We start from the raw sequence: 113,692 nt of genomic DNA, 5'->3' as shown, positions 1-113,692 counted from the left end.
CGGGGTCTGCTGGTCGGCGTTGTCGCACGGGCCGGTCGTCGACACACCGGGCGGCGGTGCGACGGTCGCGCCGGTGAGGCAGACCGTGTCGAGCGGCATGAAGCCGGAGTCGGTGACCGTGGCGCCGGTGAAGGTTTCATTGAGCAGCAGCGAGGCGGGCGCCTTGCGCTGCGCGACCTTGTAGACCTGGGTCTCCTTGCGCAGGCGGTTGGCGACCTCCTGCTGGTACCGGTTCAGCTTGACCGGCTCGGCCGTGACGGTGGCACGGCCGACCTGCGAACGGACACCGGCGGGGTTCTTCTCCACCGGGTCCGCGGAGGCGACGGAGGTACCGGTCGTCCCCGCTATGAAGAACGCCAAAGTGGCGGTGGATAGAGGTCGAACAATCGACCTTGATGCGAAGATCACCCATTCACGCTAGGTTGACGAACTCGCGCTATTACGGAGCGCAACCATCCGTGTTCGGTCAACGATCACCAATCGGCTGATGTGCCGGTAATCGAACGGCCGACCCCTGTGTCGCGTATCTCCGGTCGTGAGGGCTTGGGTCTTGCCTCTTTGATCGTTTCTGGGAGCATTGCGGTCGTGGACATCGGCGGGCCCGGGTTACGCGTCGCACGCGCGGCGCTGTTCGCCGTCGTCTGCGTGCTGGCCTCGCTCGCCATGCACATCCTCGCCGGGGGCTCCCCCGTCCACCTGCCGCTGATCGGCGCCGCCACCTTCGCGACCGGCTGCGTCGCGTTCGCGCTGGCCCGCCACCGGCTGTCCGGCCCGGTCATGCTCGCGTTCTGTTTCCTGTTCCAGTACGGCATGCACCACCTCTTCGCCCTGGGAGCCGTGACACCTCCGGCCGACCACCACACGGGCGGAGCGGCGGCCACGCTCGGCATGGCCGTCGCGCACGGCGTCATCGCGGTGCTCTGCGCCGTCTGGCTGTCGCGGGGCGAGAGCGCCCTGGCGGAGCTGCTGCACCTGCTGGTGGCGCGGCTGTTCGTGCTGCTGCGGCCCCGGATCCCGGCCGTCGGGGTCGTGGTGTTCCGCGGCGAGGCGGCGGCCGTACCCGACGAGAGGTTCCTGACCTCCGTACTCCGGCGGAGAGGTCCACCGGTTCAGCCCGCCCGCTGAACCCGTCGACCTCTCATTCCGGAGAAAAAACATGACCACGATCGACGTGCGTCCAACGACGCCCGAAGCCGACCCCAAAGCGTCAACACATAACTACCGCCTGCTGTGGCGCTGGCACTTCTACGCCGGGGTGTTCGTCGCCCCCATCCTGTTCGTCATGGCCGTGACCGGCTCGATCTACCTGTTCAAGCAGCCCTTCGACGCCGCGATGCAGCGGGACGTGCGCGAGGTCGCCGCCGTCGCGAACCCCGTGCCGCTCGCCGAGCAGGTCGCGGCGGCCCAGGCCGTGAAACCGGGCGTCGACATCCGGGCGGTGATCCCGCCCTCGGGCCCCGACCGCTCCACCCGCATCATCTTCCAGGGCGCCGACCCGGGTCCGTTCGCCGACGGCATCTCCGTGTACGTCAACCCGGCCGACGCGAAGGTGCTCGGGACGGTCGACGACGCGGCGACGTTCATGACGATGATCCGCAAGATCCACGGCGAGCTGATGGCCGGGGTCGTCGGCGACCGGATCGTGGAGACGGCCGCCTGCTGGTCGCTGATCCTGATCGCGACCGGCACCTACATGTGGTGGACGACCAGGAAGCGCGCCGCCCCGAAGAAGAAGACCCGCGGCTCGCTGCGCCGCCTGCACATGTGGACCGGCGTCGGCGCCGGCGTGGCGATCGTGTTCCTGGTGCTGTCGGGGCTGCCCTGGTCGGGTGTGTGGGGCGACTACGCGAACAAGGCCCAGGCCTACTTCGACTCCGGCTACCCGGAGGTGACCTCGACGTCCACGCTCAGCGGCGACCTGTCGCACCACCCCGACGTGAAGGTGCCGTGGGCTGCGGAGAACCTGCCCGTACCGGAGTCTGAGCCGCACCACGGCGGTGGCGGCGGCGTGCTCCAGCCGGGCGCGATCGCCCTGGAGGCGGCGCTGACGGCGGCCCGCCCGGCGATCCGCGACTGCCCGCCGGGGCAGTGTGACCTGAAGATGCTGCTGCCCGCCGAGCCGACCGGCGTCTACACCGTCGTCACCGACCACTACCGCGACCCGTCGGCCGGGCAGACCCTGCACATCGACCAGTACAGCGGGAAGATCCTGACCGACTACGGCTGGCAGGAGTACGGCGTGATGGCCAAGGCAGTCGAGCTGGGCATCGCGATCCACGAGGGCCGCCGCTACGGCATCGTGAACCTGCTGGTCATGCTCGGGGCGTGCCTGGCGCTGATCACGCTGATCGTGACCGGCGTCTGGATGTGGTGGAAGCGCCGCCCGAAGGGCAAGATCGCCGCCCCGCGCCGCCCGGCGAACGGGCGCACCACCTGGGGCGTGGTGGCCCTGCTCGCCGCGCTGGGGCTGCTGTTCCCGCTGGCCGGGCTGACGATGGTGGCGATGCTGGTGATCGACCGCCTGGTGGTCCGGTTCGGTCGCTGACCTGTCAGGCCGCCGGGGTCAGCTCGGCCTCGGCGGCCTTCGTCTTGCGGTGCTCGCCGACCGAGTAGACGATCGAGCCGATCCAGACGGCCGCGAGGATGACGTACACCACCGTCTGGGTCGCGCTGGAGGCGGCGATCCAGTCGCTGCGCAGGAGAGTGCGCACGTTGGTGATGATGATCAGGCCGCCGACGGCGGAGCCGAGGATGCGCGGCGCGACGTAGCGCACGATGAAGGCGGCGATCGGCGCGGCGATGACGCCGCCGAGCAGCAGCACGCCGACCCAGGCCCACTCGATGTTCTCCGAGCCGATGCCGAACAGGAAGCCGAGCGAGGCGGCGATGGCGACGAGGAACTCGCTGGCGTCGATGGAGCCGATGACCTTGCGCGGCTCCATCCGGCCGCTGGCCAGGATCGCCGGGGTGCCGACCGGCCCCCAGCCGCCGCCACCGGTCGCGTCGACGAACCCGGCCACCAGGCCGAGCGGCGCGAGGAAGCGCTTGCGCATCGGCTTGCCGAGCTGGCCCTTGGGCAGGCCGAAGGCGGTGAACCTGATCAGGATGTAGATGCCGAGCGCGAGCAGGATCAGCGACATGACCGGCGCGGCGGCCTCGGTCGAGAGGTTCGACAGGAACGTCGCGCCCGCGAAGGCGCCGACGGCGCCCGGGATGCCGATCTTCGCGACGACCTTCCAGTCGATGTTGTTGAACCGCCAGTGCGCGATGCCCGAGGCGAGGGTGGTGCCGATCTCGGCCAGGTGCACGGTGGCCGACGCGGCGGCGGCGTTGGTGCCGATGGCCAGCAACAGCGTCGTCGACGTGACGCCGTAAGCCATCCCGAGGCTGCCGTCGACAAGTTGGGCCAGGAACCCCACGAACCCAAGCAAGATCAGTGATCGCACGGCATCCCCTTGTCTTCCTACTGTGCCCCTAGGTTAAATGATGACCTTTCTGCGACGAAACAGTAGTTTTGAGCTGTACGTGGAGGACCAGCGATCGGTAAGGATCTCTCCAGGCTCCACGTGAGCGGCTCCCCGGATGTCTAACGTCCGCGACGTGAACGCATTGACGAACGGAGACCTCGCGCTCGGCGCGGCGGTCGGAGTCGGCGGGCTCGGCCTGAGCATGGTCGGCCTGTGGGTGAACCGGCGCACGCTCGAAGAGCCGGTGCCGCCCCCGGTGTCGTGGCGGGTCGCCCGCGTGCGCGGCGCGCAGTCGCTGTGCTGGCTTACCAACACGGGCACCGACCGCGCCCTGTCGGTGACGGCCGACTGGCGCAAGGCCGGGCCGGGCCTCGGCGACCTGCCCTCGGAGGTCGCCATCGGGCCGGGCTCGAGCTGGCAGTTCCTGCTGCGCCCGGCGGCCCGCCACCCCTCGGTCATCTGGCTGACCTGGGAGGGGCAGCGGGAACCCGTGGCCGTCCCGATGCCTTGACCTGAGGTTGACGGCACGCTCGCTAGTTTCGGAGTTATGACCGTTAAGACGCCTTTTGGGGCAGATTCCACGGCGAGCGAGGTCATCGACGGCATCGACCTCGGCGGCAAGCGCGCCATCGTCACCGGCGCCAACTCGGGCATCGGGCTGGAGACCGCGCGGGTCCTGGCCGACGCGGGCGCCGAGGTCATGCTCGCGGTCCGCGACGTCGACGCCGGCATCCGCGCCGCCGACGAGATCGGCGGCAAGGTCGCCATCGCCCACCTGGACCTGTCCGACCAGACCTCGGTCCGCGACTTCGTCGCCGGATGGGCCGGTGGCCTGGACATCCTCGTCGACAACGCGGGCATCGCGGCGACCCCGCTGACCCGCACGCCGCAGGGCTGGGAGTTGCAGTTCGCGACCAACCACCTGGGCCACTTCACGCTGACCACCGGCCTGCACGAGGCGCTGGCCATGCGGCCGGGCGCGCGCGTGGTGGTGCTGAGCTCGGCCGCGCACCTGCGCTCGCCGGTCGTGTTCGACGACATCAACTTCCTGCACCGCGAGTACGAGCCGATGCTGGCCTACGCCCAGTCGAAGACGGCCAACGCCCTGTTCGCGGTCGGCGCGGCCGGACGCTGGGCGGGCGACGGCATCATGGTGAACGCGGTGATGCCCGGGGTGATCTCCACCAACATCCAGCGCAACTTCACCGAGGAGAGCTTCCAGGAGCTCAAGACCGGCACCGGCCGTCCCGAGGGCAAGACGGTCCAGCAGGGCGCCGCGACCAGCGTCCTGGCGGCGACCTCACCGCTCCTCGACGGGGTCAGCGGCCGCTACTTCGAGGACTGCAACGAGGCCGAACCCTACTCCGGCACCGGCCCGAGGCGCGGCTACGCCGAATACGCCGTCGACCCGGAACTGGCGATGAGGCTCTGGTACGTCTCCCAGGACATGCTCGGAGCCTGAGAGGTGAAGCACCGAGACCACCGTCGTGGTCCGCCTCTCAGCTCAGAGGAGATGATCAGCTGAGCCGGTCACCGCGCCGACGCGGAGGAAGTCGAGTTTCTCCGCCGACGGCGACCCGGCCGGCGCCGTGTAGGCGACGATCCTCAGGTCGGCTCCGGGAACGGTGAGCACGTCGCAGTCGAGGGTGACGTCGCCCACCAGCGGATGGCTGATCGTCTTGCGATCGCCCAGGTGAAGGCCCACCGCGCCCTGGGCCCAGAGCTCGGCGAAGCGCGGACTCCGCGCCCGGCATTCGCCGATGAGCTCCCGCAGGCCGGGGTCGTCGGGATAGGCGACCTCCGCGGTACGCAGATCCGCGACCAGCGCCTCCTCCAGCATGCCGTCGCCACTCTCGGGACGGACCGGCGAGTGCTCCGGGGTCCGCGGCGGCAGGAAGGTGTCCCGCACCAGATTCCGCCGATGCCTGGGGATCTGGGCAGGGTCGCCCAGCAGCGCCGACCACAGCGGCGTCCACGTCAGCAGGCTCCAATCGGCGCCGAAGACCGCCAACGGCTGATCTCCGAGCCGGGCCAGCAGGCGCTGGACCCCCGGCGGGATGTGCGAGGAGACGCGCCCGGAGGAGGGCGGCGGCAGCCGCGCCAGCCGATAGAGGTGATCGCGTTCGGCCGCCGCCAGTTGCAGGGTCCGGGCCAGCGCCGCCACGACCTGCTCGGACGGCCTGGTCGCCCGCCCCTGTTCCAGCCGCACCAGGTAGTCGACGGAGAGCCCGGCCAGCCCGGCGAGTTCCTCCCGGCGCAGCCCGGCGGCCCGGCGCGCACCGCCCCGGGGCAGCCCGACGTCGGCCGGGTCGAGCCGGTCGCGCCAGCGCCTCAGAGCCAGGCCGAGCAGGTTGGATTCGTCGCTCATGGATCCCAGTCTCACCCTGCCGGAGCCGATCAGGGTGGGTACTGCGAGTCCTACCGTCGCGGGAGGCACTGGCTGATGCCACGGCGCCGACCCAGGCTGGAGGCAAGATCCTCCACCAGAAGGCGGTCACCGCGATGTCTCTCCTCGACGGCAAGTCCACCCTGATCATCGGCGCGAGCCAGGGCATCGGCGCCGCCGCCGCCCGCCACTTCGCCGCCGAGGGCGCCAGGCTCGTCATCGGCGCCCGCAACGTCGAGGCGATCGAGGCCCTACGCGACGAGTTGCGCGGCCAGGGCCACGAGATCGACGCCATCCGCGTGGACGTCACCGAACGCCCCACCGTCGACGCCGCCGTGCAGCGGGCGCGCGACCTCTACGGCCGCCTCGACGCCGCGTTCAACAACGCCGGCGCCAACGCCCTGAGCCCGTTCCACGAGTACGACGAGAAGACCTACGACCACCTGCTCGACGTCAACCTGAAGGGCGTCTTCCTCGCGATGCAGTCGGAGATCAGAGCGATGCTGGCCGACGGCGGCGGCGCGATCGTCAACACCAGCAGCGTCGGCGGCCTGGTCGGCAACTACGGCCTGGCCCCCTACATCGCCGCCAAGCACGGCGTGATCGGCCTGACCAAGGCCGCCGCCTTCGAGTACGGGCAGCAGAACATCCGCGTGAACGTCATCGCCCCGGGCGCGACGGCCACCGAGATGTTCCTGGGCGGGATGGCGCACGCGCCCGCCGAACTCGCCGCGAAGTTCAACGCCTTCAGCCCGATGAACCGCATCGGCCGGCCGCTGGAGATCGCCACCGCCGCCGCCTGGCTGCTGTCCGATCAGGCCACTTATGTCACCGGCGCCACCCTGCCCGTCGACGGCGGCGCCGTGGGGGCCTGATTCCTGCGTGCAAATGGGGTAAGACGGACCTATGGGGATCATCTCGCGCGCCTTCCACGGCCGCCCGAGGGAGCCGGACGCCAAGCTCCCACCAGGTCAGTATCTGGTCCACGACTTCCCGGTCCTGTCGGCCGGGCCCACCCCGCGGGTCCCGCTCGACCGCTGGGAGTTCTCCATCGACACGGCCGAGGGCCCCGTCCACCGCTGGTCGTGGGAGGAGTTCCTGGCGCTGCCGCAGGAGACCCCCACCGTCGACCTGCACTGCGTGACCAAGTGGTCGAAGTTCGGCACCGGGTGGAAGGGCGTCAGCCTCGACGTCCTGATGGAGGACGTCGAGTCGGCCGCCGAATACGCCCTGGCCTACAGCTACGGCGGCTACACGACGAACCTGCCGCTGGAGGACCTCCTCGACGGCAAGGCCTGGGTCGTGCACGAGTTCGACGGCGAGGAGCTCGAACCTCCGCACGGCGGCCCGGCCCGGCTCCTGGTGCCGCACCTCTACCTGTGGAAGTCGGCCAAGTGGATCAAGGGGATCCGCCTCCTCAACGAGGACTGGCCGGGCTTCTGGGAGACGGCCGGCTACCACAACTACGGCGACCCGTGGCGCGAGCAGCGCTACGACGGTGATTAAGCGGCTGGCCTGGCGGGTGGCCACCCTGGAGTCCGCCCGCCAGGAGACCCCGACCGCCAAGACGCTGGTCCTGGACGTGCCCGGCTGGCCCGGCCACCTACCCGGCCAGCACGTCGACGTGCGGCTGACCGCCCCCGACGGCTACAGCACCCAGCGCAGTTACTCGATCGCCAACGCGTCCGCAGGCGACCGCCTGGAACTGACGGTTCAGACGGTGGACGACGGCGAGGTGTCGCCGTACCTGACCGACGTGCTCGAACCAGGCGACCAGATCGAGCTGCGCGGCCCGGTCGGCGGCTGGTTCGTCTGGCGTCCGCACTCCTCGCCGCCGGTGCTGCTGATCGGGGGCGGGTCGGGCATCGTCCCGCTGATGGCGATGGTCCGGTCGCGGGGGAAGGCCGACACCCCGTTCCGGCTGCTCTACTCGCTGCGGGACCCCGGCCAGCTCTTCTACGCCGACGAGCTGGAGAAGGTGAAGGCGGGGGTGGAGGTGGCCTACCTCTACACCAGGATCGCCCCGCCCGACGCGGGCCGCGCGGCAGGGCGTCTGCAGACAGCCGACCTGATCGCCTACGGCTGGCCCCCGGAGACCGGCCCCGACGTCTTCGTCTGCGGCCCGACGGGGTTCGTCGAGAGCGCCGCCGACCTGCTGACCGCTCTGGGCCACGACCCGGCCAAGATCAGAACCGAACGTTTCGGACCCACCGGAGGCTGACCATGGACTACCAGGACGGCAACGCCCTCGCGGGCCCGCTGAGCGAGATCTTCAGCCTCGACGTCACCGTGGCGCAGGGCAAGTGCGCGGCATGTGGCCTGCGCGGACCGCTGGCGCAACTGCACGTCTACGGGCCCGACCCAGGTCTGGTCGCCCGCTGCCCCTCGTGCGAGGAGGTCGTGCTGACCCTCGTGCGGGGGCCCAACGACGCCTGGCTCGACCTGCGCGGCTCGGTCTCCCTCAGGATTCCGATCGCTGAGTAGGCCCCTGCTCACGCGCCGGACCGAAAACCGGCAGATATTGGGGTCATGCTCATCATTCGCGCACAGCGCGTCTTCGACGGCAGGGAACTGACCGGCAAGCGGGCCGTCGTCGTCTCCGGTGGGAAGATCGTCGAGCTGCTCGACGACGCCCCGGAGAGCGGCGACGTCCGCGACCTCGGCGACGTCACTCTCCTGCCGGGTCTCATCGACACCCACGTCCACCTGGCCTTCGACGCCTCCCCCGACCCGATCGCCGGTCTCGACCGGCCCGGCCTGTACGACCGGATGCGCGCCCACGCCCGCACCCATCTGGCCGCCGGGGTCACCACGGTCCGGGACCTGGGCGACCGCGACTACCTGGCCTTACGGCTCGCGAACGCGATGACCGACGGGCCGGAGATCCTCAGCGCCGGAGCCCCGATCACCTCGGTCGGGGGACACTGCTGGTTCCTCGGCGGCGAGGCCGAGGGGGTCGAGGGAGTGCGCAAGGCCGTACGCGAACGGGCCGACAAGGGCGCGCACGCGATCAAGATGATGATCACCGGCGGTGAGATGACGCCCGGGTCCCCCTCCCATCTGAACCAGTTCACGCGGGAGGAGATCGACGCCGCGGCCGACGAGGCCCACCGCCACGGGTTACCGATCGCGGGGCACGCCCACGGCGGGCCGGGCATCGCGGCGGCGGTCGCGGCCGGGTTCGACTCGGTCGAGCACGTCACCTTCCTGACCGAGGACAGCGTCGAGCCCGACCCCGCGATCATGGCCGCCATGGCCGCGAACGGCGTCGCCGCCTCGCTGACCGTCGGCGTCCTGCCGGGCTTCACGCCCCCGCCGAGGATCGCCGCGCTGCTGCCCATACTGGGCGAGAGCCTGCGGATGCTGTACGGATCGGGCGTCACCATCGTCGGCGGCAGCGACTCGGGCATCGGCCCGACCAAGCCCCACGGCATCCTCACCCACGGCGGCGACATGCTGACCATGGCCGGGATGACGCCGGTCGAGATCCTGCGCGCGTTCACCTCCGACGCGGCCCGGGTCTGCCGGGTCGAGACCCGCAAGGGCCGGATCGCGCCGGGCTTCGACGCCGACCTCCTCGCGGTGCGCGGCGACCCCACCAGCGATCACACCGCGCTCCGGAACACGGCCGCCGTGTTTCGGAACGGCGCTTCACTCTGAGTGTCTGCCGATGTCCTGATGTGATCACGCCCTAGCATGCGGAACCGGACTGCTTGTCTTTCCCGGGGGGGAATTCCGATGACGCATGCGCTCGCGCACCAATATGTCTTCGACAACGATGGAGATCACTCCGCCGACCAGCACCGATGCCTGGCCGACCTGCTCGACCCGCTGACCTTCGCCCGCCTGGCCCAGACCGGCGTCGGCGACGGCTGGAACTGCCTGGAGATCGGGGCCGGCGGCGGCAGCGTCGCGCGGTGGCTGGCCGACCGGGTCGCGCCGCGCGGCCACGTCTTCGCCACCGACATCAAGCCGGGGCTCATCCCGGCGCACGACCGGCTGACCGTCACCAGGCACGACATCGTGCACGACCCGCTGCCCGAGGCGGCCTTCGACCTCATCCACGCCCGGCTGGTGCTCAGCCACCTGACCGAGCGCAAGGCGGTCCTCCAGAGGCTGCGCACCGCGCTGAAGCCGGGCGGCTGGCTGCAGATCGACGAGATCGACGTCACCCACTGGCCGGCCCTGATGGCGCCCGACCACTCGTCCCGCGAGCTCTACGAGACGTTCCTGCTCGCGATGGCCTCGGTGCTGGTCGGCGTGGGCAGCGATCCGACGTGGGGGCGCTCGGCCGCGCAGGAGATCGCCGAGGCCGGCTTCACCCAGATCGACCCGTGGTGCCACGTCGAGGTGTGGGGGCCGAAGTCGGCCGGGCTGGAGCTGCTCACCAGCAACAGCTTCCACCTGGAAGACCACTTCCTGGCCACCGGGCTCACCAGACACCAGCTCGACGAGGTGCGGGCCGTCATGGCCGACCCGGAGTTCCGCGCGGTGTCCTTCACCGTCCATTCGGTGCTCGCGCGCCGGCCAGAGGAGACCTGATGGAACTGGTGCGGACGGTACCCATTCAGGATCCCGGTCCGCTGATCGACGCCGTGCCGTTCGCCGACAGCCTGCTCTGGCTGCACGGCGACGAGGGCATGGCCGGATGGGGCATCGCGGCCCGGTTCGAGGTGAGCGGCCCCGGCCGGTTCGAGCACGCCCGGCGCTGGTTCCGGCGCTGGCTGGCGCAGCGCAACGTCGACGACCGGGTGGGCCTGCCAGGTTCCGGACCGGTCGCGTTCGGCAGCTTCACCTTCGACCACGGGCCCGGACGTTCGGTGTTCGTGATCCCGCAGGTGCTCATCGCCCGGCGCGGCGGCACCTCGTGGATGACGACCGTGGGCGACCCCTGCCATCCCGATGGAACGGTCCCGGACCCGCTGCCGAACGTGCGGTGGCTGACCGAGCCCGACGCGCAGGAGCGCTGGCACAAGCAGGTGTCCAGGGCGGTCGACGACATCAGGGCCGGGCGGCTGCACAAGGTCGTGCTGGCCCGCGACGTGCGGGGGCTGCTCGGCGGTCCGTTCGACCCCCGCACGGCGGTCTCCCGGCTCAACGACAGGTTCCCCGGCTGCTGGACGTTCGCCGTCGACGGCCTCGTGGGGGCCTCACCCGAGCTGCTGACCGGGCGGTTCGGGCGGATGGTGAAATCGCTCGTGCTGGCCGGCACCGACTGGCCCGGCGGCGCGATCGGCCTGGGCACCGAGAAGACGGCGGTCGAACACGAACTCGCCGCCGACTCCGCCGAGGACGTGCTGCGGGCGCACTGTTCGGAGCTCAACGTCCACGAACCACACGAACTGGAACTGGCCAACGTCACCCATCTGGCGACCCGGATCAGCGGCACGCTCAGCCACAACGTCGACGCGCTCACGCTGGCCTCGCGGCTGCACCCGACCGCCGCCGTCTGCGGCACCCCGTTCCGGGAGTCTCTGCAGCTGCTGCGCGAGCTGGAGAACCTCGACCGGGGGCGCTACGCCGGCCCGGTCGGCTGGCAGGACGCCCGCGGCGACGGCGAGTGGTGCATCGCGCTGCGGTGCGCCGAGGTGAAGGGACCCGACCTCCGGCTGTTCGCCGGATGCGGCATCGTGGGCGACTCGAATCCGACGTCCGAGTGGCACGAAACGGAGGCGAAGCTCGGCGCCATCCGGGATCTGTTCGCCGAACCCTCTTGCGTAAAGTGAGACAGCATGGTTTCTGAACTGTTCGACGAGAAGGCGTGGCGCCCCGTCGAGGGCTTCGACTTCGCCGACATCACCTACCACCGGGCGGTTGATCAGGGCACGGTTCGGATCGCATTCAACCGTCCCGAGGTGCGCAACGCCTTCCGCCCGCAGACGGTCGACGAGCTCTACCGGGCCTTCGACCACGCGCGCCAGCAGGTCGACGTCGGCTGCGTGCTGCTGACCGGCAACGGCCCTTCTCCCCGTGACGGGGGCTGGGCCTTCTGCTCCGGCGGCGACCAGCGCATCAGGGGCAAGGACGGCTACCAGTACGCCGACGGCCTCCCCTCGACCGGCCGCCTCCACATCCTGGAGGTGCAGCGCCAGATCCGCTTCATGGGGAAGATCGTGATCTGTGTGGTGCCCGGCTGGGCGGCCGGCGGCGGCCACAGCCTCCACGTGGTGGCCGACCTGACCATCGCCAGCCGTGAACACGCCAAGTTCAAGCAGACCGACGCCGACGTCGCCAGCTTCGACGGCGGCTTCGGCAGCGCCTACCTGGCCCGCCAGGTGGGCCAGAAGTTCGCCCGCGAGATCTTCTTCCTGGGCGACACCTACAGCGCCGACGACGCCCACCGCATGGGCATGGTCAACGCGGTCGTGCCCCACGAGGAGCTCGAGGTCGTCGCGCTGGAGTGGGCCCGCAAGATCAACGGCAAGAGCCCGACCGCGCAGCGGATGCTCAAGTACTCGTTCAACCTCATCGACGACGGCCTGGTGGGCCAGCAGGTGTTCGCGGGGGAGGCGACGCGGCTGGCGTACATGACCGATGAGGCGGCCGAGGGCCGAGACTCGTTCCTGGAGAAACGCTCACCCGATTGGAGCCCGTTCCCATGGCACTTCTGAGCGGGAACGGCTCCACGGCGCTGGCCGGTGTGGTCGTCGACGAACTGGCCCGCTGCGGGCTGGCCGAGGTCGTCGTCTCCCCCGGCTCGCGGTCGACGGCCCTCGCGCTGGCCTTCCACAACAGCGAACACGTGCGGCTGCACGTGCGGGTCGACGAGCGTTCGGCCGCGTTCCTGGCACTGGGGCTGGCCCGGCGGTCGGGCCGCCCGGTCGCTCTCGTGTGTACGTCGGGCACCGCCGCCGCCAACTATCTGCCCGCCGTGGTCGAGGCCGCCGAGTCGGGCGTCCCGTTGCTGCTGCTGACGGCCGACCGGCCGCCGGAGCTGCGGGCGACCGGCGCCAACCAGACGATCGACCAGATCAAGCTCTACGGCGGCCACGTGCGCTGGTTCTGTGAGATGGGCGCGGCCGAACCCGGCCAGATGCCCTACTGGCGCACGACCATCGACCGGGCCTGGTCGGCGATGCTGCACCCCGACAGGGGTCCGGTGCACCTCAACCTGGCCTTCCGCGACCCGCTGATCCCGTCGGGCGACGCCGACAAACTGCTGGAGGGCCGCGCCGACCGGCAACCGTGGACGTCGATCACGCCGCCCGCCTTCAAAAGCGAGCCGGTCGAGCTCCCGGCAGAGGAGCGCGGTGTCATCGTGCTCGGCGACGGAGCGGAAGACGACGACTGGGAGGGCCTGGCCGAGGCCACCGGCTGGCCGATCCTGGCCGAGCCGACGAGCGGCCACCGGCACGGCCCGGCGGCGATCTCGACCTACCGCAGCCTGCTCGGCGACCCGGCGTTCGCCCGGGTGTTCCGGCCCGGCCTGGTCGTCACGTCGGGCCGGGTGGGCCTGTCCCGCGCGGCGCTGGCCTACATCCGGTCGGCCGAACGCCACGTCGTGGTGGCCAGGTCACCCCGCCACCCCGACCCGACCCGCACCGCGACGGCCGTCGTCCCGTCGGTACGCCCGGCTTTCCCGAGCGGGCCGACCGACTGGACGGCCACCTGGCACGAGGCGGAGAAACGCGCCCGCGACGCCATCGACCTGATGCTCGACGCGACCCCGGTGAGCGAGCCCCGGCTGGCCCGCGACCTGGTGGCGGCGCTGCCGCACAACGCGTTGCTGTTCGCCGGGTCGAGCATGCCGATCCGCGACCTCGACCTGGCCATGCGGCCGCGCGACGGGGTGCGGATCGTGGCCAACCGGGGCGCCTCCGGCATCGACGGCCTGGTGTCGTCGGCGATCGGCGCCGCCCTGGCCCACGACGGCCCCTCGTATGCGCTCATCGGCGACCTGTCGCTGATCCACGACCAGAACGGCCTGGTCATGGGCCCGATGGAGCCGAGGCCCGACCTGACGATCCTGGTCGTCAACAACGACGGCGGCGGCATCTTCTCGACCCTGGAACCGGCCGGGCGCCCCGAGTTCGAGCGCCTCTTCGGCACTCCCCACGGCGTCAGCGCCCGCGACGTCGCCGCGATGGCGCAGGTGCCCTACGCGCGCGTCAACGCCGTGAACGAGCTACAGCCCAGCACCGGGCTGTGGGTGGTCGAGGTGGTCACCGAACGCGACGAGCAGGCCGCCGTGCGGCGAAGGATCCAGGAGGCGGTGTCTCAGACCCTGGCCACCGGGCGGCTGCTGTGATCGGTGAGCGCGAAGGGCAGGCCGCACCTGTCTGATGGAAGGATCCAGGAGGCGGTGTCTCAGACCTTGGCCACGGGCCGTTTGCTGTAGGCGTGCTGCATGAGGGCGATCAGCACCTCCTTGCCGGAGGCGCGGCGGCGCGCGTCGCACAGCAGGACCGGGATGTCCGGCGGCAGGCTGAGCGCCAGCTTCACCTCGGCCAGGTCATACGTCGGGGCGCCCTCGAAGCAGTTCACCGCGACCACGAACGGGGTGCCGCGCCGCTCGAAGTAGTCGACCGACGGGAAGCAGTCGGACAGCCGCCGGGTGTCGGCCAGCACGACCGCGCCCAGGGCGCCCCTGGCCAGTTCGTCCCAGACGAACCAGAACCGCTCCTGGCCGGGGGTGCCGAACAGGTAGAGCACGTAGTCGTCGCCGACGCTGATCCGGCCGAAGTCCATCGCGACCGTGGTGGTGGTCTTCTTCTCGACGCCGGACAGGTCGTCGACGCCGACGCTGCGGTCGGTCAGCACCTCTTCGGTGCGCAGCGGCCGGATCTCCGAGACCGCGCCGACCATCGTCGTCTTGCCCACCCCGAAGCCGCCCGCGATGAGCAGCTTCACCGGTGTGGGCATCCGAACCTTCTCAGAGGGCACGGAGGCCATCGAGCACCGCCCTATACATTCGCTCGTCGAGTACGTCCACCTCGGGTTGGGGGTCCTGGACCGCCACGAAGCCCGCGTCGAGCAGGTCGCCGAGCAGCACCCGGACCGTGCCGGCCGGCAGGTCGAGCGCGGCGGCGACCTCGGCCACCGACAGCGGGCGGTGGCACATCTTCACGATCGCCAGGTGCTCGGGGTCGAGCCCGACCTCCAGCCCGGTCGGCTGCCTGATGGCGACCGCCAGGGAGATCAGGTCGAGGTTCGCGCGGGCCTCGGTGCGTCCGCGCGAGATGACGTAGGGACGGACGACCTGCTCGTCGAACAACTGCTCGTCGGGGTTCACGGGTCGCTCCTGACCGAGGAAGCCGCCACGGTGCGTGCGGGAGAGGTCAGGTACTGCCCGACGCGGACCACGAGCATCGCCATCTCATAGGCCACCAGGCCCACGTCGGCGTCCTCCTCGCAGAGCACGGCGAGGCAGGCGCCCTTGCCGGCGACGGTCACCAGGAGATACGCCGACCGCATCTCGATGATGGTCTGCCGGACGGCGCCACCTTCGAACCGTTCGCTCACGCCGCGCGCCAGCGACTGCACCCCCGCGGCGACCGCGGACAGGTGCTCGGCACTGGCTATCTCCAGGTCCCGTGAGTTCGCCAGCAGCAGGCCGTCGGAGGAGAGCACGATGCCGTGCCGGACCTCCCGGACGTTGCTGACCAGGTCGTCGAGGAGCCAGGCGAGGTCGGCCGCGGTCACCGATCGTCCCCTTCGTTCTGTTGGAGTTTGCGGGCCGCATCGGACCGTCCACGCCGGGTGCCCGACTGGAACGAGCCCATGATGCGCATGATTTCCTCGGGCGAACGATCGTCGTCGTCCTCCTCCGGTTCGGCGAGGTCGTCGGCCGCGTCGCGGAGCGACGGGGCGATGCTCGCCTGGGGGACGCGGAAGGGCAGACCTGAGGGGGTGAACTCGGTCACGGTGGCCTCCGGGACGCGCGGAGCGACAGGGGTGTCCTGCACGGGCTCTGGGCGGCGCGGCATGAGCTGCGCCACCGGCGCGGCGAGCATGGTGACCGGGGCGAGCCTCTCGAGAGGCTCGACCTCGGGCGACCGCTCAGCCGGGGGGATGTCGGCGGGCCGGTCGTCGACGACCAGATCGCGCGGCAGCAGTACGACGGCGGTCGTGCCGCCATAGGGGGAGCTCTTCAGGTGGACCTTGATGCCGTGGCGTTCGGCCAGGCGGCTGACCACGTAGAGGCCGAGCCTGGCGGTGCTCGACAGGTTGAACTCCGGCGGGTTGAGGATGCGGGCGTTGGCCTCGTCGAGGTCTTCCTGGGACATGCCCAGACCCCGGTCTTCGATCTCGATGGCGTAGCCGCTGGCGACCGGCTGGCCGCCGACCTGCACAACCGTGTACGGCGGCGAGAACGACACGGCGTTCTCGATCACCTCGGCGAGCAGGTGGATGACGTCGCCGACGGCGCGTCCGGTCAGGTCGACCGGGCCCATCGGCACGATCGACACGCGTGTGTAGTCTTCGACCTCGGCGAGCGCGCCGCGCACCACGTCGACCATCGGGACCGACCTGCGCCAGGCGCGGGCCGGGGTGGCGCCGGAGAGCACGATGAGGTTCTCGGCGTTGCGGCGCATGCGGGTGGCGAGGTGGTCGACCCGGAACAGGTCCTTGAGCTCCTCGGCGTCGGTCTCGCGGCGTTCCATGACGTCGAGCAGGGTGAGCTGGCGGTGCACCAGCGACTGGGTGCGCCGGGCCAGGCTGAGCAGGATGTCGCGGATCGACTGCCGGAGCTCGGCCTCCTCGACGGCGGTCCGGATCGCGGTCTCCTGGACGGCGTTGAACGCCTGGCCCACCTGGCCGATGACGTCGCCGCCGAACTCCAGGGGCGGCGCCTCCTTGGCGACGTCGACCTTCTCGCCGTGGGCGAGCCGCTCGACCACGCCGGGCAGCCGTTCGTTGGCCAGTTCGAGCGCGGCCTCGCGGAGCTTCTCGAGCTGCGCGACCAGCCGCCGGGCCGTGGTGATCGACAGGATGATCGACGCGATGACCGCGATCAGGCCGAGACCGCCTGCCAGCGCCAGCCGGATGATGACCCCGATCGCGACCGGCGTGGCCCGCTCGACCACCCGGTCGCCGCCGGCGAGGACCTCGTCCATCATCTGGCCGAGCGCGACGGAGGTGGTCTGCCGCCACTGGTCGGCCGAGACGGGCGGAACCTCCAGGGTCCGGCCGCGTTCCATCACCACGTTCTCGGTCTGGCGGAGCCGGGAGAACGCGTCACCGCCGAGCAGCTTCTCGAAGGCGGGCCGGTCGGCGGGCCGCAATTCGGCCACCTGCTCAGCGGTGTGAAAACGCTGGGCACCGACGATCTGAACGAATTTAGCGTGTTCCCCGGCGGTGAATCGGCCGGCCGCAATTGCACCCGCGAGCAGCATGTCTTCCTGCGAAAGGACTTCGCGTGCGCGCTGAAGACTGATCAGGGTGCGGGCGTCCTTGGCGATTTGGTCGTCGTCGAGGGTCGCGACCGAGAAATAGGTGCGGAAGATGGCGTCGAGCACCTTGGTGTAGGCGGCGGCCGCCTCATCGCGGCCGATCTTGCCCTGGTCGACCGACTTGCGCACATCGGGCAGCCCGGCCAGCAGGCCGAACAGCTCGTCGAGGCGCTTGGCCGAGTCGGGGCTCATGGCGAACGCGACGTCATCGCCCCTGGCCAGGCTCTCGAAGTGGGCCCTGGTCTGGTCGGTCGTGCCCCGTAACCCGGCCAGGCCGGCCGACGGCCGGCGACCGGCCAGCTGCACCACCGAGGCGCGCCGTTCGTCCTGGAGAGCCAGCACGAGTGGGTCGCTGGGCGCCGCGACACCTTGGTCGAAGGTGTTCACGAACAGGAGGTTGACGCCTTCCCGGAGGGTGACCCAGGCCGCGAACCCCCAAAGGGCCGCGAGAGACAGTAGCAGTGCCACCACCTTGGTCCGCACTCGGGAATTGCGGAAGCGCATATCAACCACCTTGGGACGTTTCCCGGCGATTACTTACTGTTCACCGCTTAGCGGGGATTTCCGGGGCGCAAGCCGCACGCGCCCCGGGGAACCTTAGCAATGCCGGGAAACACACTCAACTCACACGTCTCTTTTATGTACTCATATCTGAAGGTAGGTCGCGACATTCTGTCGCGTAAGATGACGCGCCGCGATCATGGCCGCTCGGACGATGGAAACGGGCAGGTACAGATCCTTGTCATGCCACAGCGGCGGCCATTTGGAGATGTCATCGTCTTCTGTCAGAAAGGCGTGCCCACGTGCCACCGCCTTGCGATGTCGCTTCCCGTCGGCCAGCAGCAGCGTCTGCAGCGCGTAGGCGGTCTCCTCCGGCGTGCCGGCCCACCTGCCCCAAGATCCATCTTCTCGCTGGTTGACGAGAGTCCAGCTCAACGCCCGGTCAACCTGGCGTCGCGCGGCTGGCCCGCCGTACTCGTGCAGGGCGAGGGCGGCGCAGGCGGTGGCGTAGAACGGGCTGGCGTGCCAGCGGTCGGTCCAGGAGCCGTCGGGGAGCTGCTGCCCGGTGAGCCAGGTGGCGACTTTGTCCATCCGCGATCGGTAGTGGACGGCACCGGGAACGAGGGTCAGGTAGCGGCCCAGGGCGTCCAGGACGTGGGCGTTCGTGCTGATGGAGGCGCCTTCTTCGCCCTGCCAGGTGCAGAAGTGGGTGTCCAGCTCGTAGGCCAGCAGGCACTCGGGGTCGTACGGAATCCCGAGCAGCCCCAGGGCGTAGAGGGCGACCGAAGTGGTGTCGCAGTCGGGCGGCAGACCGGGCCCGGCCGGGGTGCCGGCGGGGCCGATGGCGGCCACCAGGTCGGCCAGCATCTCAGCCGGTGGTTCGACCGGCACACCCGCCCTGACCAGCGTGCTGAGCACCCAGCCACGCTCGAAGACGGTGATCGGCAGGCCCACCGGCATGGGTCCGCCGAAGCGCCGGGCCACCGCCTCCAGGTGCAGGCGGGCCGGGTTGCCGGGTTCCAGGAGCCCCCGGTCTCCCAGGTAGGCCGCCGTCGCCGCGGGAGAGGCGCCGACCGTACCAATAGAAGTAAGTACTGTTTGCGCAAAAGTCGCGGAATCCCCAGCTATTTCCAAGGCATGGAGCAATTTCTCTGGAACTTGCCCACCGGATTTCAACCTGCCCCGAATTCGACCGAGCGGGGCCGCGCTCATGCCGGGCGGGAGGGGCAGGCCCGCGCCGCCGAGACGTTCGTTGATCAGGCCGATCAGGTGCGGCACGATCAGCTCGATCGCCGGCATGTCGGGCAGCGGCCGCCACGGCTCGTGGACCAGCCGCCGCGCCAGCGCGGCCGTGCCGAGGTGTGCGGCGGCCTTCGGATCACCACGGCGTGGGGCCGGATCCCCCCGGTCGACGGCGGACAGCAGCGCCTCGGTCGCGGACAGGGTCGGCACCAGGTCATAGCCGTCGGGCGGGCCCCAGACGCCGTCGGGGCGCTGCTCGGCGCACAGATATTCAATACGCTCGATGTGGCCGCCCAGCCAGGGGGCCAGGGTGACCATACGGCCGGTCTCGTAGACCGACGGCGACACGTCTCCCCACGGCCTTGCCATCAGATCGTCGAGCAGCTCGTCGGCGCTCACCGGCTGCCCCAGTAGTCGGCGACCCCGTAGAAGCCGGAGCTGTAGCCGATCTGGCGGGCCAGATAGTCGCGCTGAGGGCCGTTCAGCTTCTTGGCGTTGCCGACCAGGACCTCGATGTGGGCGCGGACCTCGTCCGGGGTCGGGCCGAGCATCAGGGCGTTGAGGTCGCCCCAGCTCACGTCCCGGTGGTGGGTGGCCAGGTCGTTCAGTAAGCGCAGTACCTTCTGCACCTCGTCACTGGCCGGGAGGAGGTCGGGCACGCCGGTGACGCCGTTCCTGATCCAGTGGGCGACGTTGACGAACGTCGATCCGAAGTTGGCGGCGTTGTCGAGGTAGGCGTCGAACGTCGGCAGTTCGTCGCCGGTCTTCCAGACGAACTCCAGGCGCATGGCGTGCAGCATCCTGGTCAGCTCGTTCTCGAAGAGGCCGCTGGTGTCGGCGACCTCGTCGCGGATCTCGCAGAGGAAGGCGGTCAGCGGGCTCATGGCGGTGCCGTCGAGGCATTCGTCCACGATCGCGTCGATCTCGGAGAGCTTCTCGGCCCGGTGGTCGATCAGCCAGTCGACCGCGAAGATCCACAGCGACAGGCGGTTGGCCACCCGCAGTCCGGCCACGGTCGCGTCGGGCGAGCCGAACGCGTTGGCCAGCGAGACGGCGCTGAACAGGGTCGCGTCGAACGGATTGGCCGGGAAGAGCGTGGGGTGGGCGGCGGCGCACGCGGTCAGGTCGCGCGCCGAACCCGCCGCCAGCCCGCTCACCCGGCCGGCGGAGTAGGCGTCGATCACTTATTCACCGGGCGCAGGATCATCTCGATCTTCTTGCGGCTGCGCAGCGTGCCGGCCGGCTGCACCGGGAACGGCCCCTCGGTGATCAGCTCCGGCCGGAACCGCTTGAGCAGCCCGGCGATCAGCAGCGGTGCCTCGATGTAGAACAGGTGCTGCCCGAGGCACTGGTGCGGCCCCGCCCCGAACGGCAGGTAGGAGTAGCGGTTGCGCCGGTTCTCCTTGTCGGGGTCGAAGCGCGAGGGGTCGAAGGTGAGCGGGTCGGGCCAGAACTCGTCCAGGCGATGGGTGACGTACGGGCTGATGAGCACCTGCGACCCTGCCCTGATGGTGACCCCGCCGATCTCGTGGGTCTTGACGACCATGCGCGGCATGGCCCAGCCCGACGGGTAGAGGCGCAGCATCTCGCGCAGCACCATGTTCAGGTAGCGCAGCTTCGGCAGCGTCTCGCCGTCCACCGGGCCGTCGCCGGTGACCTCGTCGATCTCGGCGTAGAGCTTCGCGGCGACCTCGGGGTGGCTGTGCAGGATCGGCCACAGCCAGGTCAGCGCGACCGCGGTGGTCTCGGCGGCGGCGCCGTAGATGCTGGCCAGGTCGTCACGCAGCTTGACGTCGGTGAGCTCGCGACCCTCGTCGTCGCGAGCGCGGACCAGCGCCGAGATGATGTCGGGCCCGTCGCTCTTCTCCCTGCGGGCCTGCCTGATCAGCGGGTAGATCACGTCGTCGATGACCTGCCGGGCGCCCATGAACGCGCGGTCGCCGGGCAGCGGCACCCGGTCGGGCACGAACGGCAGCGCGATCCGGAAGCCGAAGGAGGTGTTCGCGACGGTGTACGCGGGCCCGAGGACCTCCGCCTCCCGGGGGGAGATCCGGTCGCCGAAGAGCACCGAGATGACCGCGCGGGTGACGATGCGGTTCATCTGGTCCATCGCGTCGATCGGCACGTCCGGCGTGAGCTCGTCGAGGCCCTCGTCGATCGTGGCGGCCATGTCGGCGGTCAGCGATGTGACGTAGCGGGAGGTGAAGAGCGGCTGGAGGACCTTGCGGCTGGCGGCCCAGCCGGGTCCCTCCCCGATCACGCTGTCGCCGAGCAGGCGCTCGATGGGCTTCCAGAACATGCCCTTGCGCAGATAGCTCGTCCAGTCGCCGCGCAGTGCGTGCTGGAGGTGGTCGGGGTGGCTCAGCAGGTACGGACGGAACGGCCCGACGTCCAGCCGGACGATCTCCCCTCCGGCCTCCCTGGCGACATCGGCCAGGCCCTCCAGCGGGGCGCGGACGACCATGGGCAGCAACCGGTGCAGTGGCAGATTGCGCTGGGGCCGGGCGGATCTCGCGGGCGTGTCGACGGACATTTCTGGTGGCTCCCCACACTGATGGATTTGCGCAGCACAATGGCGCTCACGGCGGATGAGCGCTTGTGAACTGTCCACGAGAGTCGTGCGTACGTGACCAGGAACGATGACCGAATTTGACGGTCCGTAGAGTGTCGATTACCTCCCGTTTCTCACTTCACTGGGCTTATGTCGCACCTGTGATGATTTGCAGCAACATCGGCATCACCGGCGCAGTATCACATGATCAAATGACGATGATCAATATTGCAGCGGAGTGACACTTTTGTAGATGCCTGACCGAAATACCGCGATCGGTCCTAATTGATGGGTTTTGGACCGAAATATGCCGATCTGACCTGCGCAAACACCCCTAGTCGAGAGGCCAGTGAGGCTGGTTGGATCACGGAGTGCCCCGTCACATCCCCCGCCGCATCACCGTGAACCCGACCGCCCTCCGCGCCGCCGGCGCCGGGTCCGCCCTGCTCGCGGGGCTGCTCTGGGTCTTCAATCTGGTCGACTTCACGGGCCTGCTGGCGCCGGACCTCCCCGAAAGCGCCTTGACCGTGGCGGCCTTCTTCGGCGGTTCCTACCTGTTGCGGCGGGGCTTCCTCGCGACGTGGGGCGTGCTCGCGCTGGCCGCGATGACCGGGCGCTTCCTTGGGACCGTTCCGCTGGGCGAGGGCCCCCTCACCACCGCATGGGCGACCGGGTTCACCGGCATCTACCTGGGCGTTCTCTGCTGGCCCGCCGCGATCCCCGGTTGGATCGTGACACGCGGGGCGCGGCGGGCGTGGGGGCGGCCGGTGCCGGAGTTCACGCTGATGGCGGCGTTCGCGGCCATCGGCGGGCTGCTCGCGCTCGGGCACGAGTGGTGGACGCACTCCCCCGTCGGCTACGCGTTCGGGGGCGGCTGGTGGTTCTTCGCGCCGACGCCCGACGCCGGGGTGGTCGGCGGGCTGATGGGGCTGGCGGTCTTCCTCGCCGTCGTCCACCTGGCGTCGGCCCGGCTGGTGCGGGAACCCGGGCGGTTCGTCGGGTGCTGGCTCGCGTGCGTCTGCGGCGGCCTCTTCCTGGGCATCGCCCAGAGCCTCACGGCCCTCTTCGCGTACGGCCCCGCCGACGCCGTCACCACCGACCTGTGGCCGGTCTACTCCCTGGTCATCAGGCTGGCCGTGGGCGCCTCCTACGGCGCGGTGATCGGCCTGTTCGCCGCCACGGCCACGATCCTGCTGCCCAGCGGGAAGAGGCGAGACGCGAACGGCCGGAGGCCGGCCGTGGCTCGCGCCGCGAGTCTGCTTCGAAGGAGCACGGCGCCGACCCTGGCGCCGACCCTGGCGCTGGCCCTGGCGCTGGCCCTGGCGCTGGGCCTGTCGCCCGAGGCCGCCGCCCTGTCCGGCCCGGTGATCACCGACGCCGGGGGCCGCCAGGTGCTCTTACGCGGAGTTGGAGTGAACCAGCTCGTCGACTACTGGAGCGGTGACGCCACCAAGGAGACGGTGCGCCCCCTGACAGACGACGACTTCCGCCAGATGGCCGCGATGGGCTTCTCGGTGGTCCGCCTGGCCGTCTCGTGGTCGCTGCTCGAACCCACGCCGGGGGCGCTGGACACCGGCTACGTCGCCCGCATCCGCGCGGCCGTCGACCAGGCTGAAGACAACGACATGGTCACCGTCATCGACCTGCACCAAGACGCCTGGGGACGGGGCGTCGTCGCCCCGATGGGCTCCACCTGCCCGGCCGGCAGCACCCCGCTGACCGGCGGGAACGGCGCCCCCGGCTGGGCCACCCCGTTCGACGGCAGCAGCCGCTGCGCGTTCCTGGCGAAGGAACTGGCCCCGGTGGTCACCCGGGCCTTCACCGACTTCTACGCCGACCGCGACGGCATACAGTCGCGGCTGGTGGCGACGTGGGGACGGCTGGCCCGCGAGTTCGCCACCTCGACCGCCGTCGCCGGGTTCGACCTGCTGAACAGCCCCGGCCTCGGCGAGACCCCGCCGCTGACCTCCTCGGCCGCCCTCGGCCGCTTCTACGCCCGCGCCGTCGCCGCCATCAGGGCCGCCGAACGCGCGGCGGACGGCCACCCGCACCTGATCTTCTTCGAGCCGGGCCCGCTGTGGTCGCCCTGGCCCGGCTTCGCCGCCGATCCCCGCCTGGTGCTGGCCGTCAAGCCCGACGACCTGCCGATCGACCCCGAACGGGCGGTCGGGCTGGCGGCGCGGATGGCCGGACGCTACGGCACCCCGTTGTGGACCAACGCGTGGGGCGGGGGGCGGCTGAAGGCGTACGCGAGAGCGGAGGACAGCGCCATCATCGGCGGCGCCTTCTGGGTGTGGAAGCAGTCCTGCGGCGATCCACAGCTCTTCGGGACCGATCCGGCGACCGCCGGCAACCTGATGGCCGTCGACTGCGTGACCGGCGCGGAGATCGCGCCGTCACCCTCCGTGCTCAACGTGGTGAGCAGGGCCTACCCGAGGACAGTGCCGGGCCGTCTCACCTCGGTGTCGTCGGATCCGGAGCGTCGCCATCTGCGGCTGACCGGAACCGGGGGAACCGGACGGTGCGATCTCGACGTGTGGGCGCCGGGCGCGACCCGCCCGGCGGTGACGGCGTCAGGGATGTCCAGCGTGGCGTTCCGCGAGGTGCCCGGCGGCTGGCGGATCTCCGGCTGCCCGGCGGGCGACTTCGCGCTGGAACTGCGGTAGACGCCGTTCCGGCGCGGTCAGACGGGGCTTTCCGGCTGCGCGTCTCAGGCGGTCGCGGTGACCAGCCAGGCGAGGCCCAGCAGGATGACGACCGGGATCAGCCAGACGACGACCTCGATCGCGAACTCCTTGTACATGAGCCTTCCTTTCCTTGAGGTCCGCAGTTTTCGTTCCGCAGCATATTGGGTGACCCGAAATCCGCCGAAGCTGGCGTTCCATGTCACGGTGGCAGAGCTCTCCGTGACTGTAAAGCCGGGCAGAATCGGGCGCATGCGCTACATCATCATCGGGGCCGGCGGCATCGGGGGCACCATCGGCGCCCGCCTCTTCCAGTCCGGCCACGACGTCATATTGACTGCCCGAGGGTCTCATCTGACCGCGCTCCGCTCAACCGGACTACGTTTCATCACGCCGAACGGGTCTGGAACACTTCCGATCACGGCCGTTGGCGACCCCTCCGACCTGGAGTTGCGCGAGGGCGACGTGCTGATCGTCGCCACCAAGACCCAGGACACCGCATCCGCCCTCCAGACGTGGGCACCCCACGCCGACGGCCTGCCGGTGGTGTGCGCGCAGAACGCCGTCGAGAACGAACGCATCGCCCTGCGGCTGTTCTCCGATGTCTACGGAATGCTGGTCTGGATGCCCGCCCTGCATCTGGAGCCCGGCACCATCGTCGCCTACGGCGCCCCCAAGTCCGGCATGCTCCCGCTCGGGCGTTATCCACAGGGTGTGGACAAACTGGCCGAGACGATCGCCGCCGACCTCGACCGCAGCGGCTTCGCCTCGTGGGCCGACCCCGCGATCATGCGCTGGAAGTACGGCAAGCTCCTCGGCAACCTCGGCAACGCCGTCGAGGCCCTGGCCGGACCCGACCCGGCCGGGCAGGACCTGGCCCGGCGCGCCCGCGACGAGGGCGTCGCCGTGCTGGCCGCCGCCGGCATCGACGTGACCACTCCCCATGAGGAGCGGGAGCGGCGCGGAGACTTGGTCGAGCACGGCGAGATCGAAGGCGTGCCCCGGCCGGGCGGCTCGTCGTGGCAGAGCCTGGCGAAGGGCAGCGGCACGATCGAGGCCGACTACCTCAACGGCGAGGTCGTCCTGCTCGGCCGTCTCCACGGGGTCGCGACGCCGGTGAACGCGATGTTGCAGCGGGAGGCGAACCAGGCGGCGCGGGAGCGGCGGGCGCCCGGCTCGGTCGGCGTCGCCGCACTTACTGAACTGGTTCAGTCGTGAAACGTACATAGGTCGCCGCAGGTCAGAGCATCGTCCGGAATGAGTTTCTAGGAGTCCAGGAGAACCGGTTCTTACGATCCGGCCGTGAAGACGTCGAAGATGACCGCCTTCGTGGCGGCTCTGGTGCTGCTCGCCGCGTTCTTCGTGACGCGGCCCGCCGAGGCGGCCACAGTGCGGATCATGGCACTGGGCGACTCGATCACCGGTTCCCCCGGCTGCTGGCGCGCCCTGTTGTGGCAGCGCCTGCAGCAAACCGGTTACACGTCCGTCGACATGGTCGGCACCCTCCCGCCGCAGGGCTGCGGCTTCAGCTACGACGGCGAGAACGAGGGCCACGGCGGCCTCCTCGTGACCAACGTCGCCTCCCAGAACCAGCTCGTCGGCTGGCTCAACTCGACCAGCCCCGACATCGTGATGATGCACTTCGGCACCAACGACGTCTGGAGCAACCGCTCGACCCAGCAGATCCTGGACGCCTACTCGACCCTGGTCACCCAGATGCGGGCCAAGAACCCCGCCATGAAGATCCTGGTCGCCAAGATCATCCCGATGAACCCGTCGAGCTGCGGCGAGTGCGCCGGACGGACGGTCGCCCTCAACAACGCGATCCCCGCGTGGGCCTCCGCCCGCACGACGGCCCAGTCCCCGATCACGGTCGTCGACCAGTGGACGGGCTTCAGCACCGCGAGCGACACCTCCGACGGCGTCCACCCGAACGCGACGGGCGACCAGAAGATCTCCAACGCCTGGTACCCGGCCCTCACCGCCGCCATCAACGGCACCACCCCCTCCCCGACCCCCACGCCGACGCCCTCCCCCACCCCGTCCCGTTCGCCGAGCCCGACGCCTACCCCGACCCCGACACCAACACCGACTCCGACGCCCCAGCCCGGTGGATGCACGGCGACCTACACGCCCGGCACCCAGTGGGGCGGCGGCTTCCAGGCCGAGGTCACCGTCAGGGCCGGGAACACGGCGATCAGCGCGTGGACGGTCCGCTGGACCTTCGCGAACGGCCAGCAGATCAGCCAGCTCTGGAACGGCTCCCACACCCAGTCGGGCGGCCAGGTGACCGTCCGCAACGCGGGCTACAACGGCAGCCTCGGCGCCAACGCCGCCACCACATTCGGCTTCCTGGCCTCCTGGAACGCCACCAACACCGCTCCCGTCCCCACCTGCACCGTCGGGTGACCCTTGACGGAGGCCGCGACCCTCACGGGAACCCGGCCTCCGGCTGACCCGACCTTCCCGGGGAACCCGCCGATCACGGACCCCACCGTCGCGGCGCCGCCTGACAACGGCCCGCGAACCCTGGAGCCGTGGCCATCCCAGGCCACGGCTCCAGGGCTTTCACCCAGTCACTCCTCGATCGGCGCGCCCGTTCGGATGTGCGTCGCGAAGAACCCCAGAACTGTGTCAGCGAGGTCGGCGGGCTTCTTCTCCGGGGCGAAGTGGTCGAGTGCCGGAAAGGTCGCCGTCTCGGCGCGGGGGATCGTCTCGGCCAGCCGGCCGAGGGCGGCGAACCGGCCCCTGCCGCGCATGATCAGGGTGGGCGCGTCGATGTCGCGGTAGTCGGCCAGGTGGCGGTCCAGACGCGCCACCTCGGCGTGTTCGCCGATCGTCTGGGGCATGAGGGCGAGCTTCCACCTCATCTCGGCGCGCGGGATCGCGAACCGCAGGACGAGCTTCAGGTACCACCGGGGGACCCGTCCCGTCCGCTCGGGGTTGATCCCGCGGATGAAGGTGAGGAACGCCGCCAGGTCCGCCCCCTCGGCGACCTCGCGGCGGGCGCGCTCGATCCAGTCGGAGGGGATCGAGCCGTCGACCGACACCCCGGGCTCGTAGACGGCCACCGCGTCATAGGCCGGGTTGCCGCACGCGGCCCGCAGGGCCACCAGCCCGCCGAAGCTGTGCCCGAAGATCAGCCGTGCCCCGGTCTTCGCGCGGACCGCCTCGACGTCCTCGCACTCCCGCGCGATGCCGTAGTGGTGGCCCTGCGGCCCGCTGCCACCCCGGCCGCGGCGCTGCACGATGTGCACGGTGTGCCGGCCCGCCAGGAGCCCGGCGAACGCGGCGAAGTCGCCCGCCACGGCGAGCGCGCCGGGGACGACGATGACGTGGGGCCCGTGCCCCACGGTGAGGTATTCGATCGGCGTGCCATCAGCCGAGATCACTGGGTCAGTCATGCTTACAACGTACGCAGAACCGTCTTTCCAAAGCATCGAAGGTAGTACAGTGCGGCCAGCGCACTAGTGCACCTGGAGACCGATGACCGACCGGCCGCTCTACCTCCGCATCGCCGACGACATCGCCGACGACATCCGGAGCGGTCGCCTGGCGGCAGGCGGGGTGGCCCCGTCGACCAGGCAGATCGTCCGCGACCGGGGGGTCGCGATGGCCACCGCCACCAAGGTCATCGGCGCCCTGCGCGCGCGGGGCCTGGTCGAGACGGTCCCCGGCAGCGGCACCGTGGTGCGGCGGCAGGACCCGCGCGCCGCACCGCCCCGCGACCGCGCGCGCCGCCCAGGGCTGGCGCAGCGCGAGATCGTCGAGGCCGCGATCGAGATCGCCGACGCCGAAGGGCTGCCCCTGGTCACGATGCGGCGGGTCGCCGTGGCGCTGGGGGTGTCCACGATGGCCCTCTACCGGCACGTCCCGAACCGGGGCGACCTGACGCTGCGGATGGCCGACCACGTCTTCGCGGGCACCCGCCTGCCCGAGATCCCGCAGGGAGAGTGGCGACGCCGTCTGGAGGCGGCCGCCCGTCTCTTCTGGACGACCTTCTCCCGCCACCCCTGGGCCGCCGAGATCTTCTCGCTGAGCCGCCCGCAGCTCATGCCCAACGTGCTGCCGCTCGCCGAATGGTCTCTCGGCACGCTGCACGCGATGGGCTTCGCCGCCCACGACATGCTGTGCACGCACATCAACCTGTTCGGCCACGTCCGCGGCATGGCCCTGGTCCGGCTGGCGGAGGCCAGGGCCGAGGAGGACACCGGGATGTCGGCCGACGACTGGATGCGCGTGCGGGGCGGTGACCTGCGCCGCTGGGCGACGTCCGCCGACCATCCGGGCCTCGGCCACGTCGTCAGGGAACAGTTCGACTTCGACCTCGACACCGTCTTCGAATACGGCCTCCAGCGCCTCCTCGACGGCATCGCCGCCCACCACCGCGCACTGGGCGCAGAAACGCCCCCTCAGTGACGCCTTTCCTGAGTGAGGAGCAGCACGCCCATCACGATCGTCCAGATGGGGAGGGGATAGCCCGCCAGGCGTTCCATCGTGCCGAGGCCCAGGCCGAGGAAGGTGTTGGTGAGGTAGAGAAGGGTCGAGACGGTCCCCACCGCGCCGATGACCAGGGAGAAGACCGCTCGGGCCCGCTGGCGCGGCACCCGTCGCGTCGCCAGGCCGGTCATGATCATTCCGGCGTTGCCGCCGACGATCACAGCGAGGCTGCCGAGACTGTGGACCAGCAGGCTCTCGTTCTCCGGCGCCAGCCCGGTGAGGATCCAGCCCAACCCCGCGATCCCCAGCAGGACGCGCGCCGCGCGTCCACCCGGCCACCGGGTCAGGAACAACCCGAGCAGGAGCAGCACCCCGCACGCGACGAATGACGCGTTCATGAGGTCGTGCCGCGGCGAGCAGACGAAGACCGGCTGCCCGTCGGTGTAGTAGGTGAAGGGCCCGCACACGGTGTTGCCGAGGTCGCTGACGAACTGCAGGGAGGGGTGGTACGGCGCCGCGGACGCGACCTGCGCCACGACCTGCGCGACGAAGAACTGCAGCGTCAGGATCCAGGCGGTCGCGCCGATGACCGTCCGTGTGTCCCATGTTTGTGGCACGGCTGTTGGTGGCATGGCGAAGCGCCCCCTTGAGGGGTGTGGGGTGAGAAGGGACTAGAGGCCGCGTTCCAGCAGGTCGAACGCCTCGTCGATGAGCGCGTCGACGGATCTGGCGCCATCGGTCGCCCAGGAGGCGCGCACCGCCCACTGGATCGTCGAGATCGTCATCGTGACCAGCACGCTGGGATAGACGTCGCGCATCGCGTCGGCGCCCATCCGCTCTCCGACGGCCAGCGACAGGGTCATGAAGATCCGCTCCTCATCTCCCGGCCGCGCGCGGGACAGCAGCTCGGGATGCCGCCGCCACAGCTCGATCTCCTCCCGCGCGGGAACGTAGGACTCGGCGATCTCTTTCGCCAGGGCCCGCATGGAGCGGACCGCCGGCTCATCACGGGGACGCGCCGCGAGCAGCGCGCCGAGCTCCTCCGCCGTCCACGACGGCTCCATGACGAGCGCGTCCTCTTTGGCGGAGAAGTAGTTGAAGAACGTGCGCGGCGAGATGTCGGCCGCCTCGCTGATCGCCTCGACGGTCAGCGCGTCGAGCCCCCTGTCGAGGGCCAGCCGCACCGCGGCGAGCTTGATGGCCTGCCGCCTGGCCGCCTTCTGACGCTTCCGACGATCCTCAGCCGACATCACACATTGCACATTACGCACATTTTGCAGTCCATGCAATCGATGCGCGACATGCAACCCACTAAGGCTGGAAGCGGTAGCCCATGCCCGGTTCGGTCACCAGGTGGACCGGGTGGGCCGGGTCGCTCTCCAGTTTCCGGCGGAGCTGGGCGAAGTACTGCCGCAGGTAGTGGGTCTCCTTGAGATAGGCGGGGCCCCACACCTCGGTCAGCAGCTGGCGCTGGCTGATGAGCTTGCCGGGGTTGCGGACCAGGATCTCCAGGAGGTGCCATTCGGTGGGCGTCAGCCGTACACCACCGGAGATGGTCTTGTCGGACAGGTCGATCACGTGGTCGCCGATCTTCACCGCCGCCGGGTCGGCGCCCGTCGTGGCGGTGCGGCGGGTCACCGCGCGGATGCGGGCCAGCAGTTCGTCGATGCCGAAGGGCTTGGTGATGTAGTCGTCGGCGCCGGCGTCGAGGGCGCCGACCTTGTCGGTGCTGCCCGCCCGGCCCGACAGCACGATGATCGGCACCTTGGTCCACCCGCGCAGCCCGTGGATGACCTCCACGCCGTCGAGATCGGGCAGGCCGAGGTCGAGGACGACCAGGTCAGGGTGCCAGTCGGCGGCCAGCCGCAGCGCCGCGGCGCCGTCGGCGGCCACGGCGACGTCGTATTCGCGGGCCGCCAGGTTGATCCGCAGCGCGCGCAACAGCTGAGGCTCGTCGTCGACGACGAGGATCCGCGTCATGAATGCGAGGCTACGCCGCTCTTGGGCAGTGATATCCCGCTAGGGTGCTGATCGCGTATCTGAGGAGGATTTCATGAGCGAATATGCTCCCACCTTCGCCCTCGTCGACGCCGACGGGGACGGCCTCATCTCGTCCGAAGAGCTGACCCGGCTGGCCGACCTGCTCGGGCAGCCCCTCGGTGAGGCGGGCGCCGCCGCGGTGATCGCCAAGGTCGACGGCGACGGCGACGGCCTCATCAACCTGTCGGAGTTCGGCGCCTGGCTGGAGTCGTCCCGCTAGGCGATCAGTGAACGCGGCCGGGGCGCCCGCGCCCCGGCTCATTCACGCTTTTCTTCCGTTACGGCTCCGCCCACCACGGCCCCGACCGCCGTCCCCGGTCCTCGCCGCATCCGGCGCCGACCACCCGCTCCCGGTCGCGCGACGCCACGAGCGAACCTATTCGCCTTCGACGACCTTCCCCGTGAGGGGATCGATCATGATCGCTGACTCCGGGTCGACCGCGCAGCCGCCACCGGTGCACTCCTGGTCTTCTTCGACATAACCCTCGGGGAACGGCGACGTCTCGTCGCCCATCTCGCCCGCGTCACCGATGGGGCAGCCGCCTTCGCAGACCAGATCGACCGCCGGGGCCTCGACGGGGGTGGCGCCTTCCAGGCCCGGAGTCGTGTCGGACACGCCGGAGATGCCGGGCACGCCGGTCGCCACGGGAGCCGCCGAGGCCGTCAGGACCGCCGCCGCGAGCAGGGCCATCACGATCTTGCCGAAGGCCGACGCCTTTCCGGAGAGCGCACCCTTTTCGACCGCGATCTCCTCCGCCGCCCCGAATTCACCCATGCCGGGCAGTAGATCACGTCTCGCCGCTGGTTCGCAGGCCGCGCACGCTATCCCTCTGGTGGAGGCCGAACCGGGGGTCGATGGCCGCCTCGCCGGTCAACACCGAGGTCAGGTAGGTCGCCAGGGCCGGGGCGTGCTTCGCGCCGTGGCCGCTGTCGCCGCCCAGCACCCAGACGCCGTCCTCGATCTCGGTGATGACCCATTCGCCGTCGGGGGTGAGGGCGTACTGACAGACCTGGGTGAGGCCCAGCGGGACCCCGGCCAGCGAGGGGAAGCGGCGGGCCAGGTAGTCGCGGGCGCGCTGTTCGCTGGCAGGCAGGATGTCGCCGCGCGCGGAGTCGGGGTCGAACCCGGGCTCGCCCTCGACGTCACTGGTGATCTTCATGCCGTGGCCGCCGACGTCGCCGTGGCCGTAGGCGGAGGCGCTGTAGTCGCAGAACGCGGGGACACCGGTCCAGCCGGCGGCGAAATGGGTGGTGTCCTGGCGGGTCACCGTGATCGGCAGGCCGGGGAACAGCTCCGGCAGCCAGGCGCCGCAGGCCCAGACGACCTGGTCGGCGGTCATCGCCTCGCCGTCGATCACCACCTGACGCCCGGCGGGCCCGGCCGCGCCCCTGATCAGGGTCACCCCGGCGTCCTGGGCCAGGCCGGTGATCACCTCGGTGGCCCGGCGCGCCCGGACCACGCCGGCCTCCGGCTCGTGGAGGACCGTGGCCAGGTCGTCGTGGCGCAGCTCCGGGTAGAACCTGGCAGCCTCGGCGGGGTCGAGCAACGTACAAGGAATGTCCAGATTTTTCAGGACCTCGGCGCTGCGGGCCTCCCAGCCGTCCGCCTCCCGGCCGAACCACATGACGCCCTGGGGGAGGAAGATCTGCTCGCCCGCGCGCTCGTTGAGGGCCAGCCAGTCGCGGGTCGCCTGCCAGGCCATCCGCGCGTAGAACTCCGAGGTTCCGTGGGCCGACCGCACCAGGCGGGTCGCCCCGGCGCTGGCGCGGCGGGGGTCATCGCCGGCGAGACGTTCGACGAGGGTCACCTGACGGCCCGATTCGGCCAGCCGGAGGGCCAGCGACGCGCCCCAGATCCCGGCGCCCACCACAATCACTTTCTGCACCGTCCCATAATCGACCCCATGGCTGTTGAGTCGGCACAGACCCTTGAGCGCGGTTTAAGGCTGCTCCGTCTCCTCGCGGAGACCCCCAACGGACTCACGCCGACCGAACTGGCCGCCGCTCTCGGAGTGAGCAGGCCCGTGGTCTACCGGCTGGTCGCGTCTTTGCAGAACGAGGGGTTCGCGCGGCGGGACGCGGCAGGCCGGGTGCTGCTCGGGTTCGGGGTGGTGAAGCTGGCCCAGGCGGTGCAGCCGCTGCTGATGGCGGCGGCGGTGCCGGCATTGCGGCGGCTGGCGGAGGCGTCGGGGGCGACCGCCCATCTGACCGTGGCCGAGGGGGGCGAGGGGCTGGCCATGGCGGTGGTCGAGCCGTCGTGGACGAATCTCCACGTCGCCTACCGGGCAGGATCCCGTCATCCGCTGTCGAAGGGCGCCGCCGGGCTGGCGATCCTGTCGCTGCGCGAGGGGAAGCCGCGTATCCAGGCCACCGAGGGGCAGCTCCAGGAGGGAGCCCGCGGGGTGGCCGCGCCGATCACGGGGCTGGAGTGGCTGGAGGCGTCGGTCGGGATCATCTCGTTCGGCGACCTCGACGTCAGGGTCGCGGGGCCGCTCGTGTCGGAGGCCGCCAAGGAGCTCGGGGAGGCGCTTGACGTATAGTGGACGCCAACGTCCGGTATGCGTACAGGAGGCGACGATGCCGCACTATCGCAGCGTGGGAGAGGTCCCCCGTAAACGCCACGTCCAGTTCCGCCGTCCGGACGGCGGGCTCTACGCCGAAGAGCTGATGGGCGAGGAGGGCTTCTCCTCGGACGCCTCCCTGCTCTACCACCGCTACGCGCCCACGGCCATCACCAAGGCCGAGGCCGTGGATGCTTTTAAAAGCGCGCTGGAACCCAACCTGCCGCTGTCACCCCGCCACTTCCGCACGCAGGATCTCGCCCCCGACGGCGACCTCGTCTCGGGGCGGCGGCTGCTGGCCGGCAACGGCGACGTGCGGATCGGCTACGCCGCCTCCGACCGGGCGAGCGAGCTCTACCGCGACTCGATGGGCGACGAGTGCGTCTACATCAAGTCGGGGCGGGCCAGGTTCGAGTCGATGTACGGCGCGATGGAGGTCGGCGAGGGCGACTACGTGGTGATCCCGACGGGGACCATCCACCGGTGGGTGCCGTCCGGGCCCGTGGAGGCGCTCACGATCGAGGCCTCCGGGCACATCCGGCCGCCCAAGCGCTACCTGTCCCAGTTCGGCCAGTTCCTCGAGCACGCCCCCTACTCCGAGCGCGACCTCCGGGGGCCGTCGGAGCCGTTGATCGTCGAAGGGGAGGACGTGCCGGTCCTGGTCAGGACGCGGGGCGGGCTGACCCGGCTGACGTACCGGAACCACCCGTTCGACGTGGTGGGCTGGGACGGCTGCCTCTACCCCTACGTGTTCAACATCAGCGACTTCGAGCCCATCGTGAAGAGGACCCACGCGCCGCCGCCCGTGCACCAGACGTTCGAGGGGCCGGGCTTCGTGATCTGCTCGTTCTGCCCCCGGCCGCTCGACTTCCATCCGGACGCGGTGCCGATCCCGTACAACCACCACAACGTCGACTCCGACGAGTTCATGTTCTACGTCGGCGGCGACTACTCGGCGCGGGCCGGTTCGGGCATCGACGTCGGGTCGGTGTCGCTGCACCCGGCCGGGTTCACCCACGGGCCGCAGCCGGGCGCGGTCGAGGCGGTCATCGCGTCCGGGGCGACGCAGACGACCGAACTGGCCGTGATGATCGACACGTTCCGGCCGCTCGACCTCGGGCCGGGCGCGCTGGCCTGCGAAGACGGTGACTACGCCTGGACCTGGGCCCGATGAACCCGCTGTTCGCGGACCTCGTCGACGACGCCGGGCTGTTCCCGCCGACCTCGCTGCCGATGGCCGACGCGCTGGCCCGGCACGAGGCCGACCGCGTGGCCGGAAGCAGGGTGCTCACCCATCGGTTCCTCTGCCTGGCCAGCCGCCTGCACGAGATCACCGCGCCCCGGCCGGAGAGGATCGGGGTGATCGTGGACGATCCCCAGGTCGACCCGGGAGACGTGGATCTCATCGAGGTGCGGCTCGGCAAGCCCGTTCCTCTTTCGGATGCGCGCCTGTTCGTCGAGGTCACCGCCGACGAGCTCGACGGGATCGACGCCGTCGCGCATCCGCATCCCGAGAACGGCCGCGCCGGGTTCAAGATCAGGTGTGGCGGGCTGACCCGGGAGGCGTTCCCCTCGCCCGAGGAGGTGGCCAGGTTCATCACCTTCTGCACGCGGAACGGCATCCCGTTCAAGGCGACCGCCGGGCTGCACCACGCCGTCCGGCACTACGACGCCACGCTCGGCGTCTGGCGTCACGGGTTCCTCAACCTGCTGCTGGCCACCCACGCCGCACTGCACGAGGGTGACCCGCTGCCGATTCTGGCCACCTCTGACGCGGATCGGCTGGTGCGTCTGGCGGTAGCCGTAACAGAGGAAGAGGCAGTGAGCACGAGGGCGACCATGATCTCGTATGGCTCCTGCAGCACCGGCCAGCCCATCGCTGACCTGCGAGAACTCGGCCTGATCGGAGAAGACGCGTGAGTTTCGGGCTCGACAACCTGCCGTATGGCGTGTTCTCCGTCGACGGCGGGAACCCCCGGATCGGAGTGCGGCTGGAAGACCAGGTCCTGGATCTGGCGCCCCTGCTGCACGACGACGTGTTCCTGGAACCGACGCTCAACCCGTTCATGGCCCGGGGCCGCGCCGTCTGGCGGGCGACCAGGGCCCGCGTGCAGGATCTGCTCGCCGACGACCGCTGCGCCGAGCACCTGATCCCGCTCGACCGGGTGCGGCTGCACCTGCCGATCGACGTGGCCGACTACGTCGACTTCTACGCCTCTCTCGAACACGCCTCCAACCTGGGCCGCATGTTCCGCCCGGACGAGGAGCCGCTGAAGCCCAACTGGCGGCACCTCCCGGTCGGCTACCACGGCCGGGCCGGCACGGTCGTCGTCTCCGGTACGCAGGTCCGCCGCCCCTGCGGCCAGCGCCCGTCGTTCGGCCCGTCGCTGAAGCTCGACATCGAGGCCGAGGTGGGCTACGTCGTCGGCACCGGCGGCACGGGCTCCTTCGAGGAACACGTCTTCGGGGTCGTGCTGGTCAACGACTGGAGCGCCCGCGACATCCAGGCCTGGGAGTACGTCCCCCTCGGCCCCTTCCTCGGCAAGTCGTTCGCCACGTCGATCTCCGCCTGGGTGACCCCGCTCGACGCCCTCGACCACGCCCGCGTGCCGGGCCGCGCCCAGGACCCGGAACCGCTCGACTACCTGCGCCGGAAGGCCGAATGGGGCCTGGATCTCCGCCTTCACGTGTCGTTGAACGGCGAGACGCTCAGCAACCCGAACTACCGGGACATGTACTGGACCCCCGACCAGATGCTCGCCCACATCACCGTCAACGGCGCCCCGCTGCGCACCGGCGACCTCTACGCCAGCGGCACCGTCTCCGGCGTGGACGACCCCGGATCGCTCATCGAACTCACTTGGAACGGCGCCCAGCCGCTCAAGAGCGGCCAGTCGTTCCTCGAAGACGGCGACACGGTCACCATCACGGCCACGACCCCGTCAGGACTGTCCCTCGGGGAGGTAACCGGGCGTATCCTGCCCGCTACCCTTCGGTAACGTCGGCGCGGTGCCGCGCTTCCTCTGCCTGCTCACGGCCCTGTTCATGACACTGATCACCCTTGTCGGTTGCTCCCCGGTGACCGCCCTCACCCCCATCGGCGTCGCGATCTCCCCCGCCCTGGGCGAGAAGCGGGCGGTCCCCGACCGAGGCCTGACGATCAAGAGCTTCGGCGGCGTGTTGAAGTCAGTCACCGTGACAGCCGCCGGTCTCCCCGTCCCCGGCAGGTTCAACCAGGCTCGCAGCGAATGGCGCTCGTCGTGGACGCTGCGCCCCGGCGCCGACCACGTCGTCACGGCCGTCACCACCGACCGCCGCATCAGCGGCCGCTTCCGCACCCTGACGAGCACACCGCCGACCCCGCCCAAGATCGACCCGCTCCCCGACGAGACGGTGGGCGTCGGCATGCCGATCGTGGTCACCTTCCCCCTCGCGGTTCCCGACAGAGCCGCCGTCGAACGTGCTCTGGAGGTCGTCCCCGACCGCCCGGTCGAAGGCGGGTGGCACTGGTTCTCCGACACCCAGGCCGTCTGGCGCCCGCGCTACTACTGGCAGCCCGGCACGAAAGTGCGCTTCACCGCCCACCTGGCGGGCCTGCGCTTCGCCCCCGGCGTGTACGGCATCGCCGACTCCTCGGCCACCTTCGTCATCGGCCGGAACATGAGCAGCCTCATCGACACGCGAACCCACCGCATGACCGTAGTAAAGGACGGCCTCCCGGCCCAGGACATGGCGATCAGCGCCGGCACGGCCACGACCAGGGAATACACCACGACCAGCGGCGTCCACCTGACGATGGAGAAGAAGGAGAAGGTCCGCATGGTCTCCCCCCGCCGCAAGCCCGGCGACCCGGAATACTACGACCTGATGATCGACCACGCCGTCCGCATCTCCAACAGCGGCGAATACGTCCACGCCAAGGACAACCTGTGGGCGCAGGGCCGGCTGAACGTCAGCCACGGCTGCGTGAACGCCCGTCCGGACCAGGCGAAGTGGTTCTTCGACAACTCGCTGAGGGGCGACCCGGTGGTGATCGTCGGCACGGACAGACCACTCGAACCAGCCAATGGCTGGGGATTCTGGCAACTCCCCTGGAACCAGTGGAAGGCGGGCAGCGCGCTGGCTCCCTGACGGGTAGGTTGGACTGTAGGAACCCCCTATCGATAGGGCGGTGCACATGGACTCGTGGATCGTATGGTTGATCCTCGCGGTGGCCCTTGGCGTGGCCGAATTGTTCACGCTCACCGCCGCGATGGGGATCATCTCGGTCGCGGCCCTGCTGACCGCGGGCTCCGCCGCCCTCGGGTTCTCCCCGGGCCTGCAACTTCTGATCTTCGTCCTCAGCTCCGGCGGCGGCCTGCTCGGCCTGCGCCCCCTGGCCCTGCGGCACCTCAAGCAACCGCCCGCCGCCAAGTTCGGCGTCTCAGCCCTGGTGGGCAAGCCCGCGTACGTGACCCACGAGGTCACCGGCCGCGGCGGCCGCGTCAAGATCGGCGGCGAGGAGTGGTCGGCCCGCGCCTATGACGAGACCCTCGTCATCCCCGTGGGCGCCACCGTCGACGTGTTCGAGATCGAGGGCGCCACAGCCCTCGTCTATCCACGGGAGTGACCATATGGAAGTCGCCCTGCTCGTCATCCTGATCATCGTGGCGATGTTCGCGGTCGTCACCGTGTTCCGGACGCTGAGGATCGTCCCCCAGGCGCGTGCCGCCAACGTCGAGCGCCTGGGCCGCTACAGCCGCACCCTGGATCCCGGCCTGAACTTCGTGATCCCGTACATCGACCGGGTGCGCCCCCTGATGGACCTGCGCGAACAGGTCGTCAGCTTCAAGCCTCAGCCCGTCATCACCGAAGACAACCTGGTCGTCGACATCGACACCGTCCTGTACTTCCAGGTGACCGACCCGCGCGCGGCGGCATACGAGATCGCCAACTTCATCCAGGGCGTCGAGCAGCTGACCGTGACGACGTTGCGTAACGTCGTCGGCGGCATGGACCTGGAGAAGACCCTGACCAGCCGGGACACCATCAACAGCCAGTTGCGGGGCGTCCTCGACGAGGCGACCGGCAAGTGGGGCATCCGGGTCAACCGGGTGGAGATCAAGGCCATCGACCCTCCCAAGAGCATCAAGGAGGCGATGGAGAAGCAGATGCGCGCCGAACGTGACAAGCGAGCGGCCATCCTGACCGCTGAAGGCTTCCGGCAGTCGCAGATCCTGACGGCCGAGGGCGAGAAGCAGTCGGCGATCCTGCGGGCCGAGGGTGAGCGCACCAGCCAGATCCTCAAGGCCGAGGGCCAGTCCCAGGCGATCGACGAGGTCTTCCAGGCCGTGCACCGGAACGACCCCGACCCGAAGCTGCTGGCCTACCAGTACCTGCAGATGCTGCCGCAGCTCGCGGCGGGCCCGGGGAACACGTTCTGGGTCATCCCGTCAGAGGTGACTTCGGCCCTTCAAGGTGTCTCGAAGGCGTTCACCGAGGCGCTCCCGCAGTCGGCGGCGACCCGGGAGCAGCCCACCCGCGAGCGGCCGGCCGGGGCGGACGCGGTGCGCGAGGCCGAGGCGGCGGCAGCCCAGGCCAAGGCGGAGGCGGAAGCCGACTCCCTGCCCCGCTCGATCGAGAAGGGCCAGGCGATCCCGGATCCGCTGACCGACCTGACGAAGTCGAAGGACCGGGCCTAGCTGTCGTCAGGACCCGGCGAGCTGCTAATTCTGGCGAAGTTGACAGCTAATTAACTGTTAATCGGACCAGAATTAGCAGCTGATCAGTCGCGCGCCATCTTCGCCTGGTCCAGGAATGTGGCGTATCGGGTCTGTTCGTGGGTGATCGGGGCGATGACCATGCGGTCGGCGGTGTCTGAGATGTTCTGCCGTAGGACCTTGGCCGACTTGCGGGCCTTCCTGCGGCTGCCGATCCAGGCCAGGCCTCTCGTCAGCAGGGCCACCGCCACACCGACGATCGCCGCTCCGACCAGCAACGTCGTCGGCCACGGGACGTCCCCGGCCGTCGGGGTGTAGAGGTGGGGTAGTTGCAGGAAGCCCACCACGTACAGAACGACGAGCCAGGCCAGACCCGCCAGCAGTGTCACGAACAGCAGCCACTGGAGGGTGTTCACCGTTCGCCACCACAGCGGGCGGCGTTCCATGCCCAGGTCGCTGCCGGCCACCGCGCCGTCGAGGGCGTCGGCCAGGCGGTCGTGGTGTTCTCTGGCCGAGCGGCGGATGGAGGCGGCCCAGGGTTCCGGGATGCCATCGGCCGCTTCCTGGCCGACGGCGCGGACGGCGGCGTCCATCTGGGAGACCTGGATCGCGTGTGCCTGCGGCAGTGAGGTGCGGCCCGCCGTGGGGCGGTGCAGGTGCAGGCGGCGGAGCGGGTCTGGGCGGAAGCGGCGCAGCCAGCGGGTCACCGGCCAGCCCATCGCGGCGACCGCGCGGTGCCGGTGGGCCTTGGCGACGGCCCTGACGACCAAGGGGACTCCGGCCGCTTCGGACAGGGCCTCGTCGAGGGCCTCATGGTCGGGGGTGCGCAGCTCGGAAACCGGTAGGCCGCCGGAGGCGGCGATCAGGTGATCCGCCGCGCCGGCGGTGTCGGCCTCCAGCCTCGACGACCACGCCTGTCGCCGGTCGACCAGTTCGGCCAGGAGGTTCTTCAGTTCCGGTACGCCCTGGCCCGTCACCGTCGACACGGGCAGGATCGGCACGTCTCGCAGGCCGTCGGCGGCCAGGAGGCGGCGCAGGTCGTCCATGCATCTGCGGACCGCGTTCTCCGGCAGGCGGTCGACCTGGTTCAGAACGACCATGGTCACGTCGGCGTGCCGGGCCAGCGGTTGCAGGTAGCGCTCGTGGATGGCGGCGTCGGCGTACTTCTGGGGGTCCATGACCCACACGAGCTGGTCGACGACGGCGACCAGGCGGTCGACTTCCAGCCGGTGGGAGAGCTCGATGCTGTCGTGGTCGGGCAGGTCGAGCAGGATCAGCCCGGCCAGTTCGTCGGAGTGGACGACATGTCTGGTGGGGACGTCGAGCCAGTCGAGCAGCGGGCCCGAGCCCTCGGGGGACCACAGGGCGCCCTGGGCTTTCGAGGTGGTCGGGCGGGTGACCCCGACGGTGGCGACCTTCGTCCCGGCCAGGGCGTTGAACAGGGAGGACTTGCCGCTGCCGGTCGCGCCGGCCAGGGCGACGACCGTGTGGTCGACCGACAGGCCCGCTCTGGCCCCGGCTCGGGCGACCACCGCGTGGGCGCGTTCGACCGGTTCCCCGGCCACGCGGCCCTCGGCCAGGTCGGCGGCGGCTCCCAGGGCTTTGAGGCGGTCGTCCAGGGAGACGCGGGAACGGCGGCGCAGGAGCTTCACGCGGCACCGCCGGGGATGTCGCGTTTGCGCTGTTCGACGGCGTCGGCGGCGGCTCGCAGGGCGTGGGTGTCGGTGGTCTCCATGCCTTCCAGGAGGACGGAGAAGCGCCCTGCCTCCTCGTCGAACAGGTTTCTGACCCGTTGGCGCAGGTTGGCGCGGGCGGCGTCGGTGAGGCGGCGGACCGCCTGGTCGCCGAAGACCGCCTCCAGGAGCTTCTGGCTGAGGACGGTCGTGCCACCCGCGACGCCGATCTCGATGCCGGTCAGGCCGCCCGTGGAGGCGAAGACGGTCAGCATGATCAGCAGGCCCAGGCCGTTCACGCCGAAGGAGGCCGCCCTGGCCATGCTGCGTTTGTCGGCGCCCTCGTTGCGGACGAGCTCCAGTACATAACCCTGCCAGTCGCGGACCGCCGCGGCGGCCTTCGGTGGCAGGTTCGGGGAGACTCGGCCGAGTTTTCCCGCGGTTTCGATTCCGGTACGTTCGAGCAGGTCACGACCCTGTGGAGTGGAGAGCCACGCGTCCACGGCGCGTTCCGCCGAGCCGTCGGCGGTGGTCCTGATCAGCGATTCGACGCCGCTCTCCAGGGCCACCCTCAGCTTCTTGTCAGGGGCCGGACGGCCGGTGAAGGCGGCCACGATCTGGTCGCGCAGCCAGCCGACGCGGGTCTCCAGGGAGCGCATGAGGTCGCCGGTGCCGACGAAGTCCTGCCAGCGGGCCAGCACCTCGCCGCGCAGCAGCGTGCCGTCGCGCATGGCCTCGTCGAAATCGGCCATGCCGACCTCGTAACTCTTCTCGACCAGACCGCGTAGTTCGTTCGCGCCCAGCAGTTGCCGGTCGGCCGCCTCGGCCAGGGCCGGGACCCGGACGGACAGGCTGTCGAGGGCGCCGCTCAAGGTCCGGCGGACCACGTCGGCGCGGGCCTCGTGGTCGGCGGACAGGCCGTCGAGCCACTTCTTGATCGGGCGGACCGCGATCTCGGGGAGGCGGGCGCGTTCGCTGGGGAGCGGGAGTTCCGGGATCTCGAACAGCGGGGTGTCGGCCAGGCCGTTCTCCTTGAGCAGGCGGCGCAGGTCGGCGGCGACCGGGATGCGGGCCTCCTCGGGGACTCGCTGGAGGATCACCGCCATGGCGGTGCTGCGTTCGCTGGCGATGCGCAGGAAGCCCCAGGGGACCTCGTCGGCGTACCGGCTGGCGGTCGTCACGAACAGCCAGAGGTCGGCGGCGGCGAGGAGCTGGGCGGCGAGTTCGCGGTTGGCGGTGACCACCGAGTCGATGTCGGGGGCGTCCAGCAGGGCCAGGCCGGGCTGGATCAGCGGCGAGGTGACGATCTTGAGGGTGCCGGGCTGGCCGTCGCCGGTCGAGCGGGGCATGCCCGGAAATATGTGCGCGGAGGTGAACCAGGCCGCGTCTTCCGTGCTGGCCACGAGGGTCGGGGCCAGGGTCGTCGGACGCAGCACGCCCGGGGCGGTGACGTCGTCCTGGACGAGCGAGTTGACCAGGGTGGATTTGCCCGCGCCGGTCGAACCGCCGACGACGGCCAGGAGAGGCGCGTCGATGGCGGCCAGGCGAGGGAGCAGGTAATCGTCGAGTTGGCCGGTGAGTTCTTTCTGGGCGTGGCGGTCGGCGTCGACATTCCCGATGGCGAGCGGGAACAGGTCGCGGCCGAGTTGCGCACGCAGGCTTTGGAGAGCCGTCGCCAACCCGTCTTCGGACATACCGTCCGACTTCCCTCAAAAGGGCGTGCGCAACGTGGCGCACGCCCCAACTCACCGCAAAGGTCTACGACGCGGGTGGCGCTGAGGGCGCTCCGGAGGGCAGCAACGGCCCGCACTTCTCCAAGGCCTTCTTGATCGCCGGGTCGTCCCGGTTGACGTCGCGGAAGCTCCGCACCTCCGCGCCGTTGTCTTTCATGCAGGTACGAAACGCGTTCAGCGCCGAGTCGTCCATGCCACCACCGCCACGACCGCCCATCATCTGACCGCCGCCGCAGGCCTGGAGGGCCTCGCGCGTCTTGTCGTCCATGGACGGGAAACCGGAGGGCCGCACCCGAGGCTCGCCCGACGGGCGGCTCTCAGGCGGGCCCGATGGGCGTTCGCCTGGTTGGCCGCCGTTGCGGTTGCCGCCCCATCCACCGCCTTCGGGCAAGGTGACGCCGTGCTCCTTGAGGCATTCGGTCAGGGCGGCGCGGTCGCCCGGCGCGCCCGAAGCGGCGGCGGAAGGGGCGGCGCCGGTCGCCTCGGCGTCGCCGCCGCAGGCGGTCAGGGTCAGGAGAAGGGCCGCCGTCATGGCGGCGAAGACGGTCTTCTGCACGTCACCCATCGAAGTCTGCGGGCATATGAGCCCCTTGAACTACTCCTGTGAGGATGCTGGCAACTCCACGCGGAAGATCGCGCCCTTCGTCCCGTTGGACGCGCTGATCGTGCCGCCGTGCGCGTCGACCAGGGCCGCCGCGATCGACAGGCCAAGTCCCGCGCCGCCCTTCCTGGCCCCCCGGCTGCGAGAAGGGTCGTCGCGGTAGAAGCGCTCGAAGACCCGCTCGGGATCGCGCAGCCCGGGGCCCTCGTCGGCGACCTCGATCACGACGCCCGAGACCGACGAGCCCACCGCGACGGTGAAGCCCGAACCCTCCGGGGTGTGTTTGAGCACGTTGCCCACCAGGTTGCCGAGGACCTGCCGCAGCCGGGCCTCGTCTCCGATGATCATGAGAGCGTCTTCGGAGTCGTCGAGTCGTACAAGATCGATCTCGCGCTCCGGAGCCAGGAGACGGGCGTCGAGGACCTCCCCCGCCGCCAGGCTGAGCACGTCGACCGGCTCCAGTTCGAGCGGGCGCTGCTGGTCGAGGCGGGCGAGCAGGAGCAGGTCGTCGACCAGGACGCCCATCCGGGAGGCCTCGCCCTCGATGCGGCCCATCAGCTTCTCGGTGTCGGGGTCGGCCTCCTGGCGGTAGAGCTCGGCGAAGCCCCTGATCGAGGTCAGCGGGGTGCGCAGCTCATGGGAGGCGTCGGCCACGAAACGGCGCATCTTCTCCTCCGAGCCGCGCGCCTCGGCGGCCGACGCGCGGGCCGCCGCCTCGGACTGCTCCCGGTCGCGGAAGGCCAGCTCGATCTGGTGCAGCATGCCGTTGATCGCGCCGCCGAGACGGCCCATCTCGGTGCTGCGGGGCTGTTCGGGCACCCGCTGGGAGAGGTCCCCCTCGGCGATGGCCGCGGCGGTGTGCTCGATCTCACCGAGGGGGCGCAGGCTGCGGCGTACCAGCAGATAGCAGGCGAGCCCCAGCATGATCAGCACGCCCGCGCCCACGCCCGCCACGATGGCGGTCAGCCGGGCGACCGTGTGGTCGATGTCGCCCATGCTGACCGCCACCACGCGGCTGCGCCCATCTGGGGTGGGCACGGCCACGACTCGCCATTCCGGACCCGTCCCGCCGATCGATCCGACGGTGAAGGGGCGCCCGGCGAGCGTCTTGACGGCGGCCTGGTCGAGGCCGACCAGATGCGGCTGCTCCGCAGTGGTCGAGGCCGCTATCTGGAAGGCCACGTTGCCGTCGGCGTCGAGGATCAGCACGTGGAACAGGCCCGGCAGCCGCTGCCCCGACCGGGGCCGATCCGGTTGAGGGAGATCCCGCAGCGGCGGCGCGGCGGCGGTGAGCTGCTGGTCGATGCGGCCCACCAGGTAGCCGCGCAGCAGCCGGACCGCGAACACGCCGGTCAGCGTGATCGCCAGGGTGACCAGGACGAGCGTCCCGGCCACCAGCCTGGCCCAGAGCGGCACGCGCCTCATCTGCGTGGGGCACGCAGCACGTAGCCGACGCCGCGCAGGGTGTGGATCAGTTTCGGGTCGCGGGTGTCGATCTTCTTGCGCAGGTACGACACGTACGACTCGACGACGTTCCGGTCGCCGCCGAAGTCGTAGCGCCAGACGTGGTCGAGGATCTGCGCCTTCGACAGCACCCGGCCCTGGTTGACCATGAAGTAGTGGAGCAGCTTGAACTCCGTCGGCGACAGCCTCACCTGGCGGCCGGAGCGCCAGACCTGGTGGGCGTCCTCGTCCATCTCCAGATCGGCGACCCGCAGCCGGGCGGGCGCCGGATCGGCGGCCCCGGCCCTGCGCAGCACGGCCCGGATGCGGGCCAGCACCTCGTCGAGGGAGAAGGGCTTGGTGACGTAGTCGTCGCCGAGGGCAAGGCCCGCGATCTTGTCGTCGTGGGACTGGCGGGCGGTCAGGAAAACGACCGGAACCCGCCGTCCGGCGGACCGGAGGCGGGTGGCGACGGACAGGCCGTCCATGTCGGGGAGCATGACGTCCAAGACCATCAGGTCGGGTCTGAAGCGTTCGGCGGCCGCGACCGCCTCTTTGCCGTCGGCCGCGGTGATGACCTCGAACCCGGCGTAGCGGAGGCTGGTCGACAGCAGCTCCCTGATGTTCGGTTCGTCGTCGACGACCAGGAGCCTGGCCTCACTCATTGGTTCGCTCGCATTCTCGGCACGCCACCGCCCTCGGTCACGCTGGTGGCCGCCACATTGCCGTCGGCGTCCTTCTCGCCCTGGACGACGACCGCCGCCCCGGGCTTGAGGTCCGCCACCTTGCCCTCTTTCGACAACCTCACTTCGGTCTTCTCGCCCGTGGTGACGACGGTGGTGCTCCCGTCGGCGCCGGCGACGTAGATTTTGGCCCCGTCGACCAATTTGACGGTACCGACCGTTCCGGCAAAGCCGGACCCGCTTCCCTGACCGCCCTGAGACGTGAACCCGCCCCGGGCGATGTTCGGGAACGCCGGCGTCGTCGGCTCCCCGAATGCCTTCTGGGCCTGGATGCCGACCAGGATCCCGGCCACCAGGAGCACTCCGGCGGCCAGGAACACGGTCAGTCGGGGGAGCTTCGCCCGCTTCGGGCGCGCGGTGAGCTCCTCGGTGAGCTCGCCCCGGAACGGGGAGGTCTCCAGCAGCTCGTCGGCGGACATGCGCCTGGGCACCGTGACTCCTTTACTCGAAGCGCAGGGCTTCGATCGGCCGCAGCTTGGCGGCGCGGTTGGCGGGATAGCTGCCGAAGAACAGCCCGATGGCCACCGAGACGCCCAGCGCCAGCACGACCGAGCTCGGCACCACGACCGGGGTGATGCCGGCGATCGTGAACTGGGCGCCGACGACCGCGATGGCGACCCCGAGCAGGCCGCCGATGAGACTCAGCAGCGTCGCCTCGACCAGGAACTGGCCGAGGATCGCGCCGCGCGGGGCCCCGATGGCCTTGCGGATGCCGATCTCCCGGGTCCGTTCGGTGACCGTGACCAGCATGATGTTGGTGATCCCGATCCCGCCGACCAGCAGGCTGATCGCCGCCACCGCCGCCAGCAGGACCGTGAACGTCGAGGTCGCGGCGCTGACCGTCTCCTGGAGGGTGGCCTGGTTGAGGATCTGGTAGTCGGCCGAGACCGCGCCGCCGATGCCGTGCCGCTGGTCGAGCACCGAGGTGATCTCGGCCTGCGCGGCGTCCACGTCGTCGGCCGACGCGGCCTTCACGAGGATCTGGTTGAGCGGCCCGAACCCGGTGAGGCTCTGCTGCACCGAGGGCAGCGGCGCGATGGCGACGTCGTCGGCGTCCTGGAACCCGCTGCTCGACCCAGCCTCCTTCAGCACCCCGACGACCGTGAACGGCACGCCGGTGATGGTGATCTGCTTGCCGACCGGGTCGACCGCGCCGAACAGGTTCTCGGCCACGGTCTGCCCGATGACGATGACCTTGCGGGCGGCCAGCACGTCGTCGTTGAAGAAGTAGGCGCCCTTGGCGACGGGCTTGTTAGAGGCCTCGAAGTAGCTCGGGTAGGTGCCGACCACCTGCGAGATCGTGTGGGATGCCCCTTCGTACGACGCCGTCTGCGAGTTCGCCGACACGACCGGCGACACCGAGGTCACGTTCGGCGCGGCGGCCTTGTCGGCGAGCGCCCTGGCGTCGTCCACGGTCAGCGCCTTGGCCTGGGTGCGCGGCCCGCTGCTCTGCTGCTGCTGACCCCCGAACCGGCCGCCGCCCTGTGTCGAGGCACTGACCGTCAGCGTGTTGGCGCCGAGCTGCGCGATGTTCTTCTGGATCGACTGCGAGGAGCCCTCGCCGACCGCGACCAGCAGGATCACCGCCGCGACCCCGATCAGGATGCCGAGCGTGGTCAGCGCGGAGCGCATCTTGTTGGCCGCCAGCCCCCGGATGGCGAACCGCACGATCTCGATCGCGCTCACGCGGTCACCTCCTTGAGCCGCGGCGGCAGGCCGTCCACGGGGGCGAGCCGGGTGTCCTCGATGATCCGCCCGTCCCGCAGCCGGACCACCCGCTTGGCGTGCTCGGCGACATCGGGTTCGTGGGTGATGACGACGATCGTGCGGCCCGCCGCCGACAACCGGTCGAAGATGCCCAGCACGTCCAGGGTGGAGGTGCTGTCGAGCGCGCCGGTCGGCTCGTCGGCGAGCAGCAGGGTCGGCGAGTTGACCAGCGCGCGGGCGATGGCGACGCGCTGCTGCTGGCCGCCGCTCAGCTCGTTCGGCTGGTGGTTCACCCGGTCGGCCAGGCCGACCAGTTCGAGGGAGGCCAGCGCCCGCCGTCGCCGCTCGGCCGGCTTGACCCCGCCGTAGGCGAGCGGCAGTTCGACGTTCATCAGGGCGCTCATGCGCGGGATCAGGTTGAACGACTGGAAGACGAACCCGATCTTGCGGTTGCGGACCACCGCCTGCTGCCGGTCGTCGAGCCCGCCGACGTCCACCCCGTCGAGGTGGAACCCCCCGGCGCTGGGGACGTCGAGGCAGCCGATGATGTTCATCAGGGTCGACTTGCCGGAGCCGGAGGCCCCCATGATCGCCACGTAGTCACCGGGCTCGACCTGGAGAGACACCCCGCGCAGGGCGTGCACCGCCGTCTCGCCCACGCCGTAGACCTTCGTGGCGTCCCGTACGTCCAGAACAAGACTCATTGCCGTCCGCCCCCACCGAAACCGCCTCCGGCGGGGCGGATGCCGCCGCCACCGCCGAAGCCGGGGAAGCCCCCGGTCTGGCCGGTCGTCGAGGCCACCGGACGGACGACCCGGTCGCCTTCGTCGAGGCCCGAGACGATCTCGGTGCCGGTGGTCCCCTTGACCCCGGTCTCGATGGCCTTCACGTTCTGCTTGCCGTCCGCCAGCACGGTCACCGTGCTCCGCCCACCGGCCGTGGTGATCACCGCGGAGGGCAGCGTCAGCACGTTCTCGGCCCGCTCGATCACGACGCTCACCGACGCCGTCTGCCCGAGCCTGACCTGTTCGGGGATGTCGGTCAGCTCGATCGTGGCCGCGTAGTTCACGACGTTGTTCTCCGTCTGCGGCTGCGCCCCGATCAGCGCGACCTCCCCGGCGGCCGTGACCCCGGGAATCGCGTCGAAGGTGATCGAGGCCTCCTGGCCGACCTTCAATTTGGTCACGTCGGACTCGGTGAAGTTCCCGACGATCTGTAGCTTCTTCGGGTCGACGATGTCGACGAAGCCGCCCTCCTGGACTTGGGAGGGCCCGCCGACCGTCCCGCCGACCGCCGTGACGGTCCCCGCGAACGGGGCCTTGATGACGGTGCCGGCGAGGGTCCGCTTCGCGGCCTGGTAGGCGTTCTTCGCGGAGACGTACTGCGAATAGCCCGAAGCCGTGTCGGTGTCGCCGTCTTCGGCGGCGTCGAGACCGGCCTTGGCCGCGTCGACGCCCTCCTGCGCGCTCTCGTCGTCGAGCCGCGCGAGCACCTGCCCCTTCTTCACCTTCTGCCCCGGTTCGACCGCGATCGAGTCGACGGTCCCCTGGGTCGCGAAACCCAGCGACCGGCTGCGGGAGCTCTCCACCGCCCCCGACGCGGTGACGGCCGATTCGACGGTCCCCCGGGTGACGGTCGTGGTCAGCACGTTCCCCGACTCCGCCGGCTCGCCGCCGCCCCCGAGGGAGCCCCAGGCCGCTCCGGCCCCGCCGAGCAGCAACACCCCCAGCGAGGCGTTGAGGATCAGCGCTCTGCGCTTCGTCGACAACTTCACAGGGATGGACACTGCCGGGTCAGGTTGGGAACGCCCTCCGCCGGCCCTGAACGTTTCCTGTCAAGCGGTACACAGGTAACTCGCAGTTTCGCCTCAGCGGAGCATGACGCGGACTCACCAGGATGGCTCACCATGACCCGTACCCGGCTACGCGCCGGCGGCCTGACCCTGGCCGCCGTCGTCTTGGTGACCACCGGCGTGATCCTGACCAGAGAGGACGCACGGGCCCTCCCGAGCGTGGAACTCGTCGCCGCCCAGCGAGGCGACGTGACCTCGGTCGCGTCCGCGGCGGGCAACACCATCGACGACGGCATCCACGACCTGGCCTTCTCGACGGCGGGAACAGTCAAGAGGGTGTACGTCAAGATCGGCGCCCAGGTCCGCAAGGGCGACCTGCTGGCCAGGATCGACGACACGATCGCCCGGGAGAACTACAACGCGGCCAAGGCTTCTCTGGACGCGGCCGAAGAGCAGCTCGACGACATCTCGGGGTCGGGCTCGACGGGCGGCTCGTATGCGGCCCCCACCCAGCAGCCGCAGGGACAGTCCCAGGCGGGCTGCCCTCCCACGGGCGGCCAACCGAGCGCACAGCCAGGCGGCCAGCCGACCGGCGAGCCCAGCAGCCGGCCATCAGCCTCGCCCAGCCCGTCGCCCAGCCCCAGGCCATCAGGCCAGCCAAGCAGCGAACCGTCGGTGCCGCCCACCAGCGCGCCCTCCCCGTCTCCCTCCCTGTCGCCGTCGGCCACTCCGACCGGCACTGGCAGGGGCATCCGGGCTGCGGCGGTTTCCTTCACCAAGATCACCAATAAGCCCCCGAGCCCGACCCCATCCCCGTCGGCTTCGCCGTCCTGGAAGCCGAGGCAACAAGGTGAGGCGGAAGTCCACCTCGACCCCACGGGCAAGCCGTCCTCGTCCCCTTCTCCCTCGCCCTCCCCGACCGGCACCGCCCCGACTGCCGCCCCCTCACAGCAGCCGCAGCAGCAGAACTGCGACCAGGGTCAGCAGCCCCAGCAACAGCGCCCCCAAGGCGGCGGCACCCAGTTCGCGCAGGGCGGCGGTGGCCCCCAGATGACCGAGGCGGAGGCCGAGTCGGCCCTCACCAGGGCCAAGAACGACCTGACCGCCGCCAAGGACGCCCTGAAGGGCGTCGTCATCAAGGCCCCCGCCGCCGGTACGGTCCTGCAGATCAACGGCGTCGAAGGCGACCCCTACACCGAGGGTGCCTTCGTCAGCCTGGGCGACCTGAACGACCTCCAGGTCAAGGCCCTGTTCACCCAGTCGGACATCGGCTCCCTGAAGACCGGCCAGCAGGCCACCATCACCCTGGGCACCGTCGACGGCACCTACGAGGGCACGGTCTCCCACATCGACCCCATGTCCACCACGACAGACCGCCTCGTCCAGTACGGCGTCACGATCTCCTTCGCCGACCAGCCCGAGGGCCTCCTGCTGGGCCAGACCGCCACCGTCCAGGTCGTCACCGACGAGTCCCCTGGCGTGGTCTACGTCCCGGCCAGAGCCGTCCAGAACGACATGGTCACCCTGTCCGGCGGCGCGAAGCGCAAGGTCACGACGGGCGTTCGCAGCGACACCACAGTGGAGATCACCGGCGGCCTCGCGGAAGGCGAAAAGGTGGAACTCCCCGGAGCCTCAGCCCTCAACGGAGAGTTCCCCGACAGCACCTTCCCCGGGCTCTAAATGGAGGCCGGGGACGGATAGCGGTGAATCTCTGCCCGGTGCCCGGTTGAACCGGCGAACTTGGCGTCATCGGTCAGCAACGGCACCTGCAGGTACTCGGCGAGCGCGACATACATGCCGTCGTAGGCGGTGAGGTTGTTGCGTAGCTCCAGGACCCGCTGCTGGAGTGGCGCCATTCGATGCCGGACTATTTTCAACTGGGCGAACCGCTCCAGCATGATTTGTGCTCGTTCTGCGGAGATCCGCACCTCCGGCTTACTGGTGATGAGGTGCCCCCGCACAACCGATGCGATCTCCACGTCGATCAAGGCGGGTGCATGCATCTGACGGCTCAGCCGCTGCCGGAGAAGATCGTCGCCTTTCACGTTCGCAAGCAACCGGAAGACGATCGAAGCATCGACCACCAGGCTCAACGACGGCCGTCCCGCATCGTCTCCCGGACGAATTCAGGGTCGTATGGGACGGGTTCGTCGGTGGCGATCTTCGCCATGACCTCGTCGAGGGTTGGGGTCGCCACCATCTCATCCAAGACGTCGCGAAGATAGGAAGCCAGCGACTTGCCCTCACGCTCGGCTCGCGCCTTCAACGCGAGTTCGGTGGACTCAGAAACGTCGCGGATCTGAATGATGCCCATTCCCGCACAGTAGCATGCATCATGCATGCATCACGTCTCATGGCCGGCTTTCGTCTGGCGGGGCATAAGGAATTGGTCCGGCGAGAGTCTCTTCCAGCAGATGCCGTTCGAGCTGACGTTCCACAGCGGCGTTCACGTAAGCGGAGAACCCATCCGCTCCGACGCGGTCGTGGGCAGCGCGGACATTGCCCGCACGCAGCCACACATCCACCTTGGTCAAAGGGCCGGATCCCAGCTCGAAGTCCTGTTCAGGCACACCTGTACAAAATCACGGCTCCAATCGCAACGCCACCCGGAAAGCCGCCCCCACCCCCGGCGAGGTCTCCACCGTCACCGTCCCTCCATGGGCCTTGACCAGGGACGACACGATCGACAGCCCGAGCCCGGTCCCCGACGACTCGTCGTGGGTCCGAGCCGGGTCGGCGCGGTAGAAGCGCTCGAACACCCGCTCCGCCTCGTCGGCCGTCATCCCGGGCCCCTTGTCGGCGACCTCGATGAAAGCCTCGTCCCCGCCCGCCCCCACGGTCACCGTCACCGGCACCCCGTCAGGCGTGTGGGCCAGCGCGTTGGACATCAGGTTCCCCACGACCTGCCGCAACCGAACCTCGTCCCCGGACACGATCGGCGCCGTAGTCCCCTCGACCACCAGCGAGATCGACCGGCCGGGCGCGAGGATCCGCGCGTCCTGCACGGCATCCCCGGCGATGGCCAGCAGGTCGACCGGCTTCGACTGCAAGGGCCGCTGCTGGTCGAGACGCGCGAGCAGCAGGAGGTCCTCGACGAGCAGGCTCATCCGCTCGGCCTCGCTCTCGATACGCCGCATCAGCCGCGTCACGTCGGACTGCGGGGCCTGCCGGTGGAATTCGGCGTACCCGCGGATGGAGGTGAGAGGAGTGCGCAGTTCGTGGGACGCGTCGGCGACGAAGCGGCGCATCCTTTCCTCCGACTCCCGCGCGGCGGCCTCCGAGCGGGAGCGGTCGTCGAAGGCGCGCTCGATCTGGGCGAGCATCCCGTTCAGCGAGTGGGCCAGCCGCCCGACCTCGGTGCGTGGATCTCGATCGGGGATGCGGCTGCTCATGTTGCCGGCCGCGATCGAGCCCGCCGTCCGTTCGATCTCCGCCAGTGGACGCAGGCTCCGCCGCACCAGCAGGATCCCCAGCCCGGCCGCCAGGCACAGCACGACGACCCCGCCCAGGATGACGATCATCCCCAGCCGGGTCGTGATCTGGGTGACGCCGCCGAGCGCGATGGCCGTCACCAAGGTGCCCCCGCCCGGCAACGCCGCTGTCTTCACCCGCCACGACAGCCCATCTGACGCGTGCGTCACCGGCTCCCCGGGGGCAGGCAGATCAGACAGGGACGGCTTGCTTACCACGGATTCACCGCTGGCCGACGGACCGGGCGAGCCGTCCGCCATGACCAGCTGGACCAGTCCCTCCGGCGGCAGTCGCTGCATCGAATAGGTCAGGTCACCGCCGTGGGCGAGCCTGGCGACCGTCTGGTCGCTGAGCTTGGTGACCTGTTCGTCGACGCGGTCGACCAGGTAGCTGCGCAAAAGGGAGACGCTGGCCGCGCCGATCACCAGCAGGGTCCAGGCCACCAGGGCGAGCATCGCCGCGATCAGCTTCGTACGCAGCGACACCCTGCTCATCTCACACCGACGTTCGCATCACGTAGCCGACACCGCGCAGGGTGTGGATGAGTCTCGGCGCCGACCGGCTGTCGATCTTGCGGCGGAGCACCGACACGTATGACTCGACGATCCCCGCGTCGCCTCTGAAGTCGTAGTCCCACACATGGTCCAGGATCTGCGCCTTCGACAGCACCCGTCCAGCGTTCGCCATGAAATAGCGCAGCAGTTTGAACTCCGTCGGCGACAGCGGCACCGGGTTGCCGGACCGCCAGACCTCGTGGGACTCCTCGTCGAGTTCGATGTCGGCGAAGGTCAGCCGGGGTGGCGGCGCGGTCGGGTCGCCGGCGGTGCGGCGCAGCACGGCGCGGATGCGGGCGATGACCTCTTCCAGCGAGAACGGCTTGGTCACGTAGTCGTCGCCGCCGAGGGTCAGGCCGCGGATCTTGTCCTCGGTCGCGTCGCGCGCGGTGAGGAACAGCACGGGGGTGAAGGTGCCGCCGCCGCGCAACCTGCGGACGACGTCGAAGCCGTCCATGTCGGGCAGCATGACGTCGAGCACGATGAGGTCGGGCCGGTGGCGGGTCGCCGCCGCGACCCCATCGGTGCCGCTGGAAGCGGTGCTGACGTCGAATCCGGCATACCGCAGGCTCGCGGCCAGCAGTTCGAGAATGTTCGGCTCGTCTTCGACGATCAGCAGTCGGGCTTCAGGAGTCACTATGGGCATCTTCTCGGACGAGGGGGACGTACCTGAGCACTTTATGAAGGATCGCTTAAAGCTGACGTCAAATCAGCTACATGCCCGGCGATGGCGAAACTCGACGTCGCCGCCGGGGAGGGCGCGTTCCGGACGATCAGCACCCGTCCGTGCCTGTCGATGGCGAAGTCGTCGATCAGCGCGCCGTCCCGCCCGACGGCTTGGGCCCTGACGCCGCTGCCCGCCCTGACCAGGTCGCCCTCGGAAAGCGCCGGGACATATCGACGGGCCGCCTTGAGAAACGCCGAGGGCCGCAGCGAGCCGTTCAACTCGCGCAGGCCGGTCCGCCAATGGCGGCGGGCCATCTTGCGGGTGCCGGGCCAGGCGAGAATCCGCGCCAGTTCGCCGATGCGCACGTCGCGCCACGAATAGCCCTCCAGCGCGAGCGCCATGACCGCGTTGGGGCCGACCAGCACCTCGCCGTCGACCCGTTTCGTCAGGTGCACGCCGAGGAAGGGGAACCTCGGGTCGGGTACGGGGTAGATCAGGCCCTTGACCAGGTCTTTCGCCCGGCCCTTCAGCTGGAAGTACTCGCCCCGGAACGGGACGATCCGCACGTCTCCCTTGCCCGCCAGGGCGTCGGTGCCCAGTCCGGCGCAGACGACCAGGTGGTCGAAGCGCAGGTCACCCGCCGCCACGTGCGTGGCCGACTCGTGGATGGCCGATACGGGGTGCGAGAGCCGTACATCCAAATCTGCGGCGAGGTGCCGGGCCACGGCGGGAAAGTCCGCGACGGCGGTGTGGGGAGAATGCACGGCGCCGACACCGACCGCGTGGGGTTCGATCTCCCGCAGGCCGAGAGCGTCGAGTTCGGAAATATCCGGTACGCCATTCGCCCGCGCCCGATCCGCGATCTCGCGCAACCCCGCCCGTTCCGCGCGGGTCGAGGCGATGACGAGCTTGCCCACCTCGTCGTAGGGCAGCCGGTGCTCCTGGCAGTAGTCCCGCAGCAGCGCCACTCCCTCACGGCACAGCCGCGCCTTCAGCGACCCGGGCCTGTAGTAGATCCCCGCGTGGACGACCCCGCTGTTGTGCCCCGTCTGATGCGCGGCGACGCGGTCTTCCTTCTCCAGCACCGTCACCTCGGCGCCCCGGGAGGTCAGCTCGCGCGCCACCGCGAGCCCGAGGATGCCGGCTCCGACGACCCCGATCTTCATGCCCTGATTGTCACATATTCGAGGTCGAACTCACGTTCGGTTAGACTGACTGACGTGTATGTTCCGCCGGGATGGCCACCCGAGATACCGCCTCCGGGCAGCCCAGACTGGCAGACATCGGCGGTCAACTGGCTGCTCGACGCGGTGCCGCCCGACTACCGCGCCTACGGCGTGCTGCGCCGCCACCCGCTGGCGCTGGCCCGCATGGCGGGACACACCGTGCGCGCCCAGGTCGAGGGCGCGCGGGCGGGCTACCGCGACGCGGCCGTCGACCTGAAGGAGCACCTGCCGCCCCACGTGGTCGAGGCCGTCTTGGAGGTCTACCGCCGCGAGGGTCCCCGGCTGGTGGCCCTGGCCGCCTCGATCGCCCTGGTCGAGCGCGCTTTGCGGGGCGAGGAGTTCGTCGAACGCTTCACCGCAGACCCCGGATCGCCGCGCCGACCCGCTTGACGTCGCGGATCCGGCTCTCGTAGGTCGCCCCGACGAGCAGCAGCAGGAGCCCGCCGGCCGCCATCGGCACCCACCGGGGCACGAGCAGCACCAGATCGACCACCCACGGCGCGATCTCGTGAATGGTCACCGCCGCGAGGGTGAACCCCCCGAGCACGGCGGGCGCCTGCAACCTCTTCAACGCGCCCACGACCAGCACGACCAGCGCCACCAGGCCCAGCGCCAGCGGCCTGACCCACCCTTCTGGCTGGTCGTACAGCACGAAGAGGCTGGGCAGCAGCGTGAACGTCAGCCCCGCGCCATAGGCCTGCCACGACGACGCGCTCCGCGCCTTCCACCACCCGAACACCAGCAGCACGGCGGAGAACGGCGCGGTGTAGGCCTCGACGAGCGTGACGTCCTCGATGTAGAGCCGCGACCACGAGGCGATCAGCAGCAGCGCGGTCGCGAGATACGCCACGTTCCCGCGCTCCTTCCGCAGCGCCACCCCGGCGGCGATCACCCCGGCCGTGGCGGCGGCGAGACTGAAAGTCCTCAGGTCCGGTACGACCACCAGCCCCGCCAGCCCGAGCACCCCCGCCCCGATCTCGGTCCACCGCCAGGGCGCGGCCGCTGCGGCCACCGCGAGCAGCACGAACGGGAGGAACCGCGTCTGCTGATCGGCCGACAGCCATGCCGCCACCGCGAACCCACCGGCGCAGAGGACGCCCACGTTGGCGGCCCAGACGCGCAGCTTCTCGTCCCTGAGGGCGACCCAGGCCGCGATGACGGCCAGCACGGCAAGCACCACCAGCGTGGCGGTCTCGCTGACCAGCGCCCACAGCGTGGCGACCACGCCGATCACCAGGGCGAGCCGGGCATACGACGGCTCCAGCACCGTGGCGGCGGCGATGGTCATCGCGAGCAGCAACGCGATCATGACCGGGTAGGGCAGGTCGAACACCGGCGCCACGAACGCGACCGCCACCGCGCCCGCGATCACCGCGAAGATCTTCTTCTTGACGGTCAGCGCCAGCGCCACGGTGATCAGCACGACCAGCACCAGATCGGGCAGTCGCGGAATCCAAGGGGCCCGGCTCAGATAGTCGCCCGCGCCGACGCCCAGCCCGCCCGACCAGACGCCGCGCCCCATGTCGACGACGGGCCCGCGCAGCACGACCACGACCGGCGCCAGTACGACGACCGACGCCACCGCCCCGACGCCCAGCGCGGTGACCCTGGCCTCCTTGCGCAGCGCCAGCGCGAAGGCGCCCGCGATCGCCGGGATGACCACGATGAACCACTCGTCCGGCACGACCACCATGAGCGGCGCCCGCACCGCGAACACCCCCGCCAGGACGCCCCCGATGATCGGGACCAGCCGATACTTCTTCGCCCGCAGCGCCAGGAACCCGGCCTCGGCGGCGGCCACCGCGAGAATCCCCCCGTAGGTGAGGGCCCGGGACAGGTCGTCGAGATACTCGGTCGACTGGAAGAGCGCGACGGCGCACCCGAGCAGCCACGTCGCGAAGAGCCCGGCCAGCGCGACCTTCTGCTTCGTGGTCACCCAGAGGGCGACATCGATGGCGGCGGTGAGGATCAGCGCCCCGGCGGCGTGCGCGGCCGTCTCGTCGGCACTGAGGATGATCAGCGGAAACTGGGCCAGCCCGATGGCGACCGGAAGCGGCAACGACAGCTTGGCCAGCCGGCCGTAGAGCGCGAACAGCCCCGCGGCGAGCGCGATCAGCCCCGCCGTGTACGGCAGCGAACCGACGCGCCCTTCGAACCAGACCTGGAACGCGGCGTACCCGTCGAGCAGGAACAGCGCCGCCCCGAGGATCGCCAGCGTCTCGGCGGTCGCCTTGAGACCCCGCCTGACCAGCACGAACGGCGCGGCGAGGGTCAACCCGGTGAACCCGAGCAGAATCGCGGCCCGCCCCCCGATCCCCACGGAACCCCAGCTGACGATCGTGAACACCACGGCCGCCACCACGAGCAACAGCCCACCGAGCCCGAGCAGCAGATTCCGGACGGCGGACGGCGACATCTCCCGCTTCGGCGGCAAGGCCTGACCTGGATTCCCCAACTGCCAGCCCGCCGGACCCTGCGCCCCGGCCCACCCTGCCTGGCCTTGGGCCCCCGCCTGCTGCCACGCCTGGCCCGGCGCTCCCACCTGTTCGCCCGCCTGCGCCTGGGCTTGCGCCGTTCCGCTCGCCGGTGCCGGGGCTCCCCCAGCCTCGGCACCGGCGGGCTGGTGCTCTCCGGCGGCGCGGAGCGCGGTCAGCAGCTCCGTCCTCCTGCCGAGCAGCCGGGCCTCGCGCCCCCGTAGTTCGTTCAGAGCGAGGTCGAGCTGCCACAACTCAGCCGCGATCGGGCCATGGAGCGGAAGCTCGCAGGCCGGGCATCGGCGTGGTGACCCGTCCAACGGGGCACCGCAGTCGGGGCAGGTAGGAGAGCCGACGGAGTGCATACGGGAACGATCCCGCGCCGCCCCACGTGAGCGCTATGGAGCACCTACTCAATTCGCGGTGAGTATCCCGGTATGCCCCTGACAAAGAAGCTCGGCTTCGCGCTGTCAGGCACCGCGTAGCTCATCACGAAGTCCGCCATACGGCCCCAAGGGCATCCGTCTGCACCCGGCGACGCCCAGCCCTACACCTGGCTAACGTCCGGCCCACCTGGCGACTCCGATGATGATCCCGATCGCTCCCACGGCCACGCCCAGCCACAAGACGATCATGAACCCGGCGTCCGGCCCTTCCGACTCGGAGGCCACCGGCAGCGCCGCCGGGCTCGCCTTCGAGGGTTTCGGTGTCGGCGAAGGGCTCGGCACGGCGGCCTCCGGCAGCGGGACCCGCACGACCGGGCTGTGCTCCCCTTCCGACCCGGTCAGCAGCGACTTCCCGTCGGCGGAGTAGGTGATCGACTCGGCCTGCCGCAGCATGGGCATCCCGACCCCGGAGATCTCGTCGTCGACCTTCCGGTAGAGGGTCGCCGAGAAGTAGGTCCGCACCACGAAGCTCGACCCGTCGGGGGCGAAGGCCGCGTCGGTGGCCATGGTCGGGGCGGATCCCACACGCTTGAGAACGTTCACCCGATCCGTCCGTAGCTGCTTGGGCGCGGCGTAAATCAGCCCGTCGAACTCCTTGGTCACCACATACAGCCGCCCCGTCCGGGGGTCGACCATCAAGCCCTCCGCGTTGCGCGCCCCGTCGGCGTACCGGAACCGATAGCGGACCGCCTCCAGGCTGCCCCCGCGGAGCCGCGTCGGCTCGGCCACTTCATAGACGGAGATATCCGACCAGGCCCCGTCGAGGTTGTCCCCGATGTCCCCGAAGAACAGCACCCCGCGCCCCGCCTGATCGCGATAGGCCGCCATGCCCTCCCAGTCACGGGCCTCGGCGTTGGTGATCGTGTACGCCGCCTTGGTCCGCCCCGTGGAGCCGTCGACGGCGTAGAAGACGGCCGCCGCGGCGCTGTCGTTGTGCGTGTAGACGATCCCGGGGTGCGTCGGCGACACCGCCAGCCCACTGGACTCGGTGATCCGGGAGTCGGCGAACTCGAAGAGCTCCTTGTCGTCGTCGGCCTGCGCCGGAACCGCCCATACGAGAAGGATCAACGCGGCCAGCGCCATCCCCCGAAAAGTCCACCCCATGAAGACATCCTGCCCTGTTCGATGGCCCCGCCCCCGGCGCGGCGGCCGGGGCGCTCTGGTCCGCGTTGGGGGCTGGCCTGGAGTCCACTCCAGGTTCCTAAGGTGGAACCATGGACTACGCGCAGCTCGGTCGTACCGGACTCAAGGTCAGCAAGCTCTGCCTGGGCACGATGAACTTCGGCCCGCAGACCACGGAGGAGGACTCCTTCGCGATCATGGATCGCGCCCATGAGCTGGGCATCAACTTCTTCGACAGTGCCAACGTCTACGGCTGGAAGAAGGGCGAGGGCGTCACCGAGCAGATCATCGGCCGGTGGTTCGCCCAGGGCGGGGGCCGCCGCGAGAAGACCGTCATCGCCACCAAGCTCTACGGCTCGATGGGCGACTGGCCCAACGACACCTTCCTATCGGCTCTGAACATCCGCCGCGCGGCGGACGCCTCGCTGAAGCGCATGCAGACCGACTACATCGACATCTACCAGGCGCACCACATCGACCGGAACACCCCCTTCGAGGAGTTCTGGGAGGCCATGGAGGTGCTCCGCCAGCAGGGCAAGATCCTCTATGTGGGCTCGTCGAACTTCGCCGGCTGGCACATCGCCAAGGCCCAGGAGACGGCCAGGCGCCGCAACTTCCTCGGCCTGGTGAGCGAGCAGTCGAAATACCACCTGCTGGAGCGCTCGGTCGAGCTCGAGGTTCTGCCCGCGTGCCAGGACTACGGCCTGGGTGTCATCCCCTGGAGCCCGCTGGCCGGCGGCCTGCTCGGCGGCGTCCTGCGCAAGATCGACAAGGGCCGCAGCGCCAACCCCGACCAGGTCGAGGCCCTGGAGAAGGTCCGCCCCCAGATCGAGCAGTGGGAGGCCTTCTGCGACGAGCTGGGCGAAGACCCGGCCAACGCCGGCCTGGCCTGGCTCCTCCACCAGAAGGCGGTCACCGCCCCGATCATCGGCCCGCGCACGGCCGACCAGCTCAACGGCTCCCTGCGAGCCCTGGAGATCAAGTTCGACGACAAGGCCCTGGCCCGCATCGACGAGATCTTCCCCGGCCCCGGCGGCACCGCCCCCGAGGCCTACGCCTGGTAGAACACGTCTCCTGGGGCGGCGGCGCGTCGAAAAGCGCGCCGCCGTCGCCGGTCACAAGCGTTTCTGTTACGGCCCCGCCGGGGCGCGCCCCGGCCTGCCGTGCCGGAGGCGCGGCCATCAGACAGGGTCACTGGAGGAGTGCGCCCACGACGACGAGCAGCATGAGCAGGCCGAGCACGGTCGGCAGCAGCCAGCGGCGGGGACGGTCCACGGCGTTGAGCCTAGCCAAGCCCATGGGGTGCCGCTGACCGTCCTCAGACCGCGATCGAAGCGGGGGCGGGGTTGAGGGCCACGTTTTTGCGGGCCGCGACCATTTTCGTGACCAGCAGCGCCAGTGCCACTCCGGTGAGACTGAGCACGCCGGAGACCAGAATGCCGACCCGGGGACCGGCCATCTCGGCGATCCAGCCGATCAGCGGGGCGCCGATGGGCGCTCCGGCGGTGAAGACCAGGACGTAGATGCCCATCACCCGGCCGCGCATCTCGCTGGACGCCCCGAGCTGCAGAGTCGAGTTCGCGGTCGTCTGAACGGTGATCATCGCCAGCCCCGCCGGGACCAGGGCGACCAGGAAGGCCCAGTATCCGGGGCTGAACGCCGCCGCGATCTGGAACAGCCCGAAGGCGACGCCTCCGATGATCAGCGTGCGCCGCGACGGGGTCACCCGCCGGGCCGCCTGGAGCGCCCCCACGACGGCCCCGATGGCGAACGCGCTGCTCGCGATGCCGAACGCGGACGCCCCCGAGTCGAACACCTCGGTCGACATGAGCGCGATCGACGTGCTGAAACTCTGGGCGAAGACGGCGACGAAGGCGACCATGAGCACCGGCAGCAGCAGGTCGGGGTTGCCGAACACATACCGCAGCCCTTCCCTGGCCTGCCCCTTGCCGCGTTTGACCGGCTCGGGGGTGCGCAGTTCGGTCTTCCGCATCAGCAGCATGCCGCCGATGGTGAAGGAGAAGGTGAGAGCGTTGACCAGGAACAGCGGGCCGGTGCCGCCCAGCCAGTTGATCAGCAGTCCGGCGATGGCCGGGCCGACCACGCGGGCCAGGTTGAAGGAGGAGCTGTTCAGCGCGATGGCGTTCGACAGGTCGTCGCGGCCGACCATCTCGACCACGAACGACTGCCGCGTGGGCACCTCGACACAGGCCAGCAGGCCGAGCGTGAAGGCCATCACGTAGACGTGCCAGACCTGGGCCTGGCCGGTGACGGTCAGAACGCCCATGGCCAGCGCCAGCACCGCCATCAGCGACTGCGCGATCATCAGCAGGCGCCGCTTCGGGAACCGGTCGGCCAGCACGCCGCCCCACATCCCGAACACCATGATGGGGAGGAACTGCAGCGCGACCGTGATGCCCAGCGCGGTGCCGGACCCACCGGTCAGGCTCAAAACGAGCCAGTCCTGCGCGGTGCGCTGCATCCAGGTCCCGACGTTGGACACGACGGAGCCGGAGAGGAACAACCGGTAGTTGTGGTTACGCAACGACCGGAACATCCCGGATCTCTCGGACGCGGCCTCGCGCTCCGACAGGGCCATTTCGGTCGCCACGGCCACGTCGGAGCCGAGTTCTCCCGCCGAAGCGGAGGTCGCGTCAAAAGGGTCTGGGCCGGACTCCCGAACCGGCCCCATACCCGTCCACTTCGCCAGATCCGCCGCTGACCGCAGGCGTCTCACATTTGGGAGAGCTTTTCCAGGATCGGAGCGGCCTGGCGCAGGATCGCCTTCTCCTCCACGGTGAGTTCGCCGAGGCGCTGGGCGAGCCAGGCCTCCTTGCGGCGGCGTTCCTCGATCAACAGGGCCTGGCCCGCCGGGGTGACCGACAAGGTCACCTGACGACGGTCCGTGGGGTGGGGCGAGCGGGCCAGCAGGCCGCGTTCCTCCAGATGGGCCACCACCCTGGTCATCGAGGGAGGTTGCACCTTCTCGTGGTCGGCCAGTTCGCCGGGGGTCATCGTGGTGTGCCGCTCGACGGCGGCCAGGGCCGCGAGCTGCGTGGGCGTCAGGATGTGACCCACGGCCTGTTTGCGCAGGCGGCGAGTCAGCCGAGCCAGCGACACGCGCAGCGCGGACGCCAGGCCGGCGTCGCTGCGCAGGTTCGCAGCCGGTTCCGTTTTCTGGGGATTCGTTAGCATGAGTCATTACCTTTGCTAACTATATGTCGGTCCGTGACATTCCTCCACCGAGATACCTGCCCAAAGGAACGGGCACGGCCCCCCGGAGGGGAGACCGTGCCCGAAAGATACCGGTCAGGCGCAGGTGTAGCCCGACGCCGTCGAGGTGTCGCTGCTGGGACGCGCCACCTGGAAGCCGAACGTCGTGCTCGCGCCGGAGCCGAGGTTTCCGTTGTAGGCGGCGTTGCGCGCCGTCACCGTGTTCCCGGAGACCGTCAGGACGGCGTTCCAGGAGCCGACGATGGTGTGGCCGGAGGGCAGGGTGAAGGTGATCGCCCACGAGGTGCGCGCGGAGCTGCCGTTGGTCACGGTCACCGGCTGCACGACGTAGCCGCCGCCCCACTGGGTCTGCAGGGTGGCGGCGACGGTGCACCCGCCGGTGGAGCCCCCGGTGGTGGTGAAGGTGACCGAGGCGGAGTTGGACGACAGGTTGCCCGCGCCGTCACGCGCCCGGACGTAGACCGTGTAGGCCGTCGAAGCCGACAGGCCCGTCAGGGTGGCCGAGTTGGTGGTGGACGTCGCGATCTGCGTACCGCCCGAGTTGTAGACGTTGTAACCGGCCAGACCCGAACCGCCCGAGTCGGTCGAGGCGGTCCAGCTCAGCGTCGCGCCCGACGAGGTGATCGATGAGGCGGCGGGGGTGCCGGGAGTGGTGGGCGCGGTGGTGTCGCTGCTGCCGCCCGTGGTGGTGAAGGTGGTGGAGGTCGAGTTCGACGACAGGTTGCCCGCGCCGTCACGCGCCCGGACGTAGACCGTGTAGGCCGTCGAGGCCGACAGACCCGACAGGGTGGCCGAGTTCGTGGTGGACGTCGCGATCTGCGTACCGGAGGAGTTGTAGACGTTGTAACCGGCCAGACCCGAACCACCCGAGTCAGTGGACGCGGTCCAGGACAGCGACGCGCCCGACGAGGTGATCCCGGAGGCGGTCGGGGCGCCCGGGGTCGTCGGTGGCGTCGTGTCGGTCGGGTTGGTGCCGTCGTCGAGGGCGTCGTGGACGGCCGTGTACGACGGTTTCTGCGAGTAGTTGTTGTCGTAGAGCAGCGCGAAGCCCTCACCCGGGAAGGTGTCCGGGACCCACGAGTACTTGTCGGTGAAGCCCCAGATCGTCACGCCGGCGCAGGCCGTGACCGCCAGGCAGGCGTTCACCACGTTGCGGTAGTAGGTCGCCTGGGTGGCGTCCTTGGCCGAGGTGCGCGAACCCTGGATGCGGACGTCGAGCTCGGTGATCCTGACCTGGACACCGAGGTTCGCGAAGCGCTGCAGGTTCTGCTGGAGGTCGTTCGGGAAGCCGTACTGGGTGGACAGGTGCGACTGGAAGCCGACGCAGTCGACCGGCACGTTCTGCGAGCGGAGCTGCGAGACCAGGTTGTACATCGCGGTGCTCTTGGCGTTGATGCCCTCGACGTTGTAGTCGTTGATGCACAGCCGCGCGTCGGGGTCGGCGGCGCGGGCGGCGCGGAAGGCGTCGGCGATGAAGCTGGAGCCCAGCGTGTTGTACCAGAACGACGAGCGGAAGCTGCCGTTCTCCTCGAAGACCTCGTTCACCACGTCCCACGAGACGACCGTGGGGTTGCTGGCGTAGCGGCCCACGACCGTCGCGATGTGGTCGTTCATGGCGGTGCGCATGTTGGTGGCCGACAGGTTCTGCACCCAGCCCGGGGTCTGGCTGTGCCAGACGAGGGTGTGACCGTGCACCTGCTGGTTGTTCGCGGTGGCGAAGTTGACGATCTGGTCGGCGCCGGAGAACGTGTACTGGTTGTCGTTCGGCTCGGTGTCGCTCCACTTCATCGCGTTCTCGGCCGTGACCTGGTTGAACTCGCTCTGCGCGATGTTCCGGTAGGCCGTCTCGTTCGCCAGCGGCGAGGTCGCCAGCGCCGTGCCGATGAACTTGCCGCGAGCCTGGGCGTGCACGCGTAACGCCGCGTCGGCGGACGCCGGGGTGGCGACGAGCACCGTCGCGGCGGCCGAGGCGAGGGCGAGAGCCGCCGCCGCCACAGATCGCCATTTCAAGGAACGCACTGGATCTCCTCTTTCCGAAACCTTTCGGTAACGCTCGTGTCGCACGGAAGGCTAGGATCGGCCGGTAAAGCGGTCAATGAACCGACCGTGCGACAGAGAGAGATCCAGCAATATATCGGCTTTAGGCTGAAACTTTCAGAACCCGAAGAGGATCTTGATCGGGCCGAGCGCGAAGTAGATCGTGAACAGCACGGCCACCAGCCACATGAGCGGGTGCACCTCACTGGTCTTGCCCTTCACGGCCTTGATGAGCACGTAGGTGATGAACCCGGCACCGATGCCGTTGGCGATCGAGTAGGTGAACGGCATCAGCACGATCGTGAAGAACGCCGGGATGGCGATCTCCAGATCGGTGAAGTCGATCTCCCTGATCGAGGTCATCATCAGGAAGCCGACCACCACCAGCGCGGGCGCGGCGGCCTCGTACGGAATGATCTCGACCAGCGGCGCGAGGAACATCGACGCGAGGAACAGCAGACCGGTCACCACCGAGGCGAGCCCGGTGCGCGCGCCCTCGCCGACCCCCGAGGCCGACTCGATGTAGGTCGTGTTCGACGACACCGACGCCGCACCACCGGCGGCCGCGGCGATCGAGTCGACCAGCAGGATCTCCCGCGTCTTCGGCAGCGTGCCGTCCTCCTGCACCAGGTTCGCCTGCTTGCCGACGCCCACGATGGTGCCCATCGTGTCGAAGAAGTCGGTGATCAGCAGCGTGAAGACCAGCAGCACGGCCAGCACGACCGACAGCTTGGTGAACGCCCCGAACAGGCTGAACTGGCCGATCAGCGAGAAGTCGGGCAGCGCGAAGATGTCGCCGAACCCCGGCAGCGCGGGCACGTTGAGTCCCCAGCCCTGCGGGTTGGGCGGGTCACCGGCCGCCGCGGAGATGTTCCCGATGGCCTGGACGATGATCGCGAAGATGGTCGCCCCGACGATGCCGATCAGGATCGCGCCCTTGACCTTGCGGGCCACCAGCAACGCGGTGCCGAGCAGGCCGACCACGAACACCAGGATCGGCCAGCTCGTCAGCCCGCCGCCGATGCCCAGCTCCAGGGGCGGAGCGGGGGCGGCCGTCTTGCGCACGAACCCGGCGTCCACGAAGCCGATGAGCGCGATGAACAGGCCGATGCCCACCGAGATCGCGGTCTTCAGGCTCGCCGGGATGGCGTGGAAGACGGCCGTGCGGAACCCGGTCAGCACCAGCACCAGGATGATCAGGCCCTCCAGCACGACCAGACCCATCGCGTCCTCCCAGGAGACCTGGGAGGCGATGCCGTAGGCGACGAACGCGTTGAGACCCAGGCCCGCCGCCAGGGCGAAGGGCACATTCGCCACAATGCCCATGAGGATGGTCAGCAGGCCGGCCGCCAGCGCCGTCGCCACGGCGATCAGCCCCAGATTGGGATCGGCTCCGTCACCGAGGAACTGACCGTCCGCGTCCTGGACATAGCCCAGGATGATCGGGTTGAGCACGACGATGTACGCCATCGTGAAGAACGTGGCGAAACCACCACGAACCTCGGAGCCAACCGTTGATCCACGACCGGAAATCTGGAAATACTTGTCGAGGAAACCACTGTTTTGGGGGGTTTTGACGTCACTCACGAGCGCAGAGTGACACCCCTTACCAGCTGGGAAAAGACCCATGCTGCCGACGTGACTTTTTCGTTGCGGTTTCGTACGCGGCCCGCGTCGAACCTCACATGGGGCACTTGTGACCTGCCGGATTTAGGCTGACGTTTAGGGTGAGACTGTGACCCAGCAGCGGCGGCCTGATCCAGAGCCACTCAAGACCAACGACTCAGCCACGATCACGGTCGGCATCATCCTGTGGGCGGTCGCCCTCATCGCCATGCTGATCGTCCGGCCCGACCATGGCTGGTACGCGTGGACCTGCGTGGCCGGGGTCGGCATGGGCTTCTTCGGGCTCTGGTTCGTCAGAAGGCGCGACCAGAAGATCAGGAAGTCCGCTTCAGCAGCAGAGTGACGAAGCCCAGCACCCCCCGGTAGCCCTTGAGCCACATGTCGCGGTGGGCCAGCGCGGCCGTCCGTGCCGCGTCGCCGTCGGGGCCGGGGTGGTCGCCCGCCCAGCGCAGCAGGCTGCCGGTCCACGACCACTCGTAGTCGTCCCACTCGGACAGTTCGCTGGTGTAGGCGTAGACCGTCGAGTAGCCCGCGCTCTCGGCCCGCTCGACGGTGCCGGCGAGGTCGGCGTACTCCCCCGGTTCCGCGCCCAGCGTGATCAGCGTCTCCGCGTTCGGCGGGACCTCCCAGAAACCCTCGCCGATCAGCGCCAGGCCGCCCGGCTTGAGGTGCTCCTTGATCGCCGCCGCGGTCTCGACCAGGCCGCCGTAGGCGTGGGTGGCGCCGACGCACATCACCAGGTCGTAGAGGCCGTTCTTGTAGTCGGCGGCCGGCATGTGGTGCAGGGCGAGCTGGTGGTCGAGCCCCTGCTGCTCGGCCATGATCCGGCAGGACTCCAGCCCTTCCCGATGCAGGTCGACCGCATCGGCGGTCGCGTCTTCGTGCATGGCGAGCGCGCGGAGCGTCCAGACGCCGTGGCCGCAGCCGAGGTCGAGGACGCGCGGCTGGCCGCCGAGCTTGGCCCGGCGCAGGATACGGGTGATCGTCTGGCCGCTCACGGGAGCGGCGATCGGGTGGTCGGTGTGCGCGATGTGACTGATCAGATGACGGTCCACCCGACTAGCCTGCCAAACTTCACGCGTCGAGGTCGGCCTCCGCCAGCAGCAGCGGCACCCTTTCCGGGTCGCGCAGCAGCGCCTCGACCGCCAGGCGGTCGCTCCACTGCCCGGCCGCCCAGGCCAGCCCGCGCGCCAGCCCTTCGACGCCGCTGGCGTGCACGCGCCCCTCGAAGAACCGCCAGGGCACGGCCCTGCCGTCGACGAGCAGCTCCTCATGCCGCGTGTACGAACCGGGCGCCCCCGGAAGCAGCCTGCGCACCTGCACGGGAACCGGCGCCTCGACGCCGGAGGAGGTCACGTCGCCGGTGACGACCTCACCGACGAGCGGCAGGTCGAGCACCTCCGACAGCGCCTCCGCCTGGTCGAACCCGACCAGCACGAGCGGCCGGTCGGCCACCAGGGCGAGCAGGTCGGGCGCCTCGACGACAACCGGCTCCAGCTCGCCGTCGACGTCGGCGACCACGATCTCGCCGTTGAGCACCGCCCGGACCGCCGACGGAGGGCTGACCCGGTCGGGGGCGACCTCGGCCAGCGCCTTCCACAGGGCCCGCAGCTGGGCCCGGTCGACCGGGAGCGAGCCGTCGGCCATCAGCTCCAGGAGCTCCTCGGGGCCGCCGTGGGAGGCCAGCAGGTCGGCCAGGGTGGACCTGACCCCGATCATCGTGAGGGCGGCCTCGTCGGCGATGGGGGGCGCGTCGGCGTACAGGCCGAAAAGGAGCGGGTCGGCCGACGGCAGCCGCAGGGCGGTCGGCGCCTTCCCGTCGATCACGGGGTGATGCGCCAGCCACCAGGCCGTGTAGGACGGCACCTCGTGGACCTCGCCGTTGGCGACCACCCGGAGCGGCTGGAGGGCGGCGCGCAGCGGCGGCCGGGCCAGCAGGGGCAGCCCGGCGGCCCAGTCGGCGACGTATTCGAGGTCGCGGATGGCGGTGAACTCGCGCGCCACCGGCGGCACGTCGAGCTCGGGCAGCAGGTCGAGGACGGCGTCGAGCCATTCGTCTTCGCGGTCGAGGTCGTGGTCGCAGTCGTCGGCGTCGAGGACCACATCGGAGTCGTTGACCACGGCGAACCCGTCGAGCACGCCTGCGGCGGCCAGCACCCGCGAGCCGAACTTCTCGACCAGGTCGGGGGCCGCGAACGGAGCCTCCTGGTCGATCAGCTTGGCCAGGTCGCCGCCTTCGAGCAGCAGGTCACCGGCGGCGTAGACCTCGCCGTCGGCGCCCCGCAGCGCCAGCGTGGCCAGCCAGGGCGCCTCTCCGGCGGTCAGCCCGGCCGCGTCGACCAGCGCGAGCACCGCCTGCGCGACCGGCTCGGGGTCGGCCGAACCGGCCGACTCGGTGACGGCGGCGTGGGTGAGCGGGTCGTCGAGGACGGTCCGGGGCGTCGCCTCGGCCGCACCCAGCCGCAGCAGCAGCGGATGGGCCGCGTCGGGGTGCACGATCCGCAGCCCCAGCGGCGCCAGCAGCGAGGCGTCGAGGGCCTTGTCGCCCTCGGTCATGACGAGCGTGCCCCGGGCGCCCCGGACCAGCCGGCCGTCGGCCAGCGGCACCGCCAAGGCCCCGACCGCTTCCAGGTCGTCGGCCGGGATCACCTGGTAGAGCGCGCGCCACCAGGACGGCGACCGGTCTTCCACGGCGTCGCCGGAGAGCATGTCGATCACGTCGGCGAGCTCGATGCGGCGGATGCTCAGCCCCGGCAGCGCGTGGTGCCGCACCGGCCACCCGGACGGCAGCAGCCCCGGCACCATCTCGGCCACCATCGTCAGGAACTCGCTGGGCCCGGCCACCACCCGGGCGTCGCGCCCGGCGATGACCAGCTCCTCTTCGTCGGCGAGGGAGACCGGGGCCAGCCCGTCGGCCACCCGCCGGGCGTTGACGATCTCGGCGTGACGCTCCGCGGGCTCCACGGGCGCCGAGATCGCGGGCAGCAGCGGCAGGTCGGGCAGCAGCCGGAGGATCTCGCTCCGGATCGCCGCGTCGAGGTCGCCCTTCGCCAGCACCTGCGGCACCAGGTCGAGCAGCCGGGGAGTGCGCGGCAGCGACCGCAGCAGGTCGCAGTAGACCTCGGCCGAGCGGCGCACCAGGAAGTCGGTCAGCGGCCCGGACGCGATGTGACGCCGGTCGGTGGCCAGCGGGAACGTCGCGATCAGCAGCGCGGGCAGGTCGAGCGGCTCGTCGGAGGGCGTCGGCGCGTGCACCGACGACGGCACGTCTTTCGGCAGCGCCAGCGCCTCACCGGCCCTGCGGGCCTGGTCGCCCCAGGCGCGGGCCTGGCCGTGGGCCACCACCCCGGCGATCGGGACGGCCCAGCGGACCTGCCAGAACGGCCGGGCCCGCTCCTCGGTCGGCCGGTCGGCGAACAGATCGCCGACCTGCTCGGGCGTGAACTCGCCCGACGCCTCCACGACGTGCCACCCGGTGGCGGTGACGCTGCGCCAGACCCCGTCGAGCTCGATGTCGATCGCCGACAGGGCGGGCATCACCAGCGGCAGCGCCGGACTGGTCTCCTCCAGCATCCGCCGGACGGCGTCTTCGGCGGCCGGGTTGCGGAGCGGGAGGCGGACGACCGAGTCGAAGCCGTCGGGGACCGACAGCTCGGCCGGGAACGGCAGCCGGAGCAGCGGCACGTGGCCCTCGCGCCCGGCCAGCTCGGCCCGCAGTTCGGGGATCGCGGCGACCGTCTCAGAGGTGAGAGCGCGCGACCAGCGCACCCCGCCGGTCGCCCGCGAGGCGATGGCGGGCTCGTCGCTGACGGAGACGACGGCCGCGAAGCCGACGCCGAACCGCCCGGCCGCACCCGCCTCGTCGCGCTTGCCGGAGACCCGGAGCGTGGACAGGCCCTCGACCCCGGCGGCGTCGAGCGCGCCCCCGGTGTTGGCCGCCTCGAGCACGCCGTCGCGCAGCGTCAGCCGCAACCGGCCGGGCACCCCGGCGCGCAGCGCGGCGTCGGCGGCGTTCTGGGCCAGCTCGATGATCAGGCGGTCGCGGTAACCGCCGAGGGCGAAGTCCTCCTCGGCGTTGGCGTCCTCGCGGAACCGGGCGGGCGAGGCCGTCCAGGCGGCGAGCACGTTCTCACGCAGGCGGGTGGTGCCGAAGAGGTCGTTCATCACACGCTTCCGGATAACGGGATAAAAGGGAGGTCAGCCTTCCGGCATGGGGTCGTAGCCCATGTCGTCGAGAATCGGCTGCGGAGCCTCGCCCCCCGCGGTGGGCGACGGGGTCGCCTCGGAGTGGGCGCCGCAGCCGTGGTCGGCGGCGACGACCTTACCGTCGTCGGGGGCGAACTCGTTGGCGCAAACCCCGAAGCCCAGGCGCAGCGCGCCCGCGAGAGGCCAGTAGAAGCCGCAGGTCGAGCACTGGGCGGGGGCCGCCGTCGCGAGCGGGGAATCGGGGCCGGATTCGCCGCTGTGCCAGCGGTTGACCGCCAGGTCGCGGCCGATGGCCGACAGCACCCGCACCCGGCCGAGGCCGTATTCGAAAATCATCTGGTGGTCGGTGTCGTCTTCGGCGTCGGCGGTGCCGGTGGTGAAGCCGGGCGCGAGCCGGTCGTCGTCGGCCTCGGCCGGCAGCAGGTCACCGGGCCCCAGGTCACCGGGGCGCAGACGGCGGCTCCACGGCACCCAGGTGGGCGCCAGCAGGGCGCCCTTGCCTGGCAGCAGCACGGTCTCACTGACGGTGACGGACTTCGCACGCGAAGCACGGGTCACTGTGATCGCCCACCGCCAGCCCTCGTATGCTCGATCGAGGCAGGCGAAGTAATGGGTGACGATGCGGTCACCTTCCGCATCGAACCCCAGGTGGTCGCCGACCTCACCGGGCCTGGCGATGTGCTCGGCCGCCGAACGAGCCAGGTCGACGGCGGCGGCGCAGGCCTGGTCTGCGGCGGGGGTTCTCACGCGGGTGCGGCTCACACTTCATTTTCACCTACCTGAGGAGCGATTTTCACCCTCGCCGACAGCGGACAGCATCCGACTGCGTCGGTAAGACTGGAAATTCGACACGAGAGGAGCGGATGGGGTGGCGGGTGCCTGGGGCAAGGTCCGTGACGCGAGCCGGGCGGTGGCGTCCGCGACGGGTCGTACCGGCCGGTCCATCGGCCGTGGCGCGAGCGCTTTCGGCCGCGGTGTCGGCCGTGGGGTGCACGGCGTCGGGCGGGCCAGCAGGAGACTCACCCACGCGAAGGGCGCCGACCGCACCGGCCTCGGCCGGCTGATCGAGGTCACCGCGGTGCACAGCGCGGGCGACGCGTTCATCACGGTCTCGCTGGCGGGCGCGCTGTTCTTCGGCATGCCGGTGGGGCAGGCGCGCGGCCAGGTGGCGCTCTATCTGCTGGTCACGATGGTGCCGTTCACGGTCGTGGCCCCTTTCGTGGGCCCGGTGCTCGACCGGTTCCGGTCGGGGCGCCGCTACGTCATCGCCGGAACCCTGTTCGCGCGCGGGCTGCTCTGCTGGGGCATGGCCTCCAGCGTCGTCTACGGCGACACACTCTCGCTCTTCCCCGCCGCGCTGGCGGTGCTGGTGCTGTCGAAGGCCTACAACGTGTCCAGGGCGGCGACGATGCCGAGCGTGCTGCCCGCCGACATAGGGCTGGTCACCGCCAACGCCCGGGTGGCCCTGTTCGCGCTGGTGGCGGCCGGTGGCGCGGCCGGTCTCGGGGCCGGTCTGGTGGCCTGGGTGGGCGCCGAGTGGGTGCTGCGCGTCGCGATGGTGCTGTTCCTGGTCGCCGGGGTGGTCTCGATAAGGCTCCCCCGCCATGTCGACTCCCCGGAAATCGAGGAGGACGCCAAGCCGCCGGGCGTGCGCGCCCTGCTGAACGTCGGCCCGATCGTGGCCGAATCGATGCGCGCCAACGCGGTGATCCGCTTCCAGGCCGGGTTCCTCGTCTTCTTCCTGCTGTTCCTCGTCCAGGACGAGCACCTGCCGGGTCTCGGCCCGGAGATCACGCTCGGCCTGCTCGCGGCGGCGGCCGGCGGCGGCGGTCTGTTCGGCGCGGCCGTGGCGTCGTGGGTGAAGGCCTACCCGCCGCAGCTGATCGTGCTGGCGACGCTGGCGATGACCGCGCTCACCACTCTCGTGGCGGCCTTCTTCTTCAGTCTGTGGACGGCCGTCGCGGTCGCCCTCATCGGCGCGTTCGCGCAGGGCCTGGGCAAACTGGCCCTCGACGCGATCGTTCAGCGCGAGATCGGCGAGGAGGTCCGGTCGTCGACCTTCGGCGTGGTCGAGGCGCTGCTCCAGATCGCCTGGGTGTTCGGCGGGCTGATCGGCCTGATGCTGTCGCTGTTCGCGCAGGGCACCGCGGGCCTGTCGGTGATGGCGGGGGCGCTGGTTCTCACCCTGGGCTGGCTCCTGGTCATGCGACGGGGGCGCAAGCGGGTCAGCATGGCGAGCGCGGTCACCGTTCCCTTGCGGCCGGTGACTCAGCCACCGGCCACAACGGGGGATACAAAACCGTTGACAAATCCCTTTTAGCCACTTTTATCCGTCGATGTCATCCGCAATAGCGCGAATGACAACGGCGACCTTCTTGGCGGCGACAGGCTCGGGGAGTTTGCCCTTCTGGTACGACGAGGTCGACAGTTCGTCGAGCAGCTTGATGAGGTCTTCGACGATGACAACCATTTCGTCGGGCTTTTTACGCTTCCCCTTCGGACGCGGCGCCTTGGCCAGGGTCGGGGGTTGCTCCAGCACCCGCACCGACAGCGCCTGCTGACCGCGCCGCCCTTCGGCGACTCCGAACTCGACTTTCTGCCCGGGCTTGAGGGCTTCCACGCCTTTGGGCAGTGCGGATGAATGCACGAAGACCTCACCACCGTCGTCGCGGGTGAGGAAACCGAAACCTTTGGCTTCGTCGTACCACTTGACCTTGCCGCTGGGCACAGGAGTGACCTCGTTCAAACTGTCGTGGAAGGGAATGGATGTAGGTTATGCCCACTTGGGCTACCGGATGACCGCCGAAAGCCCGTCAAATTACGCGAGAATCGACGTCCGGGTGGTGTACCAGGAGACGAACTCGGTGAGGTCGCGAAGCACCACGTCAGCACCTTGCCCGGCCAGTTGCGCGGGGGTGCAGCCGCCCGTCGCGACCGCCACGCTGATCGCCCCGCCCGCCCGTGCGGCCTCGATGTCGGCCACGTGGTCGCCCACGTAGACCCCGGCGCCGAAGGCGGCGATGGCGGCGCCCTTGTCGGCCCCGAAGACCGATCCGGCGATCTCGTCGACGTCGAGACCCAGGGCGTCGACGGTACGGCGGGCGTCGCGCGGGTTCTTCCCGGTGACCACGATGACCCGGCCACCGGCATGGCGTACGGCGGCCAGGGCCTCGTGGGCGCCGGGCATGGCGGTCGTGGCGGGCAGCGCGATGGCCGGATAGAGGGAGCGGTAGAGCGCGACGGCGGCCGGGATCTCGTCGGCCGGCAGCCACTGGGCCAGCTCATCTTCCAGCGGCCAGCCGATGCGCGACACCGCGACGGCGACGTCGATGGGGGTGTCGAGGGAAGGCAGCATCGCCTCGTAGACGGCGGCGATGGCCGCGCGTGTGTCGGCGAGTGTCAGGTCAAGGTCGAAACCGACGTGAATCCCCATGTTGTGCACGGATCAAGGATGCCAAAGCACACGATCCGCCGCGAAGTGGATCTTGTTTTGGGGGCGGGGCGGTCTACGCTGTCCCTCGCGGGAGGTACAGATGAGCACACGGGGTCGCATCATCGAGGCGGCGCTTCGGCTGTTCGCCGAGCGCGGCTACAACGCGACTTCGGTGGCCGAGATCGAGGCCGCCGCCGGTCTTTCCCCCGGCGCAGGGGGCCTCTACCGGCATTTCAAGTCCAAATACGAGGTCCTCGCGGCCGCCGTCGCCGACCGGGCGTCGCGGAACGAGATAACGCTCGACGTCGCGCCGACCGACCCGATAGAGGTCCGGCTGGCCGCGATGTGCCACGCGGGCCTGGCGAAGATGCGCGAGGAACGCCTGCTCGCGCAGGTCTTCTTCCGCGATCTGTCCCAGTTCCCCGACCTGGTCGCGGTGGTCCGGGCGGGTCTGCTGCAGCCCATGTTCGACGCTTTGCGGATCTGGTTCGACGAACAGCCCGAATACTTCGACGCCCAGGTCGACTGGGCCGGGGTGAGCTCGGTGCTGGGCGGCGCGATCATCCACTATCGGCTGATCGAGGACACCGCCGGCGAGCCGCCCGGCCGGGTCGGCGTCGAGCGGTTCGTCGCGGCGTGGATCAGGCTGGCGCTCGGCCTGCTACCGCCGTGCGTGGGTGGAGACGGGTGGATCGAAGAGGCGATAGAGCAGCCAGATGAGGCCGGCGGCGGTGCCGATGATGAACGCGACGCCGGCGACCTCGTTGAAGCGCGCTAGCAACGCGTCGACGGAGGAACGTTCCGGGCCGCTGAGCGCGAGGATCCCGCCGCCGAAGATCCAGGCCAGCGCGGGCAGCCCCAGTCCGGCCAGCCGGTCGGGCATGCCCCAGCCCTGACACGACAGGGTGACGACCGCGCCGATCGCCCAGACGATCCCGGGCACCGGGAAGATCATCACCGCCGGGAAGCCGATCGGCACCAGCAGCGCGGCCAGCGCCAGCAGGCCCATCGCGGCGGTCTCCCGGCGATGACCGTGCAGAATCGACCAGGCGTCGGGCGTGGGGCGCCGTCGCCACTGCGGCACGAGGCGGCCCCTCTGCGCGCCCGCCTTCCACACGCGACGGCCGGGGGTGATCGCGATCGACTCGGGCAGCGCCGATCGCTCGTCCGATCCCGGCGGGCCTGATCTGGACAGGCCTGATCCCGGCGGGCCTGATCTGGACGGGCCTGATCCCGGGCGGGCCGGTGGCGGCAGGGTTGATCGTCGCAGGGCGCTCATCGGTCGGGTCTGCTGATGCGGGGGCTCCAGCGGGGGTTCGCCGCGCAGGCGGCGGACCTCGCGCTCGACCATGTCCTGCGGGGTACCGAACCGGGTCAGGAGACGGGCGACCGATTTGGGGTTCTCGTCACCGTTGCGTTCCTGGTCAACCCGTTCTCGCACCCGCCTGACGTAGTCGAGGCGTTCCTCTGGGCGCATACGGCCGTGGGCGGCGTCGGCCACCCGGCTCACGAAATCCAGCACGAGCTGGTCGGCTCGCTCGATCACTCAGTCATAGTGCCCCAGCGGGGCACTCCATGCATGCTCCTACGATGGAAAGGATGAGCGAGGGGTTCACTGAGTGGCTGCGCAGCCGGAGCGACGAGCAACTGCGCGTCCTCGCCATGTCCCGACCTGAGCTGATAACTCCGGTTCCGGCGAATGTTCCGGGTTTGGCGGCAAGAGCCGGAACCCCCTCCGCGATCGGCCGGGCCCTCGACCGGCTCGACGGATTCACCCTCGCGGTGGCCGAGACCCTGGTGGTCTTCCCTCCCGCTGAACTGTCCAAAGCCATCCATCGGGCCACGAACGACGCCCCCGGCACCGACGAGGCGATCGACCGGGCGCTGGCCGTGCTGACCGAGATGGCGCTGGCCGACGACGCGCGCGGGCTCGCCCCCGGCGTGAAAGAGGCGCTCGACCCGCCCGCCGGGCTCGGCCAGCCCGCCGCCCACGTGTTCCGCAACGATCAACCGGTGGCCGTCAAGCTGGCGAACCCCCGATCGGTGCGCAAGCTGCTCGACCAGGTGGGGCCGCAGGCCCGCGCCGCGCTCGACGAACTGGCCTGGGGACCGCCGTCCGGGCGGGTGCCCAACGCGCGGCGCGAGATCTCGGTCGAGACCGCCCAGTCGCCCATCGAGCAGCTGCTGGCCCGGGGCCTGCTCGGCGCGATCGGCGACGACACCGTGACCCTGCCGCGCGAGGTCGGGCTGGTGCTCCGCCACGACCGCCTCCACCGCGACCTGTCACCGGTCCCGCCGCCGCTGGTGGGGGCCACCCGCCGCGCCGGCCTGGCCGCCCGCACCGCAGCCGGACAGGCCTTCAGCTTCGTCCGGGCCGTCGAGGAGCTCTGCGAGATCTGGAGCGTCGACGCGCCGGGCGTGCTGCGCACGGGCGGGCTGGCGATCCGCGACCTGCGGCGCGCGGCCCAGCAGCTCGACGTGCCCGAATGGTCGGCCGCGCTGGTCATCGAGGTCGCCCACGCCGCCGGGCTGGTCGCGACCGGCGGCCCGGCCGACGCCGAGTGGCTGCCCACCCCCGCCTACGACGCCTGGCGGGCCCGGCAGACCGAAGACCGCTGGGAGACCGTCGCGCGGGCCTGGCTGACCCTCGACCGGGTGCCCGGTCTCGCCGGTGCCCGCGACGACCGCGATCGGCTGCTCAACGTGCTCCACCCCGACCTGCGCCGCGGCGCCGCCGCCGAGATCCGCCGCCGGGTCCTGTCCGTCGTCGCCGCGACCGATCTCGCGCCTTCGCAGGAGTCGGTGCTGGCCCGGCTCACCTGGGAACGCCCCCGCCGCAGAGGGGCCCACCTGGCGCGGATGACCGAGTTCGCGCTGCGCGAGGCCGAGATCATCGGCCTGACCGGGCTCGGCGTCATGTCGCCCCACGGCCGGGCGGTGCTCACCGGCGTCAAGGCGGCCGGGCTGCTCGCGCCGCTGCTGCCCGAACCGGTCGACCACGTCGTGCTGCAGGCCGACCTCACCGCCGTCGCCCCCGGGCCGCTGACCGGCGAGCTCGACCGGTGGCTGGGGATGGCGGCCGACATCGAGTCGAAGGGCGGCGCGACCGTCTACCGGTTCGCCGAGAGCTCGATCCGGCGGGTCCTCGACGCCGGGCAGAGCGCCGAGGAGGTCCTGGCGATGCTGGCCCGCCACTCGGCCACGCCGGTGCCGCAGCCGCTGGCCTACCTGGTGTCCGACGTGGCCCGGCGGCACGGGCGGCTGCGGGTCGGGTCGGCGTCGGCCTACCTGAGGTGCGACGACCCGGCGGTGCTCGACGAGTTGCTGGCCGACCGGCGGGCCGGGGTGCTGCGGATGCGGCGGCTGGCGCCGACCGTGCTGGTGTCCAAGGCGTCGCGGGCGACCATGCTCGACTCGCTGCGCGCGATGGGCTACGCCCCGGTGGCCGAGTCGCTCGAAGGAGACGTGCTGATCACCCGGGCGGACGCCCGGCGTACCGAGACCCCGCCCGCGCGGCAGGTCAACGGGCTGTTCGCGCCCGAGGCCGAGGTGGTCACGGCGGCGATCCGGGCGCTGCGGGCCGGTGACGCCGCGCTGCTGTCGCGGCCCACGCCGCTGGGCGAACCGGGCGGCGCGCTCCCCCGCACCCCGGCGACGGCGACCATCTCGGCGCTCCAGGACGCCATCCGGCAGGGCTCCCGGGTTTGGATCGGTTACCTAGACTCACAAGGTCAGGCCACGAGCCGGATCCTCGAACCGGCGAGGATAGAGGGTGGCTACCTGACGGCGTACGACGAGACGAGGGCGGCCATCCACCGTTTCGTTCTCCACCGGATCACCGGCGTCGCCGACGTCAACTGATTAGGGGGCTCCACCCGTGAACGACGGGCCGCTCATCGTCCAGTCCGACAAGACCCTGCTGCTGGAAGTCGACCACGAGCGCGCCGACGAGTGCCGTCGGGCCATCGCGCCGTTCGCCGAGCTCGAGCGCGCGCCCGAACACGTCCACACCTACCGCATCACCCCGCTGGCCCTCTGGAACGCGCGGGCCGCCGGGCACGACGCCGAGCAGGTCATAGACGCGCTGATCGGCTTCAGCCGCTACCCGGTGCCCCACGCGCTGCTGGTCGACGTCGCCGAGACGATGGCCCGCTACGGGCGGCTGCGGCTGGAGAAGCACCCCGTCCACGGGCTCGCGCTGACCAGCACCGACCGGGCCGTGCTCGAAGAGGTGCTGCGCGCCAAGAAGGTGCAGCCGATGATCGGCGAGCGCCTCGACGCCGACACGGTGGCCGTCCACCCGAGCGAGCGCGGCAACATCAAGCAGCTGCTGCTGAAGCTCGGCTGGCCCGCGGAAGACATGGCCGGCTACGTCGACGGCGAGGCCCACCCGATCGCCCTGACCGAAGAGGGCTGGACGCTGCGGCCCTACCAGAAGGAGGCCGCCGACGCGTTCTGGTACGGCGGCTCCGGCGTGGTCGTGCTGCCCTGCGGCGCCGGCAAGACCATCGTCGGCGCGGCGGCCATGGCCCACGCGCAGGCGACCACGCTGATCCTGGTCACCAACACGGTCAGCGTGCACCAGTGGAAGACCGAGCTCATGAAGCGCACGAGCCTGACCGAAGACGAGATCGGCGAATACACCGGGACCAAGAAGGAGATCCGCCCGGTCACCATCGCGACCTACCAGGTGATGACCGCCAAGCGCGGCGGCGTCTACCGCCATCTCGAGCTGTTCGACGCCCGCGACTGGGGTCTGGTCGTGTACGACGAGGTCCACCTCCTGCCCGCCCCCATCTTCCGGATGACCGCCGACCTCCAGGCCCGCCGCCGGGTGGGCCTGACGGCCACGCTGGTACGCGAAGACGGCCGCGAGGGCGACGTGTTCTCCCTCATCGGCCCGAAGCGCTACGACGCGCCCTGGAAGGAGATGGAGAACCAGGGCTACATCGCCCCGGCCGACTGCGTCGAGGTCCGGGTGACGCTGCGTGACGACGAACGGCTCACCTACGCGATGGCCGACACCGACGAGCGCTATCGATTCGCCGCCACCACGCCGTCGAAGGTGCGCGTCACCGAGGCATTGGTGAAAAAGCACGCCGGAGAACAGGTTCTGGTCATCGGGCAGTACATCGACCAGCTCGACGAACTCGGCGAACACCTGAACGCGCCGGTCATCAAGGGCGAGACCAAGGTGAAGGAGCGCGAGCGGCTGTTCCAGGCGTTCCGCGACAAAGAACTTCAGGTTCTCGTCGTGTCGAAGGTGGCGAACTTCTCCATCGACCTGCCGGAGGCCGCGGTCGCCATCCAGGTGTCCGGCACCTTCGGTTCACGCCAGGAAGAGGCGCAGCGGCTCGGCCGGGTGCTGCGGCCCAAGGCCGACGGCGGGGGCGCCCGTTTCTACTCGGTGGTCAGCCGCGACACCGTCGACCAGGACTTCGCCGCCCATCGGCAGCGCTTCCTCGCCGAACAGGGCTACGCGTACCAGATCATCGACGCCGACGACATCCTCACCTGACATAAATAAAAGACCCGGCGGGACAACTCCCGCCGGGTCTACATAGAAAACATACTTAAGTCCACGAAATTCCGTCGGCCCGAGACAACCGCATCACCCCCTCGCGCCTTGGCCCCCACAGCCAAAGATGGCATCAACGCCCAGGTTCGGGCATACCCCCATTGTCCTGGGCAATCACCTGATTTGCCGCGCTTTTCTTAGGCTTTTCCCATACCGATTGATTAAGACTTCGGAGGGTATTCGCGAGATTACTGCGCGACCATACCTCCGACGAATAGTACGCCTTCCGCGCCCATCCATGCGGCGATTGCGTACACGAGAAGACGGGCGCGCCATGTCAGCCACGCGCCGATCGTGAGCACGGTGGCGACGACCGCGAAGAGTGAGGAGACGGCGATCACGAGGGTCATGCGGCCGGCACATTCCTCGGGCGGCTCACCGCCGGCGCAGAACGCCTCCAGCCCCCAGCCCGCATACACGGAAAGCCCCCAGAGCGCGGCGAGCAGCACCATGACGGCGGCCGGCAGCGCGGGTGGGATCGGGACAGGGCCACGGATCACGTCTGCCGCCCTACCCAGCCACGACACGATGCAGTCGGCCCATAAACCTTTTGGACTGGCCAGGTCTGCCGACTAGGCTGGCCGGTTCGCCCAGCTCTTCAGGAGGCACTCCGTCATGCCCCAGCACACCCTGGCCCCCGACATACCTCCGGCCGACGAACTCGGGGAGGAACGAAGGCACCTCGACGAGTCGCGGGCGGCCCTGCGCGCGATGCGGGAGCACGCCAGCTCGCTCTCGTCGGACATGGCCGGTGACTGGGTCTCCCGGCAGGTGCTCCAGGGCCTGCTCGACCAGCGCGTCGCGGCTCTCGCCGACCATCCGGACACCCCCCTGTTCTTCGGCCGCCTCGACCGCGCCGCCGACGACGACCTGCCGCCGGTCCTGTACGTCGGCCGCCGGCACGTCCACGACGGCGGCGGCCGCGCGCTCGTCATCGACTGGCGCGCACCCGTCTCCCGGGCGTTCTACCAGGCCAGCCCGGCCGAGCCGATGGACATCGACCGTCGCCGCCGGTTCGGCTACCAGGGCGGCCGGCTGACCGCCTTCGAAGACGAGGACCTCGCCCACGGCGGCGACCTCGGCCCCTCCCGCATCCTGACCGACGAGATCGAACGCCCGCGCACCGGCCCGATGCGCGACATCGTGGCCACGATCCAGCCCGACCAGGACGAGATCGTACGCGCCGACCTCGGCGTCACCGTCTGCGTCCAAGGCGCGCCGGGCACCGGTAAGACCGCTGTGGGCCTGCACCGGGCGGCCTATCTGCTGTTCACCCATCGCGAGAAATTGTCTCGCGCCGGCGTGATGATCGTGGGCCCGAACCGCGCGTTCCTCTCGTACATCTCCTCGGTGCTGCCCGCGCTCGGCGAGGTGAAGGTCGACCAGACGACCGTGGCGGGCATCCTGGGAGACCACACCCACCCCGAGGATCCGGCGGTCTCCGCCGTCAAGGGCGACGCCCGGATGGCGCTCGTGCTGAAGCGCGCCCTGTGGCTCCACGTGGTGAAGCCGCTCGAAGGGGTGCTGGTCACCAAGGGGGCCAACCGCTACCGCGTGGCCGACCACGAGGTGCGCGAGATCGTCGCCTCGCTGCGCGGGACCACGCGCTACAACCCCGGTCGGGCCACGCTGGCGCAGCGGCTCGCACACCAGATCCTGGTGCAGATGGAGCGGCGCGGGGAGTCACCCGATGACCGGGTGCAGGACGCGGTGGCCCGGTCGAAGCCGGTCAAGGCCGCGGTCGACCAGGTCTGGCCGAAGCTCGTCCCCCAGCAGGTGCTCTTCCGGCTGCTGGCCGACCCTGAGTTCCTTGCGCGGGCCGCCAGAACCGATCTGACCGCCGAGGAACAGGCGGCGCTGACGTGGACGAAGCCCGCCAAATCACACAAGAGCGCGAAGTGGAGCGCCGCCGACGCCGGCCTCCTCGACGAGCTCGCCGACCTCATGGACCGCACCCCCTCGACCGGCCACATGGTCGTGGACGAGGCGCAGGACCTCTCGGAGATGCAGTTGCGCGCGCTGGGCCGCCGCTGCCGCAACGGTTCGGCGACCATCCTCGGCGACCTCGCTCAGGGCACCACGCCGTGGTCGGCCCGCTCGTGGACCGCCGTGCTGCGGCACCTGGGCTTCGCCGAGGGCCTGGTGACGGAACTGACCCTGGGCTTCCGTGTCCCGCGCGAGGTCCTCGACTACGCCGCCCGCCTGCTGCCCGGCATCGCCCCCGAGCTGGCCGCCCCGCGCTCGCTGCGGCCGGGCGCGGGCTCGCTGAGGCTCGTGGAGACCTCCGATGTCCTCACGGGCGTCAGGGACGCCGTCAGCGCCTCGGGCGAGGGTTCGGTGGGCGTCATCGTCCGCGACGCCGACGCGGAGACCTTCGCGACCGCCCTCGGCGCTCCGGTGCTCGGCCCCGACGGCGACGGATCGAAAGTGCTGGTCGTCCCGGCCGGCCTCGCCAAGGGTCTGGAGTACGACCACGTCGTGGTGGTGGAACCGGCCGACATCGTCGAAGCCGAATCGAGGGGTCTGGCCCGGCTGTATGTCGTGCTGACCCGAGCCGTCACCACCCTGACCGTCGTGCACAGCCGCCCGCTGCCGGAAGCGCTGTGACCCGGCCCGTCATTAGGGTGACGACATGATCCGCTCTGCGACCCCCTCCGACGTCGACTCGCTGCTGGCCTTCTGGCTGGTCGCGGGCGAGGGCACCGATCGGCGTGACGACCCCGCGAAAGTGCACGCGCTCATCGAGCGCGACCCCGAGGCCCTTCTCGTGTACGAACTCGACAGCGCCGTCGTGGGCACGGTCATCGCGGGATGGGACGGCTGGCGCGCCCACCTCTACCGGCTCGCGGTCGCGCCCGAAGCGCGCCGCAAGGGCATCGCGAGGCAGCTCATCGCCGCGGCGGAGGAGCGCTTCAAGGCGTTCGGCGCCTTCCGGGTCGACGCGATGGTCCTGCACGGCAACACCGACGCCCACCCCGCGTGGGCGGCCACCGGATATACGCCACAGCAAGAATGGGGCCGCTGGATCAAGCACCTCTAGGCACCGGCGCGCTCACGACGTACACCCGATAAACAGAAGAAGGCGGGCCCCGGAAACGGGGACCGCCTGCTCTGTGTGGATCTAATGGACTAGAAGTCCATGTCTCCGCCGGGCATGCCGCCGCCTGCGGGAGCCGGGTTCTTCTCCGGCTTCTCGGCGATGACGGCCTCGGTGGTGAGGAACAGGGCCGCGATCGAAGCGGCGTTCTGCAGCGCGGAGCGCGTCACCTTCGCCGGGTCGATGATGCCCGCGTCGAACATGTTGACGTATTCGCCGGTCGCGGCGTTGAGGCCTTCACCCGGGGTCAGGTTGCGGACCTTCTCCACCACGACGCCGCCTTCGAGGCCGGCGTTGATGGCGATCTGCTTCAGGGGCTCCTCGAGCGCCTTCTTCACGATCGCAGCACCGGTGGCCTCGTCACCGAACAGCTCCAGCTTGTCGAACGCCTTGGCCGAAGCCTGCAGCAGAGCGACGCCACCGCCGGGGACGATGCCCTCTTCGACGGCCGCCTTCGCGTTGCGAACGGCGTCTTCGATGCGGTGCTTGCGCTCCTTGAGCTCGACCTCGGTGGCCGCGCCCGCCTTGATGACGGCGACGCCGCCGGCGAGCTTGGCGAGGCGCTCCTGGAGCTTCTCGCGGTCGTAGTCGGAGTCGGTGTTGTCGATCTCGGCGCGGATCTGGTTGACCCGGCCGGCGATCTGCTCGGCGTCACCGGCACCGTCGACGATGGTGGTCTCGTCCTTGGTGACGACGACCTTGCGCGCGCGGCCGAGCTGGTCGAGGGTGGTCGACTCGAGCTTGAGGCCGATCTCCTCGGAGATGACCTGGCCGCCGGTCAGCGTGGCGATGTCGCCCAGCATGGCCTTGCGGCGGTCGCCGAAGCCGGGGGCCTTGACGGCCACCGAGCGGAACAGACCGCGGATCTTGTTCACGACCAGGGTCGCGAGAGCTTCGCCCTCGACGTCCTCGGCGATGATCAGGAGCGGCTTGCCGGCCTGCACGACCTTGTCGAGCAGCGGCAGCAGGTCCTTGTTCGCGGAGATCTTCGAGTTGACGACGAGGATGTAAGGGTCTTCGAGGACCGCTTCCATGCGCTCGGGGTCGGTCACGAAGTAGCCCGAGTTGTAGCCCTTGTCGAAGCGCATACCCTCGGTGAGCTCGAGCTCGAGGCCGAAGGCGTTGCTCTCCTCGACGGTGATGACGCCTTCCTTGCCGACCTTGTCCATCGCTTCCGCGATGAGCTCGCCGATCTCGGTGTCACCGGCGGAGATCGAGGCGGTGGAGGCGATCTGCTCCTTCGTCTCGACGTCCTTCGCGAGCTTGGAAAGCTCCTCGCTGACGCGCTCGACGGCGGCCTCGATGCCCTTCTTCAGGGACATCGGGTTGGCGCCGGCGGCGACGTTGCGCAGACCCTCGCGCACCAGCGCCTGGGCGAGCACGGTGGCGGTGGTGGTGCCGTCACCCGCGACGTCGTCGGTCTTCTTCGCGACTTCCTTGACGAGCTCGGCCCCGATCTTCTCCCACGGGTCTTCGAGCTCGATCTCCTTGGCGATGGAGACACCGTCGTTGGTGATCGTGGGGGCGCCCCACTTCTTCTCCAGCACGACGTTTCGGCCCTTGGGGCCGAGCGTTACCTTCACGGCGTCGGCGAGCTGGTTCATCCCGCGCTCGAGACCGCGCCGGGCTTCCTCGTCAAACGCGATCATCTTGGCTGCCATAAGGCTGGACCTCCCAGTAAGAGGGTGGCTTAAAAGAGGAGGACCGAGCCGACGCCCGCGACGGCAAGGCCCGCATACCCTTTGGCAGGCCCCATCGCCTCGATCCGTATGGTTGGCACTCCCGGCCGGGGAGTGCCAACCAACTGTTTAGCACTCTCCCCCTGCGAGTGCAAGCTGACGGCCGGGCATCACGCCCCCACCAGCACCGGAAGAAAAGAGGAGCCCGGTCCGCAGGCTGCGGACCGGGCTCCACGTCGTTGGGGGTTGTGGGGTTGGTTACTGCCGGTGCGGGGTCAGACGGTCCGGACACCCTCCGCCTGTGGACCCTTCTGTCCCTGCGTGATGTCGAACTCGACCCGCTGGCCCTGCTCCAAGGCCTTGTAGCCGTCCATCATGATTGCCGAGTAATGGACGAAAACGTCCTTACCACCGTCTACCGCGATGAAGCCGTAGCCCTTGTCCGCGTTAAACCATTTGACGGTGCCCTGCGCCACTTTCCGACTCCTCTTGCTGGGCTGGCAACGGACCCGCCCATTCCACCGCTGGATCCGTGACCTTTCGAGCCGGAACAGTGACGCTTCTTTGACGAAGTTCACAGCGCGACCCGGCTACGTCGATCGTTCTCGACCATACCTGTGGCATGCCGTGGGACAACAGAGTCAATCGACCCCTGACTTGTTGTCGCACACCCAAAGCGAGAGGCCTTCTTATTCGGTTAGAGATTGGTTGGTTGAGAATTGCACCATATGCCATGGCACTCATTAAGCTTCGATAACGATAGAAGTGCAGGTAAACATAGAAACACCCACGCACTGTAGGAGTACGTGGGTGTGGGAAAGGCTGCGGAAGGTTACCCTCCGGCTACGGCGGGGATCACCGAAATCTGCACGCCGTCGGGGGTCGGAGTGTCCAAACCTTCGGAGAATCGGACGTCCTCTTCTCCGACGTAGACGTTGACAAAACGCCGGACCTTGCCCGATTCATCGAGGATCCGGGCCCCGATCCCGGGGTAGTCGGCGTCGAGTTTCCCGAAGACCTCACGCAGCGTGGCCCCCTCGCCGGCGACCTCGGACACACCTCCGGTGTACGTCCGGAGAATCGTCGGAATCCGCACCGAAACGCTCATGATTGCTCTCCTTGCTCCGAGGAAGGTCTAGTTGGCGAAGGCCGTGCGGAAGGCGTCCAGAGACGGACGGATGACCGCCGTCGGGCGGGCCTCCGACTGCACGGCGTCGAGGGTCTTGAGCCCTTCGCCGGTGTTGAGGACGACCGTGGTGGCGTCGGGGTCGATGACGCCGGCCTCCGTGAGCTTGCGCAGCACCCCGACCGTCACCCCGCCCGCGGTCTCGGCGAACACGCCCTCGGTGCGGGCCAGCAGCCGGATGGCGGCGACGATCTCGGGGTCGGTGACGTCCTCGACGGCCCCGCCGGTGCGACGGGCGATGTCGAGCACGTAAGGACCGTCGGCGGGGTTGCCGATGGCCAGCGACTTGGCGATCGTGTCGGGCTTCACCGGGCGGACGACGTCGTGCCCGGCCTTGTACGCGGCCGACACCGGCGAGCATCCCTCGGCCTGGGCGCCGAAGATCTTGTAGGGCGTGTCCTCGACGAGGCCGAGCGCGACGAGCTCCTTGAAGCCCTTGTCGATCTTGGTGAGCTGGGAGCCCGAGGCGATCGGGATGATGATCTGCTCGGGGATCCGCCAGCCGAGCTGCTCGGCGATCTCGTAGGCCAGCGTCTTGGAGCCCTCGGCGTAGTAGGGCCGCAGGTTGACGTTGACGAAGCCCCACTTCTCACCCAGCGGGTCACCGATGAGCTCGGAGCAGAAGCGGTTGACCTCGTCGTAGGAGCCCTCGATGGCGACGAGCTGGCCGCCGTACACGGAGGCGACGACGATCTTGGCCTCTTCGAGGTTCGACGGGATGAACACGCACGAGTCGAGCCCGGCCCGCGCGGCGGCGGCGCCGACGGCGCCGGCCAGGTTTCCGGTCGAGGAGCAGGAAAGGGTTGTGAACCCGAAATTACGGGCGGCCTCAACGGCGATCGACACCACGCGGTCCTTGAACGAGTGGGTCGGGTTGCCCGAGTCGTCCTTCACGTGGAGATCGCGGAGCCCGAGCTCGGCGCCGAGGTTCCCGGCGCGGTGGAGCTTGGTCCAGCCGGGCTGGAGGTTGGGCTTGTCGGCCACGTTCGCCGGGACGGGCAGCAGGGCCCGGTAACGCCAGATGTTGGCCGGACCGGCGGCGATGTCCTCGCGGGTCACGGTTCCGAAGTCGTACGCCACCTCAAGTGGCCCGAAACAGTCCTGACAGGCGAAGATCGGGCCGAGGTCGTAACGGGCGCCACACTCGCGGCAGGAGAGGGCGACGGCGGGTCCGAAGTCGTGCTGAAGCGCCATGAAGCGAGGCCTTTCCCTCATCTTCGCCTGCGACCGCCTTGATCACAGACCGGAATTGGCACCTGTTCCGACCGGCCTCGCCACGTGGCGAGTTGAATCGGAATGGTTGCCGGGGCTTCGCAGGGCCGGTCCCTCCACCCCTCTGGATGAGCAATATTCAGTTGTCCACAAAACTGTACCCTGGGCTGCTCAGAGTCCGAATCTGCGTCTCATCTACCGAGATATCCGTCTCCGAGAGAGGCCTGGATGTGCTTCCTGGCCTGGTGGATCCGGCTCTTGGCGGTGCCGAGCGGGATGCCGAGCTGCGCGGCGATGTCGGAGTAGTCGAGCTGCACGATGTCGCAGAGCACCAGCGCGCGGGCCAGGTCGGGCTTCTCGGCCTCCAGCGCCTCGATCGCGTCGAGCAGGTCGAGCCGGGCGCCGGCGATCACGCTGACCCGGTGGGGGTCGGGCCGCTGCTCGGCCAGGTCGTCGCTCGACTGCTCGGCCGAGCGGCGCTTGAGGGTGCGGTAGGTGGTGCGGGCGCAGTTGGCGGTCACGATGTGCAGCCAGGTGGAGAACCGGGAGCGGCCCTCGAAGCGGCCGATGTTGCGGGCCACCGCGAGCAGGGTGTCCTGACAGGCCTCTTCGGCGTCCTGGCGGTAGGGAAGCAGGCGTTCGCAGTGGCGCAGCACGTCGGGCTCGACGCGGCGTAGCAGTTCGCCGAGGGCGACGTGGTCGCCGGTGGCTGCGGTGCGGGCCAGTTCCTCGGTGGTCTCGTCAAGCGGCATTGACTGCCCCGATTCTTCGGCGGCCGAGGGTTTCCTGACATCCTATTGTCGACGACATCTTTTCTTAGTCCTCCGGCCATCTGGGGTGTGCCCACCGTGAGTTCAACGCTGATCGCCTCCAACCGCGGGCCCGTCTCGTTCATCCTCTCGGACGACGGCGCGCTGACGATGCGGAGAGGCGGCGGCGGTCTGGTGTCCGGTTTGTCGGAAGTGGCCGGGGGCGACGACCACCTGTGGGTCTGCGCCGCCCTCACCGACGGCGACCGCAGCGCCGTCCGGGTGGCGCCCGAGGGCCGCATCGACCGCGCGGGTTACGACACCGGTCCTGTACGCATGCTCGACATCCCCCCGGCCGTCTTCCACCGGGCCTACAACGCGGTCGCCAACTCCACCCTGTGGTTCATCGGCCACCTGCTCTACAACACCGCGTTCGCACCCACCTTCGACACCCGGTTCCAGCGGGAGTGGGAGTCCTACCGCGAATACAACGGCGCGTTCGCGCTGGCCCTGGCCGAAGAGGCGGCCCACGGCGCCAAAGTCCTGATCCAGGACTACCACCTGACGCTGGCCCCGGCGATGCTCCGGGTCGACCGTCCCGACCTGCGGGTGGCCCACTTTTCCCACACCCCGTGGGCGCCGCCCGAATACTTCGCGCTGCTGCCCGACGCCATCGCGGCCGAGATCCTCCAGGGCGTGCTGGGCGCCGACCACGCCGGGTTCCTGACCGAGCGGTGGGCGAAGGCGTTCATCGACTGCTGCGAGGCGGTGCTCGACGCCCGGGTCGACCGGGCGGCCATGACGGTGGAGTTCGAGGGCCGCGTCACCCAGATCGGGGTCCACGCCCTGGGCGTCGACGGCGACGCGCTGCTGGAGCGGGCCGCCGAGCCCGACGTCGAGTCGCACATGCAGGCGATCAAGGAACAGGTCGGCGACCGGCGGCTGATCGTCCGCATCGACCGCACCGAGCTGTCCAAGAACATCGTGCGCGGCATGCTGGCCTACCGCGAGTTCCTGGCCGAGCATCCCGAGTGGCACGGCAAGGTCGTCCATTTGGCCTTCGCCTATCCCTCCCGCCACGACCTGCCCGAATACCGCGAATACACCGCGGCCGTGCAGCGCTGCGCCAAGGAGATCGAAGACGAGTACGCCACCGACGACTGGGATCCGCTGATCCTCAACATGCAAGACGACTATCCGCGCTCGCTGGCCGCCTACCGGATGGCCGACGTGCTGCTGGTGAACCCGATCCGCGACGGCATGAACCTGGTCGCGAAGGAGGGGCCGATCCTGTCGCCCCGCTGCGTGCTGGTGCTCTCCCGCGAGGCGGGCGCGGCGGCCGAACTCGGCGCCGACGCCCTGCTGGTGAACCCCTACGACGTCTCCGGCACCGCCGCCGCCCTGTACGAAGGCCTGGTCATGCCCGACAAGGAACGGGCCGAACGCTGCGTCCGCCTGCGCCGGGCGGCCACCGCGATGCCGCCGCAGCGCTGGTTCGCCGATCAGTTGGCCGCCCTGTCCTGACGATGTACGGTTTCCCCGTATATCTATCAATATCGGGGGAAATGCCGGTGTCGACGCCTGCCATCACGTTCACCCGTGACCGGCCCACCTGGTTCGTCTACCTGATGCTGGCGACCTTCGCCACCTACCTCTACGGACTGTCCTCCGCACTGCCCACCCTGCGCGCCGAACTCGGCGTCACCCAGGCCGTCGCCGGGCTCCACGGCACCGGCATGGCCGTCGGCAGCATCCTCACCGGCCTGTCGATGCCCTGGCTGACCCGGCGCTACGGCCGCCGGATCGCCGTCTGGATCGGGATCGCCGGCATGAACGCCGGCATGGTGCTGGTGGCCTTCGGCCCGACGCTCCCGTTCACCCTGGCCGGCTACAGCATCGCCGGCGGCTTCGCCGCCATCGCCCTGTACGTCTCCATGGCCGCCCTCAGCGACCACCACGGCCGGGCCGGACCGGCGTCGATCAGCGAGGCCAACGCGGTCGGCGTGCTCGCGGGCATCCCGGCGACCTACGCGTTCAGCGTGCTGGCCGAATCGGTGCTGGGCTGGCGCACGGCCATGTTCATCCCCATCGTGCTCACCGCGCTGCTGGCGTTCGCGATGGGCCGGGTCTGGTTCCCCGAGGTCCCGGGCGAGCGCTCCGTGGAGCGTTCGAAGACGCCGTTCGGCTGGCGCTTCTACTTCGCCGGCGCGGTGCTGCTCTGCTGCGTGGCCGTGGAGTTCGTGTTCAACCTCTGGGCCGCCGAACTGTTCTCCCAGCGGACCGGGCTCTCGCTGGCCGAGGCGGCCACCGGGCTGACCGCGATGCTCTGCGGCATCGCCGCCGGACGCTTCGGCGGCGCCGCGCTCACCCTGCGCTACCCGGTCTGGCAGGTCTTCCTCGGCACCATGGCCGTCACCCTCGTCGGCTGGGCGGTCTTCTGGTCGACGACCGCCGTGGCCGTCGGCTACCTCGGCCTGGTGATCAGCGGCGCCGGGATCGGCATGCTGTTCCCGCTGGGCCTGACCCGGATGATCGAGACCTCGGGCGGCCGGCCCGACCAGGCCAGCGGGATCGCGTCCGTGTGGGCGGGGGTGGGCTCGGGCACCGGGCCCTTCGTGCTGGGCGCGCTGGGTGACTCCTTCGGCACCCACGCGGCGTTCCTGCTGGCCCCCGCGCTCCTCGGCCTCGCGGCCGGCGGGCTGCTCAGCTCCAGGTCGAATTTTTGAGCACGGTCGCCAGGCCCGGCGTCTTCCACTGGTCGACGATCAGGATCTTCGACTGCGGCAGGTACCACTCGCGCTGGGTGAAGTAGCCCGCGAAGTTGTATTTCGGCGGGCCGTACATGCAGCTGCCCGTCCACTCGCGGTAGTGGGCGTTGTGACCGGCGCCGACGAGCTTGTAGCCCTTGACGACGGGCTTGGTCCTGAACGACCTCATCCACAGCTTCTTGTCGTAGACGCAGGGGCCCACGTCGGTCGCCGGGCTGTAGGGGCGGCTCGGCTCGTAGGCGTTGAAGGTCTCGTGGCCGACCCTGATGGCGGCCGGGCCGAACACCCAGAAGCTGCGGCAGCCCGAGTCGCGGAAACCGAAGTTCTTGGTCCCCGCCGTCGGACAGCTGCCGGTGACGACCCGCGTGTAGTCGGGCGCGACCTTGTAGACCTTCCAGGTCTTCGGAATCTTGATCGTGAGGCCGTTGCGCAGGTGGACCGACTTGGTGCCGGGAGCGGCGGCAGCAGGGGTGGAGACGAGCCCGACCAGCGCGAGGCCCGCGGCGGCCATAGCCAGGGTTCTGGAGATCATGGCGCAGACGCTACTGCTCGCGACTTGCGATCGACTTGAGAAGCTCCTCGAGGAAGGCGACCACGCCATCGGGGCCGTCGACCACGATGTCGGCCTGTTCGGCCAGCGCGGTCACCTCGGCCGAGGCCGAGCAGACGCGGACCCCCGGGATGTTCACCGACGCCACCGCCTCGAACGCGGCCAGGTCGCCCAGGTCGTCGCCGATGAACATGACCGAGCGGGCCCGCTCGGCGATGAGGAGCTCCTTGAGCGCCTTGCCCTTGTCGACGCCGGGGCCGCGCAGCTCCAGCACCTTGCGGCCGGGCTCGACCACCAGGCCGTTGACGGCGGCCAGTTCGATCAGCGGCACCCGCAGCGCCTCCAGGGCGGCGTCGGGGTCGGGGCAGCTCCGGGTGTGGACGGCCAGCGCACGCCCCTTGTCTTCGATCGTGACGCCCTCATGACCCGACAGCAGGCCGGGCAGCGCGGCGCGGATCTTCACCAAGCCGGCCGGCGGGGGCGGCGAGGTGATCTCCCCGCCCTCCCAGCGCTCGATGCCGTACTGCCCGAGGATGACCAGGCCGGGGACCTCCACCAGATCGGGGCCCTCCGGGGTGTCGCCCAGGGCGAGCGCGGTGCCCGGCGGGCGGCCGGTGACGACCGCGATGCGGCGCACCACCTCGGCCAGCCGGATCAGCGCGGCCGGGGCCGCCGGGTGGATCCAGGCGGAGGAGGGGTCGGCGACGATCGGTGACAGGGTTCCGTCGAAGTCGAGGCCGATGACCGCCCCGCCCGGATCGTTCACCATCGCCTCGAGACCGGCCCGGCCGGCCTTGGTCCGAACGTCCGGCATGTCCCCCACGGCCTTGCCCCTTTCATCGCGCGACGGGTCACTCTGTCAATCGCAGGTTAACGCGACGTGAACTCAGCCCGACCGTCCGCGTCCGCGTCGGCGCGCGTCGCGGCGCTCGCGCAGACGGTTGACGAGGGCGGGGTCGGCGGCCAGCGCCTCGGGACGGTCGATCAGAACGGCGAGCACCTGGTAGTAGCGCGTGGTGGACATGCCGAAGGTGTCTTTGATCGCCTGTTCCTTCGCGCCCGGATGACGCCACCAGCCACCCTCGAACTCGAGAATGGCCGCGTCCTGCGGGGAGAGAGCGTCCACACGGGCAATGCTAACTGTCGCCATTTATCGGGGAGGCAACGTAATGTCACCAGGTGTGACGCCTGTTATCACTCTCCTGACGGACTACGGTCTCGAAGACGGTTTCGTTGCCGCGTGTCACGGCGTTATCGCCGGCATCGCCCCCGAGGCCCGGATCATCGACGTCGGCCATCTCGTCCCGGCGGGTGACGTGCGGCGCGGGGCCGCGATCCTCGCCCAGACGATCCCCTATCTCCCCCGTGGTGTGCACATCGCGGTGGTCGATCCGTCGGTCGGGTCGAGCACCCGGCGGGCGGTCGCGATCGAGGCGGGCGGACGGGTGTTCGTGGGGCCCGACAACGGGGTGCTCTCGTGGGCGGTGCACGCCGTCGGCGGCGCGACCGGGGCCTTCGAGCTGACCAACGAAGACGTCTGGCTCAAGCCGGTGTCCCGGACCTTCCACGGGCGTGACATCTTCTGCCCGGTCGCCGGCCATGTGGTGGCGGGCCGCGACCTGACCGAGCTGGGCACCGCCATCCCGCTGCGCGAGCTGGTGACGCTGCCCGAGCCGACCTCCCGGCTGCGTGACGGCGCGTGCGAGGGCGAGGTGCTCTCGGTCGACCGCCACGGCAACGTCCAGCTCTCCATCACCGCCGCCGACCTGGGTTTCCTGGGGGTGCGCGACGGCGACACCCTGGCCGTCTGGCTCGGCCGCCGTCAGCTGGCTGTCCCCTACCGCGACACGTTCGCCGCCGTCCCCCCGGGCGACCTGGTGGCCTTCACCGACTCCGCCGGGCTGGTGGCCGTGGCCGTCAACGCCGGTGACGCCGCGCAGCGGCTGGGGTTGCCGCCGGGTGCGCATGTACGTCTGTCTCCCGCCCGGACATAACGCACTGTATTTGAATGTTCACGGAAAGGTCAGATTCGCGGGCGTGAGCGTGCCAGAATAGGCCGCCGTGACCTCTGTGGCATCACGGCTGCTCATGGTCTGTGTGGCGGCCGGGCTGATCTTTCCGGCCCCCGCTCACGCCGATGAGCTGGGGACGGCGGCCCGGGAGCGGCAGTGGCCGCTGGAGGTCATGGGCGTACCGGCCGCGTGGGAGCTGAGCCGGGGCGAGGGCGTCACGGTGGCCGTCCTCGACACCGGCGTCGACACCCACCACCCCGACCTGGCCGGAGCCGTCGTCGAGGGTCCCGACCTGACGGGGGCCGGGACCACCCGAGTCGGCCGCCACGGCACCTCGATGGCCAGCCTGATCGCCGGGCGCGGCCACGGCGAGGGCGGTGAGCTCGGGGTGGTCGGGGTGGCCCCCCGCGCTCGGGTGCTGTCGATCCGGGTGACCCTGGAGGCCGACGACCCGGCCCGCACCGACCCCCACGTCGCGGTGCTGGTCCGGGGCGCGGTCGCCCGGGGCATCCGGTGGGCCGTCGACCACGGCGCCGAGGTGATCAGCATGTCCCTGGGCGGCGGCGACGGCAGCTACCGGGGCAGTCCCGACGAAGACGCCGCCGTCCGCTACGCCCTGTCGAAGGGGGTGGTCCTGGTGGCCTCGTCCGGGAACGACGGCGAGGGCGCCAACCGGCCCACCTTCCCGGCCGCCTACCCGGGGGTGATCGCGGTCGGGGCGGTCGACGAGCGGCTCGGCCCGGCGCCGTTCTCCAACCGGCAGGACTACGTGTCGGTGACCGCCCCCGGCACCGGCATCGTCAGCGCCGACGGGCACGCGTCCTATGTGGTCGGCGACGGCACGAGTTCGGCCGCCGCGTTCGTGGCGGGCATCGCCGCCCTCATCAAGGCCCGGCATCCCGGCATCGGCGTGACCGACGTCCGCCGGGCGATCCTGCAGGGCTCCGTCCGGATGAACACGGGCCGGCGTGATGAGGCCTACGGCAGCAGGGTGGCGAACGCGCGCCGGGCGTTGCTGGCCGCCGGAGCCCCTCGGCGGGTGCTGATGGCGGCGCGGCCTCGGCAGGCGGCCGTCGGAGGCGATTTGAGATCTACCGGTGTGGGGCCTTTGATCTGGGCCGCCCTGTTGTTACTTGTCGTCGCGTTGGTCGCGAGGGTGGCGCTTCGCGCCTGAGCATTGCGGTTCCCTTGCCGCTCCCTGACCGGATGGGGGGTCCTCCCCTTACGAAAGACCGGGTAGACATGTGTCTGACTACACACAGTAGTCATCCGCGTGCTCAGCCGCCCGGACCCACCTCAGGGGAGATACATATGATCCGCCGAATCGTCGTTGCCTCGGCCGCCGCTGGTCTCGTCGTCGTCGCCCCCGCCAGCATGGCGCACGCCGACGTTCCCGTCACCAACCTTCTGAACACGCAGTGCGTGTCGTCGCCCGAGCTCCTCAGTGGCCTCCCCGTGCTGGCCACCCTGCTCTCGCCGGTCTGCGGCCTGGTCAAGAGCCTGCCGGGCCTGGTCGGCCAGGTCGTCGGTGGCGCCACCACCGGCCTCCCGCTGCCGTCGGTCCCCGGCGTCAGCACCGGCACCGTCACCGGCCTGCTGCCGGTCAACGCCGTCTCGGTTCGCTAGTTCTCGCGCACCACTTGTGGATGGGCCCCCGCCTGGATCCAGCGGGGGCCTTTCCCGTTTACTCTCCGTAACGAATTACGAGGCGCCCACGACGTCGTGAACCTCGGCGAAGTGGCAGGCGCTCTCATGATCCGTACCCGGACGGATCTGGAGAAGCGGTTCTTCGACGGCGCAGATCTCCTGCGCCTTCCAGCACCTGGTCCGGAACCGGCAGCCCGACGGCGGGTTGGCCGGCGACGGCGGGTCACCCTGCAGGATGATCCGCTCACGCGTCTCCCGGCCCTCGGGGTTGGGCACCGGCACCGCCGACAGCAGCGCCTGGGTGTACGGGTGGCTCGGCTTGTCGTAGATCTCGGTGTCCTTGCCGATCTCCACGATCTTCCCGAGATACATCACCGCCACACGGTCGGAGATGTGCCGCACCACCGAGAGGTCGTGCGCGATGAAGATGTACGCCAGCCCGAACTCGTTCTGCAGCCGCTCCAGCAGGTTGATGACCTGCGCCTGGATCGACACGTCGAGCGCGGAGACCGGCTCGTCGCAGACGATGATCTCGGGCTGCAGCGCCAGCCCCCGGGCGATGCCGATGCGCTGCCGCTGACCACCGGAGAACTGGTGGGGGTAGCGGTTGATGTGGTCGGGGTTGAGCCCGACGACCTCCAGCAGATCCTGCACCTTCTTGCGCCGGTCGCCCTTCGGGGCCACCTCGGTGTGGATCTCGTAGGGCTCCCCGATGATGTCGCCGACCGTCATGCGCGGGTTCAGCGACGTGTACGGGTCCTGCATCACCATCTGGATGTTGCGGCGGAACCGCTTCAGGTTGCTGCCCTTGTGCAGGTCGACGACCTCGCCGTTGACCTTGACCGTGCCGGAGGTCGGCTTCTCCAGCGCCATCAGCAGCTTGGCCAGCGTCGACTTGCCGCAGCCGGACTCGCCGACCACGCCGAGGGTCTCCCCCCGGTTCAGTTCGAAGCTGACGCCGTCGACCGCCTTGATCGCGCCGACCTGGCGCTTCAGCACGATCCCCTGCGTCAGCGGGAAGTGCTTGACCAGGTCACGGACCTCGAGGATGGGGTCACCCTGCGGTGCCATCGAGGACCTCCCTCCAGTAGTGGCACGCGCTGCTGCGCGTACCGCTGATCGCGTGCAGCGCCGGGACGTCGGTCACGCAGTTGTCCTGACGGAACGGGCAGCGGGGGTGGAAGGCACAGCCCGTCGGCATGTCGAGCAGGTTCGGCGGCAGGCCCTTGATGGCGTACAGCTCCTGGCCCTTCATGTCGACCCGGGGGATCGACTCCAGCAGGCCCTTGGTGTACGGGTGCGCGGGGTTGCGGTAGATGTCGTGCACCGGGGCGTTCTCGACGATGCGGCCGCCGTACATGACCGCGATCTTGTCCGCGACGTCGGCGACCACGCCGAGGTCGTGGGTGATCAGGATCAGGCCCATGTTGCTGTCGCGCTGGAGTTCGGCCAGCAGCTCCATGATCTGGGCCTGCACGGTGACGTCCAGAGCGGTCGTCGGCTCGTCGGCGATGAGCAGGTCGGGGTCCAGCGCGATCGACATCGCGATCATGATGCGCTGGCGCATACCGCCGGAGAACTGGTGCGGGTAGTCGTTGACGCGCTGCCTGGCGGCCGGGATGCGGACCCGGTCCATCAGCTCGATCGCCTTGGTGTAGGAGTCCTTCTTCGACATGCCCTTGTGCACGCGGAACATCTCGGCGATCTGCCAGCCCACGGTGAACACCGGGTTGAGCGCCGAAAGGGCGTCCTGGAAGATCATCGCGATCTGCTGGCCGCGGATCTGGCTGCGCTGGTTCTCCGACAGCTTGAGCAGGTCGGTGCCCCGGAAGCGGATCTCCCCCTTGGGGACGCGCGCCGGCGGCATGTCGAGGATGCCCATGATCGCCTGGGCCGTCACCGACTTGCCGGAGCCCGACTCACCCAGCACCGCGAGGGTCTCCCCCGCGTTGAGCGCGTAGGAAACGCCGTTGACCGCGCGGACCACACCCTGCCGCGTGGTGAACTCCACGTGCAGGTTGTCGACCGCGAGCAGCGGCTCGGTGCCGATCGTGCCGCTGTCGGCCGGAAGCAGATGCGTGTCGACGGACGGGTTCTTCACTGATCACCCCTCCTATCGAAGCTTCGGGTCGAATGCGTCACGGACGGCGTCGCCGAGCATGACGAACGCCAGCACCGTGATGCTCAGGAACAGGGCCGGGAACAACAGCGCCTCCGGAGCCTGCAGGAACCGGTTGCGCGCGTCGGCGATCATCAGACCCCACGAGATGTCGGGCGACTGGATGCCGACGCCGAGGAACGACAGCGCGGCCTCGGCGGCGATGAAGACGCCCATGTTCATGGTCGCCACGACGATCACCGGGGCCACCGCGTTCGGCAGGATGTGCCGCTGCATGATCCGGCCGGGCCCGGCGCCGAGCGCCCGCGCCGCGACCACGTAGTCCTGACTCTTGGACGACATGACCGCCGCCCGCATGATGCGCAGCACCATCGGCCAGGCCAGCACCGACAGCGCCAGCACCACGGTCCAGATGCCCGCGTTGTCCCGGCCGACCACGGCCAGGATCAGCAGCGCGCCCAGGGTCGAGGGGACCGCGAAGAAGACCTCGGCGAGGCGGGACAGGACCGTGTCGGTCCAGCGGCCGTAGAAACCGGCCAGCAGGCCGAGCAGACCACCGATGAGCGTGGTCGCCAGGGTCGAGAACACACCCACCATGATCGAGATCCGGGCGCCGTAGATGACCCGCGAGTAGGTGTCGCAGCCCAGGTTGTCGGTGCCGAACCAGTGGGCCGAACTCACGCCCTGGCGGGCGATGGTCAGGTCGCACGTGCTCGAATCAAATGCGTTGACCGGAGAGAACAGACCCGGAATGATCGACATGACCACAAGGATCGCGATCAAGACGGCGGCGATGATGAAGACCTTGCTCCGCCGCAGGTCGTACAACGCGTCCGACCACAGGCTCGCCGGCCTCTTCTGCTTCGGCGGCTTGACCGGCTTCTGCTCGGTGAGCGTGTCACTCATAGCGGATCCTGGGGTCGAGAACGGCGTACAGCAGGTCGACGATCAGGTTGGCGGCGATGAAGATCAGCACCAGCACCGTCACGATGCCGACCACGACCGAGTTCTCCGACAGGTAGACCGAGTCGAAGAGCTGCCGGCCGATGCCGTTGAGGTTGAAGATGGTCTCGGTGATCACCGCGCCGCTCATCAGCGCGCCGAGGTCGGCGCCCAGATAGGTGACCAGCGGGATCAGCGAGTTGCGCAGGGCGTGCCGGCCGAGAACTCTTCGTCGCGGCATGCCCTTGGCTATTGCCGTTCGCACATAGTCGGCTCGCAGCGTCTCCATCAGGCTGGTCCGTGTCAGCCGCGTCAGATACGCGATCGACGTGCCGGCCAGCACCAGGCCCGGCAGCAGATAGCTGCGCCAGCCCTCCGAGGTGCCCGCGACGGGGAAGAAGTCGATGCCCGTGGAGGTCTTGAGCTGCACGCCCAGCACCAGCTGGAGCACGAAGCCGCTGACCAGCGTCGGGACCGACACCAGCAGCAGGGTGAAGGCCAGGATCGCGGTGTCGGCGGCCTTGCCGCGGCGCAGCGCGGCGATGAGGCCCAGGCCGACGCCCACGATCGCTTCGATCACCAGGGCCATCAGGGCCAGGTTCAGGGTGACCTGGAACTTGCCTTCGAAAATGGTCGACACCGGCACACCGCGGAAGGTCATTCCGAAGTCACCGGTGAAGATGCCCTGTACGTAATAGCCGTACTGGACGATCAGAGGGTCATCTAGGTGGAACATCTCGCGCATCGTGGCCCGGAAAATCGGGTCGACCGCCCGGTCGCCGGCGAGGGCCTGGATGGGGTCGCCCGGCAGGGCGTAGACGAGCGCGAAGATGAGAAACGTGGTGCCAAGCAGCACAGGGATCGCCTGAAGCAGGCGCCTGACAACGTAGCGGCCCATTCGGTCTCCCGATCATGACGAAGGGCAGCCCCATTGCAACCAATCGGGCTGCCCCAAGAGTGATGGTCCATCCCGGGCGGCTCAAGGGGTTAGGCCGCCCGGGTTGGATGCCGTCTTAGGCCTTCTCGACGTTGGCGATCTCGATCCGCTCGAACGGGTCGATCTTCACGCTCTTGACGTTGGCCGAGTACGCCGCGTTGGTCTGGTAGAAGTAGACCGGGATGTACGGCAGTTCCTTCAGGAGGATGTCGTCGGCCGCCTGGTAGGAGGCGATGCCCTCCTCGACGGTGGGAGCCGAGTCGGCCTTCTTCAGCAGCTCCTCGAACTCCTTGTTGTTGAAGCCCGAGTAGTTGGAGCTGGCGCTCGCCGCGAAGATCGGCTTGAGGTAGTTCTCCGGGGACGGGTAGTCCATGATCCAGGCCATGCGGAACAGGCCCTTCCACTTGTCCGCGCCCAGGTCGTCGAGGATGGTGGCGAACTTCTCGACCGGCTTCGGCTCAACGGTGGCGCCGAGGTTGGTGCGCAGGTTGTTCGCGACGGCCTCGATCCACTCCTTGTGGCCACCGTCGGCGTTGTAGCCGAGCTCGATCGCGCCGGAGGCGGGACCGCCGTTGGAGTCCCACAGTTCCTTGGCCTTCACCGGGTCGTACGTGCAGGCCTCGCCGCAGGCGCCCTGACGGTAACCGGCGACCACCGGGGAGATGAAGTCGTCGGCCGGGACACGGGTGCCGGAGAAGACCTGCTCGGTGATGGTCTTGCGGTCGATGGCCATCGAGATGGCCTTGCGCAGCTCGGCGCTCTTCGCGTAGTCGGCGCCGACCTTGGTCGGGAAGCCGAGGTAGCCGATGCCCGAGGAGGGCTGCTCGATGTAGCGGTCGCCCAGTTCGGCCTTCGCGGAGGCGATGACCTCGGCCGGGAGCTGGTCCATGATGTCGAGGTTGCCGGCCTGCAGGTCGCGGTACGCGGTGTTCAGGTCGGTGTAGATCTTGAAGTCGATGGCCTCGACCTTGGCCTTGGCCTCGGTGTATTCGTCGTTGCGGACCATCGAGATCGTGGTCTCGACACCGCGCTTCCACGGCTTGGCCATCTTGAAGGGGCCGTTGCCGATGGGCGACTCGCCGTAGGCGGCGGTGACCTTGCCGTCGGGGCCGAAGGCGGCCTTGGGCATCGGGTAGAAGGCGGTGTAACCCAGCATCGTCGGGAAGCCCGAGAAGGGGTTGGTCAGCTGGACCGTGAAGGTCAGCGGGTCGACGACCTTCAGACCCGAGAGGCTGGTCGCGGTGGCCGCGGGAGCCGCCTGCGGACCGTCGCCGTCGGGGTCGGCCGGGTTCATCTCGGCGTAGCCGGTGATGGAACCCATGAAGTAGTTGGCCTCGTACGCGTTGGCGCCGTTGGCGGTGTAGTTCCACGAGTCGACGAAGCTCTGGGCGTCCACGGCGGTGCCGTCGTGGAACTTGTAGCCGTCCTTGAGCTTGATCGTCCAGGTGGTCTGGTCTTCAGACGTGATGGACTCGGCGATCTGGTTGATCGGCTTCTTGTCCGCGTCGTAGTTCACCAGCCCGATGAACAGGGCGTTGAGCACTTCGGCGCCGCTGGTCTCCGCCGTGTTGCCGGGGACGAGCTCGTGCTGCGGCTCCGCGATCTCAACCGTGACCGGGGCCGCGGCGGCACCCGCGCCACCCGTGGCAGGGTCAGTTGCCTCGTCGCCGCCGCCACAAGCGGCCACGGCGAGCGCCAGCACGGCAGTGCCGGCAATGATCTGTGCGCCCTTGAGTACGCGCATAGTGAGTAGGTCCTCCCTCAAAGGATGGGCGTTGGCGCTGAGCTGCGATATGACCAGGTCGGCACCCCCGGGCCCCTTGTGAGGACCACGGATTTGCAGACACGGTCAAACGAGCTGACGCCCTGCCAGTCGTCCGCGAGCATCCCTCACCACACACCGCAGTGTTGTCTCTGCTGCGTTGCAGTTCGGTCACACGTGCGTCAGTCGGGCGTCACACGCATACCAAGAAGGTCGCCGCAAACCTCGCATCCGGCTTTAAAGACCCCATAAAGGTACACATGTCTCAACGGTGGCGAAGCCAAGGTATGGCCTTTGCGGCACCGATCGCGGCGTTGTCCCCATATCAGGACCTGGTGGGCTACCTTTGACCATGCCGTGGCACCCTGCCGCCGGTGGCATCACCCAACCCCCACGAGGAGCCTACGGATGACCATCGCAGGCGTCTCGTTCATCAGCATCCAATAGAGTCCTTGCCATGAGCCAGCCGGATTCCGCCGTCGCGGACGCGCAGGGCGGCGCAGCGACGGAATCGCTGGCCGCGCTCGCCAAACGCCACGGTCTCCGTCGCGCGATCGCCCGCCCGAGCCTGCCTTACTACGTAGGCCAGCTCTGGGCCCGCCGGCATTTCGTGCTCAAGTACGCGACGTCACGCAACGTCTCGAAGTACAGCCAGTCGATGCTCGGCCAGCTCTGGCAGCTCCTGACCCCGCTTCTGAACGCGGGCGTCTACTACCTGATGTTCGGCGTGATCCTCGATCAGAAGAAGGACATCGGCAACTACACGGCCTTCCTGATCACCGGCGTCTTCATCTTCACCTTCACCCAGCGCACGGTGAGCGGCGGCGCCAAGTCGATCTCGAACAACCTGTCGCTGATCCGGGCGCTCCACTTCCCCAGGGCCGCGCTTCCGCTCGCCTACGCGGTGCAGGAACTGCAGCAGCTCATGTGGTCGATGCTCGTGCTGATCGGGATCGTGCTGCTGACGGGAGAGCCGGTCACCATGACCTGGCTGTTCATCCCCGTCGCGCTGCTGCTCCAGCTCACCTTCAACGTCGGCGCCAGCCTGTTCATGGCCCGCGTCGGCGCCTTCGCCCGCGACATGAACCAGCTGCTCCCCTTCATCATGCGCACCTGGCTCTACGCCTCCGGCGTCTTCTTCAGCATCCCCGACCGGGTCGCCGACCTGCCCGAGTCACTGGCGTTCGTGCAATACATCATGGAACTCAACCCGGCCGCCGCCTACATCGAGCTGATGCGCGACCTGCTGATCTATGACCACCCCGCACCCCAGTGGGCTTGGACGACTGCCATATTCTGGGCCGTGTTCGCCCTTGTCATCGGATTCTGGTACTTCTGGCGCGCCGAGGAGAGGTACGGACGTGGCTGAGGCGAAGCCGATGGCGATGGAAAGGGTGTGGCCGTTGACCGCCGAAGAGCAGGAGGCGACCACCACGTCGTCCGCCACCGGCACCCCGACCGTCATCGTCGACGACCTCAACATCGTCTACAAGGTCTGGGGCGCCGCTTCGGCCGAGGAGAAGGGCAACGCCGCCACCGCCCTGCTGCGGCTGGTCAGGCGTCAGGGCCGCCCGGAGATGCGCGAGGTCCACGCGGTCAGGGGCGTCTCGTTCGTGGCCCGTCACGGCGACGCGATCGGCATCATCGGCCGCAACGGGTCGGGCAAGTCGACCCTGCTGCGCGCCATCGCCGGCCTGCTGCCGCCGGCCTCCGGCTCCGTCTACACCGACGGCCAGCCCTCGCTCCTGGGCGTGAACGCCGCCCTGATGAAGGAGCTCACCGGCGAGCGCAACATCACCCTCGGGTGCTACGCGATGGGCATGACCCCGTCCGAGGTCAAGGCCAAATACGACGAGATCGTCGACTTCTCCGGCATCGGGGAGTTCGTCCAGTTCCCGATGTCGACCTACTCCTCCGGCATGGGCGCCCGTCTCCGGTTCGCCATCGCGTCGGCGAAGGTCCACGACGTGCTGCTGATCGACGAGGCGCTGGCCACCGGCGACCGCGAGTTCCGCAAGCGCTCCCAGAAGCGCATCATGCAGATGCGCGAGTCGGCCGGCACCGTCTTCCTGGTCGCCCACAACCTCGACGTCATCGAGGAGACCTGCAACCGGGTCATCTGGCTCCACAAGGGCAAGATCAAGATGGACGGCGACCCGGCCGAAGTGATCAGCGCCTACAACAAGGCTTAAGTGGTGAAGGATGGGCACGTAGGAAGATCACGACCCATCCCGAGCGGAGAGCAGTCATGCCGACGCCACCACCGATTCCCTACGACCACCTGCCGGAGGTCGCCGCGCTGACCGTCGAGGCCTCCGGGCTCGCCGACGGGCACCCGATGTCGACCCGCCACGTCTTCAACGACTGGGGCTTCTCCGGCGAGAACGTCTCCCCCCACCTGACCTGGTCGGGCGCCCCTGAGGGCACCCAGAGCTACGCGGTCACCTGCTTCGACCCCGACGCCCCCACCGGCAGCGGCTTCTGGCACTGGCTCGTCTACGACATCCCCGCGTCGGTCACCGAGCTCCCCGAGGGCGCCGGCAACGGCCCCGCGTTCGCGGGCCTGCCCGAGGGCGCCACGCACGCCAGGAACGACTACGGCACCAACGAGTACGGCGGCGCCGCCCCGCCTCCCGGCTGGCCGCACCGCTACCTGTTCGCCGTGCACGCCCTCGACGTCGACAAGCTCGGCGTCGACCCCGGCGCCAACCCGGCCGTGATCGGCTTCAACATCACCGCCCACACCCTCGCGCGCGGATTCATCGCACCCGTGTACGAAAGCTGATGCCGCTGCGGCCGGTGTTCCACTATGATTCGAACGGGGATTCGATCTAAGGAACACCGATGCACTGGGAGGTCGGGATGAGTGAGCTGGTGACGGCCATAGATCATCTGGCCGACGAAGACCCGTCTGAGCTTTCACCCGCCCTGCTCACCGAGCAGCTCATCGAACTGCACTGGCAGATGGCCAGACTGCAGGCACAGATCGCCCGGCGCACCTCGGTGCGGCCCTGGGCCTCGAACAACTAGAAAACGGCCGGCGCCTCGTGAGGGCACCGGCCGTTTTCGCATGTCAGAGGTACGGAAACGTTGACGTGGCCACGCCAACGTGTCCGTGGGGAACTACCTGCGGGTGCCGGCGACGATGTTGGTGACCGCACCAGACAGGCCCTGGGCGGCCAGGCCGACCTGGGTGGCCGAGCCGGTCAGGTTCTTGGCGGCGCCGCTCAGCTGGTCGGCCGTGCCGGTGAGCTCACCGGTCGCGCCGGTGACGGCCGACAGCGCCGGCTTGAGCTCGCCCGAGACGTCGTTGGGCGTGGCGGTCATGGGGGTGACCTGCACCCGCTCGGCCCAGCCCGCGGGCGCCGCGGCGGTCACGAGGGGCGCTGCGGGCGCGGCCGGGACGACGCCGTTGAGGCCGCCCGCGAGACCGGAGAGCTGCCCCACCGGCAGCGTGCCGAGCAGGTCGGAAATCGGGTCGTTCGCGGCCTGGGCGGGCGCGGCGAACATGGCCGTGACGCCGAAGGTCGCGACGACGAGGGCTGCCTTGATCATGCGCTTCATCTAAATGCCTCCTGAGCCCTGCTCCGAGTCAGAGAGCAGGAACCGAATTCCCCGCGTAGCCGGTGCGTTCGCGCCGGCCGATTGGCTAGGCCGAATTTCTATCACCGTGGGAAACGGCCCGGTGACCGGGAGTCACAACACCGTCGGGCAGGAGGGCGCCCGACTTGGCGGCACATGCTGGGAATTCACATCCGGCCCGGGAGAAAGGCACGGTAAACACGGCGCCCGGGCCGGGAGGAATTGTTTTCCGTCCCTTGGCAAGCGGTCAGGCCGCGACGGGCGCCTGCGGCTCGAAGGGCGACTCGAAAGGGAATCGGTCGGCGAACGCGGGGCGCAGGTCGGTCAGCCAGACGGCCTTGGGGTCGTACCGAGCGAAGAAGGGACGCCCGACCAGGCCGGGATCACGGGCCTGGATGAAGTGCAGGACGAACACCCGCTGGCCGTGGATCTCGGTCACGCCGTCGACGCAGACCTTGCCGGGGGTGGCCGACATCGAGGGCCCTCTGACCGTCCGGCAGAGACCGGAGACCTGGGCATAGGCGTCCCTGAAGGTCTCGTACGCCTCGGCGAGCGGCACCGCGAAGTAGTCCTGCGGCCCGGTGTCCCGCTCGACGAACATGTAATAGGGCACCATGCCCATCGAGTTCTGCCGGCGCCACATGTGAGACCACGTCGCGGCGCTGTCGTTGATGGTGCGGATCAGGGGGGCCTGGGTCCGGATCGTGGCGCCGGTGTCCAGGATGCGCCGTACCGCCGAACCCACCGCCTGGGGTTCGAGCTCCCGGGGGTGCGAGAAGTGCGCCATGAAGGCGAGGTTCTTGCCCGACCTGACGACCTGCTCGAACAGCTTGAGGGTGTCGTCGGCGTCGGGGTCGGTGACGAACCGGCCGGGCCAGTAGGCCAGCGACTTGGTGCCGATGCGGATCGAGTCGATCTGCGGGATGTCGAGCAGCGGCTCGACGTACCGGCGCAGCACCGCCTCGCCCATGATCATGGGGTCGCCGCCGGTGAACAGCACCGAGGTCACCTCGGGGTGGCGGCGGATGTAGCCGACGAGCGCGTCGACGTCGCCGGAGGCGAACTTCAGGTCGGGCTCGCCGATGAACTGCGCCCAGCGGAAGCAGTAGGTGCAGTAGGCGTGGCAGGTCTGCCCCTGCTTGGGGAAGAACAGCACCGTCTCGGGGTACTTGTGCTGCATGCCGGGCACCGGCTCGTCGCCGATCTTGGGCACGTTCAGGTCGAGCTGCCCGGCCGGATGGGGGTTGAGGCCCATCCGCACCTCGTTGGCCGCCGCGCTGAGCTGCTTGACCGGGGCGTCCGCTCTGAGGAGGTTCGCCAGACGGGACACGTCCGCTTCGGGCAGCATGTCCTCTTGAGGAAAGACGAGCCGATAGATCGGATCGTCGGGGACCGCGGACCAGTCGATCAGCTCGTCGACGACGTACGCGTTGGTACGGAACGGCAGCACAGTCGCCACCGCGCGCGCCCGCAGCCGCGCCTCCTCGCCGAACCCGGCCTTCTCACGAAGCAGGTCGTCGAGATGTTTCGTGGTGTAAGCCCGAAAGCCGCGGGTGCCCTCATTAAAGATCACTCGGCCTTCCCTTCCCGGTAGTTTTCCCGATCTCGTGTAAACCAAGGAGGCCTGTCAGGCGTCTGGGGAACCTCTATACCGGTATCGGGCCATCCCGACAGCCGAATCCACGATTCGGTAAAGGCCGAAGTCACATTTCTTGACCTCTCGCGACATATCTCGAATCGGGGTAATCTGGACGTCGTGACAATAGAAGACCCAGGTCAGCGCGCGTCCGACGCCGACCGAGACCAGGTCGCGGCGGTCATCGCCGAAGGCCTGGCCACCGGCCGCCTCACCACGGCCGAACACGCCGACCGCCTGGAAGCCGCCTACAGCGCGGTCACCATGGGCGAACTGGTCCCGATCACCAAGGACCTCCCCTCGACGGTCACCGCGAGCGCCCCCGCCGACGTCGGCCGCAAGAAGATCAGCGCCGCCTTCAGCAAGGTCATCAAGAGTGGCCGCTGGGTGCCCGGCCGGAGCCTCCACCTCCAGGCCGCCTTCGGCGCCCTGATCATCGACCTGCACGACGCGGTGCTGCCCGGCCGCGAGATCACCATCGACATCAGCGCCGCCTTCAGCAAGGTGATCATCCGGGTGCCGGCCAACGCCAACGTCATCGACGACGGCAGCGCGGTCTTCGCGAAACGGATCGTCTCGGGCGGCGAGACCGACGACGGACCGGTGATCCGGATCACCGGAAACGCGGCGTTCTCCAAGGTCATCGTGTCCGGAAAAGTCTGGGACCCGAATCTGCGCCGATAACGCGAGCCGACGGACGGCGCATCAACAGGTCACCCCTACCATTCACTAGGATTCCCGGATCGATTGGATGGCGCTGTGGCCGTATTGTCGCCGGTCGCGCTCGATGCCATGGGCGGCGACCACGCGCCTGAACAGATCGTCGCGGGGGCCGTCCTGGCCGTCAGGGAGCTCGGTGTCCCCATCGTGCTGGTCGGCCAGCCCCGCCTGCTCCACGACATCCTCTCCAGCTACGGCGCCGCGTCCGAGATCCCCATCGTCCGCGCCGAAGAGGCTCTCTCCATGGACGAAGGCGCGCTCGCCAGCCTCCGCCGCCCCCGCTCCAGCATCGCCGTCGCCTGCCACCTGGTGCGCAAGGGCGACGCGAGCGCGGTCGTGTCAGCCGGCTCGACCGGCGGCGTCGTCGCCACCGCCAAGCTGCGCCTGAAGACCCAGCCGGGCGTGCTCCGCCCCGCCATCGCGGTCGCCCTGCCCACCGTCCCCGACCCCACGATCCTGCTCGACGCGGGCGCCAACGCCGACGCCAAGCCCGAGATGCTGGTCCAGTTCGCCCACCTCGGCGTCGCCTACGTCGCCACCGCCCTCGGCCACGACAACCCCCGCGTCGGCCTGCTGACCATCGGCGCCGAGGCCGAGAAGGGCAACAAGGTCGTCAAACGCGCCCACGAACTGCTGGAGGCCGCCCCCGGCATCCACTTCGCCGGCAACGTCGAGGGCCACGACCTCCTGACGGGCCGCGTCGAGGTCATCGTCGCCGACGGCTTCACCGGCAACGTGGCGCTGAAAACCATGGAGGGCAGTGTCCGCTACGCCTTCAGCCAGCTGCGGCAGGCCGTCGACGGCAGCACCGTGGCCCGGATCGGCGGCCTGCTCCAGCGTCCCCACCTGCGCGGACTCTACGAACGCCTCGACCCCGAAGCCCACGGTGGAGCGGTCCTGCTCGGCCTCAACGGCTGCGTGGTGATCGCCCACGGCTCCTCCCACGCCAAGGGCGTCGCGGCCGCCTGCGAACTGGCCGCCAAGCTGGCCGCCGAGGGCGTCGTCGGCAAGGTCGGCGAACGCATCGCGGCCATCCCCCGCTCCCACCGGTTGTGGTTCTCCGACCGGCGATAAACCGTGGCGACGGCGGCGGTTTCGCGTCGCTAGGCTTTGTTGTATGACTGACCCGCAACTCGTGCTCGCCGAGCGTGTCCAGCAGGCGCTGGCCACCGCGTTCGGCGCGGAATACGCCGCTGAGGATCCGCTGATCAGGCCCTCCCAGTTCGCCGACTACCAGGCGAACGTCGCGATGAGCCTGGCCAAGCGACTCCGGCGTGGGCCGCGAGACGTGGCTCAGGAGATCGCCGCCAACCTCGACCTGCCCGGCACCGTCGAGGTGAGCGGCCCCGGCTTCCTCAACCTGCGCTTCGACGACGCCTGGATCGCCGCCGAGGCCGGCGTCATGCTCGCCGACGAGCGGCTGGCCGTGCCGAGGGAGCTCCCGGCCAAGACGGTCGTGGTCGACTACTCGGCGCCCAACGCCGCCAAGGAGATGCACGTCGGGCACCTGCGCACCACCGTGGTGGGCGACGCGCTGGTCCGCGTACAGGAACATCTCGGAAACCGGGTCGTCAGGCAGAACCACCTGGGCGACTGGGGCACCCCGTTCGGCATGCTCGTCGAGCACCTCCTCGACATCGGCGAGGAGGCCGCGGTCGCGCAGCTGGAGGCCGGCAACGGCAACGACTACTACCAGGCCGCCCGCGCCAAGTTCGACACCGACGCCGAGTTCAACCGCAGGGCCCGCGCCCGCGTGGTGACCCTGCAGGCCGAAGACCCCGAGACGATGCGCCTGTGGCGCCTCTTCATGGACGCCACGGTCCGCTACTTCAACAAGGTCTACACCCAGCTCGGCGTCACCCTGACCGACGACGACATCGCCGGCGAGAGCATGTACAACCACGCGCTCGCCCAGGTCTGCGACGAGCTGCAGGAACGCGGCATCGCCGAGATCAGCGACGGCGCGCTGTGCGTCTTCCCGCCCGGCTTCACCGGGCGTGAGAGCCAGCCGCTCCCGTTCATGATCAGAAAATCCGACGGCGGGTACGGCTATGCGACGACCGACATGGCCACCATCCGCTACCGGGTGCAGGATCTGAAGGCAGACCGCCTCCTCTACGTCATCGGCGCCACCCAGGCCCTGCACATGCAGATGCTGTTCGCCTCGGCCAAGCTGGCCGGCTGGCTGCCCGACCACGTGTCGGCCGAACACGTGCAGATCGGCAGCGTGCTCGGCAGCGACGGCAAGATGTTCAAGACGAGGGCCGGCAAGTCCATCAAGCTGCTCGAACTCCTTGACGAGGCCGAGACCAGGGCCGCCGCCGTCCTCGCCGACCGCCCGAACCTCGACGAGACCGCCCGCGGCGAGATCGCCCACATGGTCGGCATGGGCGCGGTCAAATACGCCGACCTGTCGGTCAGCCACGACAGCGAATACGTCTTCGACTTCGACCGCATGCTGGCCCTGACCGGCAACACGGGCCCCTATCTCCAATACGCCACCACGCGCATCCGCTCCATCTTCCGCGGCGGCGCACACGATCCGGCCGGTTCCTACGGTCCGATCGTCATCACCCACCCGGCCGAGCGCGCCCTCGCCCTCCAGTTGCTGGGCTTCGGCGGGGTCGTCACCGAAGTGGGCGAGCGCAACGAGCCGCACCGCCTGTGCGGCTACCTGTTCGACCTGGCCAGCGCGTTCACCACCTTCTACGAGAACTGCCCGGTCCTGAAGGCCGACTCGGAGGAGAATCGCCAGTCGCGGCTGGCGCTGTCCCAGCTGACCCTGCGGGTGCTCCTGCAGGGCCTCGACCTCCTGGGGATAACCGCGCCCGAGCGGATGTGATATCCACAGATCGGCGCGCCTGAAGACACGAACAGGTCACGGCGGTCTAGTGTGGGCGCGGTCAAGGGAGCGTCTGCGGAACGCAAAGCGGACGTCCACCTGCCTTGGGGGAGTCAGCGCGTGAGCATGGATGTATCAGCCCGGCCGGAGAGCTCCGGCCACGCCGACACCACTGAGCTGCACCGCTACGCCGAGGCGCTGCTGGTCCACCTGGCCGCCGACGGCACCGCACCGCCGCTGCCGCCCGGGTCCATCGAGGTCCCGGGCTACTGGCTCTCCCCGGCGGTGCGGGCGCTGGTGCGGATACTGGCCGGCGACGACGCGATGGAGCCGCTGTCCGAGGCGGCCCAGCTCGACGGGGCGAAGACGGCGCTGTTCCTGTGCCTGGCTTTAGCCGTCTGCGGCCACGGTGACCGCATCCACGCGTCGTGGCTCGGCACCGCCTTCGGCGACCTCTCCTCCGAACGGCCCGTGGGCGAGGGCCAGCGGGCACTGTGGCTCGCCGCCGCCCGGGGGGCCTACGGCCCGGCCGGGAAGATCTTCGTCCTGCGCAAGCTCGACGTGGTCGACGTGCCCCGCGACGACGACGTGTGGCTGAAGGCTCTGGTCCCCGGCGAGCCTGGCCTGGTCGTGCCGCCGTCGCTCAACGACTTCCCCGAGCTGGCCCAGATCCCGTCGCTGGGCGGCCCGGTACAGGCCGCCGCCCGGCTGGCCAGGTTGCGCCACCGATGCGAGGAGATCACCTCCGTACCGCCGCCCTCGGGCGCGCTACCGCAGGGCCGCGCGGTGTGGCCCGACACCGAGCCGATGGCCGTGCTGTCGTCGCTGACCGGCTCCCCCGAAGCCGAGGGTCCGCTGAGTTCCCTCAACGGTCACCTCCTCGACGACCTGAAGCCCGGCGCCGACCCCTACCTGGCCGCACTCGCACTCCACGTGGCCGCTCCCGCCATCAGCACCGCCGCCGCCCACCTGGCCAACCGCACCGAAGGCGACCAGCCCGAGACCTTGATCCTGCCGATCCTCGGCCACTCGATCACGCTGCGCCCCGACGGCCCCGACCCCGAGGCGATGGCCGACGCCGAACGCCGCATCATGGCCGGCTACATCCCGAGGCGTCCGTCGCCGATGCCCGGCTACCTGGCCGCTGTCGGCGGCTTGATCGTCTTCACGCTGGGGTTCGTGTTCTCGCTGATCCTGGCCGTGGCCGGGCTGGGTCTGGGAGCCTTCGGAGCCTGGCTGCTGTGGCGTTTCCGCGTGCGCGAGAAGGCCGACCTGGCCCTGGTCAACGCACAACTGGGTGAGCTCCACGAGCTGGCCACATCAGCGGTGTGGGCGCTGCACGAATACGCCCGCGAGGCCAAGACCAGACGCGACCAGGCCCTCACCGACGTGGCCGAGATCGGCCGCCTGCTGAAGCGCGGCCCCCGCGCCGGGTGACGGGTCCGGGTGTCACGGTGACAGCCATTTGCTCACCCCCAGGGCTATAGCCAGGCAGGGGGCCGACGGCCGTCGCGGTGAAGCCGCGCGCCTTATGTCGGCGGATGCCCGGGTCGTGCGCGGGTGGGAAAGTGGCTAGAAATTCGGGCGAGCTGTGCCGGGTTGTGTTGGTTCGGCGGGAAAGTGGCACTGGATCGGCTTTGGAAATGGAGGACCCGGCCTGCGGAATCCCATCGCGGGCCGGGTCAGCTGGTCGTCGGGGCTTGGTCGGAACATCCCCCAGGTGTCAGACAGGTCGTACATGCGCGGCCGGCGGAGGGGCCGCCGCGGGGTCGGGTGGTGAGAGGCCTCGGCGTCGCCTCTCCACCCGCTCGCCGGAGTGACCGCTAGGCGGTGGTCACCTCGACGTTCGACGGCGTGAGCAGGAACACCTTGTCGGCGATCCGCTCAATGCGACCCTCACAGCCATACGCGAGGCCGGCCGCGAAGTCGACCATTCTGGTCGCCTCCAGGGTCGACATCGTCGCGACGTCCATCACGATCGTGTGGCCCTCGCGGAAGTGACGGCCCACAGTGAGCGCGTCGTCATACTTCCGCGGACGTACCATCACAATTCGCGACGGCTCACCTGTCGGCTGCCAGCGTTTTGCGGCCCTTTCCGAAGCCGGCATCCAATCATCGTCGTATTCCTCTTCGCCATAGGGCTCATCCGAATATTGCTCGGCTCCGCCCAGGCCAAGGTAGGTCGCTACCTTGCGCACTGCCCCCATCGGCTTCGTCCTTTCCGGGTTTGTCCCGACACAAGGGACGCTAACCGACCATTCTCTTACGGCGACTCGACACGCCTATACATGGGATTCTCTTTGTCGGGGTTCGTCAGTAGCCCCGTGACATGCGCGCCTACACCGTAGATTCGTTTACCGACCAGCCATTCAAGGGTAACCCGGAGAGCATCCGCCTGCTGGAAGGTCAGATAACCGGGTCGACGATGAGCACCATTGTGGCGGAAATGCGGCATTCGCTAAACCGATTATTCCGACGCCGAATCAATTCACTGGACAACGGGCTTTAGCCACAGAGGGTGACCAAATCGCATCACTCGGACTAAGAGCACAGATCATGAGAACTGCCCGTGCCCACCGGAACACCACATATGCGGGAATGCCCGGCGGACATCCAAGGCGAAGAGTGCGGGGGTACCTGACTCACCCCGCCACTTTCAAGCTATAGCCGACTCCCGGGCTTGTGGCAAGACCCCGGTGACCCCCCAAAATCAGTGCTCCGAACCACTTCAGGGGGAAGATCACCTATGCGCGTGCTGCTGTCCACCATCGGGTCGCGCGGCGACGTCCAGCCGCTGGTGGCACTCGCCACGGAACTGCGGGCCCTCGGCCAGGAAGTCCACCTGTGCGTCCCCCCGGACTTCCGCGGCTGGATCGAGAGCCTCGGCATGCCGGTCACCCCGATCGGCCCCGAACTCCGCACCCTCACCGCCGCCGCCCCGCCCACGACCCCGCCGTCCCCCGAGACGCTCCGCCGCCTGGCGGAGGCCTCGGTGACCACCCAGTTCGAGACCGTCATGACCGCGGCGAAGGACTGCGACCTCATCGTGGCCGCCACAGCCATCCAGGTGGCCGCCCGATCGGTCGCCGAGGTCCTGAAGATCCCCTACGTCTTCACGGCCTTCTGCCCGGTCGTCCTGCCCTCCCAGCACCACTCCCCGGTCCCCGCCCCCGGCCGCCCTCCCACCGCGGGAGACAACCGCGAACTCTGGGCCCAGGACGCCGCCCGCTTCACCACCAACTTCGGCCCCGCCCTGAACAGCCACCGCACGACACTGGGCCTGACGCCGGTCACCGATGTACGAAGCCACATCTTCACCGACCACCCCCTCCTGGCCGCCGACCCGACCATGGCCCCCTGGCCCGAACCGGGAACCGGTGTCGTCGAGACGGGCGCCTGGCTCCTCCCGGACGATCGCCCCCTGCCCGACGACGTCCTGGCCTTCCTCGACGCCGGTGAGCCGCCGGTGTACTTCGGCTTCGGCAGCATCCGCGCCCCAAGGGGCCTCGCCGAGGCGATGCTGGCAGCGGCCCGCGCAACCGGAAGACGGGCGATCCTCTCCCGAGGCTGGGCCGACCTGCTCCCCGGCGACCCCGCCCCCGATGTCCTGTCGATCTCCGAGATCAACCAGCAGGCGCTCTTTCCCCGGGTGGCCGCGGTCGTCCACCACGGCGGCGCCGGGACGACGACGGCAGCCGCCCGCGCCGGCTCACCCCAGGTGGTCGTCCCACAGGTCTACGACCAGTTCTACTGGGCCCAGCAGGTCCAGAACCTGGGCGTGGGCATCGCCCACCCACCCGGCACACCCACCGCCGAATCCCTGACCGTGGCACTGAGCGAAACCCTGTGGCCCGACATCGCCGTCAACGCCACCGACCTGGCCGGCAAGATCCGAACCGACGGCGCGACAACTGCGGCGAACCATCTCCTGCGCCTGGCCCAGAGCTGAGCGGCACGATTCAGGGTCAGGACTACGGCAGCCCTCTTTGAGCGTCCACAACGACTCGGGCAACGGTCCGAAAGATGAAGACGGCAGACAGTGCGGCTCGGCCGCCAACCGGATCGGCCCCATCGAGGAAATCAGAAAGACGAGCTCCTCCCCGACATCGCCCGAGTTCGGCAACGAGCGATCGGTCCAGCGAACTACCCCTGAGCCGGAAGCGCAGGACCCCGCAGAAGGAATGGACTCCTACTGTGTCTGCACCGAACAAGGCACCACCGTCTATGGCTGCCTGCACACCGCCATCTCTCCGGCCCGAGGCTCACCCAGGCATTCGCCCCCGAGGACGCACACAGTCCGAACGTCTCTCCGACCGTCGAAATCTGAGCGAACTGGCCCTCGAGATCTCGCCGTTGCCCGGGATGCTGCGCCCGGTCATGGACTGGGGCTCCGAGGAGAAACAACGTCGCCTGAACGGCATATGAGTAGCCAAAAACTGACTGCGGAAGTACCCGAAACACACAAGGCCCGACTGCCATAGTCGGGCCTGCCTTACCGTCCCAAAACAACAGAAGCCTGGCCATAGCCGGGCTCCAAAAAGCGTGACAGGCCACGCAACCTGACACCTGCGTCTGCTATGAACCGCCAACAAGCCCTGCCGCAATTGCCAGCTGAGCTCCACCGCCGAGGGGACGCCCTACCCGTCAGCCGAAACGAACAACAGGCCGTTGCCTCGCTGAACTCACAGCCTCAGAACAGTCCGGCCCGCGTCCAGAGGTGCCGGGATTGCTGGTCCAGTGGGTGACCTCACGCCGGGTGACGGTCCAGCCGTCGGCGAAGGCCCAGGTCAGACGGTTGACGCGGAATTCCTCGTCAGGTGCAGGAACGTGGGGCGGCGAACCGCCATCTCGTCGGCGGCGATGCTCGCCCCTTGAAGATCCTGGAAGCCCAGCAGCTCTGCTGCACAAACAGAGAATGCCGGCCCCATCGCGGGGCTTCGAGTGACCGCGGAAAGACAACGGAAGCCCGAGAGTGATTGCGACTGGCCCAGATGCTTTCGAAGCTCGCCAGGTTAGACCGCAGCGAGTGTTACTCCACAGGTGGATGACTGACGCATCCTGCCGTGAAGCCGGGTTCCAGAGCACCCCTCCACAGCGCGACAGGCCCGACTGGCACACCGCGTCTACCGAGATACCCCCCGAAAGGTCGAAGGCCCGGCCGCAATAGCCGGGCTATTTCACCGGCCATCTCCTCGACAACCTCAACGTCCCGACAGAACGCCTCTTCGAGGTGTGACTGAGACCACCTCAAGGGCAGAGGCGGAGCCGGACCTGCGGTTTAACCCTAAGCGCCACAAGCCGGGCCGCGAATGACCCCCAAACGCCGAAAGCCCGGCCGCAGTGGCCGGGCTACCCGTTCACCCCCGTGAAACACCGAAAGCCCCGACCACAAATGGTCGGGGCTTTCGTATAAAAATTGTCCGGCGGTGTCCTACTCTCCCACACCGTCCCCGGTGCAGTACCATCGGCGCTGGAGGGCTTAACTTCCGGGTTCGGAATGTAACCGGGTGTTTCCCCTCCGC

109 protein-coding genes, 1 rRNA gene and 1 riboswitch (1 of these 111 cut by a window edge) are annotated in these 113,692 nt (G+C 69.6%); of the genes, 50 read left to right on the top strand and 60 right to left on the bottom strand.

Features of this window, described 5'->3' with window-relative positions:
- On the bottom strand, positions 1–360 hold the beginning of the coding sequence (locus AW272_RS33915) for a CLIPPER-2 domain-containing protein (RefSeq protein WP_157519007.1). The gene continues 4,218 nt to the left of window position 1, outside the view; the window shows 360 of its 4,578 coding nt (coding positions 1–360); the start codon lies at positions 358–360; its stop codon lies off the left edge, out of view.
- A gap of 225 nt (positions 361–585) precedes the next feature.
- Between AW272_RS33915 and AW272_RS33910 the strand changes: the two genes are divergently transcribed.
- Together AW272_RS33910 and AW272_RS33905 are read left to right on the top strand one after the other, a co-directional pair.
- Positions 586–1,125 carry a hypothetical protein gene (locus AW272_RS33910; RefSeq protein WP_066373805.1) on the top strand — a complete coding sequence of 180 codons (540 nt, stop codon included), beginning with the start codon at positions 586–588 and terminating at the stop codon, positions 1,123–1,125.
- Between the two features lie 31 nt (positions 1,126–1,156).
- Positions 1,157–2,545 carry a PepSY-associated TM helix domain-containing protein gene (locus AW272_RS33905; RefSeq protein ID WP_066373803.1) on the top strand — a complete coding sequence of 463 codons (1,389 nt, stop codon included), beginning with the start codon at positions 1,157–1,159 and terminating at the stop codon, positions 2,543–2,545.
- 4 nt (positions 2,546–2,549) lie between these two features.
- On the opposite strand, the gene AW272_RS33900 is transcribed toward AW272_RS33905, so the two are convergent.
- A complete protein-coding gene (locus AW272_RS33900; RefSeq protein WP_066373802.1) occupies positions 2,550–3,446 on the bottom strand; it encodes a sulfite exporter TauE/SafE family protein in 897 nt (298 codons plus the stop codon).
- Positions 3,447–3,600: 154 nt separating this feature from the next.
- Here AW272_RS33900 and AW272_RS33895 point away from each other — a divergent pair, with 154 nt between their 5' ends.
- The gene (locus tag AW272_RS33895; RefSeq protein ID WP_157519005.1) at positions 3,601–3,978 is read left to right on the top strand and encodes a hypothetical protein; all 378 of its coding nucleotides are present in this window, start codon (positions 3,601–3,603) and stop codon (positions 3,976–3,978) included.
- Positions 3,979–4,014: 36 nt separating this feature from the next.
- A complete protein-coding gene (locus AW272_RS33890) occupies positions 4,015–4,929 on the top strand; it encodes an SDR family NAD(P)-dependent oxidoreductase (protein WP_066373799.1) in 915 nt (304 codons plus the stop codon).
- A gap of 42 nt (positions 4,930–4,971) precedes the next feature.
- Here AW272_RS33890 and AW272_RS33885 read toward each other — a convergent pair whose 3' ends face one another.
- Positions 4,972–5,835, bottom strand: a complete 864-nt coding sequence (locus AW272_RS33885; RefSeq protein WP_066373797.1) for a helix-turn-helix transcriptional regulator — start codon at positions 5,833–5,835, stop codon at positions 4,972–4,974.
- Between the two features lie 134 nt (positions 5,836–5,969).
- Between AW272_RS33885 and AW272_RS33880 the strand changes: the two genes are divergently transcribed.
- From AW272_RS33880 to menD, 9 genes are all read left to right on the top strand, one after another.
- Positions 5,970–6,728: an SDR family NAD(P)-dependent oxidoreductase gene (locus AW272_RS33880; protein ID WP_066373795.1), complete on the top strand. Its 759-nt coding sequence runs from the start codon at positions 5,970–5,972 to the stop codon at positions 6,726–6,728.
- Between the two features lie 31 nt (positions 6,729–6,759).
- The gene (locus AW272_RS33875) at positions 6,760–7,359 is read left to right on the top strand and encodes a molybdopterin-dependent oxidoreductase (RefSeq protein ID WP_066373794.1); all 600 of its coding nucleotides are present in this window, start codon (positions 6,760–6,762) and stop codon (positions 7,357–7,359) included.
- Positions 7,352–8,074, top strand: a complete 723-nt coding sequence (locus AW272_RS33870; protein ID WP_066373792.1) for a ferredoxin reductase — start codon at positions 7,352–7,354, stop codon at positions 8,072–8,074. The genes AW272_RS33875 and AW272_RS33870 overlap by 8 nt, the downstream gene beginning before the upstream one ends.
- Before the next feature lie 2 nt (positions 8,075–8,076).
- Positions 8,077–8,337 (top strand): DUF6510 family protein, encoded by a 261-nt coding sequence (locus tag AW272_RS33865; protein WP_174551881.1) that lies wholly within the window; start codon positions 8,077–8,079, stop codon positions 8,335–8,337.
- 45 nt (positions 8,338–8,382) lie between these two features.
- On the top strand, positions 8,383–9,513 hold the full coding sequence (locus tag AW272_RS33860) for a metal-dependent hydrolase family protein (protein ID WP_066373789.1): 1,131 nt from the start codon (positions 8,383–8,385) through the stop codon (positions 9,511–9,513).
- Between the two features lie 78 nt (positions 9,514–9,591).
- Positions 9,592–10,395 carry a class I SAM-dependent methyltransferase gene (locus AW272_RS33855; protein WP_066373787.1) on the top strand — a complete coding sequence of 268 codons (804 nt, stop codon included), beginning with the start codon at positions 9,592–9,594 and terminating at the stop codon, positions 10,393–10,395.
- A complete protein-coding gene (locus tag AW272_RS33850; RefSeq protein WP_066373786.1) occupies positions 10,395–11,579 on the top strand; it encodes an isochorismate synthase in 1,185 nt (394 codons plus the stop codon). The genes AW272_RS33855 and AW272_RS33850 overlap by 1 nt, the downstream gene beginning before the upstream one ends.
- 6 nt (positions 11,580–11,585) lie before the next feature.
- Positions 11,586–12,464 (top strand): 1,4-dihydroxy-2-naphthoyl-CoA synthase, encoded by an 879-nt coding sequence (locus AW272_RS33845; RefSeq protein WP_066373784.1) that lies wholly within the window; start codon positions 11,586–11,588, stop codon positions 12,462–12,464.
- Complete coding sequence (menD, locus tag AW272_RS33840; RefSeq protein WP_174551880.1) at positions 12,452–14,101, top strand: 2-succinyl-5-enolpyruvyl-6-hydroxy-3-cyclohexene-1-carboxylic-acid synthase; 1,650 nt, start codon at positions 12,452–12,454, stop codon at positions 14,099–14,101. The genes AW272_RS33845 and menD overlap by 13 nt, the downstream gene beginning before the upstream one ends.
- Positions 14,102–14,160: 59 nt before the next feature.
- Here the strand turns inward: menD and AW272_RS33835 are convergent, their stop codons facing one another.
- The 7 genes from AW272_RS33835 to AW272_RS33805 all read right to left on the bottom strand — a co-directional run bounded on the left by AW272_RS33835 (position 14,161) and on the right by AW272_RS33805 (position 21,522).
- Positions 14,161–14,745 (bottom strand): GTP-binding protein, encoded by a 585-nt coding sequence (locus AW272_RS33835; RefSeq protein WP_066373781.1) that lies wholly within the window; start codon positions 14,743–14,745, stop codon positions 14,161–14,163.
- Entirely contained in the window at positions 14,726–15,085 is a 360-nt protein-coding gene (locus AW272_RS33830; protein WP_066373779.1) for a DUF742 domain-containing protein, read from the bottom strand. The genes AW272_RS33835 and AW272_RS33830 overlap by 20 nt, the downstream gene beginning before the upstream one ends.
- A complete protein-coding gene (locus tag AW272_RS33825; protein WP_066373778.1) occupies positions 15,082–15,495 on the bottom strand; it encodes a roadblock/LC7 domain-containing protein in 414 nt (137 codons plus the stop codon). The genes AW272_RS33830 and AW272_RS33825 overlap by 4 nt, the downstream gene beginning before the upstream one ends.
- Positions 15,492–17,750, bottom strand: a complete 2,259-nt coding sequence (locus AW272_RS33820; protein WP_066373777.1) for a sensor histidine kinase — start codon at positions 17,748–17,750, stop codon at positions 15,492–15,494. Before AW272_RS33820 ends, AW272_RS33825 begins: the two co-directional genes overlap by 4 nt.
- Before the next feature lie 141 nt (positions 17,751–17,891).
- The gene (locus AW272_RS33815; protein ID WP_245657868.1) at positions 17,892–19,388 is read right to left on the bottom strand and encodes a prenyltransferase/squalene oxidase repeat-containing protein; all 1,497 of its coding nucleotides are present in this window, start codon (positions 19,386–19,388) and stop codon (positions 17,892–17,894) included.
- Positions 19,385–20,173, bottom strand: a complete 789-nt coding sequence (locus AW272_RS33810; protein ID WP_066373774.1) for a terpene synthase family protein — start codon at positions 20,171–20,173, stop codon at positions 19,385–19,387. The genes AW272_RS33815 and AW272_RS33810 overlap by 4 nt, the downstream gene beginning before the upstream one ends.
- Positions 20,170–21,522 (bottom strand): cytochrome P450, encoded by a 1,353-nt coding sequence (locus AW272_RS33805; RefSeq protein WP_083958993.1) that lies wholly within the window; start codon positions 21,520–21,522, stop codon positions 20,170–20,172. The genes AW272_RS33810 and AW272_RS33805 overlap by 4 nt, the downstream gene beginning before the upstream one ends.
- 389 nt (positions 21,523–21,911) lie before the next feature.
- On the opposite strand from AW272_RS33805, the gene AW272_RS33800 reads away from it, so the two are divergent.
- The 3 genes from AW272_RS33800 (at position 21,912) to AW272_RS33790 (ending at position 26,633) form a co-directional block, all read left to right on the top strand.
- Positions 21,912–24,206: a cellulase family glycosylhydrolase gene (locus AW272_RS33800; protein ID WP_066373771.1), complete on the top strand. Its 2,295-nt coding sequence runs from the start codon at positions 21,912–21,914 to the stop codon at positions 24,204–24,206.
- 270 nt (positions 24,207–24,476) lie between these two features.
- A complete protein-coding gene (locus tag AW272_RS33795) occupies positions 24,477–25,442 on the top strand; it encodes a ketopantoate reductase family protein (RefSeq protein WP_066373770.1) in 966 nt (321 codons plus the stop codon).
- Between the two features lie 84 nt (positions 25,443–25,526).
- Positions 25,527–26,633: a cellulose binding domain-containing protein gene (locus AW272_RS33790; RefSeq protein ID WP_245657867.1), complete on the top strand. Its 1,107-nt coding sequence runs from the start codon at positions 25,527–25,529 to the stop codon at positions 26,631–26,633.
- 167 nt (positions 26,634–26,800) lie between these two features.
- Here AW272_RS33790 and AW272_RS33785 read toward each other — a convergent pair whose 3' ends face one another.
- A complete protein-coding gene (locus tag AW272_RS33785) occupies positions 26,801–27,628 on the bottom strand; it encodes an alpha/beta fold hydrolase (RefSeq protein ID WP_066373768.1) in 828 nt (275 codons plus the stop codon).
- Between the two features lie 82 nt (positions 27,629–27,710).
- Here AW272_RS33785 and AW272_RS33780 point away from each other — a divergent pair, with 82 nt between their 5' ends.
- Positions 27,711–28,643, top strand: coding sequence for a TetR/AcrR family transcriptional regulator C-terminal domain-containing protein (locus AW272_RS33780; RefSeq protein ID WP_066373766.1), 933 nt, complete (start codon positions 27,711–27,713; stop codon positions 28,641–28,643).
- Here AW272_RS33780 and AW272_RS33775 read toward each other — a convergent pair.
- The 3 genes from AW272_RS33775 to AW272_RS33765 form a co-directional block, all read right to left on the bottom strand.
- Positions 28,637–29,296, bottom strand: coding sequence for a DUF998 domain-containing protein (locus tag AW272_RS33775; RefSeq protein ID WP_083958992.1), 660 nt, complete (start codon positions 29,294–29,296; stop codon positions 28,637–28,639). The genes AW272_RS33780 and AW272_RS33775 overlap by 7 nt on opposite strands.
- Positions 29,297–29,335: 39 nt before the next feature.
- Positions 29,336–29,914 carry a TetR/AcrR family transcriptional regulator gene (locus AW272_RS33770; RefSeq protein WP_083958991.1) on the bottom strand — a complete coding sequence of 193 codons (579 nt, stop codon included), beginning with the start codon at positions 29,912–29,914 and terminating at the stop codon, positions 29,336–29,338.
- A 61-nt stretch (positions 29,915–29,975) separates the two neighbouring features.
- The gene (locus AW272_RS33765) at positions 29,976–30,644 is read right to left on the bottom strand and encodes a response regulator (RefSeq protein ID WP_066373761.1); all 669 of its coding nucleotides are present in this window, start codon (positions 30,642–30,644) and stop codon (positions 29,976–29,978) included.
- A gap of 73 nt (positions 30,645–30,717) precedes the next feature.
- Here AW272_RS33765 and AW272_RS33760 point away from each other — a divergent pair, with 73 nt between their 5' ends.
- A complete protein-coding gene (locus tag AW272_RS33760; RefSeq protein ID WP_066373759.1) occupies positions 30,718–30,924 on the top strand; it encodes an EF-hand domain-containing protein in 207 nt (68 codons plus the stop codon).
- A 156-nt stretch (positions 30,925–31,080) separates the two neighbouring features.
- On the opposite strand, the gene AW272_RS33755 is transcribed toward AW272_RS33760, so the two are convergent.
- Entirely contained in the window at positions 31,081–31,479 is a 399-nt protein-coding gene (locus AW272_RS33755; RefSeq protein ID WP_066373757.1) for a hypothetical protein, read from the bottom strand.
- A gap of 13 nt (positions 31,480–31,492) precedes the next feature.
- Positions 31,493–32,590: an NAD(P)/FAD-dependent oxidoreductase gene (locus tag AW272_RS33750; protein ID WP_169807678.1), complete on the bottom strand. Its 1,098-nt coding sequence runs from the start codon at positions 32,588–32,590 to the stop codon at positions 31,493–31,495.
- Between the two features lie 18 nt (positions 32,591–32,608).
- Here AW272_RS33750 and AW272_RS33745 point away from each other — a divergent pair, with 18 nt between their 5' ends.
- From AW272_RS33745 to AW272_RS33715, 7 genes are read left to right on the top strand one after another with little or no spacing between them, the layout of a single operon-like run.
- Positions 32,609–33,244: a helix-turn-helix domain-containing protein gene (locus tag AW272_RS33745; protein ID WP_066373755.1), complete on the top strand. Its 636-nt coding sequence runs from the start codon at positions 32,609–32,611 to the stop codon at positions 33,242–33,244.
- 37 nt (positions 33,245–33,281) lie between these two features.
- Positions 33,282–34,439: a homogentisate 1,2-dioxygenase gene (locus AW272_RS33740; RefSeq protein WP_066373754.1), complete on the top strand. Its 1,158-nt coding sequence runs from the start codon at positions 33,282–33,284 to the stop codon at positions 34,437–34,439.
- Complete coding sequence (locus AW272_RS33735; RefSeq protein ID WP_066373752.1) at positions 34,436–35,185, top strand: hypothetical protein; 750 nt, start codon at positions 34,436–34,438, stop codon at positions 35,183–35,185. Before AW272_RS33740 ends, AW272_RS33735 begins: the two co-directional genes overlap by 4 nt.
- Positions 35,182–36,264, top strand: a complete 1,083-nt coding sequence (locus AW272_RS33730) for a fumarylacetoacetate hydrolase family protein (RefSeq protein ID WP_066373751.1) — start codon at positions 35,182–35,184, stop codon at positions 36,262–36,264. The genes AW272_RS33735 and AW272_RS33730 overlap by 4 nt, the downstream gene beginning before the upstream one ends.
- 10 nt (positions 36,265–36,274) lie before the next feature.
- Positions 36,275–37,396, top strand: a complete 1,122-nt coding sequence (locus AW272_RS33725; protein WP_066373749.1) for a L,D-transpeptidase — start codon at positions 36,275–36,277, stop codon at positions 37,394–37,396.
- A gap of 46 nt (positions 37,397–37,442) precedes the next feature.
- On the top strand, positions 37,443–37,874 hold the full coding sequence (locus tag AW272_RS33720) for an NfeD family protein (RefSeq protein WP_066373747.1): 432 nt from the start codon (positions 37,443–37,445) through the stop codon (positions 37,872–37,874).
- Positions 37,875–37,878: 4 nt separating this feature from the next.
- On the top strand, positions 37,879–38,946 hold the full coding sequence (locus tag AW272_RS33715; RefSeq protein WP_066373745.1) for an SPFH domain-containing protein: 1,068 nt from the start codon (positions 37,879–37,881) through the stop codon (positions 38,944–38,946).
- A gap of 83 nt (positions 38,947–39,029) precedes the next feature.
- On the opposite strand, the gene AW272_RS33710 is transcribed toward AW272_RS33715, so the two are convergent.
- The 9 genes from AW272_RS33710 to AW272_RS33670 all read right to left on the bottom strand — a co-directional run bounded on the left by AW272_RS33710 (position 39,030) and on the right by AW272_RS33670 (position 48,638).
- A complete protein-coding gene (locus AW272_RS33710) occupies positions 39,030–40,616 on the bottom strand; it encodes a GTPase (protein ID WP_066373744.1) in 1,587 nt (528 codons plus the stop codon).
- Positions 40,613–42,331: a P-loop NTPase family protein gene (locus AW272_RS33705; RefSeq protein ID WP_066373742.1), complete on the bottom strand. Its 1,719-nt coding sequence runs from the start codon at positions 42,329–42,331 to the stop codon at positions 40,613–40,615. The genes AW272_RS33710 and AW272_RS33705 overlap by 4 nt, the downstream gene beginning before the upstream one ends.
- A gap of 64 nt (positions 42,332–42,395) precedes the next feature.
- A complete protein-coding gene (locus AW272_RS33700) occupies positions 42,396–42,926 on the bottom strand; it encodes a hypothetical protein (RefSeq protein ID WP_157519001.1) in 531 nt (176 codons plus the stop codon).
- Positions 42,927–42,965: 39 nt separating this feature from the next.
- Entirely contained in the window at positions 42,966–44,396 is a 1,431-nt protein-coding gene (locus AW272_RS33695) for a sensor histidine kinase (protein WP_066373740.1), read from the bottom strand.
- Positions 44,393–45,079 (bottom strand): response regulator transcription factor, encoded by a 687-nt coding sequence (locus AW272_RS33690; protein ID WP_066373739.1) that lies wholly within the window; start codon positions 45,077–45,079, stop codon positions 44,393–44,395. The genes AW272_RS33695 and AW272_RS33690 overlap by 4 nt, the downstream gene beginning before the upstream one ends.
- Positions 45,076–45,588, bottom strand: a complete 513-nt coding sequence (locus tag AW272_RS33685; protein WP_157518999.1) for a hypothetical protein — start codon at positions 45,586–45,588, stop codon at positions 45,076–45,078. The genes AW272_RS33690 and AW272_RS33685 overlap by 4 nt, the downstream gene beginning before the upstream one ends.
- Before the next feature lie 10 nt (positions 45,589–45,598).
- Positions 45,599–46,843 (bottom strand): ABC transporter permease, encoded by a 1,245-nt coding sequence (locus tag AW272_RS33680; RefSeq protein WP_066373737.1) that lies wholly within the window; start codon positions 46,841–46,843, stop codon positions 45,599–45,601.
- A complete protein-coding gene (locus AW272_RS33675; protein ID WP_066373736.1) occupies positions 46,840–47,568 on the bottom strand; it encodes an ABC transporter ATP-binding protein in 729 nt (242 codons plus the stop codon). The genes AW272_RS33680 and AW272_RS33675 overlap by 4 nt, the downstream gene beginning before the upstream one ends.
- Positions 47,565–48,638, bottom strand: a complete 1,074-nt coding sequence (locus AW272_RS33670) for an efflux RND transporter periplasmic adaptor subunit (RefSeq protein WP_066373735.1) — start codon at positions 48,636–48,638, stop codon at positions 47,565–47,567. Before AW272_RS33670 ends, AW272_RS33675 begins: the two co-directional genes overlap by 4 nt.
- Before the next feature lie 132 nt (positions 48,639–48,770).
- Here AW272_RS33670 and AW272_RS33665 point away from each other — a divergent pair, with 132 nt between their 5' ends.
- A complete protein-coding gene (locus AW272_RS33665; RefSeq protein ID WP_066373734.1) occupies positions 48,771–50,336 on the top strand; it encodes an HlyD family efflux transporter periplasmic adaptor subunit in 1,566 nt (521 codons plus the stop codon).
- On the opposite strand, the gene AW272_RS33660 is transcribed toward AW272_RS33665, so the two are convergent.
- From AW272_RS33660 to lhgD, 5 genes are all read right to left on the bottom strand, one after another.
- Complete coding sequence (locus AW272_RS33660) at positions 50,333–50,740, bottom strand: type II toxin-antitoxin system VapC family toxin (RefSeq protein WP_245657875.1); 408 nt, start codon at positions 50,738–50,740, stop codon at positions 50,333–50,335. The genes AW272_RS33665 and AW272_RS33660 overlap by 4 nt on opposite strands.
- 5 nt (positions 50,741–50,745) lie before the next feature.
- Positions 50,746–50,970: a FitA-like ribbon-helix-helix domain-containing protein gene (locus AW272_RS33655; protein ID WP_066373731.1), complete on the bottom strand. Its 225-nt coding sequence runs from the start codon at positions 50,968–50,970 to the stop codon at positions 50,746–50,748.
- A gap of 268 nt (positions 50,971–51,238) precedes the next feature.
- On the bottom strand, positions 51,239–52,621 hold the full coding sequence (locus AW272_RS33650) for a sensor histidine kinase (protein ID WP_066373730.1): 1,383 nt from the start codon (positions 52,619–52,621) through the stop codon (positions 51,239–51,241).
- A gap of 1 nt (position 52,622) precedes the next feature.
- Complete coding sequence (locus AW272_RS33645) at positions 52,623–53,327, bottom strand: response regulator transcription factor (RefSeq protein WP_066373728.1); 705 nt, start codon at positions 53,325–53,327, stop codon at positions 52,623–52,625.
- 32 nt (positions 53,328–53,359) lie between these two features.
- Positions 53,360–54,514 carry an L-2-hydroxyglutarate dehydrogenase gene (gene lhgD / locus AW272_RS33640; RefSeq protein ID WP_066373726.1) on the bottom strand — a complete coding sequence of 385 codons (1,155 nt, stop codon included), beginning with the start codon at positions 54,512–54,514 and terminating at the stop codon, positions 53,360–53,362.
- A gap of 54 nt (positions 54,515–54,568) precedes the next feature.
- Between lhgD and AW272_RS33635 the strand changes: the two genes are divergently transcribed.
- Entirely contained in the window at positions 54,569–54,964 is a 396-nt protein-coding gene (locus AW272_RS33635; RefSeq protein ID WP_174551879.1) for a hypothetical protein, read from the top strand.
- On the opposite strand, the gene AW272_RS33630 is transcribed toward AW272_RS33635, so the two are convergent.
- Together AW272_RS33630 and AW272_RS33625 are read right to left on the bottom strand one after the other, a co-directional pair.
- Positions 54,927–57,302 (bottom strand): SCO7613 C-terminal domain-containing membrane protein, encoded by a 2,376-nt coding sequence (locus AW272_RS33630; RefSeq protein WP_157518997.1) that lies wholly within the window; start codon positions 57,300–57,302, stop codon positions 54,927–54,929. The genes AW272_RS33635 and AW272_RS33630 overlap by 38 nt on opposite strands.
- A gap of 303 nt (positions 57,303–57,605) precedes the next feature.
- Positions 57,606–58,598 carry a hypothetical protein gene (locus AW272_RS33625; RefSeq protein WP_083958989.1) on the bottom strand — a complete coding sequence of 331 codons (993 nt, stop codon included), beginning with the start codon at positions 58,596–58,598 and terminating at the stop codon, positions 57,606–57,608.
- Between the two features lie 110 nt (positions 58,599–58,708).
- On the opposite strand from AW272_RS33625, the gene AW272_RS33620 reads away from it, so the two are divergent.
- A complete protein-coding gene (locus AW272_RS33620) occupies positions 58,709–59,680 on the top strand; it encodes an aldo/keto reductase (protein ID WP_066373722.1) in 972 nt (323 codons plus the stop codon).
- 254 nt (positions 59,681–59,934) lie between these two features.
- On the opposite strand, the gene AW272_RS33615 is transcribed toward AW272_RS33620, so the two are convergent.
- The 4 genes from AW272_RS33615 to AW272_RS33600 form a co-directional block, all read right to left on the bottom strand.
- Positions 59,935–61,233, bottom strand: a complete 1,299-nt coding sequence (locus AW272_RS33615; RefSeq protein ID WP_245657866.1) for an MFS transporter — start codon at positions 61,231–61,233, stop codon at positions 59,935–59,937.
- A 116-nt stretch (positions 61,234–61,349) separates the two neighbouring features.
- Positions 61,350–61,811: a MarR family winged helix-turn-helix transcriptional regulator gene (locus tag AW272_RS33610; RefSeq protein ID WP_066373721.1), complete on the bottom strand. Its 462-nt coding sequence runs from the start codon at positions 61,809–61,811 to the stop codon at positions 61,350–61,352.
- A gap of 114 nt (positions 61,812–61,925) precedes the next feature.
- Entirely contained in the window at positions 61,926–63,860 is a 1,935-nt protein-coding gene (locus tag AW272_RS33605) for an endo-1,4-beta-xylanase (RefSeq protein ID WP_218011153.1), read from the bottom strand.
- Positions 63,861–64,004: 144 nt separating this feature from the next.
- Positions 64,005–65,357, bottom strand: coding sequence for an NCS2 family permease (locus tag AW272_RS33600; protein ID WP_245657865.1), 1,353 nt, complete (start codon positions 65,355–65,357; stop codon positions 64,005–64,007).
- Between the two features lie 265 nt (positions 65,358–65,622).
- Between AW272_RS33600 and AW272_RS33595 the strand changes: the two genes are divergently transcribed.
- Positions 65,623–65,856 (top strand): DUF2530 domain-containing protein, encoded by a 234-nt coding sequence (locus AW272_RS33595; RefSeq protein ID WP_066373718.1) that lies wholly within the window; start codon positions 65,623–65,625, stop codon positions 65,854–65,856.
- On the opposite strand, the gene AW272_RS33590 is transcribed toward AW272_RS33595, so the two are convergent.
- Genes AW272_RS33590 through AW272_RS33580 form a run of 3 tightly spaced genes read right to left on the bottom strand, consistent with a single transcriptional unit; the run spans position 65,828 to position 70,481 of the window.
- Entirely contained in the window at positions 65,828–66,568 is a 741-nt protein-coding gene (locus tag AW272_RS33590; protein WP_066373717.1) for an SAM-dependent methyltransferase, read from the bottom strand. The two genes, AW272_RS33595 and AW272_RS33590, sit on opposite strands and share 29 nt — an antisense overlap.
- Positions 66,569–66,587: 19 nt before the next feature.
- Entirely contained in the window at positions 66,588–69,677 is a 3,090-nt protein-coding gene (locus AW272_RS33585; protein WP_066374030.1) for a sacsin N-terminal ATP-binding-like domain-containing protein, read from the bottom strand.
- Between the two features lie 33 nt (positions 69,678–69,710).
- Entirely contained in the window at positions 69,711–70,481 is a 771-nt protein-coding gene (locus AW272_RS33580; RefSeq protein ID WP_066373715.1) for a DUF3027 domain-containing protein, read from the bottom strand.
- A 106-nt stretch (positions 70,482–70,587) separates the two neighbouring features.
- Between AW272_RS33580 and AW272_RS33575 the strand changes: the two genes are divergently transcribed.
- The gene (locus tag AW272_RS33575; protein ID WP_245657864.1) at positions 70,588–72,039 is read left to right on the top strand and encodes an MFS transporter; all 1,452 of its coding nucleotides are present in this window, start codon (positions 70,588–70,590) and stop codon (positions 72,037–72,039) included.
- Between the two features lie 6 nt (positions 72,040–72,045).
- On the opposite strand, the gene AW272_RS33570 is transcribed toward AW272_RS33575, so the two are convergent.
- On the bottom strand, positions 72,046–72,447 hold the full coding sequence (locus tag AW272_RS33570) for a cold-shock protein (RefSeq protein WP_066373714.1): 402 nt from the start codon (positions 72,445–72,447) through the stop codon (positions 72,046–72,048).
- Positions 72,448–72,537: 90 nt separating this feature from the next.
- Positions 72,538–73,152, bottom strand: a complete 615-nt coding sequence (locus AW272_RS33565; protein WP_066373713.1) for an HAD family hydrolase — start codon at positions 73,150–73,152, stop codon at positions 72,538–72,540.
- A gap of 100 nt (positions 73,153–73,252) precedes the next feature.
- On the opposite strand from AW272_RS33565, the gene AW272_RS33560 reads away from it, so the two are divergent.
- Complete coding sequence (locus AW272_RS33560; RefSeq protein WP_066373712.1) at positions 73,253–73,930, top strand: TetR/AcrR family transcriptional regulator; 678 nt, start codon at positions 73,253–73,255, stop codon at positions 73,928–73,930.
- Here the strand turns inward: AW272_RS33560 and AW272_RS42715 are convergent.
- Positions 73,814–74,698, bottom strand: coding sequence for a hypothetical protein (locus tag AW272_RS42715; protein ID WP_157518995.1), 885 nt, complete (start codon positions 74,696–74,698; stop codon positions 73,814–73,816). The genes AW272_RS33560 and AW272_RS42715 overlap by 117 nt on opposite strands.
- Before the next feature lie 53 nt (positions 74,699–74,751).
- Between AW272_RS42715 and AW272_RS33550 the strand changes: the two genes are divergently transcribed.
- On the top strand, positions 74,752–77,013 hold the full coding sequence (locus AW272_RS33550) for a helicase-associated domain-containing protein (RefSeq protein WP_066373708.1): 2,262 nt from the start codon (positions 74,752–74,754) through the stop codon (positions 77,011–77,013).
- Positions 77,014–77,029: 16 nt separating this feature from the next.
- Positions 77,030–78,670 (top strand): DNA repair helicase XPB, encoded by a 1,641-nt coding sequence (locus tag AW272_RS33545; RefSeq protein WP_066373706.1) that lies wholly within the window; start codon positions 77,030–77,032, stop codon positions 78,668–78,670.
- A 248-nt stretch (positions 78,671–78,918) separates the two neighbouring features.
- Here AW272_RS33545 and AW272_RS33540 read toward each other — a convergent pair whose 3' ends face one another.
- Positions 78,919–79,182, bottom strand: coding sequence for a hypothetical protein (locus AW272_RS33540; RefSeq protein WP_169807677.1), 264 nt, complete (start codon positions 79,180–79,182; stop codon positions 78,919–78,921).
- A 163-nt stretch (positions 79,183–79,345) separates the two neighbouring features.
- Here AW272_RS33540 and AW272_RS33535 point away from each other — a divergent pair, with 163 nt between their 5' ends.
- Together AW272_RS33535 and AW272_RS33530 are read left to right on the top strand one after the other, a co-directional pair.
- The gene (locus AW272_RS33535; protein ID WP_066373703.1) at positions 79,346–81,337 is read left to right on the top strand and encodes a HelD family protein; all 1,992 of its coding nucleotides are present in this window, start codon (positions 79,346–79,348) and stop codon (positions 81,335–81,337) included.
- Positions 81,338–81,362: 25 nt separating this feature from the next.
- A complete protein-coding gene (locus AW272_RS33530) occupies positions 81,363–81,770 on the top strand; it encodes a GNAT family N-acetyltransferase (protein WP_066373701.1) in 408 nt (135 codons plus the stop codon).
- Between the two features lie 89 nt (positions 81,771–81,859).
- Here the strand turns inward: AW272_RS33530 and groL are convergent, their stop codons facing one another.
- The 5 genes from groL to AW272_RS33505 all read right to left on the bottom strand — a co-directional run bounded on the left by groL (position 81,860) and on the right by AW272_RS33505 (position 86,656).
- Complete coding sequence (groL, locus tag AW272_RS33525) at positions 81,860–83,488, bottom strand: chaperonin GroEL (protein WP_066373699.1); 1,629 nt, start codon at positions 83,486–83,488, stop codon at positions 81,860–81,862.
- A gap of 293 nt (positions 83,489–83,781) precedes the next feature.
- Entirely contained in the window at positions 83,782–83,982 is a 201-nt protein-coding gene (locus tag AW272_RS33520) for a cold-shock protein (protein ID WP_066373698.1), read from the bottom strand.
- Between the two features lie 356 nt (positions 83,983–84,338).
- On the bottom strand, positions 84,339–84,614 hold the full coding sequence (locus tag AW272_RS33515; protein ID WP_066373696.1) for a MoaD/ThiS family protein: 276 nt from the start codon (positions 84,612–84,614) through the stop codon (positions 84,339–84,341).
- A gap of 27 nt (positions 84,615–84,641) precedes the next feature.
- Positions 84,642–85,886, bottom strand: a complete 1,245-nt coding sequence (thrC, locus tag AW272_RS33510; protein ID WP_245657863.1) for a threonine synthase — start codon at positions 85,884–85,886, stop codon at positions 84,642–84,644.
- 14 nt (positions 85,887–85,900) lie between these two features.
- A riboswitch (SAM riboswitch) is annotated at positions 85,901–86,039 on the bottom strand.
- 56 nt (positions 86,040–86,095) lie between these two features.
- A complete protein-coding gene (locus AW272_RS33505) occupies positions 86,096–86,656 on the bottom strand; it encodes an RNA polymerase sigma factor (RefSeq protein WP_061299589.1) in 561 nt (186 codons plus the stop codon).
- A gap of 96 nt (positions 86,657–86,752) precedes the next feature.
- Here AW272_RS33505 and AW272_RS33500 point away from each other — a divergent pair, with 96 nt between their 5' ends.
- Both AW272_RS33500 and AW272_RS33495 read left to right on the top strand, forming a co-directional pair.
- Positions 86,753–88,177, top strand: a complete 1,425-nt coding sequence (locus AW272_RS33500) for an alpha,alpha-trehalose-phosphate synthase (UDP-forming) (RefSeq protein WP_083959005.1) — start codon at positions 86,753–86,755, stop codon at positions 88,175–88,177.
- Positions 88,178–88,224: 47 nt separating this feature from the next.
- Positions 88,225–89,379, top strand: coding sequence for an MFS transporter (locus AW272_RS33495; RefSeq protein WP_169807676.1), 1,155 nt, complete (start codon positions 88,225–88,227; stop codon positions 89,377–89,379).
- On the opposite strand, the gene AW272_RS33490 is transcribed toward AW272_RS33495, so the two are convergent.
- The 3 genes from AW272_RS33490 to AW272_RS33480 form a co-directional block, all read right to left on the bottom strand.
- Positions 89,357–89,953 (bottom strand): hypothetical protein, encoded by a 597-nt coding sequence (locus AW272_RS33490; protein ID WP_157518993.1) that lies wholly within the window; start codon positions 89,951–89,953, stop codon positions 89,357–89,359. The two genes, AW272_RS33495 and AW272_RS33490, sit on opposite strands and share 23 nt — an antisense overlap.
- A 10-nt stretch (positions 89,954–89,963) precedes the next feature.
- Positions 89,964–90,785, bottom strand: a complete 822-nt coding sequence (gene otsB, locus AW272_RS33485; RefSeq protein WP_066373683.1) for a trehalose-phosphatase — start codon at positions 90,783–90,785, stop codon at positions 89,964–89,966.
- Positions 90,786–90,857: 72 nt separating this feature from the next.
- Entirely contained in the window at positions 90,858–91,097 is a 240-nt protein-coding gene (locus AW272_RS33480) for a DUF3263 domain-containing protein (RefSeq protein WP_066373680.1), read from the bottom strand.
- Positions 91,098–91,152: 55 nt separating this feature from the next.
- On the opposite strand from AW272_RS33480, the gene AW272_RS33475 reads away from it, so the two are divergent.
- From AW272_RS33475 to AW272_RS33465, 3 genes are all read left to right on the top strand, one after another.
- On the top strand, positions 91,153–91,965 hold the full coding sequence (locus AW272_RS33475) for an SAM hydrolase/SAM-dependent halogenase family protein (RefSeq protein ID WP_245657862.1): 813 nt from the start codon (positions 91,153–91,155) through the stop codon (positions 91,963–91,965).
- Between the two features lie 67 nt (positions 91,966–92,032).
- Positions 92,033–93,157 (top strand): S8 family serine peptidase, encoded by a 1,125-nt coding sequence (locus tag AW272_RS33470; protein WP_157518991.1) that lies wholly within the window; start codon positions 92,033–92,035, stop codon positions 93,155–93,157.
- Positions 93,158–93,294: 137 nt separating this feature from the next.
- Positions 93,295–93,609, top strand: coding sequence for a hypothetical protein (locus tag AW272_RS33465; RefSeq protein WP_066373674.1), 315 nt, complete (start codon positions 93,295–93,297; stop codon positions 93,607–93,609).
- A gap of 75 nt (positions 93,610–93,684) precedes the next feature.
- Here the strand turns inward: AW272_RS33465 and AW272_RS33460 are convergent, their stop codons facing one another.
- The 5 genes from AW272_RS33460 to AW272_RS33440 form a co-directional block, all read right to left on the bottom strand.
- The gene (locus AW272_RS33460) at positions 93,685–94,701 is read right to left on the bottom strand and encodes an ABC transporter ATP-binding protein (protein ID WP_066373673.1); all 1,017 of its coding nucleotides are present in this window, start codon (positions 94,699–94,701) and stop codon (positions 93,685–93,687) included.
- Positions 94,685–95,731 (bottom strand): ABC transporter ATP-binding protein, encoded by a 1,047-nt coding sequence (locus tag AW272_RS33455; protein WP_066373672.1) that lies wholly within the window; start codon positions 95,729–95,731, stop codon positions 94,685–94,687. Before AW272_RS33455 ends, AW272_RS33460 begins: the two co-directional genes overlap by 17 nt.
- A gap of 12 nt (positions 95,732–95,743) precedes the next feature.
- Positions 95,744–96,655 (bottom strand): ABC transporter permease, encoded by a 912-nt coding sequence (locus AW272_RS33450; RefSeq protein WP_066373671.1) that lies wholly within the window; start codon positions 96,653–96,655, stop codon positions 95,744–95,746.
- Positions 96,648–97,589 (bottom strand): ABC transporter permease, encoded by a 942-nt coding sequence (locus tag AW272_RS33445; RefSeq protein WP_066373670.1) that lies wholly within the window; start codon positions 97,587–97,589, stop codon positions 96,648–96,650. The genes AW272_RS33450 and AW272_RS33445 overlap by 8 nt, the downstream gene beginning before the upstream one ends.
- Before the next feature lie 115 nt (positions 97,590–97,704).
- On the bottom strand, positions 97,705–99,372 hold the full coding sequence (locus tag AW272_RS33440) for a peptide ABC transporter substrate-binding protein (protein WP_066373668.1): 1,668 nt from the start codon (positions 99,370–99,372) through the stop codon (positions 97,705–97,707).
- Between the two features lie 475 nt (positions 99,373–99,847).
- Here AW272_RS33440 and AW272_RS33435 point away from each other — a divergent pair, with 475 nt between their 5' ends.
- The 4 genes from AW272_RS33435 to AW272_RS33420 are packed head-to-tail and all read left to right on the top strand — an operon-like array spanning position 99,848 to position 102,420.
- Complete coding sequence (locus tag AW272_RS33435) at positions 99,848–100,759, top strand: ABC transporter permease (protein WP_066373666.1); 912 nt, start codon at positions 99,848–99,850, stop codon at positions 100,757–100,759.
- 16 nt (positions 100,760–100,775) lie between these two features.
- Positions 100,776–101,582, top strand: coding sequence for an ABC transporter ATP-binding protein (locus tag AW272_RS33430; RefSeq protein WP_083959004.1), 807 nt, complete (start codon positions 100,776–100,778; stop codon positions 101,580–101,582).
- 56 nt (positions 101,583–101,638) lie between these two features.
- On the top strand, positions 101,639–102,175 hold the full coding sequence (locus tag AW272_RS33425; protein ID WP_066373665.1) for a YbhB/YbcL family Raf kinase inhibitor-like protein: 537 nt from the start codon (positions 101,639–101,641) through the stop codon (positions 102,173–102,175).
- Between the two features lie 59 nt (positions 102,176–102,234).
- Positions 102,235–102,420, top strand: a complete 186-nt coding sequence (locus AW272_RS33420; RefSeq protein ID WP_066373664.1) for a hypothetical protein — start codon at positions 102,235–102,237, stop codon at positions 102,418–102,420.
- Positions 102,421–102,513: 93 nt separating this feature from the next.
- Here AW272_RS33420 and AW272_RS33415 read toward each other — a convergent pair whose 3' ends face one another.
- Together AW272_RS33415 and AW272_RS33410 are read right to left on the bottom strand one after the other, a co-directional pair.
- Positions 102,514–102,954 carry a hypothetical protein gene (locus tag AW272_RS33415; RefSeq protein WP_157518989.1) on the bottom strand — a complete coding sequence of 147 codons (441 nt, stop codon included), beginning with the start codon at positions 102,952–102,954 and terminating at the stop codon, positions 102,514–102,516.
- Positions 102,955–103,219: 265 nt separating this feature from the next.
- Positions 103,220–104,545 (bottom strand): KamA family radical SAM protein, encoded by a 1,326-nt coding sequence (locus tag AW272_RS33410; protein WP_066373662.1) that lies wholly within the window; start codon positions 104,543–104,545, stop codon positions 103,220–103,222.
- A 183-nt stretch (positions 104,546–104,728) separates the two neighbouring features.
- On the opposite strand from AW272_RS33410, the gene AW272_RS33405 reads away from it, so the two are divergent.
- From AW272_RS33405 to AW272_RS33390, 4 genes are all read left to right on the top strand, one after another.
- A complete protein-coding gene (locus AW272_RS33405) occupies positions 104,729–105,292 on the top strand; it encodes a DUF1707 domain-containing protein (RefSeq protein WP_066373661.1) in 564 nt (187 codons plus the stop codon).
- 75 nt (positions 105,293–105,367) lie between these two features.
- Complete coding sequence (gene plsX / locus AW272_RS33400; protein ID WP_083958985.1) at positions 105,368–106,402, top strand: phosphate acyltransferase PlsX; 1,035 nt, start codon at positions 105,368–105,370, stop codon at positions 106,400–106,402.
- Between the two features lie 43 nt (positions 106,403–106,445).
- Positions 106,446–108,170, top strand: a complete 1,725-nt coding sequence (gene argS / locus AW272_RS33395; RefSeq protein ID WP_066373660.1) for an arginine--tRNA ligase — start codon at positions 106,446–106,448, stop codon at positions 108,168–108,170.
- Between the two features lie 126 nt (positions 108,171–108,296).
- Entirely contained in the window at positions 108,297–109,607 is a 1,311-nt protein-coding gene (locus AW272_RS33390) for a hypothetical protein (RefSeq protein WP_245657874.1), read from the top strand.
- 386 nt (positions 109,608–109,993) lie between these two features.
- Here AW272_RS33390 and AW272_RS33385 read toward each other — a convergent pair whose 3' ends face one another.
- Positions 109,994–110,377: a cell division protein SepF gene (locus tag AW272_RS33385; protein WP_066373658.1), complete on the bottom strand. Its 384-nt coding sequence runs from the start codon at positions 110,375–110,377 to the stop codon at positions 109,994–109,996.
- Positions 110,378–110,916: 539 nt separating this feature from the next.
- Between AW272_RS33385 and AW272_RS33380 the strand changes: the two genes are divergently transcribed.
- Positions 110,917–112,119 carry a glycosyltransferase gene (locus tag AW272_RS33380; RefSeq protein WP_066373654.1) on the top strand — a complete coding sequence of 401 codons (1,203 nt, stop codon included), beginning with the start codon at positions 110,917–110,919 and terminating at the stop codon, positions 112,117–112,119.
- Between the two features lie 37 nt (positions 112,120–112,156).
- A complete protein-coding gene (locus AW272_RS46370; protein ID WP_500779757.1) occupies positions 112,157–112,651 on the top strand; it encodes an Imm10 family immunity protein in 495 nt (164 codons plus the stop codon).
- A 937-nt stretch (positions 112,652–113,588) separates the two neighbouring features.
- Here the strand turns inward: AW272_RS46370 and rrf are convergent.
- Positions 113,589–113,692 (bottom strand): 5S ribosomal RNA (rrf, locus tag AW272_RS33375); the annotation flags it as partial.

It is taken from the genome of Herbidospora mongoliensis (assembly GCF_001570545.1).
Lineage (GTDB): Bacteria > Actinomycetota > Actinomycetes > Streptosporangiales > Streptosporangiaceae > Herbidospora > Herbidospora mongoliensis.
This window is presented reverse-complemented; position numbering and strand designations above follow the sequence as displayed.

Bases quoted from the DNA above. Each gene is read 5' to 3' on its own strand.
- AW272_RS33705 (WP_066373742.1), bottom strand. From the start codon at position 42,331: ATGTCCGAAGACGGGTTGGCGACGGCTCTCCAAAGCCTGCGTGCGCAA.
- AW272_RS33905 (WP_066373803.1), top strand. From the start codon at position 1,157: ATGACCACGATCGACGTGCGTCCAACGACGCCCGAAGCCGACCCCAAA.
- AW272_RS33665 (WP_066373734.1), top strand. From the start codon at position 48,771: ATGACCCGTACCCGGCTACGCGCCGGCGGCCTGACCCTGGCCGCCGTC.
- AW272_RS33855 (WP_066373787.1), top strand. From the start codon at position 9,592: ATGACGCATGCGCTCGCGCACCAATATGTCTTCGACAACGATGGAGAT.
- AW272_RS33385 (WP_066373658.1), bottom strand. From the start codon at position 110,377: ATGGGGGCAGTGCGCAAGGTAGCGACCTACCTTGGCCTGGGCGGAGCC.
- AW272_RS33515 (WP_066373696.1), bottom strand. From the start codon at position 84,614: ATGAGCGTTTCGGTGCGGATTCCGACGATTCTCCGGACGTACACCGGA.
- AW272_RS33460 (WP_066373673.1), bottom strand. From the start codon at position 94,701: ATGGCACCGCAGGGTGACCCCATCCTCGAGGTCCGTGACCTGGTCAAG.
- AW272_RS33755 (WP_066373757.1), bottom strand. From the start codon at position 31,479: ATGGGTGAATTCGGGGCGGCGGAGGAGATCGCGGTCGAAAAGGGTGCG.
- menD (WP_174551880.1), top strand. From the start codon at position 12,452: ATGGCACTTCTGAGCGGGAACGGCTCCACGGCGCTGGCCGGTGTGGTC.
- AW272_RS33535 (WP_066373703.1), top strand. From the start codon at position 79,346: ATGCCCCAGCACACCCTGGCCCCCGACATACCTCCGGCCGACGAACTC.
- AW272_RS33820 (WP_066373777.1), bottom strand. From the start codon at position 17,750: ATGCGCTTCCGCAATTCCCGAGTGCGGACCAAGGTGGTGGCACTGCTA.
- thrC (WP_245657863.1), bottom strand. From the start codon at position 85,886: ATGGCGCTTCAGCACGACTTCGGACCCGCCGTCGCCCTCTCCTGCCGC.
- AW272_RS33805 (WP_083958993.1), bottom strand. From the start codon at position 21,522: ATGTCCGTCGACACGCCCGCGAGATCCGCCCGGCCCCAGCGCAATCTG.
- AW272_RS33430 (WP_083959004.1), top strand. From the start codon at position 100,776: ATGGAAAGGGTGTGGCCGTTGACCGCCGAAGAGCAGGAGGCGACCACC.
- AW272_RS33650 (WP_066373730.1), bottom strand. From the start codon at position 52,621: ATGAGCAGGGTGTCGCTGCGTACGAAGCTGATCGCGGCGATGCTCGCC.
- AW272_RS33620 (WP_066373722.1), top strand. From the start codon at position 58,709: ATGGACTACGCGCAGCTCGGTCGTACCGGACTCAAGGTCAGCAAGCTC.
- AW272_RS33835 (WP_066373781.1), bottom strand. From the start codon at position 14,745: ATGGCCTCCGTGCCCTCTGAGAAGGTTCGGATGCCCACACCGGTGAAG.
- AW272_RS33415 (WP_157518989.1), bottom strand. From the start codon at position 102,954: ATGAAGCGCATGATCAAGGCAGCCCTCGTCGTCGCGACCTTCGGCGTC.
- AW272_RS33775 (WP_083958992.1), bottom strand. From the start codon at position 29,296: ATGCCACCAACAGCCGTGCCACAAACATGGGACACACGGACGGTCATC.
- AW272_RS33675 (WP_066373736.1), bottom strand. From the start codon at position 47,568: ATGAGTCTTGTTCTGGACGTACGGGACGCCACGAAGGTCTACGGCGTG.
- lhgD (WP_066373726.1), bottom strand. From the start codon at position 54,514: ATGAAGATCGGGGTCGTCGGAGCCGGCATCCTCGGGCTCGCGGTGGCG.
- AW272_RS33785 (WP_066373768.1), bottom strand. From the start codon at position 27,628: ATGACTGACCCAGTGATCTCGGCTGATGGCACGCCGATCGAATACCTC.
- AW272_RS33860 (WP_066373789.1), top strand. From the start codon at position 8,383: ATGCTCATCATTCGCGCACAGCGCGTCTTCGACGGCAGGGAACTGACC.
- AW272_RS33780 (WP_066373766.1), top strand. From the start codon at position 27,711: ATGACCGACCGGCCGCTCTACCTCCGCATCGCCGACGACATCGCCGAC.
- AW272_RS33445 (WP_066373670.1), bottom strand. From the start codon at position 97,589: ATGGGCCGCTACGTTGTCAGGCGCCTGCTTCAGGCGATCCCTGTGCTG.
- AW272_RS33865 (WP_174551881.1), top strand. From the start codon at position 8,077: ATGGACTACCAGGACGGCAACGCCCTCGCGGGCCCGCTGAGCGAGATC.
- AW272_RS33600 (WP_245657865.1), bottom strand. From the start codon at position 65,357: ATGGCGTACATCGTCGTGCTCAACCCGATCATCCTGGGCTATGTCCAG.
- AW272_RS33655 (WP_066373731.1), bottom strand. From the start codon at position 50,970: ATGGGCATCATTCAGATCCGCGACGTTTCTGAGTCCACCGAACTCGCG.
- AW272_RS33880 (WP_066373795.1), top strand. From the start codon at position 5,970: ATGTCTCTCCTCGACGGCAAGTCCACCCTGATCATCGGCGCGAGCCAG.
- AW272_RS33690 (WP_066373739.1), bottom strand. From the start codon at position 45,079: ATGAGTGAGGCCAGGCTCCTGGTCGTCGACGACGAACCGAACATCAGG.
- AW272_RS33585 (WP_066374030.1), bottom strand. From the start codon at position 69,677: ATGAACGACCTCTTCGGCACCACCCGCCTGCGTGAGAACGTGCTCGCC.
- AW272_RS33695 (WP_066373740.1), bottom strand. From the start codon at position 44,396: ATGAGGCGCGTGCCGCTCTGGGCCAGGCTGGTGGCCGGGACGCTCGTC.
- AW272_RS33765 (WP_066373761.1), bottom strand. From the start codon at position 30,644: ATGACGCGGATCCTCGTCGTCGACGACGAGCCTCAGCTGTTGCGCGCG.
- AW272_RS33450 (WP_066373671.1), bottom strand. From the start codon at position 96,655: ATGAGTGACACGCTCACCGAGCAGAAGCCGGTCAAGCCGCCGAAGCAG.
- AW272_RS33875 (WP_066373794.1), top strand. From the start codon at position 6,760: ATGGGGATCATCTCGCGCGCCTTCCACGGCCGCCCGAGGGAGCCGGAC.
- AW272_RS33610 (WP_066373721.1), bottom strand. From the start codon at position 61,811: ATGCTAACGAATCCCCAGAAAACGGAACCGGCTGCGAACCTGCGCAGC.
- AW272_RS33645 (WP_066373728.1), bottom strand. From the start codon at position 53,327: ATGCCCATAGTGACTCCTGAAGCCCGACTGCTGATCGTCGAAGACGAG.
- AW272_RS33845 (WP_066373784.1), top strand. From the start codon at position 11,586: ATGGTTTCTGAACTGTTCGACGAGAAGGCGTGGCGCCCCGTCGAGGGC.
- AW272_RS33505 (WP_061299589.1), bottom strand. From the start codon at position 86,656: ATGCCGCTTGACGAGACCACCGAGGAACTGGCCCGCACCGCAGCCACC.
- AW272_RS33540 (WP_169807677.1), bottom strand. From the start codon at position 79,182: ATGGTGCTGCTCGCCGCGCTCTGGGGGCTTTCCGTGTATGCGGGCTGG.
- AW272_RS33850 (WP_066373786.1), top strand. From the start codon at position 10,395: ATGGAACTGGTGCGGACGGTACCCATTCAGGATCCCGGTCCGCTGATC.
- AW272_RS33715 (WP_066373745.1), top strand. From the start codon at position 37,879: ATGGAAGTCGCCCTGCTCGTCATCCTGATCATCGTGGCGATGTTCGCG.
- AW272_RS33625 (WP_083958989.1), bottom strand. From the start codon at position 58,598: ATGGGGTGGACTTTTCGGGGGATGGCGCTGGCCGCGTTGATCCTTCTC.
- otsB (WP_066373683.1), bottom strand. From the start codon at position 90,785: ATGCCGGACGTTCGGACCAAGGCCGGCCGGGCCGGTCTCGAGGCGATG.
- AW272_RS33390 (WP_245657874.1), top strand. From the start codon at position 108,297: ATGGATGTATCAGCCCGGCCGGAGAGCTCCGGCCACGCCGACACCACT.
- AW272_RS33565 (WP_066373713.1), bottom strand. From the start codon at position 73,152: ATGGGGATTCACGTCGGTTTCGACCTTGACCTGACACTCGCCGACACA.
- AW272_RS33550 (WP_066373708.1), top strand. From the start codon at position 74,752: ATGAGCGAGGGGTTCACTGAGTGGCTGCGCAGCCGGAGCGACGAGCAA.
- AW272_RS33770 (WP_083958991.1), bottom strand. From the start codon at position 29,914: ATGTCGGCTGAGGATCGTCGGAAGCGTCAGAAGGCGGCCAGGCGGCAG.
- AW272_RS33885 (WP_066373797.1), bottom strand. From the start codon at position 5,835: ATGAGCGACGAATCCAACCTGCTCGGCCTGGCTCTGAGGCGCTGGCGC.
- AW272_RS33740 (WP_066373754.1), top strand. From the start codon at position 33,282: ATGCCGCACTATCGCAGCGTGGGAGAGGTCCCCCGTAAACGCCACGTC.
- AW272_RS33890 (WP_066373799.1), top strand. From the start codon at position 4,015: ATGACCGTTAAGACGCCTTTTGGGGCAGATTCCACGGCGAGCGAGGTC.
- groL (WP_066373699.1), bottom strand. From the start codon at position 83,488: ATGGCAGCCAAGATGATCGCGTTTGACGAGGAAGCCCGGCGCGGTCTC.
- AW272_RS33735 (WP_066373752.1), top strand. From the start codon at position 34,436: ATGAACCCGCTGTTCGCGGACCTCGTCGACGACGCCGGGCTGTTCCCG.
- AW272_RS33380 (WP_066373654.1), top strand. From the start codon at position 110,917: ATGCGCGTGCTGCTGTCCACCATCGGGTCGCGCGGCGACGTCCAGCCG.
- AW272_RS33720 (WP_066373747.1), top strand. From the start codon at position 37,443: ATGGACTCGTGGATCGTATGGTTGATCCTCGCGGTGGCCCTTGGCGTG.
- AW272_RS33760 (WP_066373759.1), top strand. From the start codon at position 30,718: ATGAGCGAATATGCTCCCACCTTCGCCCTCGTCGACGCCGACGGGGAC.
- AW272_RS33795 (WP_066373770.1), top strand. From the start codon at position 24,477: ATGCGCTACATCATCATCGGGGCCGGCGGCATCGGGGGCACCATCGGC.
- AW272_RS33490 (WP_157518993.1), bottom strand. From the start codon at position 89,953: ATGATCTCCAGAACCCTGGCTATGGCCGCCGCGGGCCTCGCGCTGGTC.
- AW272_RS33745 (WP_066373755.1), top strand. From the start codon at position 32,609: ATGGCTGTTGAGTCGGCACAGACCCTTGAGCGCGGTTTAAGGCTGCTC.
- AW272_RS33530 (WP_066373701.1), top strand. From the start codon at position 81,363: ATGATCCGCTCTGCGACCCCCTCCGACGTCGACTCGCTGCTGGCCTTC.
- AW272_RS33440 (WP_066373668.1), bottom strand. From the start codon at position 99,372: ATGCGCGTACTCAAGGGCGCACAGATCATTGCCGGCACTGCCGTGCTG.
- AW272_RS33420 (WP_066373664.1), top strand. From the start codon at position 102,235: ATGCACTGGGAGGTCGGGATGAGTGAGCTGGTGACGGCCATAGATCAT.
- AW272_RS33560 (WP_066373712.1), top strand. From the start codon at position 73,253: ATGAGCACACGGGGTCGCATCATCGAGGCGGCGCTTCGGCTGTTCGCC.
- AW272_RS33425 (WP_066373665.1), top strand. From the start codon at position 101,639: ATGCCGACGCCACCACCGATTCCCTACGACCACCTGCCGGAGGTCGCC.
- AW272_RS33465 (WP_066373674.1), top strand. From the start codon at position 93,295: ATGATCCGCCGAATCGTCGTTGCCTCGGCCGCCGCTGGTCTCGTCGTC.
- argS (WP_066373660.1), top strand. From the start codon at position 106,446: ATGACTGACCCGCAACTCGTGCTCGCCGAGCGTGTCCAGCAGGCGCTG.
- AW272_RS33435 (WP_066373666.1), top strand. From the start codon at position 99,848: ATGAGCCAGCCGGATTCCGCCGTCGCGGACGCGCAGGGCGGCGCAGCG.